102 protein-coding genes, 3 tRNA genes and 1 pseudogene (2 of these 106 only partly in view) are annotated in these 114552 nt (G+C 62.8%); 76 read left to right on the forward strand and 30 right to left on the reverse strand.

Annotation, left to right across the window (positions count from 1 at the left end):
- On the forward strand, positions 1 to 1824 hold the 3' portion of the coding sequence (gene recJ / locus ACMDCM_RS05285; protein WP_412772587.1) for a single-stranded-DNA-specific exonuclease RecJ. 18 nt of this gene lie to the left of the window's left edge; 1824 of the gene's 1842 nt are visible here — the last part of the coding sequence; the start codon falls outside the window, past its left edge; the stop codon is at positions 1822 to 1824.
- Between the two features lie 202 nt (positions 1825 to 2026).
- On the opposite strand, the gene ACMDCM_RS05290 is transcribed toward recJ, so the two are convergent.
- The 3 genes from ACMDCM_RS05290 to efp form a co-directional block, all read right to left on the reverse strand.
- A complete protein-coding gene (locus tag ACMDCM_RS05290) occupies positions 2027 to 3250 on the reverse strand; it encodes a lytic murein transglycosylase (RefSeq protein WP_412772588.1) in 1224 nt (407 codons plus the stop codon).
- 68 nt (positions 3251 to 3318) lie between these two features.
- Entirely contained in the window at positions 3319 to 4995 is a 1677-nt protein-coding gene (locus ACMDCM_RS05295) for a M23 family peptidase (RefSeq protein ID WP_412772589.1), read from the reverse strand.
- 30 nt (positions 4996 to 5025) lie between these two features.
- A complete protein-coding gene (gene efp / locus ACMDCM_RS05300) occupies positions 5026 to 5592 on the reverse strand; it encodes an elongation factor P (protein ID WP_412772590.1) in 567 nt (188 codons plus the stop codon).
- A gap of 145 nt (positions 5593 to 5737) precedes the next feature.
- Here efp and epmA point away from each other — a divergent pair, with 145 nt between their 5' ends.
- From epmA to ACMDCM_RS05315, 3 genes are all read left to right on the forward strand, one after another.
- Complete coding sequence (epmA, locus tag ACMDCM_RS05305; protein ID WP_412772591.1) at positions 5738 to 6781, forward strand: EF-P lysine aminoacylase EpmA; 1044 nt, start codon at positions 5738 to 5740, stop codon at positions 6779 to 6781.
- Positions 6778 to 7878, forward strand: a complete 1101-nt coding sequence (locus ACMDCM_RS05310) for a lysine-2,3-aminomutase-like protein (RefSeq protein ID WP_412772592.1) — start codon at positions 6778 to 6780, stop codon at positions 7876 to 7878. The genes epmA and ACMDCM_RS05310 overlap by 4 nt, the downstream gene beginning before the upstream one ends.
- Positions 7879 to 7971: 93 nt before the next feature.
- Positions 7972 to 8232, forward strand: coding sequence for a hypothetical protein (locus tag ACMDCM_RS05315; RefSeq protein ID WP_412772593.1), 261 nt, complete (start codon positions 7972 to 7974; stop codon positions 8230 to 8232).
- 5 nt (positions 8233 to 8237) lie between these two features.
- On the opposite strand, the gene ACMDCM_RS05320 is transcribed toward ACMDCM_RS05315, so the two are convergent.
- The 3 genes from ACMDCM_RS05320 to ACMDCM_RS05330 form a co-directional block, all read right to left on the reverse strand.
- Entirely contained in the window at positions 8238 to 8816 is a 579-nt protein-coding gene (locus ACMDCM_RS05320; RefSeq protein ID WP_412772594.1) for an HdeD family acid-resistance protein, read from the reverse strand.
- A gap of 267 nt (positions 8817 to 9083) precedes the next feature.
- Positions 9084 to 10112, reverse strand: coding sequence for a PrsW family glutamic-type intramembrane protease (locus ACMDCM_RS05325; RefSeq protein WP_412772595.1), 1029 nt, complete (start codon positions 10110 to 10112; stop codon positions 9084 to 9086).
- 262 nt (positions 10113 to 10374) lie between these two features.
- Positions 10375 to 10677 carry a hypothetical protein gene (locus ACMDCM_RS05330; protein WP_412772596.1) on the reverse strand — a complete coding sequence of 101 codons (303 nt, stop codon included), beginning with the start codon at positions 10675 to 10677 and terminating at the stop codon, positions 10375 to 10377.
- Between the two features lie 705 nt (positions 10678 to 11382).
- Between ACMDCM_RS05330 and ACMDCM_RS05335 the strand changes: the two genes are divergently transcribed.
- Complete coding sequence (locus ACMDCM_RS05335; protein WP_412772597.1) at positions 11383 to 11745, forward strand: hypothetical protein; 363 nt, start codon at positions 11383 to 11385, stop codon at positions 11743 to 11745.
- Between the two features lie 97 nt (positions 11746 to 11842).
- Here ACMDCM_RS05335 and ACMDCM_RS05340 read toward each other — a convergent pair whose 3' ends face one another.
- Positions 11843 to 12049 carry a DUF2842 domain-containing protein gene (locus tag ACMDCM_RS05340; protein WP_412772598.1) on the reverse strand — a complete coding sequence of 69 codons (207 nt, stop codon included), beginning with the start codon at positions 12047 to 12049 and terminating at the stop codon, positions 11843 to 11845.
- A gap of 94 nt (positions 12050 to 12143) precedes the next feature.
- Between ACMDCM_RS05340 and ACMDCM_RS05345 the strand changes: the two genes are divergently transcribed.
- The gene (locus ACMDCM_RS05345; RefSeq protein ID WP_412772599.1) at positions 12144 to 13226 is read left to right on the forward strand and encodes a COX15/CtaA family protein; all 1083 of its coding nucleotides are present in this window, start codon (positions 12144 to 12146) and stop codon (positions 13224 to 13226) included.
- Positions 13227 to 13248: 22 nt separating this feature from the next.
- Positions 13249 to 14502 (forward strand): MFS transporter, encoded by a 1254-nt coding sequence (locus ACMDCM_RS05350; RefSeq protein WP_412772600.1) that lies wholly within the window; start codon positions 13249 to 13251, stop codon positions 14500 to 14502.
- A 157-nt stretch (positions 14503 to 14659) separates the two neighbouring features.
- Here the strand turns inward: ACMDCM_RS05350 and ACMDCM_RS05355 are convergent, their stop codons facing one another.
- Both ACMDCM_RS05355 and ACMDCM_RS05360 read right to left on the reverse strand, forming a co-directional pair.
- Positions 14660 to 15937 (reverse strand): O-acetylhomoserine aminocarboxypropyltransferase, encoded by a 1278-nt coding sequence (locus ACMDCM_RS05355; protein WP_412772601.1) that lies wholly within the window; start codon positions 15935 to 15937, stop codon positions 14660 to 14662.
- A gap of 148 nt (positions 15938 to 16085) precedes the next feature.
- Positions 16086 to 16670: a CoA-binding protein gene (locus ACMDCM_RS05360; protein WP_412772602.1), complete on the reverse strand. Its 585-nt coding sequence runs from the start codon at positions 16668 to 16670 to the stop codon at positions 16086 to 16088.
- A 263-nt stretch (positions 16671 to 16933) separates the two neighbouring features.
- Between ACMDCM_RS05360 and ACMDCM_RS05365 the strand changes: the two genes are divergently transcribed.
- From ACMDCM_RS05365 to tsaA, 5 genes are all read left to right on the forward strand, one after another.
- Complete coding sequence (locus tag ACMDCM_RS05365; protein WP_412772603.1) at positions 16934 to 17362, forward strand: PaaI family thioesterase; 429 nt, start codon at positions 16934 to 16936, stop codon at positions 17360 to 17362.
- A gap of 152 nt (positions 17363 to 17514) precedes the next feature.
- Positions 17515 to 17979 (forward strand): 50S ribosomal protein L13, encoded by a 465-nt coding sequence (gene rplM / locus ACMDCM_RS05370; protein WP_292610296.1) that lies wholly within the window; start codon positions 17515 to 17517, stop codon positions 17977 to 17979.
- Complete coding sequence (rpsI, locus tag ACMDCM_RS05375) at positions 17979 to 18455, forward strand: 30S ribosomal protein S9 (RefSeq protein ID WP_292616336.1); 477 nt, start codon at positions 17979 to 17981, stop codon at positions 18453 to 18455. Before rplM ends, rpsI begins: the two co-directional genes overlap by 1 nt.
- Positions 18456 to 18618: 163 nt before the next feature.
- Positions 18619 to 19554, forward strand: coding sequence for a lytic transglycosylase domain-containing protein (locus tag ACMDCM_RS05380; RefSeq protein WP_412772604.1), 936 nt, complete (start codon positions 18619 to 18621; stop codon positions 19552 to 19554).
- Between the two features lie 67 nt (positions 19555 to 19621).
- Positions 19622 to 20113, forward strand: a complete 492-nt coding sequence (gene tsaA / locus ACMDCM_RS05385; RefSeq protein WP_412772605.1) for a tRNA (N6-threonylcarbamoyladenosine(37)-N6)-methyltransferase TrmO — start codon at positions 19622 to 19624, stop codon at positions 20111 to 20113.
- A 229-nt stretch (positions 20114 to 20342) separates the two neighbouring features.
- Here tsaA and ACMDCM_RS05390 read toward each other — a convergent pair whose 3' ends face one another.
- From ACMDCM_RS05390 to ACMDCM_RS05400, 3 genes are all read right to left on the reverse strand, one after another.
- The gene (locus ACMDCM_RS05390) at positions 20343 to 21584 is read right to left on the reverse strand and encodes a GNAT family N-acetyltransferase (RefSeq protein ID WP_412772606.1); all 1242 of its coding nucleotides are present in this window, start codon (positions 21582 to 21584) and stop codon (positions 20343 to 20345) included.
- 232 nt (positions 21585 to 21816) lie between these two features.
- The gene (locus ACMDCM_RS05395; protein WP_412774673.1) at positions 21817 to 22569 is read right to left on the reverse strand and encodes a glycerophosphodiester phosphodiesterase family protein; all 753 of its coding nucleotides are present in this window, start codon (positions 22567 to 22569) and stop codon (positions 21817 to 21819) included.
- A gap of 5 nt (positions 22570 to 22574) precedes the next feature.
- Positions 22575 to 23042 (reverse strand): RidA family protein, encoded by a 468-nt coding sequence (locus ACMDCM_RS05400; RefSeq protein WP_412772607.1) that lies wholly within the window; start codon positions 23040 to 23042, stop codon positions 22575 to 22577.
- A 226-nt stretch (positions 23043 to 23268) separates the two neighbouring features.
- Here ACMDCM_RS05400 and ACMDCM_RS05405 point away from each other — a divergent pair, with 226 nt between their 5' ends.
- Positions 23269 to 24156: a cell envelope integrity EipB family protein gene (locus tag ACMDCM_RS05405; protein ID WP_412772608.1), complete on the forward strand. Its 888-nt coding sequence runs from the start codon at positions 23269 to 23271 to the stop codon at positions 24154 to 24156.
- 43 nt (positions 24157 to 24199) lie between these two features.
- Here ACMDCM_RS05405 and ACMDCM_RS05410 read toward each other — a convergent pair whose 3' ends face one another.
- Both ACMDCM_RS05410 and ACMDCM_RS05415 read right to left on the reverse strand, forming a co-directional pair.
- Entirely contained in the window at positions 24200 to 25489 is a 1290-nt protein-coding gene (locus ACMDCM_RS05410; protein WP_412772609.1) for a DNA polymerase IV, read from the reverse strand.
- A complete protein-coding gene (locus ACMDCM_RS05415) occupies positions 25486 to 25785 on the reverse strand; it encodes a DUF3572 domain-containing protein (RefSeq protein WP_412772610.1) in 300 nt (99 codons plus the stop codon). Before ACMDCM_RS05415 ends, ACMDCM_RS05410 begins: the two co-directional genes overlap by 4 nt.
- Before the next feature lie 232 nt (positions 25786 to 26017).
- Between ACMDCM_RS05415 and ACMDCM_RS05420 the strand changes: the two genes are divergently transcribed.
- Both ACMDCM_RS05420 and ACMDCM_RS05425 read left to right on the forward strand, forming a co-directional pair.
- On the forward strand, positions 26018 to 26383 hold the full coding sequence (locus ACMDCM_RS05420) for a response regulator (protein ID WP_412774674.1): 366 nt from the start codon (positions 26018 to 26020) through the stop codon (positions 26381 to 26383).
- A gap of 10 nt (positions 26384 to 26393) precedes the next feature.
- A complete protein-coding gene (locus ACMDCM_RS05425) occupies positions 26394 to 27767 on the forward strand; it encodes a PleD family two-component system response regulator (RefSeq protein ID WP_412772611.1) in 1374 nt (457 codons plus the stop codon).
- Between the two features lie 90 nt (positions 27768 to 27857).
- On the opposite strand, the gene rpmG is transcribed toward ACMDCM_RS05425, so the two are convergent.
- The 5 genes from rpmG to topA form a co-directional block, all read right to left on the reverse strand.
- Complete coding sequence (rpmG, locus tag ACMDCM_RS05430; protein ID WP_006611239.1) at positions 27858 to 28025, reverse strand: 50S ribosomal protein L33; 168 nt, start codon at positions 28023 to 28025, stop codon at positions 27858 to 27860.
- A 189-nt stretch (positions 28026 to 28214) separates the two neighbouring features.
- Positions 28215 to 28955: an NUDIX hydrolase gene (locus tag ACMDCM_RS05435; RefSeq protein WP_412772612.1), complete on the reverse strand. Its 741-nt coding sequence runs from the start codon at positions 28953 to 28955 to the stop codon at positions 28215 to 28217.
- Between the two features lie 43 nt (positions 28956 to 28998).
- The gene (locus tag ACMDCM_RS05440; protein ID WP_412772613.1) at positions 28999 to 29439 is read right to left on the reverse strand and encodes a DUF983 domain-containing protein; all 441 of its coding nucleotides are present in this window, start codon (positions 29437 to 29439) and stop codon (positions 28999 to 29001) included.
- Complete coding sequence (gene rnr, locus ACMDCM_RS05445) at positions 29436 to 31787, reverse strand: ribonuclease R (RefSeq protein WP_412772614.1); 2352 nt, start codon at positions 31785 to 31787, stop codon at positions 29436 to 29438. Before rnr ends, ACMDCM_RS05440 begins: the two co-directional genes overlap by 4 nt.
- 1 nt (position 31788) lies before the next feature.
- Entirely contained in the window at positions 31789 to 34536 is a 2748-nt protein-coding gene (topA, locus tag ACMDCM_RS05450; protein WP_412772615.1) for a type I DNA topoisomerase, read from the reverse strand.
- Positions 34537 to 34776: 240 nt separating this feature from the next.
- Between topA and ACMDCM_RS05455 the strand changes: the two genes are divergently transcribed.
- Positions 34777 to 35010 carry a hypothetical protein gene (locus tag ACMDCM_RS05455; RefSeq protein ID WP_412772616.1) on the forward strand — a complete coding sequence of 78 codons (234 nt, stop codon included), beginning with the start codon at positions 34777 to 34779 and terminating at the stop codon, positions 35008 to 35010.
- A 193-nt stretch (positions 35011 to 35203) separates the two neighbouring features.
- Here the strand turns inward: ACMDCM_RS05455 and ACMDCM_RS05460 are convergent, their stop codons facing one another.
- Both ACMDCM_RS05460 and ACMDCM_RS05465 read right to left on the reverse strand, forming a co-directional pair.
- Positions 35204 to 36499, reverse strand: a complete 1296-nt coding sequence (locus ACMDCM_RS05460) for a polysaccharide deacetylase family protein (RefSeq protein ID WP_412772617.1) — start codon at positions 36497 to 36499, stop codon at positions 35204 to 35206.
- A 69-nt stretch (positions 36500 to 36568) separates the two neighbouring features.
- On the reverse strand, positions 36569 to 37333 hold the full coding sequence (locus tag ACMDCM_RS05465) for a polysaccharide deacetylase family protein (RefSeq protein ID WP_412772618.1): 765 nt from the start codon (positions 37331 to 37333) through the stop codon (positions 36569 to 36571).
- A gap of 124 nt (positions 37334 to 37457) precedes the next feature.
- Between ACMDCM_RS05465 and ACMDCM_RS05470 the strand changes: the two genes are divergently transcribed.
- The 5 genes from ACMDCM_RS05470 to ACMDCM_RS05490 all read left to right on the forward strand — a co-directional run bounded on the left by ACMDCM_RS05470 (position 37458) and on the right by ACMDCM_RS05490 (position 42946).
- A complete protein-coding gene (locus tag ACMDCM_RS05470) occupies positions 37458 to 37817 on the forward strand; it encodes a helix-turn-helix domain-containing protein (protein ID WP_412772619.1) in 360 nt (119 codons plus the stop codon).
- Positions 37818 to 37905: 88 nt separating this feature from the next.
- Entirely contained in the window at positions 37906 to 38724 is an 819-nt protein-coding gene (locus ACMDCM_RS05475) for an aldo/keto reductase (RefSeq protein WP_412772620.1), read from the forward strand.
- An 88-nt stretch (positions 38725 to 38812) separates the two neighbouring features.
- A complete protein-coding gene (locus tag ACMDCM_RS05480; RefSeq protein ID WP_412772621.1) occupies positions 38813 to 39610 on the forward strand; it encodes a YdcF family protein in 798 nt (265 codons plus the stop codon).
- Positions 39611 to 39718: 108 nt separating this feature from the next.
- Positions 39719 to 41158 (forward strand): amidase family protein, encoded by a 1440-nt coding sequence (locus tag ACMDCM_RS05485; protein ID WP_412772622.1) that lies wholly within the window; start codon positions 39719 to 39721, stop codon positions 41156 to 41158.
- 288 nt (positions 41159 to 41446) lie between these two features.
- Entirely contained in the window at positions 41447 to 42946 is a 1500-nt protein-coding gene (locus tag ACMDCM_RS05490; RefSeq protein WP_412772623.1) for an NAD(P)H-hydrate dehydratase, read from the forward strand.
- Between the two features lie 45 nt (positions 42947 to 42991).
- On the opposite strand, the gene ACMDCM_RS05495 is transcribed toward ACMDCM_RS05490, so the two are convergent.
- Positions 42992 to 44326 (reverse strand): multicopper oxidase family protein, encoded by a 1335-nt coding sequence (locus tag ACMDCM_RS05495; RefSeq protein WP_412772624.1) that lies wholly within the window; start codon positions 44324 to 44326, stop codon positions 42992 to 42994.
- Positions 44327 to 44741: 415 nt separating this feature from the next.
- On the opposite strand from ACMDCM_RS05495, the gene ACMDCM_RS05500 reads away from it, so the two are divergent.
- From ACMDCM_RS05500 to ACMDCM_RS05530, 7 genes are all read left to right on the forward strand, one after another.
- A tRNA-Leu gene (locus ACMDCM_RS05500) sits at positions 44742 to 44826 on the forward strand.
- Positions 44827 to 44976: 150 nt separating this feature from the next.
- Complete coding sequence (tig, locus tag ACMDCM_RS05505) at positions 44977 to 46338, forward strand: trigger factor (RefSeq protein WP_412772625.1); 1362 nt, start codon at positions 44977 to 44979, stop codon at positions 46336 to 46338.
- Positions 46339 to 46683: 345 nt separating this feature from the next.
- Positions 46684 to 47319: an ATP-dependent Clp protease proteolytic subunit gene (locus ACMDCM_RS05510; RefSeq protein ID WP_412772626.1), complete on the forward strand. Its 636-nt coding sequence runs from the start codon at positions 46684 to 46686 to the stop codon at positions 47317 to 47319.
- Positions 47320 to 47744: 425 nt separating this feature from the next.
- Positions 47745 to 49019, forward strand: a complete 1275-nt coding sequence (clpX, locus tag ACMDCM_RS05515) for an ATP-dependent Clp protease ATP-binding subunit ClpX (protein WP_292614073.1) — start codon at positions 47745 to 47747, stop codon at positions 49017 to 49019.
- A 306-nt stretch (positions 49020 to 49325) separates the two neighbouring features.
- Positions 49326 to 51752 (forward strand): endopeptidase La, encoded by a 2427-nt coding sequence (lon, locus tag ACMDCM_RS05520; protein WP_412772627.1) that lies wholly within the window; start codon positions 49326 to 49328, stop codon positions 51750 to 51752.
- Between the two features lie 315 nt (positions 51753 to 52067).
- A tRNA-Val gene (locus tag ACMDCM_RS05525) sits at positions 52068 to 52144 on the forward strand.
- Between the two features lie 27 nt (positions 52145 to 52171).
- Entirely contained in the window at positions 52172 to 53029 is an 858-nt protein-coding gene (locus ACMDCM_RS05530) for a class I SAM-dependent methyltransferase (protein ID WP_412772628.1), read from the forward strand.
- 173 nt (positions 53030 to 53202) lie between these two features.
- Here ACMDCM_RS05530 and ACMDCM_RS05535 read toward each other — a convergent pair whose 3' ends face one another.
- From ACMDCM_RS05535 to ACMDCM_RS05545, 3 genes are all read right to left on the reverse strand, one after another.
- Positions 53203 to 53523 (reverse strand): hypothetical protein, encoded by a 321-nt coding sequence (locus tag ACMDCM_RS05535; protein ID WP_412772629.1) that lies wholly within the window; start codon positions 53521 to 53523, stop codon positions 53203 to 53205.
- Positions 53524 to 53644: 121 nt separating this feature from the next.
- Positions 53645 to 54886 carry a peptidase T gene (gene pepT / locus ACMDCM_RS05540; RefSeq protein ID WP_412772630.1) on the reverse strand — a complete coding sequence of 414 codons (1242 nt, stop codon included), beginning with the start codon at positions 54884 to 54886 and terminating at the stop codon, positions 53645 to 53647.
- 132 nt (positions 54887 to 55018) lie between these two features.
- Positions 55019 to 55351, reverse strand: coding sequence for an HU family DNA-binding protein (locus ACMDCM_RS05545; RefSeq protein WP_412772631.1), 333 nt, complete (start codon positions 55349 to 55351; stop codon positions 55019 to 55021).
- 175 nt (positions 55352 to 55526) lie between these two features.
- Here ACMDCM_RS05545 and ACMDCM_RS05550 point away from each other — a divergent pair.
- Positions 55527 to 55603 (forward strand) — tRNA-Asp (locus tag ACMDCM_RS05550).
- Positions 55604 to 55803: 200 nt separating this feature from the next.
- Here ACMDCM_RS05550 and ACMDCM_RS05555 read toward each other — a convergent pair.
- Positions 55804 to 55998 carry a hypothetical protein gene (locus tag ACMDCM_RS05555; RefSeq protein WP_412772632.1) on the reverse strand — a complete coding sequence of 65 codons (195 nt, stop codon included), beginning with the start codon at positions 55996 to 55998 and terminating at the stop codon, positions 55804 to 55806.
- Positions 55999 to 56324: 326 nt separating this feature from the next.
- On the opposite strand from ACMDCM_RS05555, the gene ACMDCM_RS05560 reads away from it, so the two are divergent.
- From ACMDCM_RS05560 to ACMDCM_RS05700, 29 genes and pseudogenes are all read left to right on the forward strand, one after another.
- Entirely contained in the window at positions 56325 to 56690 is a 366-nt protein-coding gene (locus tag ACMDCM_RS05560) for an NADH-quinone oxidoreductase subunit A (protein ID WP_412772633.1), read from the forward strand.
- Positions 56681 to 57295 carry a NuoB/complex I 20 kDa subunit family protein gene (locus tag ACMDCM_RS05565; RefSeq protein WP_412772634.1) on the forward strand — a complete coding sequence of 205 codons (615 nt, stop codon included), beginning with the start codon at positions 56681 to 56683 and terminating at the stop codon, positions 57293 to 57295. The genes ACMDCM_RS05560 and ACMDCM_RS05565 overlap by 10 nt, the downstream gene beginning before the upstream one ends.
- Positions 57296 to 57307: 12 nt before the next feature.
- The gene (locus ACMDCM_RS05570) at positions 57308 to 57928 is read left to right on the forward strand and encodes an NADH-quinone oxidoreductase subunit C (protein WP_412772635.1); all 621 of its coding nucleotides are present in this window, start codon (positions 57308 to 57310) and stop codon (positions 57926 to 57928) included.
- On the forward strand, positions 57928 to 59136 hold the full coding sequence (locus tag ACMDCM_RS05575) for an NADH-quinone oxidoreductase subunit D (RefSeq protein WP_412772636.1): 1209 nt from the start codon (positions 57928 to 57930) through the stop codon (positions 59134 to 59136). Before ACMDCM_RS05570 ends, ACMDCM_RS05575 begins: the two co-directional genes overlap by 1 nt.
- Entirely contained in the window at positions 59136 to 60098 is a 963-nt protein-coding gene (locus ACMDCM_RS05580; protein WP_412774675.1) for an FkbM family methyltransferase, read from the forward strand. The genes ACMDCM_RS05575 and ACMDCM_RS05580 overlap by 1 nt, the downstream gene beginning before the upstream one ends.
- 14 nt (positions 60099 to 60112) lie before the next feature.
- The gene (nuoE, locus tag ACMDCM_RS05585) at positions 60113 to 60868 is read left to right on the forward strand and encodes an NADH-quinone oxidoreductase subunit NuoE (protein ID WP_412772637.1); all 756 of its coding nucleotides are present in this window, start codon (positions 60113 to 60115) and stop codon (positions 60866 to 60868) included.
- Positions 60868 to 62193 (forward strand): NADH-quinone oxidoreductase subunit NuoF, encoded by a 1326-nt coding sequence (nuoF, locus tag ACMDCM_RS05590; RefSeq protein WP_412772638.1) that lies wholly within the window; start codon positions 60868 to 60870, stop codon positions 62191 to 62193. Before nuoE ends, nuoF begins: the two co-directional genes overlap by 1 nt.
- A gap of 4 nt (positions 62194 to 62197) precedes the next feature.
- A pseudogene (gene nuoG / locus ACMDCM_RS05595) lies at positions 62198 to 64269 on the forward strand (NADH-quinone oxidoreductase subunit NuoG).
- Between the two features lie 5 nt (positions 64270 to 64274).
- Positions 64275 to 65345 (forward strand): NADH-quinone oxidoreductase subunit NuoH, encoded by a 1071-nt coding sequence (gene nuoH, locus ACMDCM_RS05600; RefSeq protein ID WP_412772639.1) that lies wholly within the window; start codon positions 64275 to 64277, stop codon positions 65343 to 65345.
- 7 nt (positions 65346 to 65352) lie between these two features.
- Positions 65353 to 65841, forward strand: coding sequence for an NADH-quinone oxidoreductase subunit NuoI (gene nuoI / locus ACMDCM_RS05605; RefSeq protein WP_079446677.1), 489 nt, complete (start codon positions 65353 to 65355; stop codon positions 65839 to 65841).
- Between the two features lie 9 nt (positions 65842 to 65850).
- Positions 65851 to 66489 carry an NADH-quinone oxidoreductase subunit J gene (locus tag ACMDCM_RS05610; RefSeq protein ID WP_412772640.1) on the forward strand — a complete coding sequence of 213 codons (639 nt, stop codon included), beginning with the start codon at positions 65851 to 65853 and terminating at the stop codon, positions 66487 to 66489.
- The gene (gene nuoK, locus ACMDCM_RS05615) at positions 66486 to 66794 is read left to right on the forward strand and encodes an NADH-quinone oxidoreductase subunit NuoK (protein ID WP_412772641.1); all 309 of its coding nucleotides are present in this window, start codon (positions 66486 to 66488) and stop codon (positions 66792 to 66794) included. Before ACMDCM_RS05610 ends, nuoK begins: the two co-directional genes overlap by 4 nt.
- Before the next feature lie 83 nt (positions 66795 to 66877).
- Positions 66878 to 68947, forward strand: coding sequence for an NADH-quinone oxidoreductase subunit L (gene nuoL / locus ACMDCM_RS05620; RefSeq protein ID WP_412772642.1), 2070 nt, complete (start codon positions 66878 to 66880; stop codon positions 68945 to 68947).
- Between the two features lies 1 nt (position 68948).
- Positions 68949 to 70454 carry an NADH-quinone oxidoreductase subunit M gene (locus tag ACMDCM_RS05625; RefSeq protein WP_412772643.1) on the forward strand — a complete coding sequence of 502 codons (1506 nt, stop codon included), beginning with the start codon at positions 68949 to 68951 and terminating at the stop codon, positions 70452 to 70454.
- Positions 70455 to 70479: 25 nt separating this feature from the next.
- The gene (gene nuoN, locus ACMDCM_RS05630) at positions 70480 to 71916 is read left to right on the forward strand and encodes an NADH-quinone oxidoreductase subunit NuoN (protein ID WP_412772644.1); all 1437 of its coding nucleotides are present in this window, start codon (positions 70480 to 70482) and stop codon (positions 71914 to 71916) included.
- A gap of 14 nt (positions 71917 to 71930) precedes the next feature.
- On the forward strand, positions 71931 to 72743 hold the full coding sequence (locus ACMDCM_RS05635) for a biotin--[acetyl-CoA-carboxylase] ligase (protein WP_412772645.1): 813 nt from the start codon (positions 71931 to 71933) through the stop codon (positions 72741 to 72743).
- Positions 72743 to 74413 (forward strand): ribonuclease J, encoded by a 1671-nt coding sequence (locus tag ACMDCM_RS05640; RefSeq protein WP_412774676.1) that lies wholly within the window; start codon positions 72743 to 72745, stop codon positions 74411 to 74413. The genes ACMDCM_RS05635 and ACMDCM_RS05640 overlap by 1 nt, the downstream gene beginning before the upstream one ends.
- A gap of 118 nt (positions 74414 to 74531) precedes the next feature.
- Positions 74532 to 74936: a methylmalonyl-CoA epimerase gene (mce, locus tag ACMDCM_RS05645; RefSeq protein ID WP_412774677.1), complete on the forward strand. Its 405-nt coding sequence runs from the start codon at positions 74532 to 74534 to the stop codon at positions 74934 to 74936.
- Positions 74936 to 75214, forward strand: a complete 279-nt coding sequence (locus ACMDCM_RS05650; protein ID WP_412772646.1) for a DUF1467 family protein — start codon at positions 74936 to 74938, stop codon at positions 75212 to 75214. The genes mce and ACMDCM_RS05650 overlap by 1 nt, the downstream gene beginning before the upstream one ends.
- A 193-nt stretch (positions 75215 to 75407) precedes the next feature.
- Positions 75408 to 75779, forward strand: a complete 372-nt coding sequence (locus ACMDCM_RS05655) for a DUF2946 domain-containing protein (protein WP_412774678.1) — start codon at positions 75408 to 75410, stop codon at positions 75777 to 75779.
- A 284-nt stretch (positions 75780 to 76063) separates the two neighbouring features.
- A complete protein-coding gene (locus ACMDCM_RS05660) occupies positions 76064 to 78337 on the forward strand; it encodes a TonB-dependent receptor (RefSeq protein WP_412772647.1) in 2274 nt (757 codons plus the stop codon).
- 61 nt (positions 78338 to 78398) lie between these two features.
- Complete coding sequence (locus ACMDCM_RS05665; RefSeq protein ID WP_412772648.1) at positions 78399 to 78770, forward strand: DUF2946 family protein; 372 nt, start codon at positions 78399 to 78401, stop codon at positions 78768 to 78770.
- Between the two features lie 91 nt (positions 78771 to 78861).
- A complete protein-coding gene (locus tag ACMDCM_RS05670; protein WP_412772649.1) occupies positions 78862 to 81081 on the forward strand; it encodes a TonB-dependent receptor family protein in 2220 nt (739 codons plus the stop codon).
- Positions 81082 to 81168: 87 nt separating this feature from the next.
- Positions 81169 to 81696, forward strand: coding sequence for a copper chaperone PCu(A)C (locus ACMDCM_RS05675; RefSeq protein ID WP_412772650.1), 528 nt, complete (start codon positions 81169 to 81171; stop codon positions 81694 to 81696).
- Positions 81693 to 82226 carry a YcnI family protein gene (locus ACMDCM_RS05680; RefSeq protein ID WP_412772651.1) on the forward strand — a complete coding sequence of 178 codons (534 nt, stop codon included), beginning with the start codon at positions 81693 to 81695 and terminating at the stop codon, positions 82224 to 82226. Before ACMDCM_RS05675 ends, ACMDCM_RS05680 begins: the two co-directional genes overlap by 4 nt.
- 6 nt (positions 82227 to 82232) lie before the next feature.
- On the forward strand, positions 82233 to 83813 hold the full coding sequence (locus ACMDCM_RS05685) for a copper resistance CopC/CopD family protein (RefSeq protein WP_412772652.1): 1581 nt from the start codon (positions 82233 to 82235) through the stop codon (positions 83811 to 83813).
- A gap of 264 nt (positions 83814 to 84077) precedes the next feature.
- A complete protein-coding gene (gene proS / locus ACMDCM_RS05690) occupies positions 84078 to 85397 on the forward strand; it encodes a proline--tRNA ligase (protein ID WP_412772653.1) in 1320 nt (439 codons plus the stop codon).
- Between the two features lie 73 nt (positions 85398 to 85470).
- Positions 85471 to 86751, forward strand: a complete 1281-nt coding sequence (locus ACMDCM_RS05695) for a lipoprotein-releasing ABC transporter permease subunit (RefSeq protein WP_412772654.1) — start codon at positions 85471 to 85473, stop codon at positions 86749 to 86751.
- 9 nt (positions 86752 to 86760) lie between these two features.
- Entirely contained in the window at positions 86761 to 87459 is a 699-nt protein-coding gene (locus ACMDCM_RS05700) for an ABC transporter ATP-binding protein (protein ID WP_412772655.1), read from the forward strand.
- Positions 87460 to 87501: 42 nt separating this feature from the next.
- Here the strand turns inward: ACMDCM_RS05700 and ACMDCM_RS05705 are convergent, their stop codons facing one another.
- Positions 87502 to 87756, reverse strand: a complete 255-nt coding sequence (locus tag ACMDCM_RS05705) for a DUF3551 domain-containing protein (protein ID WP_412772656.1) — start codon at positions 87754 to 87756, stop codon at positions 87502 to 87504.
- A gap of 247 nt (positions 87757 to 88003) precedes the next feature.
- Between ACMDCM_RS05705 and pyrF the strand changes: the two genes are divergently transcribed.
- The 16 genes from pyrF to lpxB all read left to right on the forward strand — a co-directional run bounded on the left by pyrF (position 88004) and on the right by lpxB (position 108200).
- Positions 88004 to 88720 carry an orotidine-5'-phosphate decarboxylase gene (gene pyrF, locus ACMDCM_RS05710; RefSeq protein WP_412774679.1) on the forward strand — a complete coding sequence of 239 codons (717 nt, stop codon included), beginning with the start codon at positions 88004 to 88006 and terminating at the stop codon, positions 88718 to 88720.
- A gap of 800 nt (positions 88721 to 89520) precedes the next feature.
- Positions 89521 to 93027, forward strand: a complete 3507-nt coding sequence (gene dnaE, locus ACMDCM_RS05715) for a DNA polymerase III subunit alpha (protein ID WP_412772657.1) — start codon at positions 89521 to 89523, stop codon at positions 93025 to 93027.
- A 194-nt stretch (positions 93028 to 93221) separates the two neighbouring features.
- Positions 93222 to 94220 (forward strand): 30S ribosomal protein S2, encoded by a 999-nt coding sequence (locus ACMDCM_RS05720; RefSeq protein WP_412772658.1) that lies wholly within the window; start codon positions 93222 to 93224, stop codon positions 94218 to 94220.
- A gap of 123 nt (positions 94221 to 94343) precedes the next feature.
- Entirely contained in the window at positions 94344 to 95267 is a 924-nt protein-coding gene (tsf, locus tag ACMDCM_RS05725; RefSeq protein ID WP_412772659.1) for a translation elongation factor Ts, read from the forward strand.
- Positions 95268 to 95361: 94 nt separating this feature from the next.
- Positions 95362 to 96078, forward strand: coding sequence for a UMP kinase (pyrH, locus tag ACMDCM_RS05730; RefSeq protein ID WP_412772660.1), 717 nt, complete (start codon positions 95362 to 95364; stop codon positions 96076 to 96078).
- Positions 96079 to 96137: 59 nt separating this feature from the next.
- Positions 96138 to 96701 carry a ribosome recycling factor gene (frr, locus tag ACMDCM_RS05735; RefSeq protein ID WP_412772661.1) on the forward strand — a complete coding sequence of 188 codons (564 nt, stop codon included), beginning with the start codon at positions 96138 to 96140 and terminating at the stop codon, positions 96699 to 96701.
- Between the two features lie 19 nt (positions 96702 to 96720).
- Positions 96721 to 97479 carry an isoprenyl transferase gene (locus ACMDCM_RS05740; RefSeq protein WP_412772662.1) on the forward strand — a complete coding sequence of 253 codons (759 nt, stop codon included), beginning with the start codon at positions 96721 to 96723 and terminating at the stop codon, positions 97477 to 97479.
- Between the two features lie 2 nt (positions 97480 to 97481).
- Positions 97482 to 98324 (forward strand): phosphatidate cytidylyltransferase, encoded by an 843-nt coding sequence (locus ACMDCM_RS05745; protein ID WP_412772663.1) that lies wholly within the window; start codon positions 97482 to 97484, stop codon positions 98322 to 98324.
- A 3-nt stretch (positions 98325 to 98327) separates the two neighbouring features.
- Positions 98328 to 99551, forward strand: coding sequence for a 1-deoxy-D-xylulose-5-phosphate reductoisomerase (gene dxr, locus ACMDCM_RS05750; RefSeq protein WP_412772664.1), 1224 nt, complete (start codon positions 98328 to 98330; stop codon positions 99549 to 99551).
- Positions 99552 to 99756: 205 nt separating this feature from the next.
- Complete coding sequence (rseP, locus tag ACMDCM_RS05755; protein WP_412772665.1) at positions 99757 to 100908, forward strand: RIP metalloprotease RseP; 1152 nt, start codon at positions 99757 to 99759, stop codon at positions 100906 to 100908.
- A 289-nt stretch (positions 100909 to 101197) separates the two neighbouring features.
- A complete protein-coding gene (gene bamA / locus ACMDCM_RS05760; protein WP_412772666.1) occupies positions 101198 to 103744 on the forward strand; it encodes an outer membrane protein assembly factor BamA in 2547 nt (848 codons plus the stop codon).
- A gap of 32 nt (positions 103745 to 103776) precedes the next feature.
- Complete coding sequence (lpxD, locus tag ACMDCM_RS05765) at positions 103777 to 104862, forward strand: UDP-3-O-(3-hydroxymyristoyl)glucosamine N-acyltransferase (RefSeq protein WP_412772667.1); 1086 nt, start codon at positions 103777 to 103779, stop codon at positions 104860 to 104862.
- Between the two features lie 3 nt (positions 104863 to 104865).
- Positions 104866 to 105324, forward strand: coding sequence for a 3-hydroxyacyl-ACP dehydratase FabZ (gene fabZ, locus ACMDCM_RS05770; protein WP_412772668.1), 459 nt, complete (start codon positions 104866 to 104868; stop codon positions 105322 to 105324).
- The gene (lpxA, locus tag ACMDCM_RS05775) at positions 105324 to 106130 is read left to right on the forward strand and encodes an acyl-ACP--UDP-N-acetylglucosamine O-acyltransferase (RefSeq protein WP_412772669.1); all 807 of its coding nucleotides are present in this window, start codon (positions 105324 to 105326) and stop codon (positions 106128 to 106130) included. Before fabZ ends, lpxA begins: the two co-directional genes overlap by 1 nt.
- Before the next feature lie 37 nt (positions 106131 to 106167).
- Positions 106168 to 107025 (forward strand): LpxI family protein, encoded by an 858-nt coding sequence (locus ACMDCM_RS05780; RefSeq protein ID WP_412772670.1) that lies wholly within the window; start codon positions 106168 to 106170, stop codon positions 107023 to 107025.
- Positions 107025 to 108200: a lipid-A-disaccharide synthase gene (lpxB, locus tag ACMDCM_RS05785; RefSeq protein WP_412772671.1), complete on the forward strand. Its 1176-nt coding sequence runs from the start codon at positions 107025 to 107027 to the stop codon at positions 108198 to 108200. The genes ACMDCM_RS05780 and lpxB overlap by 1 nt, the downstream gene beginning before the upstream one ends.
- Before the next feature lie 8 nt (positions 108201 to 108208).
- On the opposite strand, the gene ACMDCM_RS05790 is transcribed toward lpxB, so the two are convergent.
- From ACMDCM_RS05790 to gltX, 3 genes are all read right to left on the reverse strand, one after another.
- Complete coding sequence (locus tag ACMDCM_RS05790) at positions 108209 to 109417, reverse strand: amidohydrolase family protein (RefSeq protein ID WP_412772672.1); 1209 nt, start codon at positions 109415 to 109417, stop codon at positions 108209 to 108211.
- A gap of 110 nt (positions 109418 to 109527) precedes the next feature.
- Positions 109528 to 110829 (reverse strand): citrate synthase, encoded by a 1302-nt coding sequence (gene gltA / locus ACMDCM_RS05795; protein WP_412772673.1) that lies wholly within the window; start codon positions 110827 to 110829, stop codon positions 109528 to 109530.
- Between the two features lie 146 nt (positions 110830 to 110975).
- Positions 110976 to 112400 carry a glutamate--tRNA ligase gene (gene gltX / locus ACMDCM_RS05800; protein WP_412772674.1) on the reverse strand — a complete coding sequence of 475 codons (1425 nt, stop codon included), beginning with the start codon at positions 112398 to 112400 and terminating at the stop codon, positions 110976 to 110978.
- Between the two features lie 163 nt (positions 112401 to 112563).
- On the opposite strand from gltX, the gene ACMDCM_RS05805 reads away from it, so the two are divergent.
- Both ACMDCM_RS05805 and ACMDCM_RS05810 read left to right on the forward strand, forming a co-directional pair.
- Positions 112564 to 114243, forward strand: coding sequence for a glutamine--tRNA ligase/YqeY domain fusion protein (locus ACMDCM_RS05805; protein ID WP_412772675.1), 1680 nt, complete (start codon positions 112564 to 112566; stop codon positions 114241 to 114243).
- A gap of 239 nt (positions 114244 to 114482) precedes the next feature.
- Positions 114483 to 114552, forward strand: partial view of a ComEC/Rec2 family competence protein gene (locus tag ACMDCM_RS05810; RefSeq protein WP_412772677.1) — the start only. It continues 2216 nt past the right edge of the window; the window shows 70 of its 2286 coding nt (coding positions 1-70); the start codon lies at positions 114483 to 114485; its stop codon lies beyond the right edge, outside the window.

A 114552-nucleotide genomic window follows, 5' to 3' on the forward strand; every position in this document is an offset into this window, starting at 1 on the left:
GCATTTCCGGTCGAAGCGCCCGACGCCTTTCTCGGCGTCGCGCATTCGGCCACGGGCCGCCTGTGGCGCGACCGCCTCGATGCGCGGGGCGCGGCGCGCGCGCTGGCGATCGCGCAGCGGCATCAACTGCCGGAAATGCTGGCGCGGGTGATCGCGGGGCGGGGCGTGGAGATCGACGCGGTGGCGGATTTTCTCGATCCCACCATTCGGCGGCTGATGCCCGATCCCTTCACCGTGACGCAGATGGAGGCGGCGGCGAAGCGGCTCGCCGATGCCGCGATGCGCGGTGAGACGGTCGCGATCTTCGGCGACTACGACGTCGACGGCGCGACCTCGGCGGCGCTGCTCGCGTGGCATCTGCGCCATTGCGGCCTCACGCCGCTGATCCACATCCCCGACCGGATTTTCGAGGGCTACGGCCCGAACGTCGACGCGATCAACGCGCTCGCGGCAAAAGGCGCGACGCTGCTGGTGACGGTGGACTGCGGCACCACCAGCATCGAGCCGCTGGCGGTCGCCAGGCAACAGGGCATGTCGGTGGTCGTGATCGATCATCACCAGTGCGGCGACGATCTGCCGGATGTGGACGCGCTGGTGAATCCGAACCGGCCGGACGATCTCTCCGGCCTCGGGCATCTCGCCGCCGTCGGTCTTGTCCTGGTGACGTTGGTCGCGCTGAACCGCGAGTTACGCCAGCGCGGCTTCTGGACGCCCGAGCGGCCGGAGCCCGATCTTCTGAACATGCTGCACCACGTCGCGCTCGGTACGGTCGCCGATGTCGCGCCGCTGACCGGCCTCAACCGCGCCTTCGTCGCCAAGGGGCTGATCGCGCTGCGCCGCCGCGATCACATCGGTCATACCGCGCTGATGGATGTCGCGCGGCTGAACGGCCCGCCGGAAGCCTGGCATCTCGGCTTCATGCTGGGGCCGCGCATCAATGCCGGCGGCCGCATCGGACGCGCTGACCTGGGCGTGCGGCTGCTGCTCGAAGGCGACGTCTCGGAAGCGGCGCGCATCGCCGCCGAACTCGACCGCCTCAATACCGAGCGCCGCGTGATCGAGCAGGCGGCCGAGGCGCAGGCCGAAGCCGAGGCGCTGGCCTCGCTCGGGCTTGAAGACAAGGGCTCCGTCATCGTCACGGCGTCCGAGGGCTGGCATCCCGGCGTGGTCGGTCTTGTCGCATCGCGCCTGAAGGACAAGTTCGGCCGGCCCGCTTTTGTGGTTGCGCTGGAGCCCGGCGGCATCGGCACCGGATCGGGCCGCTCCATCGGCGGCGTCGATCTCGGCAGGGCGGTGCGGCAGGCGGTGACCGACGGCGTGCTGCTCAAAAGCGGCGGCCATGCCATGGCGGCGGGCGTGACGCTGCGGAAAGATCGGCTGGCGGAATTCCGCGCCTACATGGAAAAGGCGCTCGCCGCCGATGTCGCACAGTCGCGCCATGTCAACGAACTGTTCATCGACGGCGCGGTCAGCGCGCGCGCGGTGACGCCCGAATTCGTGGCGATGCTCAACCGCGCCGGACCGTTCGGCGCGGGCAATCCCGAACCGGTGTTGGCGCTGCCGTCGCACCAGTTGATCCATGCCGACGAGGTCGGGCAGGCGCACCTGCGGATGCGATTCAAGTCCGGCGACGGCGCGATCGTGAACGGCATCGCGTTCCGCGCGGTCGGCCAGCCGCTCGGCAACGCGCTGGCGCAAATGCGCGGTCAGCCGCTGCATGTCGCGGGGTCGCTTGCCGTGGATCGCTGGCAGGGCGCGGAGCGCGTACAGTTGCGCGTGATGGATGTGGCGGTGCCTGATCCGGGGCCGGCGGTTATTCGGTAGGCCTCTGCCAGATTTGAATGGAAGTGGAATTTCCAGCGCCACCTCTCCCCGCCGGGGAGAGGTCGGATCGCTCGCGCCCGAGCGATCCGGGTGAGGGGGTAACGTCGAACGATAGTCCGTAACCCCTCACCCCAACCCTCTCCCAATGGGAGAGGGAGCGCTCAGTGCTTTGCGTGGGCCATTCCGCAAAATCAAAAACGCTCTACAATCCCTGCCGGAGCTTCGCCAGCACTTGCAGTCCGGCGTAGCCGTCGGCGGGCAGGCCGACGCGGGTCTGGAAATCCTTCACCGCTTTCATGGTGTCGTTGCCGACGCGGCCGTCGGTGCCGCCGGTATCGAAGCCGGCCCTGGTCAGGCGCGTCTGCACTTCCTGCACTTCGGCGAGCGTGAGCGCGCGCTCTGATCCGGGGAAAGGCTGGATGAAGGGCGGCGCGCCGAGGATGCGGTCGCCGAGATGGCAGATCGCGAGCGCATAGTTCATCGACGGATTGTAGCTGCGCACGGCGTAGAAATTCGGCCCCAGCAGGAACGCCGGACCGCCCGGTTCGGGAATCCAGAGCTTGGCCGAGGCGTTCGGCTGCGGAAACGCCTTGCCGTCGGCGCGATGCACGCCGGCGGCCGCCCACGCGGCGTAGCTGCGGTTGCCGCTTGCGCCGCCGGTTGCGCGCACTTCATAACCCCAATGCTCGCCGCGATGATATTTGCCGCGGTTGATGAGATAGCGCGCGGTCGAGCCCAGCGCGTCGTCTGGCCTTCCGAACGGCGAGACCCGGCCGTCGTGGTCGTAGTCGATGCCGACGTTGAGCCAGACCTCGGGCATCCATTGGGTGTGCCCCATCGCGCCGGCCCACGAGCCGCGCATCTCCTCGGGCGTGCTCCAGCCCTTGTTGACGATGCGCAACGCGTTGATCAGTTCGGTTTCCCAGTAGCGGCGTCGGCGCGGTTCGTTCCAGGCGAGCGCCGCGAGCGAAGGGAATACCGGCCGCATGTGGTTCTTCTGCACCAGGGGATCGCCGAACGCGGACTCGACGCCCCATAATGCGAGCAGCGTGCCGCGCTCGACGCCGAAATCGCGCTCGATCCGCGCGAACAGCGCCTCGTTCTTTCGCAGCGCTTTCTTGCCGGCAATGATGCGCCAGTCCGAAACGCGGCGGTTGATGTATTGCCAGGTCTTCTCGTGAAACTCCGGCTGGTTGCGCATCTGCTTGAAGACGCTCATGTCCGGCTCGATCCGGCCCATGCAGCGATTCCATGTCGCCTCCGAGATGCCCTTCGCCAGCGCGCGGGCACGAAACTTGTCGCGCCACTGCTCGAAGCCTTGCGGCATCGCCGCGAGAGCCGGGAAGGGCGCCAGCATTGCCGCCGCGCCTAGACATTGCAGCGCGGTTCGCCGGCTGATCCGGATTCGGGAATCGAAAGTTTTCATGCGGCGAGCTTAACGGAGGGAAGCGTCCGGCGGCAAAGGTTCATTGCGTCGCGGGAACTCCGGTTTCCTCAATCGTCCTCGCCCTCGGCGGGCTTCTCGGGATGAACGGGATCCCGCGGCTTCGCGGGCGGCGGACCGGCTTTGGCCTCAGTGGCGATCTCGCGGCCGCGGCCGCCGATCAGGCGCTCGTAGGCCGAGATCAGCGTGACGTAGGGGTTGACCAACAGCCAGCCGTCGCGCGTGAACACCTGCACGTCGAAACGCAGGTGCGCGGTGGTGTCGCCGGGGTGATCCATGTCGTTCGATACCACACCGATCTTTTCACCTTCGCTCACGCGGCGATCGTCGAGCATGCCGCTTTTATCCAGTTGCGCCGGATTCATGTGCATGTAGCGAAAGCGCACGTGTTCGTTGCGGGTGTTGACCAGCAGTGTCAAGCCCTGCTGTCTCGGTGAACGGATGATGACGCCGTCGCGCACGGCCACGACCGCATGGCGGTTGGGGATGCAGCGACCGGCGCCCTCGTTGCGGAGCGTGCATGTGGCCGGGCGCAGGTCCTGTCCCTGATGCCCGAACCCCGCCGGGCACTGACCGACGTCGAAGTCGCGGGCCTCGCAGAAATTGTCCTGCCACGGATAGGAGTAGTTCTCAGCGGCCGACTCGTCGAACGCCCGTGGCTTGTTGCTCGACTTGCAACGATAGCGATCGCCTTTGCCGCGGTGGAAGCAGTTGCTCCTGTTCAGGAACGATGGCGAGTTCGCGTAAGCCGGCGCGCTTTTGAGCGGAAAGCGGATCTGCGCGTAGACGGTTGTGTCTGCTCGACCGTCCTGACCGCGATAGCCGCTGTTCGCAATGATGTCGCCCGGCGGCCGGTAGGTGAAATCGGAGGAGGACGTCGCTGGGCGCGGCATCACGCCGGGCGCGATATTCATGCGGGATTGCGACGGCCGCCCGCCTGCGATGCGCAACGCTTTCAGAAATCGCTCGGCCACGACCGACGCCTCGCGGCACGCCAGCCGGTTCGCGCGCGGCGTGCTGTCGAGGCAATGGATCGAAACCACATAGGGAACGCCGAACCGCGTGAAAGCATAGCGCACGTAACCTTCGCGAACGATGCGACGGAGATCCGGAAACTGCGCCGCCAGCGCGCTCACGCGCTCGCCTTTTCCTCCGGACGGATCGTCGATGTCGTAGGTGAGGATCGAGCCTGTGATCTGGACCTCGACGGGTCTTTTGTAGGTCAGTCGCGGCATGCCCTCGGCCGCGCCGGGCGCCAGCGCGAACTTCGCGTCGTAGCCGGCCGGACCGGCAGAGAACATTTGCCGCTCGAATCCGTCCTGATCGTGCGCGAGCGACAGGCCCGCCGGTGCGCCGGTTGAGCGCTCGCTGAGATACCGCCCGGCATCGAACGGCAGCAGCACCGGCACCGGACTCTGATTGATGCTCGCAAAAAGCGGCAGCGTCACCGCATTGAGCTGCATCAGCGCCGGCATGGTGCGCGGATCGGATGGCGGCAGGCGGCGCAGGGCATTGAAGGTGAACCGGGCGGCGATATCCGGCGAAGCCCGGATCTCGGACTTGAGTTCGTCGAGAACGGTGCGCCATTCCACCCGGGCGATCGAAATGCCCGGCGTCCTGAAGTCGTCGGCCGCGGCACCGCCGGTCATGATTGCGAACAGCAGCCACGCCGCGGCAGCACGCCTTGCGCGCCGGAGAGGACTGCTGCCGCGAACCGTCAGTCTCACATCCGTGCCCCGCTTCCCGTCGCCTGTTTTCTAGTCCTTGGCGCGCTCGACGTAGGAGCCGTCTTCCGTCATCACCACGATGCGGGTGCCGACGCCGACATGGGGCGGCACGCCGGTGCGGACGCCGTTGGACAGCACCGCGGGCTTGTAAGACGAGGAGGCGGTCTGCCCCTTCGTGACCGGCTCGGTCTCGACCACTTCGAGCGTCACCCGCTGCGGCAGCGTGATCGCCACCGGCACCATGTCGTGCAGGGACAGTTTCACCACCATGTTTTCCTGCAGGTACGGCGCGGCGTTGCCGACGACGTCCTTTGGCACCTGAACCTGATCGTAAGTTTCCGCATTCATGAAGTGGAAGCCGTCGGCGTCTTCGTAGAGGTAGGTGAAGTTGTGGTCCTCGATGGTGGCGCGCTCGACCTGGTCGGTGGTCTTGTAGCGCTCGGAAATCTTCACGCCATCGCTGATCCGCCGCATCTCGATCTGGCTGACCGGCGTTCCCTTGCCGGGGTGGATGTTTTCCGCGGTCAGGACCACGTACAGCTTGCCGTCTTGCTCGATGACGTTGCCCTTGCGAATAGAACTGGCGATGACTCTCAAGGCTGGATTTCCTAAGGTTCGGGCTCGAGACCGGTCCGGACGGGGACGTCCTGCGGCCGTTGAGGCGGTTTCGGGCCGCAACATACTGATTTGGCCCGACGGCGCCAGTGGTTTGGGGCCGATTCCGGTCGATTGCTGAGGATGGATGAATCGGATTTCACCCTGGTGGGACCAGGCCAGGCACGCGGACCGGCGGCCGTTCCTGCAAGCGCGCGGTGCCGTGACCAAGGCGCTGCGGGCCTGGTTCGACGCACAAGGGTTCGTCGAGGTCGAAACCGGCATTTTGCAGGTGTCCCCGGGCAACGAAACCCATCTTCACGCGCCCCGCACCGCGCTGACGTCGCCGGGCGGCGAGCAGGTCACGCGCTACCTGCGCACCTCTCCTGAATTCGCCTGCAAGAAGCTGCTGGCGGCCGGCGAACGGAAGATCGTCGAATTCGCGAAAGTATTTCGCGACCGCGAGCGCGGCGACCTGCATCTTGCTGAATTCACCATGCTGGAGTGGTACCGCGCGGGCTGCGCCTACGACATCGTCATGGCCGATTGCATCGCTGTCATCGCCCGCGCGGCCAAGACGACGGGCATCGGCACGTTCTCGTTTCGCGGCCGTCACGCCGATCCGCTGGCGGAGCCGGAGCGGCTGACCGTCGCCGCCGCGTTCGATCGCTTCGCCGGGATCGACCTCCTGAAAACCATCGCCGGCGGCGAGGGCGATCGCGCGGCGCTGGCGGCGGCGGCGCAGGGCAAGGTGCGGATCGCCGCCGACGACACCTGGTCGGACATTTTCAGCAAGGTGCTGGTCGAGCATGTCGAGCCCCATCTCGGGCAGGGGCGGCTGACGATCCTGTTCGAATATCCCGCGCCGGAAGCCGCGCTGGCGCGGGTCAATCCGGCCGACAGCCGCGTCGCCGAGCGTTTCGAGGTCTATGCCTGCGGCGTCGAACTTGCCAACGGATTTGGCGAATTGACCGACGCCGCCGAACAGCGCATCCGTTTCACCCGCGCGATGGACGAGAAGCAGAGCCGCTACGGCGAACGCTATCCGCTGGACGAGGATTTTCTCGCGGCGGTCGCTCAAATGCCGGAAGCGGGCGGGGTGGCGCTTGGCTTCGACCGGCTGGTGATGCTGGCGAGCGGAGCCTCAAGGATCGATCAGGTGGTGTGGACGCCGCCGGCGGAGGATGCATGAGCGGAGGGCACGGCAAGAGCGTGGTTTCGACATTGCGGCGGCCGGAGGATCTCGTCGCCCATGGCCTCGCGCCGGCTGCGGCATTGCCCGATCTCGCGAAGGTCGCCGCGCGCTATGCCATCGCGATCACGCCGCACGTCGCCGGCCTGATCGATCCGGCCGATCCCGACGATCCGATCGCGCGGCAGTACGTCCCGAGCGCCGATGAACTCGTGGCGCAAGCGAGCGAGCGCGCCGACCCGATCGGCGATCGTGCCCATTCGCCGGTGGACGGCGTCGTCCACCGCTATCCGGACCGGGTGCTGCTCAAGCTCGTCCATGTCTGCGCGGTCTATTGCCGGTTCTGCTTCCGCCGCGAAATGGTCGGCCCCGCCAAGGACACCGCGCTGTCGAAATCGGCGACCTCGGCCGCGCTCGACTACGTCCGCTCGCATCCGCAAATCTGGGAAGTGATCCTTACCGGTGGCGATCCCTTGATGCTGTCGCCGCGGCGGCTGGCCGAGATCATGGCCGAGCTTGCCGCGATCGAGCATGTCAGGATTATACGCATCCATACCCGCGTGCCGGTGGCCGACCCCGCGCGCGTCACCGGTGAGATGGCGGCGGCCCTGAAAGTCGCGGGCGCCACCACCTGGCTGGCGCTGCACGCCAATCATCCTCGCGAATTGACCGCCGCGGCGCGGTCGGCCTGCGCGCGGATCGTCGAGGCCGGGATTCCCATGGTCAGCCAGTCGGTGCTGCTGCGCGGCGTCAACGACGACGCCGCGACGCTGGAGGCGTTGATGCGCGCCTTCATCGAATGCCGCATCAAGCCCTACTATCTGCATCACGGCGATCTCGCGCCGGGCACGGCGCATCTGCGGACCACGCTTGAAAAGGGTCGGGCCTTGATGCGCGCGCTGCGTGGCCGCGTGTCCGGACTGTGCCAGCCGGATTACGTGCTCGATATTCCGGGCGGATACGGCAAGTCGCCGGTTGGGCCGGACTATATGTCGCGCGCAGATTTAACCTCGGGAGAAGGTGAACATCCGCCGGAATCGAGGTATCGTATCGTCGACTATTGCGGAGGCATTCACCTCTATCCGCCGAAACCTTAGACGGGCCGGGTTGGAAGCGTTTTGCGCAAATCGCGGAACGTCGAAGATTTCGGAACGTTTCTGGATACCAGGAGCGGACGTTGGAGCAGCGAAATGAGCAAGATCTTTGCGATCGCGGTTTCTATGGCTTTGATCGGCGTGCCCGCGGCGCTGGCGCAACACGGAACGAAAGGCGGACCGTACGATCCCGCCGCCACCCAGCCGTCGCCTTACGTCGACGCACCGGTCGGTCACCGTCAACCGCGCCTGAGCGACCTCCCGCCGGAAACCAGGGACGCCGAGAGGCCGATGAAGCCCGACCCGGCGGATGCGGCTCTTGACCGCAAAATCAAGAGCATCTGCCGGGGTTGCTGAAGGTTCTAATCCTTGCTGTGGGCCGCGAACGCCATGCCGATCAGCGAGGCGCCGCCGAAAATCAGGTTGAGGCCGACCAGCAGCCCCAGGGCCCAGGCCGCCGATCCCGGCAGCCCGGCGATGATGATGCCGGCGATGATGATGTCCATCACTCCCGCGATCAGCATCCAGCCCCACCGCTGCGACAGTTCGCGACGGTGTTCCAGGGCATACATGATCGAGACGGCGCCCTCGGCGAGAAAGTAGGCGCCGACCACGATGGTCAGCGTCAGCACGCCCTGGGCGGGCCGCATGAGCAGCACGAAGGCGGCGACCAGCGCCAACACGGCCGAGAGCAGCGACCACCAGAATCCGGGCATGCGCCGCGCCCAGAAGGTGGCGGCGAGTCCGACGATGCCGCCGGCGAAAAAGAGCCAGCCAAGGAAGATCGTGACGGCGAGGCTCGCGAGCGGCGGCACGACGATCGCCGCCAGCCCGAGGATCACCAGCGCGATGCCTTCGAACAGGAAGGCCTTCCAATGCTCGCGAACCGCGGTGCTCACTTTCAACTGAAGGCGTTCGAAATCTTGGGAAGGGGTCGTCATCGGCGGGGCTCCATGAAACGTTCATCCTTCGCGCGTAGTCTAACGCGCGAAGGCTTGAAAAGTGGCAAAAATTATCCGTCATTGCCGGGCTCGACCCGGCAATCCATCAATGCTTCAAAGAAGATGGATGCGCGGATCGCGCCCGCGCATGACGCCGGAATGCGGATTGATTTCACGTCAATGAGAACCGCTGTAGTGTGAAACTCGCTTCATTTCCCGCCCTGCCAAGCCTCCTTGCAATCGGCGCACCCGGAAGCAAAGCCCTGTTCAATCCGGATCGGCGGGGCTCTTCCCGGCCATTTGCAGGCGGTTGCGCCCGAACACATACACGACGGATGTCATGATCAGGAGCCCGATCCCGATCACGATCGCGACAATTCCGACCGGAACGAGATAGACGGTGACGTGCTTGTTGGCATTGGTCATCCAGCGATGGATCGATGACAGGATGAAGACGGCTCCGAAAAAACTCATGCCGCCGCCGGCGAGCAGCAGCGCCCACATGCTGCGCAGGTTGCGCAGCCGTTCGCGCGAGGTTTCGCTGCGCGGGGCGTGGTGCGCGCCGACGCGACGAACCAGATAGCCTGCGAACAGGATGGCGCCGAATCCGACCAGCATGGCGGTCGCCTCCAGCACCAGCGCGCCTGACCCGTCCAGCTCGGGATTCTGCTGCAACGCGAGCAGCGGCGCGTCGAAACTCGCATGCAGCGCGATCGGCACTCCGAAGATCGCCACGCGGTTGCGGATGCGCGCCCAGTCCCGGGCATGACGATGCGCGCCGAGAGCGGTGCCCGAACGCGCGATCGCAATATATGCGCCGGCGATGATGCCCAGCGCGCCGTGGAAGGGAACCGTGAGCACGCTGCGCAGCACGGCAAGTGAGCGCCAGATGTCGGCATGCTGCATCAGGTAATCGAGGTTTTCGTAGGCCGCGAAGCCGAGCCCGGCGGCGGCGCCATATACCACGGCATCCATGGGATCGGCAGACTTGCGGCGCACCGCGGCGATCGCGACGATCGCGGCGATCTTCACCAGTTCCTCGGGCGCGGCGATGCCGAAAACCGCGTGCAGGATCAACGCAAGCCATGGCGGGTCCGTCATGTTCAGCAGCGGCGCGAACGGGGCTCGGGTAAATCCGAGCAGCGATACGCTGGCCGCGCCGAGCACGAACGCCGCCCACACCATCGCGGGCGGTCCCGGACGCTCGTCCGCCGCGATCACCAGCCAAAGCAACAGGAGCGCCGGCGCGATGGCCGCCGCGCCAATCACGGTCGGAAGGGTTTCGAGCAGGTTCATGTCAGCCGAGAATAAACGGTCTCAAAGGCTTATACGTAATTCCGCAACGAATGTCGCCGCACTGGATTCCATCGTTGCGATCGGGCGGGCTCGCCGCGGTCAGCCACGCCGGCCTGAGCAGGCCGAGGGACAATCGTTCGAGCGCTGTTTTCACAGCCCTTTCAATTGGACGGAATTACCGCAGATGCGGAGCGATCCCCGCTCACCTCGAGGGAGATAGGGGGCGGACCCGTCGACAGGCCGCATCCCTTCCGCCGGTCGTTCAGCCTCGCGCGGGCTCTCCGTTGCAGGGCGCGCTGTTCCAGTTGCCCCAGTGAACGGTGGCGAGGCTGCGATAGTCCGTCGTCAGCGGACGCCGGGTGCGCTTCTCGTAGGCGCCGATGACGCGTTCGGAGGCGGTGATCTTGCGCCGCAAGTCGGCCGCCGTCTGCCGCACCCTGGCGCGCGCTTGCGGTTCCGCCGTCTCGCCGAATCGAAAACGACGAACCTCCATGTCGCGCAAGGCTTCGCGATGTTTTTTCAACTGGGCGCGGTGCCAGGCTATGGTGCTGTCGCTGTCCGCCATCGAAACCTCACTCTGCAATGACTGCATTTGAGCCGCGATAAAGAACAAGAGAACCGGAACCTCGAACGCCGCTCAACCACCGACACCGGCTGCAGTGGCGAGAAACGCGGATTCAAGCCTGAGGGAAGCGTCGCCGGATTCTGGTTAATCGAAGGTTAATGACATTGAGCGGCATGAGGCGCCGGCCTTGCCTCTCGCCTGCGCTGGCGGAGCCTGGACGCCGTCGCTCGCCGGCGACCGGTGCTCGAAATGTCCTGCATTGCACGCGATCCGGCTATGCGGCCTCTGGATTTTTCGGTATATATGTATATATATTACGTCTCGAGATTCGGCCTTGCAGGCCGTCCGTAACCGGCGAAAGCCGGTAACAACCCGGGCTCCAGTCCGGACTTGTTCCCCAGGACTTGCCGCGCTGTTCACTTCGGTGGAGAGCGCGGCATTTTGGGGATTAATTCCTCATCCCGAGAATGCGCTGTCGCCGGGAGGCGACTCCCGGCATCGCGCCGTTGCGACGATGCGTTGAAGCCTCGTGCGCGTCCGGGCGATCAGCCTCGGGAGATGGCAGGGGTCGCGCCGTGTCAAAAAAACGTCAGGCACAGTGGATTGGCGCTGTGCTCGCCACGAAGCGCCCCGCGGCGCCCCCTTGTATGGCGTGTCTCTCGACGATACGATTCCTGGCAGTGGAGTAGCTGGAGGCGTGCGCAGATGCTGACGGATATCAAGGAAGAGGTACTTTCCGTATTAAGCCTCAGGCTGATGATGGTCGTGTTGCCGGCAGTGGTCCTGTCAATCCTGGCAGGGATGGTCATGTACTCCCTGGGATACCCGTCGATGGTGTACGGAGAGGTGCTCCTTATCCTGAAGACGCTGATGTACCTGATACTGGGAGTTTGGTCGGCGCTGAAAGCGATCCTCTACGGAATCGTGGTTTTCGGACTTCTTCTCGTCCTTCTTCTGCCTGTCTTGATAATTCTGCGGGAAATCCAGAAGAAACGGAACGAGCCTCCAGCCGTTTCAGATCCGCCGCCCCAGCCCTCGTCCGATATGGCGGACCCGGTGCGGCACTAAAGCGTTTTCAACCGAAGCCGCTACCGGTTCGCGTCAAGAAAACGCGTCAAATCAAAATCATAGAGCCCGCTTCTGATTCATCAGAAGCGGAAAGGCACTAGACGTCGGGTTTCGCCATCCAACTGACGATCGGCATGGCCGGCAGCACCCAGCCGAGCCCGACGACCGGGTAGAAGATCGCCTGATGGAGCCCCGAGGCCGCGAGCCATGGCATCTGCGCAACCGTCATGCCGAGCAGCGACCAGATGACGACCAGCACCAGCAGGGCGATGGTTCCGAGGAATTTTCGGGTGCGGATCCGCATGGCTTAAATGCAACTCGCGGCTGGGACGAGGCTTGCGCCGAGGCTGCGGTGGACTATAAAGGGCACGAAAAATGCATTCAACACGCGGATTTTGATGACTCGTCCGATAGCACAACAGGGGTTCCGCCTGCGCGCCGTGCGCTGGTGGCTGGTGACGGTGGCGCTTTTGATCGCGGCCATGGTGCTGGTCGGCGGAGCGACCCGGCTGACCGAATCCGGTCTCTCGATCGTCGAATGGAAGCCGGTGACGGGCACCCTGCCGCCACTTAGCCACGAGGAGTGGTCCCAGGCCTTCGAGGGCTACAAGAAGATCCCGCAATATAGCGAGATGAACGCGGGCATGACGCTCGACCAGTTCAAGACCATCTTCTGGTGGGAGTGGAGCCATCGGTTGCTGGGACGCTTTATCGGCGTGGCCTTCCTGCTGCCGTTTCTCTGGTTCATGTGGCGCGGCATGTTGCCGTCGGATCTGAAGCGGCGGCTCTGGGTCATCTTCGGCCTCGGCGGACTTCAGGGCGCGGTCGGCTGGTGGATGGTCGCATCCGGCCTCACCAAGCGCGTCGAGGTTTCGCAGTATCGTCTCGCGACGCATCTGGTGCTGGCTTTGCTGATTTTCTCGGCGATCGTCTGGACCGTGCGGCGATTGTCGGATCGTCCGCCGTTGCTGTCGTCCATGCGATTGCGAGTGACCAGCGGCGTTCTGGTCGTGCTTGTGTTCGTGCAGCTCTATTTCGGGGCGCTGGTGGCGGGGCTCCGCGCAGGGAAGGTCTTCAACACCTGGCCCGACATCGACGGATCGTTTATTCCCTCGTCGGCGCGGCTGTTTTTCGAACAGCCTTGGTGGCGTAACCTGTTCGACAATACGCTCACGGTTCAGTTCGAACATCGCATGATGGCGTATACGCTGTTTACGATCGCGATTTTGCACGCGATCGATGCGGTGGCGTCGCGCGCGAGCCCGGCCGTCGTTCGCGGCGCGCTCTGGCTGGCCGCCGCAATGACGCTGCAGGCGACGCTCGGAATCCTGACTCTCCTGAACCAGGTTCCGATCGCGCTCGGGCTGGTGCATCAGGGGGTTGCGATCCTCGTCCTGACGCTTGCGGTGGTTCAGGCAGAGCGGCTGATGGCCGGCAACACGGCTGCGGAACGCCAGCAACTGCGCATGGCGGCCGGATAGGGCGTCCATATCGGGGCAACGAATGGCGAGAGCTGGCAGCCTGTCCGTCCTGCTCATCACCACCTGGGCTTTTACCGTCTGCTTTGCCGTCTGGATGATGTTCGGCGTGATCGGCATTCCGATCCGCGAACAGCTCGGGCTCGATTCCACCGAATTCGGTCTCCTCACGGCGACGCCGGTTCTCACCGGCGCGGTCTTTCGCTTGCCGCTCGGCATCTGGACCGACCGCTTCGGCGGACGGATCATCATGCTGCTGTTGTTGATCGGCTGCGCGATCCCGCTCTGGCTGTCGTCCCATGCGACCGCGCTCTGGCAGTTCCTGCTGCTCGGATTGGCGCTCGGTCTCGTCGGCGCATCGTTTTCGGTCGGCACGCCCTATGTCGCGCGTTTTTTCCCCAAGGAGAGCCGCGGTTTCGCGATGGGCTTCTTCGGCGCGGGCACGATCGGCGCGGCGCTCAACATGTTCGTCGCCCCGTGGCTGATCGAGGCCTATGGCTGGCAGATGGTGCCCAAGGTCTATGCCGTCGCGCTGCTGGTCACTGCCTTGCTTTTTTGGGTGTTGTCCAGGCCCGATCCCGGCGTCGGCGGTCCGGTGTCGTCGATGCGGCAACAACTGGCCGTGCTGCGCAATCCGCGGGTCTGGAAATACTGCCAGTACTACTCGATCGTGTTCGGCGGCTTCACCGCGCTGTCGATCTGGATGCCGCAATATTTCAAGACCGAGTACGGCTTCACCATCGCGCAGGCCTCGCTGCTGGCCGCCTGCTTCTCGCTGCCCGGCGGCGCCTTCCGCGCCTTCGGTGGCTGGCTGTCGGACCGCTTCGGCGCTCATAACGTGACGTGGTGGGTGCTGTGGGCGGCCTGGGTCTGCCTGTTCCTGCTGTCCTATCCCAAGACCGACCTGATCATTCACACGATCCGCGATCCCCTGAGTTTCCGCATCGCCCTGCCGTCGTGGTTCTTCACCATGCTCCTCTTCGCGCTCGGCATCGCCTTTGCCTGCGGCATGGCCTCGACGTTCAAATATATCGGCGACGATTTCCCCGACAGCATGGGCGCGGTGTCCGGCATCGTCGGCATGGCGGGCGGCCTCGGCGGCTTCCTGCTGCCGATCACCTTCGGCGCGATCCTGGACTGGCTCGGCTTCAATTCGAGTTGCTTCATGCTGCTCTACGGCATCATCTGGGTGTCGCTGACGCTCAACTATCTGACCGAGGTGAGGCGAGTGCCGGTCATGGGCCAAGCGCGGTCGCCCGGGGCAGGGCAGCCGCGTTAGTATCCATCTTGATCGCTCCCAAGATAGTATCTGCGGTCGTTAGACCTTCATTTGTGTCTTGGAGCCGGTTTGCGTTTTGATGAAACCACCTGTTCCGTCATGGCCGGGACAAAGCCGGGCATGACGGGCTGCTGATTCCGGCTAAAGCAAACCTGCTCTACGCCATCGCCTGATCGAGGTCGGCCATCAGGTCTTCCTTGTCCTCGATGCCGATCGACAGGCGGACGATGTCGGGTCCGGCGCCGGCCCGCGTCTTGGCCGCGTCGTCGAGTTGGCTGTGCGTGGTCGAGGCCGGATGGATCACGAGCGAACGGGTATCGCCGATATTGGCGAGGTGCGAGAACAGCCGGAGTTTCGACACCAGATTGACGCCGGCGTCGTATCCGCCCTTCAGGCTGAACGTGAACACCGCGCCCGCGCCCTTCGGCGAATATTTGCGGGCGAGCGCGTTGTACTTGTCGCTCGGCAATCCCGCGTAGTTGACGGCCGCGACCGCCGGGTGGGCGGCCAGCCATTCGGCGATCGCCTGGGCGTTCTCGCAATGCCTCTGCATCCGCAGCGGCAGCGTTTCGATGCCGGTCAGGATCATGAAGGCGTTGAACGGCGACAGCGCCGGGCCGAGGTCGCGCAGGCCGAGTACGCGGCAGGCGATTGCGAATGAGAAGTTGCCGAACGTCTCCTGCATCCGGATGCCGTGATATTCCGGGCGCGGCTCGCTCAGCATCGGATACTTGTTGTCCTTCGACCAGTCGAACGTGCCGGCGTCGACGATGATGCCGCCGAGCGAGTTGCCGTGGCCGCCGAGGAATTTCGTGAGCGAGTGAAGCACGATATCGGCGCCGTGCTCGATCGGCCGGATGAGATAAGGGCTCGCCATCGTGTTGTCGACGATCAGGGGAACGCCGGCCTTGCGCGCGACCGCGGCGACGGCTTCGATATCGGTGATCGAGCCCCGCGGGTTGGCGATGGATTCGATGAAGATTGCCCGCGTTCGTGGCGTGACGGCTTGTCCGAAGGATTCGATCTCGTCGGGGTCGGCCCATGCCACGTTCCAGCCGAAGCTCTTGAAGGCGTGGGTGAACTGGTTGATCGATCCGCCATAGAGCTTGCGCGAGGCGATGACCTCGTCGCCGGGTTTCATGAGCTGCTGAAGCGTGACGACCTGCGCGGCGTGTCCCGAGGCCACCGCGAGCGCCGCGGTGCCGCCTTCGAGCGCGGCGACGCGCTCCTCCAGCACCGCGTTGGTCGGATTGCCGAGGCGGGTGTAGATATTGCCGAACGCCTGCAATCCGAACAGCGATGCCGCGTGGTCGGCGTCGTTGAACACGAACGACGTGGTCTGATAGATCGGCGTCGTGCGCGCGCCGGTAGTCGGATCGGGCTGCGCGCCGGCGTGGACGGCAAGCGTTGCAAAGCCGGGGATGCGATCGGTCATCTCATGTCCTGTTTCGGTCGGAGGTCGTTCCGCTAAAGCGTTTTCGATGCTGATGGGATCATGCGCCGCCGTCAAGGCGGGGCGGGAGACTTTGCCGGTTTCGCCTGCGGCCTTGCGGCGCGGCAAGGCTGAAGGGACGCTTATGCGCTCACGCCGGCTCGCTTCTGTCCCTGGCGGCCCGGTCGGCGGCCAGCGTGCTGCCGCCGCCGACGCTGACGCGGTTGAGCGACAGCCGCTGGCCATGCACGGGCATCGGCGCGCGTTTCGAACTCAGCGTGCGGGAGTTGACGCCCATCCACGAGATCTCCGACGACAGGCGGCCGTATTCGATCTTCGGACAGCGGTTCATCACCACCTTGATGCCGGCGGCCTCGGCTTTGGCCGCCGCCGCGTCGTCGCGCGCGCCAAGCTGCATCCAGATCACCTTCGGCAGCGGCGACAGCGTCAGCGCCTCCTCGACGATCGGCATGATGTGGCTGGAGCTGCGGAAGATATCGAGCATGTCGAACGGACGGCCGATGTCCGTCAGCGATGCGACGAAGGGCTTGCCGACCAGGCTCTTGCCGACATGGCCCGGATTGACCGGGATCATGTCGTATCCGCGCTCGGCGAGGTACTTGAACGCGAAGTAGCTCGGCCGCACGTTGACGGGCGAAGCGCCGACCATCGCGATGGTCTTCACGCTGTCCAGGATCCCGCGGATATAGCTGTCGTCGTAGGTGTCGTGATTCATTTTCAAGTCCGGATCGTTGAATTCGCGGGTCGTTTTAGCCCCCGTCGTCATCCCGGGGTGCGCGGTCCTTGCCGCGCAGACCTCGCATCCATGTGCCCGGCAGCGTTTTATAGATTCCGGGTTCGCTCGCGAAGGGCTCGCGCGCCGCCATACCGGATCGCGAGCCTGATTGTCATCGAATTTGTCCGCTTGGAATTATGCGTTTGGGCAAAACCTCTTCCTCATGTAACAGGCACCACCGGGCGTGAGCAGGGCAGGATCACATGGCGACTGCGAAAATGAGCGTGGCCGAACTCGAGGCGTTTCTCCACGCCGAGTTCCCCCAGGCATTCAGGGACAACGATATCGCCATCGAAAGCGCCGACGGCGAGACGTCCCTGCTGCGCCAGCGCTATAGCGAACGCATGCTGCGTCCGGGCGGCACCGTCTCCGGGCCGACGCTGATGGCGCTGGCCGATTTCGCCATGTACGTGGTGCTTTTGTCGCGGATCGGCCCGGTCGGCCTTGCCGTGACCGCCAATCTCAACATCAATTTCCTGCGCAGGGGACGCCCGGGTCAGGACGTGCTTGCCGCCGCTCGGCTTCTCAAGCTCGGCAGGCGGCTGGCGGTCGGCGAAGTGACGCTGCTGTCGGGCACATCGCCCGATCCGATCGCCCACGTGACCTCTACTTACTCCATTCCGAATGCTTGAAAATTTCATAGGTAATATAGAACCATTTTTATAAGTATCTGATTATATGATAAAAATATAGGGCGAGTGACGTTGACTGGAGTCGATTGCTTCTCTAGAACGCCCTCGGTCGGTGCGCGGACGCCGAGGGTCTCTTTTCACGGATTTCTCACATGAAAACGTTCTCGGCAAAGCCCGCCGAAGTGACGAAAAAGTGGGTGCTGATCGACGCCAGCGGCCTGGTGGTCGGGCGGCTCGCCACCCTCGTTGCGATGCGGTTGCGCGGCAAGCATCTGCCGACCTACACCCCGCACGTCGATTGCGGCGACAACGTCATCATCATCAATGCCGCCAAGGTGGTTCTCACCGGCCGCAAGCGTGACGACAAGGTCTATTACAATCACACCGGCTATATCGGCGGCATCAAGGAGCGCACGGCGAAGTCGATCCTCGAGGGCCGTTTCCCGGAACGGGTCATCGAAAAGGCCGTGGAGCGCATGATCCCGCGCGGCCCGCTCGGACGCGTGCAGCTCGGCAATCTTCGTGTTTATGCCGGCGCGGAGCACCCGCACGAAGCCCAGCAGCCGGAAATCGTCGATATCGGCGCAATGAACCGCAAGAACAAGAGGGCCGCATAATGTCCGATACCATGCAGTCTCTCGACCAGTTGTCCGCGCTGAAGACGGCCGAGTCCGAAGCGCCGAAGCACACCAAGAAGGTCGACAAGTACGGTCGCGCCTACGCCACCGGCAAGCGCAAGGACGCTGTCGCCCGCGTCTGGATCAAGCCGGGCGCCGGCAAGATTCTGGTCAACGCGCGCGAGGTCGAGGTTTACTTTGCGCGTCCGGTGCTGCGCATGATGATCCAGCAGCCGCTCGTCGCAGCAGCCCGCGCCGGTCAGTACGATGTGGTGTGCACCGTCGCCGGCGGCGGCCTGTCCGGCCAGGCCGGGGCCGTTCGTCACGGCCTGTCCAAGGCGCTGACGAATTTCGAACCCGAATTGCGCGGCGTCCTCAAGAAGGGCGGCTTCCTGACCCGCGACTCGCGCGTGGTCGAGCGCAAGAAGTACGGCAAGGCGAAAGCCCGCCGCTCGTTCCAGTTCTCCAAGCGTTAATCAGAGCGCTTTCGGCATTCGCTGCCGCGTGGCAGCGAATGCCGGTTACCGGAGCTCAAAACGATCCTCCTCCCGAACCGGAGGGGGATATCGGGCGTGGCGGGAAGCCTGTTATGCTCGCGGGATGAAGCTGGCTTCCTCGCCATCGCGGAAGAAAACCGGCATGGCGTTGCGCGTGCCCCTTCTCATGCGATGCGCATTCGCCTTGATGCTGCTGATGCCGCGTGTCGTGGTCGCGCAGGCCGACGCGGAGACCGCATCCGATCCGAAACCTGCGGCGAAGGCCGATCAGGACACGCGCGAATCGATCTGCCTGATGGTCGAGTCGGCGGCCAGGGCCGAGAACCTGCCGCTGGAGTTTTTTGCGCGCGTGATCTGGCAAGAGAGCCGGTTTCAGCCCGATGCCGTGGGTCCGTTGACCCGCAGCGGCGAGCACGCGCAGGGCATCGCGCAGTTCATGCCGGGAACCGCAAGCGAGCGACGGCTCCTTGACCCGTTCGATCCCGTGCAGGCGCTGCCGAAATCGGCCGAGTATCTGAACGAGTTGCGCGGGCAATTCGGCAATCTGGGATTGGCCGCCGCTGCCTATAATGCCGGGCCGCGTCGCGTGCAGGACTGGCTCGACGGCAAGGGATCGATGCCGGCCGAGACGCGCAACTACGTCGCCGCGGTCACGGGATCGCCGATCGAGGATTGGGTCGAGGCCGGCAAAGGCGGCAAGGCACCGGCACAGCCACCGTCGACGAATTGCCGCGAGTTGATGGCGCTATTGAAGCGCGCGCCCAATCCTTTCGTGACGGGACTCGAACAGCATGTGAAGCTCGGGGCCGATAAACCTTGGGGCGTACAGCTCGCAGCCGGCTTCAGCCGCGTCCGCGCCATGGCGATGTACGCACGAGCCATCCGGCGGCTCGGCGCCGTGATCGGCGACCGCGATCCAAGTTTGCTGGGCTCGGTATTGCGCAGCCGCGGCACCCGGACGTTTTATCAGGTGCGGATCGGGGCCGATACGCGCGCGCAAGCCGACGGTCTCTGCAATCGGATCAGGCGCTCCGGCGGCGCCTGCCTCGTGCTGCGAAATATGCGCGTGAGAGGGTAGGTCCGGTTATTCTCGGCGATGAATAACGGTCCGGATCGTGGTATCAGGATGCGAGGAGATCACGGCCATGGTGCGTGAACATGAGGTGCGAGAGGGCGAGGTGGTCGTCGAACTGCCGCCGCCGACCGATGCCGGACTGGTGTTCATCGGCCGTATCCGCACGCCCTGGACGTCCCGGCTGAAGACGCCGCGTCAGGGGCGCGAAGACGGGCCGATCTGCCGGCTGGAGATTTTCGATCCCTGGAAACCCGCATTGCACAGGCTCGATCGGTATTCCAGCATCGAAGTCATCTACTGGTTGCACCTGTCGCGTCGCGACATCGTACTGCAGAGCCCAAAGAGCAGCGGCGAGACCCACGGCACGTTTTCGCTGCGGTCCCCGGTGCGGCCCAATCCGCTGGGGACGTCGCTGGTCAAGCTGGTCGGCATCGAGGGCTCGACCGTGCTGGTGCGCGGACTGGATTGCATCGACGAGACGCCGCTCATCGACATCAAGCCGAACCGTTGCCAGTTCACGCCGATCGCGCCGCCGCAGGACGGCGATTTCGAGACCGGGTGATTTTCTGCCAACGCGTGTTTCTTTGGGCAATCAGCAACCCGTCATGGTCGGGACCATAGGCGTTCGACAGAACGCCGTTCTTCGAACGACTATGCCCCGCCATGACGATTTGGACCGAATATCGTCTCGCTTCATACAACGATGACGTCCCGAGCCTCTAGAGTCTTGGTCTGACGCGTTTTCCTCACGCGAACCGGATTCCACTTCGCTCGAAAACGCTATAGAAGCGTCAGGAGACGCCGTTGTTGCCCGCCTTGCGAAACGGGCCGGCCTCGGTCAGTTCGCGGCGGGCTTCCGCGACGTATTGCCGTTCGCGCTTGAGATAATCGCCGACCGCGCGGCGCAGGGCAGGGTCGGCGATGTAGTGCGCGGAGTAGGTGGTTTGCGGCAGATATCCGCGCGCGATCTTGTGCTCGCCCTGCGCGCCGGCCTCCACCGTTTTCAGGCGATGACGGATCGCGAATTCGATCGCCTGATAGTAGCAGACCTCGAAATGCAGGAAGGGGTGATGTTCGACCGCGCCCCAATGCCGCCCGAACAGCGTGTCCGAACCGATGAAGTTGATGGCGCCGGCGATCCAGCGGCCGTCGCGCCGGGCCATGATCAACGCGATGTCCCGGCTCATGCTCTCGCCGATCATGGAATAGAAGGACCGGGTCAGGTAAGGCCGGCCCCACTTGCGCGATCCGGTCTCCATGTAGAACCGGAAGAAGGCATCCCAGGCGTCTTCCGTGAGATCGCTGCCGGTGAGGACATGGATGGTGATGCCGTCGGCGAGCGCGTCGCGGCGCTCGCGGCGGATCGCCTTGCGGTGGCGCGAATTGAGGCTGGCGAGGAAGTCCTCGAAGCTCGAATAGCCTTCGTTGCGCCAGTGAAACTGCTGGTCGGTGCGCTGGAGGAATCCGTTTCCGGCGAGAAACGTCCATTCCTCCTCGCGGGCGAAGGTGACGTGAACCGACGAGGCCTGCGTCGCATCGCAGAGGCCGATGAGGCCGCGGGCCAGCGCGGCGCGGACGCCCGCTTCGTCGTTGCCAGGGCCGATCAGGAGCCGCGGGCCGGTGGCGGGCGTAAACGGAACCGAAGCCAGCAGCTTGGGATAATAGCGCCCGCCGGCCCTTTCATAGGCGTCCGCCCAGCCGTGATCGAAGACATACTCACCCTGCGAGTGCGACTTCAGATAGCACGGCACGACGCCGACGATCGTTCCGTCGCGGCGGGCGATCAAATGGCACGGTTTCCATCCGGTGCGCGCGCAGGCCGAATGCGATGCTTCGAGCGCCGTGAAAAAGGCATGTGAGACGAAAGGGTTGTATGTCTCATTTGAGCCGGAAATCGAATGCGCCGGGGCTTCACCCACGGGTGCCGCCGATCGCTGGTGTGCGATTGGTGGGTTCGCGCAGGCGTCCCAGTCCGCGGCCGGAATCTGGCCGACCGTGTCGATAGCTTCGAGCGATATGTCGGATGACGTCATCAAGGAGTTGAGCCTGCAATCAGCCATTGCACGTGGAGATGTCCGCCATGTGGCGGTTTTATTTGAACCGCAGAGATTGGGCACGGCGCCGGGGCCGTCAAGTCGCGGGGGTTATAGCGTTTTCGAGCGAAGCATGTCCTCGGGCTTGACCCGAGGATGGGTACCGGTGCGCCAAGAAAACGTGTCAAAACAAAAAGCTGGGGCCCGGCTTTGATTCCATCAAAAGCCGGAGCTAGCCGTCCGGGTGGAAACCCTCGAAGATCATCTGGTCGGCGTATCGGTCGGCGCGGACGCGCTGTTCCGCCGTTCGCACCGTCCATGTCAGCAGGGGACATCGGAAGATGTTTCTTGCGATCCATGGCGCTAGCGCCGGAAGTTCATTCACCCAGTAAGCGACGAAGTGCGGCCGGGTGCGGAAGGCGTGCCGCAGATAGCTCATGGCCGCGCGCTGATCCGGCGTTGTCGCGGGCCAATCAGCTTCGGTGTAGTGGCGCTCGGCCACGATGCCGCGCGGACGCTCTGGAATCAGGTCGCGCAAAGCCAGCACCTGGTCCGGATCGAACGACATGCCGGCCGCAGGTCCGTCGTAGGAGGACAGCACGTCGGCCATGCGCTGCACCAGCCGGCGGTCGCCGTCGAAATGGCTTTTGACCTCGATCACCAGCGGCACGCGGCCGGCGACCAGCGCGCAGAGATCCGCAAGCGACATCATCCGCTCAGACGTGTTCTTGAAGACAACCTGCCTCAGCTCGGCGGCGGTTCTGGCCCGCAGGGGGCCTGAACCTTCGGTCAGGCGGCCAAGTTCGTCGTCATGATGAACCATGGCCTCGCCGTCGGAGGTCAACTGAATATCCAGTTCGATGCTGAAGTTTCCGGCCATCGCCGCTCGGGCCGCCGCCGGCATGTTCTCGACGATGCCGCGGGCGTCGTCATGCAGGCCGCGATGGGCGACCGGGCGGGCCGTCAGCCAGTCGGGCGCGCGCATCGGCGTCAAGCGACTTCGAACAGACCTTCCACTTCGACCGCCGCATCGGCGGGAAGGGATGCAACGCCCACGGTCGAACGGGAATGGCGGCCTTTGTCGCCGAACGCCTCAACCATCAGATCGGATGCGCCGTTCATCACCTTGGGTCCGTCGAGGAAATCGGGCGCGGAGTTGATGAAGCCGCCCAGCCTGACGACGCGGACCACCTTGTCGAGGTCCCCGAGCGCGGCCTTCACCTGCGCCAGCAGGTTGAGGGCGCAGCCGCGCGCCGCGGCGCTGCCCTGTTCGACGGTGACGCCGGCGCCGAGCTTGCCCTTGGCGATCAACGCGCCTTCCGGATTGAAGCAGAGCTGTCCGGATACGAACAGCAGATTGCCGGTGCGGACGAAACCGACATAATTCGCCACAGGCGATGCCGGATCATGCAGAGTGATGCCTTGCGCCGCCAGCTTCTGCTCGATCGTTCCTGCCATGTCCGTCCCCGTGATGCATTGTTCCGCCTGAAACCGGCTCAGGGTTCTATCTCGCGCATCGTCATGTCACATGCAAGTGATGGTAAACCGGATCGGATGTCGCGAAATGCCTCGCTGAGCGTGATCAAATCATAGACGATCCATTGCGGCGTGCCGCCGCGCCGCCCAAGTTGCGGCGCAACAGGGCCTGTGACTATGTTCGAATTCGGCTGCATCGAGAGGTGATATGCGCGACCATTTCGATTGCTCGACCTTGCGATTCCGGTCGGGGTGTCTGACGCTGGTTGTGGTGGCGGCATGTTCGCTGCCGCTCGGGAGCGCAGCGCGCGCCGCAGCCGTTGTTCCGTTTCTTCCCCATGAGGCGCGGTACGACCTGAGCCTCCTGAAGTCGCGCGGCGGCACGTCGGTGGACAGTGCCCGCGGACGAATCCTCTACAAGTTTTCCGGAAACGCCTGCGAGGGGTACACCTCGGATTTCAGGCAGGTCTCGGAAATGGACAGCGGGGAAGGAAAGAGCACGCTGAGCGATATGCAATCCGTGAACTGGGAGGATGCGGAAGGCAAAAGCTTCCGGTTCAAGGTTCTGACCCGCATGAACGACACCGATCAGAGCGAGGTTGACGGTATCGCCGAACGGACCGGCGGCAAGATCACGGTGAAGCTGAAGCAACCGGTCGCCAAGACGTTCACCATCGACGGCAAGGCCGTGTTTCCCACCGAACAGATCCGGCGCATCATAGCGGCCGCGAAAGAGGGCAAATCGCTGCTCGAACTCACCGTGTATGACGGTTCCGACAACGGCGAGAAGGTCTACGACACGCTTGCGGTCATCGGCAAACCCATTCGTGGCGACAAGCCGGGATCGACGCCCGATCCATCGACGACCAACGAGCAAACGAAGACGCTGACGCGGTGGCCCGTCACCGTCAGCTACTACGATCGCGATGCTAAAACCAATAGCGGCGAGCAGACCCCGGTTTACGCCATGTCGTTCGAACTGTTCGAGGACGGCGTGTCGCGGGCGCTGGTGCTCGACTACAACGACTTCGTGATTTCGGGGACGCTGGACAAATTCGACGTCGGCGACGTCAAGAACGCCAAATCCTGCAAGTGATGCAGCCAGTAAAAGATCAATTTTACCGACAGTCTGGCTGCCTTTATTGACGCGGTTTCCCGGGACCGTCATAGGCGATGCCCCGGATCACGGCCGCGCTCCCGTACTTCCTGCGCAGATCGTCCATCGCTCGCTCGGCATCAGCCGAGCGGCGATCCAGCATATCGGTGTCGTCAGCCTGCGATCCGGGACGCAGCGCGCTGACGCCGGCTCCCATCAGGCGGAAGGCGGCGCCGTCGATTTCCTTCGCCAGCATGTCGCGACAGGTTGCGAAAATTTTGGACGCGAGCTGGGTCGGAATGGAAACCGATCGCGAGCGGGTCCGCTGCCGGAAATCGGCGGTCTTGAGCTTCAACGTGATGGTCGATCCGGCGAGGCCGCCTGTCTTGAGCCGCGACGATACCTTCTCCGACAACCGCCACAGGATTCGTTCGAGCGTGGCGAAGTCGCGGATATCGGATTCGAACGTCGTCTCGCTGGAGATGGTCTTGGCGCCGCGATCGGCGATCACCCGCCGCTCGTCGATGCCGCGCGCCAGCCGCCACAACCGGCGGCCCTCGGTCGGAAACTGCTTCATCATGTCGCTCTCGTCGGCGCGCTGCAGATCGCCGATGGTTCGAAAGCCGCGCTGCGATAGCCGCTCCCAGGTGGCCGGGCCGACGCCGAAAATGAATCCGACCGGTTTGTCCGCGAGCATGACGTGCGCCTCGTCCTGGTCGAGCGCTGCGAATCCGCGCGGCTTGTCGAGATCCGAGGCGATCTTGGCGAGGAACTTGTTGCAGGACAGGCCGACCGACACCGTGATGCCGAGGTCGCGTTCGATGTCGGCTGCGAACACGGCCAGCACCTTGGCCGGGATCGTGCCGTGGACCCGCTGGGTGCCGCCGAGGTCGAGGAAGGCCTCGTCGATCGACAGCGGTTCCACCAACGGCGTGAGGGCTTGCATCATGCGCCGCACCTCGCGGCTGACCCGGACGTACTTTGCCATGTCCGGAGGAATAACGGCGGCTGAGGGACAGAGTGCGAGAGCCTTGAACATGGGCATGGCGGAATGCACGCCATACGTCCGGGCGATGTAGCAGGCGGTCAACACCACGCCGCGTTTGCCGCCGCCCACGATGACGGGTTTGTCCGCGAGCGATGGATCGTCGCGTTTCTCGACGGTGGCGTAGAACGCGTCGCAGTCGATATGGGCGACGGTCAGCGTCTGCAACGAGCGGTGGCGCACCAGCCGGGGAGAGCCGCACGCGCTGCAACGGGCCGCCGGGAAGCCGAGATCGCCGAGACAATCCCGGCAAAAGCACGACGGACCGTCCGGCGACCTCCGTGTCACCGAGACTCACGCTCCGGGAGAGAATCGCCAAGCGCCATCCGGGCGGCGGCGATGGTAGTAGGATGGTGCCCCGAGGATTCCGAAAAAGCGTTTACGGTCGCGTCATCGCGCAGTACGAAATCAAGCACGCCGGCCAGGAAGTGAGGATCGGAGGCGGAAGCGCGCAGGGTCTCCGGGCCGATGCCGGTTTCGGTCAGGAACCGGCCCAATCGTTCGGCGTCGTCCGCGATAAAGGAAAGCGCCTGAATCGCCACGAATTCGGCCGCTTCGGTGGCGTTATGCACACGCTTTGTCATCGCGGGGATTTGCCTTTCCGTAACCTATGGCTTCTACTTTGGAACCATCATGCCCGAGTCCGTGAAACGTGTTCAAGCAAGTGCTAACGCGCTCGCATAAAGATCGTACTGTGCCTTAACGGCTTTGGAGCGATTCTGATGCAAATCTAAGTCCAGTTTGCGAACAAGTTTTGTGACGCTTGTGCATGTTTCGCTCACCATGGCGGGTGAACGCATCGACTGGGAGGTCAGGGTGGCCAAGACGGTCCTGATCGTGGAAGATAACGAGCTCAACATGAAGCTCTTCCGCGATCTGTTGGAGGCTCACGGTTACGAAACGTCGGGAACGAGTAACGGCTTCGAAGCGCTCGATCTGGTTCGCAAGCTTCGCCCCGACCTCGTTCTCATGGATATTCAATTGCCGCAGGTGTCCGGTCTCGATGTCACGCGCTGGATCAAGGACGATCCCGAACTGCGAGCGATTCCGGTGGTGGCGGTGACGGCATTTGCGATGAAGGGCGACGAAGAGCGCATCCGCGAGGGCGGTTGCGAAGCCTATCTGTCGAAGCCGATTTCGGTCGGCAAGTTCATCGAGACCGTCCGCCGTTTCGTGGGTTGAGGAGATAGCTGTGTCCGCGCGTGTTCTGGTCGTCGACGATATCCCTGCCAACGTCAAGCTGCTGGAAGCGCGATTGTCGGCGGAGTATTTCGACGTCGTGACCGCGTCCAACGGCGCGCAGGCGCTGGAAATCTGCGCGCGCGCCAAGTGCGATATCATCCTGCTCGACGTGATGATGCCGGACATGGACGGTTTCGAGGTCTGCCGCCGGCTGAAGGCCAACCCGGCAACCCATTTCATTCCCGTGGTGATGGTGACGGCGTTGGACGACCCGTCCGACCGCGTGCGCGGGCTCGAGGCCGGCGCCGACGACTTCCTGACCAAGCCGGTGTCGGATGTGGTGCTGATCGCGCGGGTTCGCTCGCTCACGCGTTTGAAAATGATGACCGACGAGTTGCGCTTGCGCGCGGCGACATCGCTCGAAATCGGCATGCAGGCGCCGGAGCGCGATGCGGTTGCCGACGCCGGGAAGGGCGGGCGCGTCCTGCTGGTGGACGACCGTGCCTCGTCTTACGAGCGGCTGGCGTCGGTGCTCAGGACCGAACACGCCGTCGATGTCGAAACCGATCCGTCCGAGGCGCTGTTTCACGCCGCCGAGAACGATTACGATCTTCTCATCGTGTCGCTCGGGCTGGAAAATTTCGACGGCTTGCGATTATGCAGCCAGGCGCGCTCGCTGGGGCGCACGCGGCACGTTCCGATCCTCGCCATAGCCGACGCCAACAGCAATGCGCGATTGCTGCGTGGTCTGGAGATCGGCGTCAACGATTACCTGCTGCGGCCTGTCGATAAAAACGAGTTGCTCGCCCGCGCCCGCACGCAGGTCCGTCGCCGTCGTTATACCGACCACCTGCGCGACAACGTGCAGAACTCGATCGAAATGGCGGTGACCGACGGGCTGACCGGCTTGCACAACCGCCGCTACATGGAAAGCCATCTGGTCACGCTGGCCGAGCAGGCCTCGATGCGCGGCAAGCCGCTGGCGCTGATGATGCTCGACATCGACTTCTTCAAGTCGATCAACGACCGCTATGGCCACGACGCCGGCGACGATGTTCTGCGCGAATTCGCGGTGCGGGTCCGCAAGTCCATCCGCGGTATCGATCTCGCCTGCCGCTATGGCGGCGAGGAGTTCGTGATCGTGATGCCGGAAACCGACCTGCGCGTTGCCGGCATCGTCGCCGAGCGGCTGCGCCGTTCAATCGCATACGAATCGTTTGCTGTCCACAAAGGTGTGAACCGGATCAATGTGACCATCTCGATCGGATTATCGGTCCTTGAGCGAAAGGGCGAACCGGTCGCCGACGTTCTCAAGCGCGCCGACATCGCGCTCTACCGCGCCAAGCACGACGGCCGAAACCGCGTCGTCGCGGAGGCGGCGTGACACCGCCGCAGATTCTCGCAAAATAAAAGGTTCTCGCAAAATAAAACGGGGCCACGAGGCCCCGTCCAATTCACCGCCGACGAAGCGCCGTTACTTGATCTTGGCCTCGCGGAATTCGACGTGCTTGCGCGCCACCGGATCGTACTTTTTCTTGACCATCTTGTCGGTCATGGTGCGCGAGTTCTTCTTGGCGACGTAGTAGAAGCCGGTGTCGGCGCTGGAAACCAGCTTGACCTTGATGGTGACCGCCTTGGCCATGTGCAATCCTTCGATGTCGGGAATCTGAAAAGCCGGCCCGGCGTCAGGCCCGCGTTGGCCGGCAAACTAGCCGCGAAACGCTCAAAGTCAAGGATTTCGAGGCTGTTGAGAGCTTGAAATCGGCCCGTTCCCCGCAAACAGCCGATTTTCCGGGCTGGCGGGGTCGTGTGCCTTGGCTGGACGAGATTATCAAGCCGCGCCGGGCAGAATATCCCTTTGCATCCTGCCGCCGCAGAAACGGAAGAACGGCACGTCCGCATCGTGTCGCAGCGGACCGGCGGCGAGACGCTTCTGGAGTTCGCCGAGCACGCTCCGGGTGATGGAATGGAGGCCGGCGAGAGGTTTTGCATCCACCTCGACCCAGATGAGTTCGACCAGTTCGGCGTCGGCGTGGACCACGCCCTCGACACGGTGGGCGATGGCGGATGCATCCGCGCTGAAGAAGCGGGTATCGAAACGGCGTACGCTACCGGGCGGGGTGATGGCGCGCGCGACCAGGTAGAGGCTTGAGGGATCGGGCAGCAATCCGGCATCGCCGAACGGTTGCCAGGCTCCGGTCAGCCTCGCGGCGGCGCCCTCGGCCTTGCGTCCAAGGCAAAGCCCGGTTTCTTCGCACGCCTCGCGGATCGCGGCGAGCGCAAGCGAGCGGGCGCGCGACGATTGGATCTTCGGGCTGCCCTTGAGCAGATTGGCCTCGAGTTCTTTCGGGATCGGCGCGGCGACGGGCACCTTGTTGTCGGTGTTTTCGACGCTGCCGCCGGGGAAGACGAACTTGCCCGGCATGAAGATCACCTTGTCATGGCGCTTGCCGAGCAGCACCCTCGGCGTCGCGGCGCTGCGGTCGATCAGGATCAGCGTGGCCGCATCTTTCGGGCGACGATAGGGGTGACAGTCGGTCCGTTGCGCGGGTCGCTGCGCCGTCTCGCTCATCTCGCTTGCCGCGCAGTTCCGATAGCCGGGCCGGGCTGCCGGATCAGATGTGATCTTCGACAAAATTCTCGTCGAAACCGTGCATCCGCAAGGCCCACTGGAGTCCGACCACCGCGCCCTTGATCGGCTGAATCAGCCATAGCGCCAAAAACAACGTCAATGGCAGATAGATTGCCCACTGGAGAAGCAGCGGCGGCGAAAACTCTTTCTCGACCAGCAGCGCCAGCGGCACCACGATGTGGCCGACAACGACGATGACAAGATAGGCGGGCAGGTCGTCGGCGCGGTGCGGTGTAAAATCGAGCCCGCATTCCGAACAGTTGTCGGCGGTCTTCAGAAAGGCGCGAAAGAGCTTGCCTTCGCCGCATCTCGGGCAGCGGCAGAACAAGCCGCGCCTGATCGCGGCCCAGAGGTGGCGCTTCTCGCCTCCCTGGGTCCAGGTTGTGGCGGCCGTTCTCGCGATATCAGGAGGAAGCGCCGTCATGATTTGCCCTTCTTCGGTTTGCCGGCCGTGCTCTTTCCCGGCTTGCGTGACGTCTTGCGCGGTTTGCGGCCCGGATGGGCCTTCGAATGGACTTTTGCGTGCGCGTTTTGCGAACCGCGCATCCCCTTTCTGTTTCGCCCCTCGCGCCGGCGAGGATCGCGTGGCCCGGCAAGTCCTCCAGATAGGAGTTCGAAACGCAGGGCGCCAGCCAGGGGAACAGCTTCTACCAGACGAACCTCCACCACGTCACCCAGCTTGTGCATGGAACCGCTGCGCGAGCCGACCAGCGCGTGGCGGCTCTCGTCGTAGTTGAAATATTCCGTGCCGAGGGACCGAATCGGAATCAGCCCGTCGGCGCCGGTATCGGTCAGTTTCACGAACAGCCCGGCGCGGGTTACCCCGGAAATCCGGCCACCGAAGATATTACCGATGCGGTCGGCGAGGAAATGCGCGATCAGGCGGTCGGCGGTCTCGCGTTCGGCCTTCATGGCGCGGCGCTCGGTAACGGAAATCTGAGCGGCGACCTCCGCCAGCGTTTCGGCGGTCTCGGTCGCAGGCAACGCGCCATCGCCGAGGCCGAGCGCCCGGATCAGGGCGCGGTGCACGATCAGGTCCGCGTACCGCCGGATCGGGGAGGTGAAATGCGCGTAGCGGCGCAGGTTGAGGCCGAAGTGGCCGTAGTTCTCGGCGGAATATTCGGCCTGCGCCTGCGAGCGAAGCACAACTTCGTTCACCAGCGATTCGGAGTCGTGACCCTTGACCTGATCGAGCACGCGGTTGAACTGTTCGGGCTTCAGCGCGCCGCTCTTGGCGAAAGACATATCTAGCGTCTTCAGGAATTCCCGAAGGTTGTGGACCTTCTCCACCGTCGGCTCGTCATGGACGCGATAGATCAGCGGCAGGTCTTTCTTCTCCAGCGTCTCGGCGGCGGCGACGTTGGCGAGGATCATGAATTCCTCGATCAGCCGATGCGCGTCGAGCCGCTCCGGCACGATGACGCGGTCGACCGTGCCGTCCGGATTCAGCAGAATCTTGCGCTCCGGCAGTTCGAGATCGAGGGGATCGCGCTCGTCGCGCGCGCGTTTCACCAGAGCGTAGGCCGCATAAAGCGGCTTCAGGACCGGCGCGAGCAGGGGGCCCGTCACGTCGTCGGGATTTCCGTCGATCGCGGCCTGCGCCTGCGCGTAGTTCAGCTTCGCGGCCGAGCGCATCAGGATGCGATGAAATGTGTGCGAGCGCTTGCGGCCGTCGGGGCCGATCACCAGCCGCACGGCGAGAGCCCCGCGCGCCTGCCCTGGCACCAGCGAGCAGAGATCGTTGGAGATGCGCTCCGGCAGCATCGGCACCACGCGATCGGGGAAATAGACCGAATTGCCGCGCTTCAGCGCATCATGATCCAGCGCCGATTCAGGCCGCACATAATAGGCGACGTCGGCGATGGCCACAGTGACGACAGCGCCGCCCTCGTTGTTCGGATCCTCGTCGGGCGCAGCATGAACCGCATCGTCATGATCCTTGGCATCTGGCGGATCGATGGTCACGAGCGGCAGCGCGCGCCAGTCCTCGCGGCCCCGAAGGGCCGCGGGCTTCGCCGCCTCCGCTTCACGCAAGGCGGCCGGCGTAAACACTTGCGGAATGTCATGGGCGTGGATCGCGATCAGGCTGACGGCCTTTTCGGTCGCGAGCGAGCCGAGCCGCTCCTTCACCCTGCCTGACGCAAGACCGAAACCGCGGGTGCGCACAAGCTCGGCGCTGACCAGATCGCCGTCCTCCGCGCCGGCGCTGTCGGCCTTCGCGATGTTCAATTCACGGCCGGCCTGCTTCTTGTCGACCGGCTCCAGGCGACCGCCGCCCTGCGGCAGGGCGCGGTAGATGCCGAGGATGCGCGAGCGGGTATGCTCGATGACCTTGATGACGCGGGCGCGATAAGGCGCGGAATCGCCGGGCTCCGTCGCCTCGATGCGCAGCAGCGCGCGGTCGCCGACGCCGGCCGCGGTGCCGGGCTTCGCGCGGCGCGGCACGTGAATGCGGATTTTCGGCGGAGTGCCTGCTTCCTCGTCCCACTCGGTCGGCGTCGCCAGCAGTTCGCCGTCGCTGTCGCGTCCGGTGATATCGGCCATCAGCGTCGGCGGCAGCGTTTCCTCCGCCTGACGCAGCTTGCGGCCTCGCTTGACGATCGTGCCGTCGTCCGCGAGATCGCGCAGGATTTTCTTCAGTTCGATGCGATCCGCGTTCTTCAAGCCGAACTCGCGGGCGATCTCGCGTGTGCCGGTTTGTCCGGGATGCGTGCGGATGAAGGCGACGATGGTCTCGCGGTCCGGGAAACGCCTGTCGCGCGGTTTGCTCACCTCAGCCGTTCTTGCCAGCACTCTTCTTTGCGGGCGCTTTTACAGCGCCGGCCGGTGGTTTGGCCGCCGCGACAGGGCCTCGCGCCTTGCTCACCGCGTCGGACTTCGGCTTGGCGGAGGCCGGTTTCGCGGCCGCCTTCTTGGTTGCCTTTTTGGCCGGTTTCGTCGCCGCGGCATCCCCGTCGGCGGCCTTTTCGGTTTTGGCGGGCTTGGCCTTCTTCGCCGTGCGTTTGGTCTTGCCGCCGCCCTTGGCTGCGCGTTCGTCGATCAGCGCGATGGCTTCGGGGAGGGTGATGGTCTCCGGCGTTTTGTCGCTCGGAATGGTGGCGTTGACGCCGCCCGCGGTCACATAGGCGCCGTATCGCCCGCTCTTGACCGCCACCGCGCCGAGCGTCGGATGGTCGCCGAGCGGCTTGCCCGGATCGGCGCCAAAGCGGCGGCTCGGTCCTTTCGCGATTTTCTCCGCGATCAGCGTCACCGCGCGGTTGAGGCCGATGTCGAACACCTCGTCGCCGGCTTCGAGACTCGCATAGGTTTTCTCATGCCGGACGAACGGACCGAAGCGGCCGATGCCGGCGGTGATCGGCTCGCCGGTCTCCGGATGTTTGCCGACTTCGCGCGGCAGCGACAGGAGCTTCACGGCCAGATCCAGCTCCATGTCGGCGGGCGAGGTGTTTTTCGGAATGCCCGCGCGTTTCGGCTTTTCGCCCTCGGCATAATCGTTGGGCTCGCCAAGCTGGATGTAGGGGCCGAAGCGGCCGGACTTCACCGCCACGTCGAGACCGCTCTGCGGATCCTTGCCGAGAACGCGATCGCCGCCGGCATCGCCATCGGCGGCCAGCGGTCGGGTGTAGCGGCACTCCGGGTAGTTGGAGCAACCGACGAATGCGCCGAACTTTCCGGCCTTGAGGTTCAGCTTTCCGGTGCCGCAGGTCGGACACTGGCGCGGATCGCCGCCGTCCTCGCGCGGCGCGTAGATGTGCGGCCCGAGCATGTTGTCGAGCACGTCGAGCACTTCGGAAACGCGAACGTCCTTGATGTCGTTGACCACGCCGATGAAGTCGTCCCAGAAATCCTTCAGGACCTGCTGCCACGACACCTCGTTGTTCGAAATGCGGTCGAGCTGCTCCTCGAGATTGGCGGTGAAGTCGTATTCGACATAGCGCGCGAAGAAGTTTTCCAGGAACGCGATGACGACGCGGCCCTTGTCTTCGCCGTAGAGCCGCTTCTTTTCGAGCTTGACGTAACCGCGATCCTTGAGCACCTGCAGGATCGAGGCGTAGGTCGAGGGCCGGCCGATGCCGAGTTCCTCCATGCGCTTGACCAGCGAGGCTTCCGAGAAGCGCGGCGGCGGCTCGGTGAAATGCTGGGTGACGCTGAGGCTCTCGCGCTTCAGCGCCTCGCCCTCGCTCATGGCGGGAAGGCGGCGGCTGTCGTCGTCTTCCTCGTCGTCGCGGCCTTCCTGATAGAGCGCCAGGAAGCCGTCGAACTTGATGACCTGGCCGCTGGCGCGCAGCTCCAGCATGCGCGATCCGGCCCTGGCCGCGATGTCGACGGTCGTGCGTTCCAGCTCTGCCGATTCCATCTGGCTGGCGATGGTCCGGATCCAGATCAGCTCATAAAGCCTCGCCTGATCGGAATCGAGACGCCGCTTCATGTCCGCGGGGCGGCGCGACAGGTCGGTCGGGCGAATCGCCTCGTGGGCTTCCTGCGCGTTCTTGGCCTTGGTCTGATACTGGCGCGGCGCGTCCGGCACGTAGGCGTTGCCGTAATCCTCGCCGATCACCTTGCGCGCCTGCGTGATCGCCGAGCCGTCGATCTGCACGCCGTCGGTTCGCATGTAGGTGATAAGGCCGGTGGTCTCGCCGCCGATGTCGATGCCCTCGTAGAGCCGCTGCGCGATCCGCATCGTGTGCGCCGGCGCGAAGCCGAGCTTGCGGCTTGCCTCCTGCTGGAGCGTCGAGGTGGTGAAGGGCGCCTGCGGATTGCGGCGCGCCGGCTTGGCCTCGACGGTCGAAACGGTGAAATTGGCGGCCTCGATCGCCTTCCGGAAGTCCTCGGCCTCGGCGCCGCTGCCGATGTCGAGCCGCTGGATTTTTCTGCCGTCGGCGCCGACGAGGCGGGCTTCGAAGGTTTCGCCGCGCGGCGTCGCCAGCGTCGCGATCAGCGACCAGTATTCGCGGGGCACGAATTTCTCGATCTCGACTTCGCGGTCGCAGACCAGCCGCAAGGCGACCGATTGCACCCGGCCGGCCGAGCGCGCGCCGGGCAGCTTGCGCCACAACACTGGGGAGAGGGTGAAGCCGACCAGATAGTCGAGCGCACGGCGCGCCATGTAGGCGTCGACCAGCGCGCCGTCGATCTGGCGCGGATTCTTCATCGCGTCGGTGACGGCCTGCTTGGTGATGGCGTTGAAAACGACGCGCTCGATCTTCTGGTCCTTCAGCGCGCGCTTCTGTTTCAGCACCTCCAGCACGTGCCAGGAGATCGCCTCGCCCTCGCGATCAGGGTCGGTGGCGAGGATCAGCTTGTCGGCGCCCTTGAGCGATTTGGCGATGTCGTTGAGTCGGCCGACCGCCTTCGGGTCGACCTCCCAGATCATCTGGAAATTGGCTTCCGGATCGACCGATCCGTTCTTGGCCGGGAGATCGCGGACATGGCCGAATGAGGCCAGCACCTCGTAGGAACCGCCCAGATATTTATTGATCGTCTTGGCCTTTGCGGGCGACTCAACAATGACGATATTCATGTTATTCCAACGGATTATTGGGAAATTTGAAACCAGTTCCGCTAGCCGTGCGTCAACAGTTCCGGGGCGAACATGGGTGCAGCGCGCTCTTAAGTCAAATAGGCTTGTGTGAAAACCTTCGTGCTTGCCATGTCTTATAGGTTGTTAATTTATAAAATTTTTACCTATAGTTGCGCTCTCATATCGGGTATCGGGTGCCGAATACGGCCTTCTTGACCATGATGAGAGGAGTCCTCCGGGATGAAAGGCCGATCGGAGCGGAATGAGGAGGTTCGCGCCCGCAAGTCGCGCATGGACGAACCCGCCGGAAAGGGCGATGCGGACGAGGCGGCCCGCTACCTGGCGACGGCGGTCGCCGATCTCGGGCTGATTGCCCGCCGCCACGGACTGGATACCCTCGGCTATCTGCTCGACATGGCGCAGATGGAAGCCGAAGAAATCGTCAGGCTCCGCGCTGCGCGCGATCGATCCTGATCGGACGAATCCGGGTTCAGCAGGTCGCTCGATGAGAGGCTTTCACAACTTTACAGAGCTTGCTTCTGATCCCGCCGGAAGCGGAAGCTGATTATAGCGTTTTCAAGCGAAGCAAATGCCGGTTCGCGTCAAGAAAACGCATCAAAATAAAAAGTTGGAGCCCGGCTTCGAGTCCATCAAAGCCGGAATAGCTCTAATGAAAGCCGGATCGTATCACCGGCGGGCTTCCCGGAATGGCGCGTTTCGCCGCGCTCGCATCGATGGAAATCGACTGCACGTTATCATCGACCTCATCGGCGCGGCGACTTGCCCCGACGACTGGCTTGGCGTGACGCTGTAGCGGAATGACGGCCTTGAGCGGCACGGCGGATTTTTCCTGGATCGCGAATACAGTCTGTGCCGGCACCGGAAACGTGTCGGTGCTGTTGCCGGTCACCACCGCTGATTGGCGCGGCCAGGGTGATTCTTCCGGCAGCGGGACGTTGCCGCGCACGAAACGGCGCGAACCGCTGAACGCCTCCGGCAACAGAAGCAGCTTGCCGTCGCGCAGGCCGGAATCCGAGATCGCCGGAGCGGGGAAGGTCTCGGTGTTTGCAAAGCTGAAACGCGGCACTTTTGGCCAATGCGCCGAAGCGACCGCGCCAGACGCCGGATGCGCCAGCCAGTCCTGCGGCGAGGTCGGTGTCTTCGGCCGGTCGGGCGTGGCCGGCACCACGTGGACGATGTGATAGCCGCGTTCCTTCAGCGTGCGGAGAATCCTCGGCAGCGCAGCGACCGTCCGCGCCTGGATGTCGTGCAACAGCAAGATGCCTTTGCCCTTGGCCTCGATCCGGCTGATCGCGAGCTGGTAGACGCGATCGGCGGAGATGTGCCGCCAGTCGTCCGCCGGAAAATCGGCGCTCCAGACCTGAATGCCTTTGGACGCGAGGTAATCCTCGACGGCCTTCGCCCGCAACAGACCCGGAATGCGCATGAACGGTGCCACATCCGCGGGATCGCCCAATGCCGCCGTCGCGGAAGCGATGCCGTCGTCGATTTCTTTCCGGGCGCGCTCGATCGGCATCCGGTTCATGCTGAGCGGATGGTTTTGCGAATGGGTCCCGATGGAATGACCGGCCGCCAGCACGCGGCGCAGGTCTTGCGGATAGTCGTGCGCCATGCGGCCGATCGTAAAGAAGGTCGCCTTCACGCATTCCCGAGCGAGGATATCGAGGATTTGGAGAGTGTGCGGCGGCAACGGGCCGTCATCGAAGGTCAGAACCACCTCGTGATCCCTGAGCGGCAACGTTTCCGGGTATTGCATGGTGCCGATACGGGGGTGTTCGCGCGGGTCCACGACCAGCGTCCGCGAGGTTCCGAGGGCATCGGGGTTGCCGGGGCAGTCGCCTGCCCAAGCGGGAAACGCCGTGAGTTCCAGGGTGGCGGCGAACAGGCCGGCGCAAAGAATCTGCTGCGGCTTCAACCAGGCTCCATTGAATATCTTTGCCATTCGAAAAATACCTTCGCGCCGCTAAATCTAATCCGAAACTACCGGCCAGGCGATGAACGTCGCCTTAATTCATCGGTCGGCGCTTTTTGGCTTCGGAACAACGTGCACCACATGGTAGCCGTTGACGCGCATGAATTTGAGGAAATCGGGCAGCATCGCAGCGGTTTGCGCGCGAGTGTCGTGAAACAGGATGATGCCTTTCCGCGCGGCCTTGAGCCGTCCGGTAATCAGCTTCAATTCATCCTGCGGGGTCATCGGCAGCCAGTCGCTCGCCCAGAAGTCGGCTCCGAACACGACGATTCCCCTCGCTTGAAGCATTTCGAGAAGTTCAGGCGTCGACTGGAAGTAGGGAAAGCGAAAAAACGGCGTGCTCGGGACGTTCGTCGCCTTCCCGTTGAGGGCGGCTTCGTCCGCGGCGATGCCGCGATCGATGTTGTTCTTGGCGGCTTCAAAGGTCATCGCATTGAGGTGCGGGTGCGACCAGGAGTGATGCCCAAGCGTATGGCCGAGCGCCGCGGCTTTTCGGACCATGCCCGGCAACGCCTGCGAATTTCTGCCGACCTGGAAAAACGTCGCGAGCACGCATTCGCGCGCGAGCGCAGCCAGAATGCGACGCGTCGTTGCCGCAGGACCATCGTCGAAGGTGAGCACCACCTCCTTGTCGTCGAGCGGGAGCGTCTGGGGAAAGCTCTTGAGGCCGACGCGCGGATACCTGGCGGCATCGACCTCGAGAACGCGCGAGGTGCCGAGCGTTCCCGGACGCGGGCAGTCGCCGGCCCAGGCCGGGGCGTTCCATGCAACAAAAAGCAGAAGCGCAACCCTCAACCTGCCCATGGTGCGGCGGCCCGTCGTCTGTGTGTATCGTCGTGTCAGTATAGCTGATTGGCGGCCACATGCTCCAACCGTTCACCGGGCCTTAACGCGGATCATCGACCATCGTCCGACTCGTGGGGTGGTCATGCAGCGATTGCGACTGAAAGCGGACGGGCGGATCGTAGAGATCCGCGACGGACGGGAGTTTCCGCTGGCGCCGTCGATGTCCGCCGCGAATGCGAGTTCCGTTCCCAACCGTCCCGTTGCAGGATCTGCGGTGGCCGGAATGCCACCGGACGCAGAGCCCGAGGTCAGAAGCCTGCGTCGGCGGGCGGGTCTGACCCAGGTCGAATTCGCGGCGCGGCTGGGCGTTCCCGTTGAAACCATCCGGAACTGGGAACAGGGCAAGCGGATGCCGCGCGGACCGGCGCGCGCGCTTCTTGCGGTCATTGCGCACGCGCCCGAAACCGTGTTCGCTGCTCTCGACGGGCATATTGGCGGTTAACAATCCGGCCCGCTTGGCAGTCTCCGCGGCGGCACAATATTCGCGCAAAGTTCGGCTTACCTCGGCTCGACGGCCGGAGGAGGTTGCGATGCAATACGTTGAAGCCAATGGCGCGCGCATTCCGGCCATCGGGCTCGGCACGTGGGAGCTTCGCGGCCGGGCCTGCGCGCGTCTCGTCGAGCAGGCCCTCCGGCTCGGCTACCGCCATATCGACACCGCGCAGATGTACGAGAACGAACGCGAAGTCGGCGAAGGCCTGCGCGCGTCGGGCATCGATCGCGACGAGGTGTTCGTCACCACCAAGGTCTGGACCACGCATTTTGCGCCCCACGATCTCGAACGGTCCGTCAAGGAAAGCCTCAAGCAATTGCGCCTCGCGCAGGTCGATCTCGTATTGCTGCACTGGCCCAATCCGCGCATTCCGCTGTCCGAGACTTTGGGCGCGCTTGCCAACGTCAGGCGGCTCGGCATGGCGCGTTACATCGGCGTGTCGAACTTTACCGTGGCATTGATCGAGGAGGCGGTCGCGCTCTGTCCCGAACCTGTTGTTTGCGATCAGGTCGAGTATCATCCCTATCTCGATCAGACCAAAGTGCTGGAAGCGTGCCGCCGTCACGACATGGCGCTGGTCGCCTACAGCCCCATCGCCAAGGGGCGCATCAAGACCGATGACGTGTTGAGCCGGATAGGGGCCGCTCACGGCAAGACCGCGGCGCAGGTTTGCCTGCGCTGGCTGGTTCAGCAAGATGTGGCGGCGATCCCGCGGACCTCGCGGATAGAACGGCTGTCGGAGAACATCGATATTTTCGATTTCACGCTGAGCGATGACGAGATGGCGCGGATATCGGCGATGGGCAGCGCCAGGGGACGGCTGACGGATTTCGGCTTTGCTCCGAAATGGGATTAGCTCGCGGAGCGCGCGATGAACCGCGATGGGTTGATTTCGGCGCGTCGCTCGCTCATGGATGTCGTCCCTCCGCTTGCCGGCTGATCGCATGTTCTTCCTGCTTTCCAAAATCATCGGATTTGTCGCGCTGCCGTCGAACGCGATCGCGATCGTCTGCGGTCTGGGCCTGCTGTTGCTCAAACGCCGCCGCGCCGGCGCAGGTTTGCTGACAGTGGGCATCGTCTTGCTGTTGGTGTTCGGATATTCGCCGGTCGGAAATGTGCTGCTGCTGACATTGTCAAATCGTTTCCCGGCATGGCAGTATGATGGACGCGATCCCGACGGCATCATCATCCTCGGCGGCGCTATCAATGCCGGAGCATCGGTCGCCCGCGGCTCCGTGGAGACCAATGGCTCCGCGGAACGGGTGATCGCGGGGCTCGAATTGGCGCGGCGATTTCCCAAGGCGCGTGTCGTTTACAGTGGCGGAACTGGAAATCTGATCGTCAGCCGCGTGCCCGAGGCGCCGATCGCCGGGCGGCTGCTGGAGACTTTCGGGATATCGCCCGAGCGCATCATCCTGGAAAGCGATTCCCGCACGACCGACGAGAACGCGCGTTTCACCCGCAAGCTGGTTTCGCCAAAACCCGGCGAACGCTGGCTGCTGGTAACGTCGGCCTATCACATGCCGCGGTCGATCGGCGTGTTCCGCAAGGCGGGCTTCAAGGTCGAGGCCTATCCGGTCGATTGGCGCACGCGAGGGTGGGTCGATGCCTTGGTGCCGTTCGACAGGCTGAGCGCGGGCCTCGCCCGCGCCGATACCGCGGTGCATGAATGGATCGGTCTGTTTGCCTATTGGCTCACGGGGCGCAGCGATGCGTTGCTGCCGGGGCCGCGTTCCGACTAGATGCAATGGAATGTCCCATTCATTCAATACCTCTGCCCTGCACCGTGATACAGCGTTATTCGCGACGAAATTGCCACCGCTGGGCGCTTAGAGGGAGGCTAATGCGACATGGACGCACTGATTGTCGATGCCTCGGCTCAAATTGAATTATTAAATAGCAAGCGCATCAGCGCATCGGAGCTTCTTAAGCTAGCAATTGATCGCGTCCAGGCTCTAAACCCACGTTTGAATGCTATCGTTGCGCAGGATATCGAACCAGCGCTGCGAAAGGCCGAAAAGATAGACTCTCGACGAATTAAAGATGAGCACCTCGGTGCGCTTGCCGGTCTTCCCATGACCGTCAAGGACACTTTTGATGTTGAGAATCTTCCAGCATCGGCAGGTATGGAAGAACTTCTACATCGAACTGCGTCAGATGCGGTAGTCGTGAAACATGTCAAAGAGGAAGGGGCAATCGTATTCGGAAAGACCAACACACCAGTGAAAGCAGGTGATTGGCAAACCTTCAATGCGCTTTACGGCACTACCAATAACCCTTGGGACCAGAAAAGGACTCCGGGAGGGTCATCCGGTGGTTCTGCCGTCGCCGTAGCAACAGGAATGGCGTCTCTCGAAATAGGCGCCGACATCGCTGGATCGTTGCGCATACCCGCGTCCTTCTGCGGTGTCTTTGCACATAAACCGACTTACGGCGTCGTGTCCCTGCGTGGCTTGGTGCCTCCGCCCGGCTCTATTGTTGATATGGACATGGCTGTAGTTGGGCCAATCGCGCGGTCTGCGCGTGATCTCACACTGTTATTTTCCGTGATTAGCCAAACGCCTAGACACGAGCCTGCCGAGGATCGGTTACGAAATTTACGGGTGGCGCTTTGGCACGAAGAATCACTGTTCGCGCTCGATCCGCAGGTCGATTCTCGGATTACGACGCTTGGGAGAAAACTGGCCGAGCTTGGTGCGATAGTTGAGGAAATAGGCAGTCCAGTCGATTGCGAGAGGCTCCTGAGCGCTTATGCAACGCTGCTTTTTTCGATCACTTATGCGGATATGCCTGCGGCTCAGCGCGCAGCCTTCGAGATGTTGCGGTGGCCGGCAAAACTCGCGTCCAGCCTCGGTAGCAAACCGATATCGTGGGCGCACGGCATCATGGGAGCAACAGCCCGTCATTCGGAGTGGCTGAAAGCTAACGAAATTCGCGCGGTGATGGGCCGGCAAATCCAATCCCTGTTCGCAAAATATGACGTTATACTCGCGCCGGTCGCTGCCGTTTGTGCATTCCCGCACGATCATCGCCCGGCCCTCATGCGCAAACTCAAGTGCTCCGATGACCGCTCGCTTTCATACCTCGAACTAATGAACTGGGTGGCGCTGCCGACTGTCCTCGAATTACCGGCTACAACGATGCCGGCCGGCCTCACCGAGGCGGGTTTACCGGTCGGGATGCAGATTATCGGACCTCACGGGAGCGATACGCGGACACTTGGGATCGCACGAGCCATCGAACAGGAAATAGAAGGTTTTTCAGCTCCCCCCATAGCATCTATCACTTAAGTACTCGTCGTATGGACAAGGTGTTCGTCGTATGGACAAGCTTCCAGAGCTTTTTCGCTTCTGATGGATCAGAAGCGGGTTCTAGGATTTTGATTTAACGCGTTTTCTTGACGCGAACCGATATCCATCCTCCGGTCAAGCCCGAGGACGTGCTTCGCTCGAAAACGCTATAATGCACGAGGCTACCTTGCACGCAGTTGCCGCAGTCGTTTCGTTGTGACCTCATCCGAAGATCGAGCGTCGGAAATTTCATTCTCCTTGTTTGCCTCGGGATCGGGCGTTGATGCCATGGAGATTCTGACCACCAGTGAAATGGAGCAGGCCGACCGGCTCGCTATTGCGGGGGGCGGGTCGGGTTTCGCGCTGATGCTGCGAGCCGGGCAGGCGGTGGCGGACGCGGCCACCGACCTCGTCGGTCAGGGCTCCATCCTGGTTGTCGCCGGGGTCGGCAATAACGGCGGGGATGGATTTGTCGCGGCGACCGAACTGGCTGCGCGCGGCCACGACGTCTCGGTGATCCTGCTGGGCGCGCGGGACAGCCTGAAGGGCGACGCCGCGCTCGCGGCCAAGGGCTGGAAGGGGCCGGTGCTCCCTTGCGACCTGTCCGCGCTCGGCTCGCCCGCGTTGATTGTCGACGCGCTGTTCGGCGCAGGGCTCAACCGGCCGGTCAGGGGCGATCCTCTGGCGATGATCGAGGCCATCAACGCCAACGGCGCGCCGGTGCTCAGCATCGATCTGCCGAGCGGCATCAGCGGCACCACCGGCGCAATCATGGGGGCTGCGGTGCGCGCCACCGAGACCGTAACCTTCTTTCGCAAGAAGCCGGCGCATCTGCTGCTGCCGGGCCGGATTCATTGCGGCCGGGTGCGCGTTGCCGACATCGGCATCCCCGATGCCGTGCTGGACGAGATTCGTCCTGCGACCTTTGAGAATATTTCGGATTACTGGCAGGGCGCGTTTCCGGTGCCGCGCACCGACGGGCACAAATATGCGCGAGGACACGCCGTTGTCGTATCCGGCGATCTGACCTCGACCGGGGCGGCCCGATTGTCGGCGCGCGGAGCCCTGCGGGCCGGGGCGGGGCTTGTGACGGTGCTCTCCCCGGACGAAGCGCTGGGCGCGAACGCGGCGTCGCTGACCGCGGTGATGGTCCGGCGCATGAATGGCCCGGCCGGATTTGCGGACCTCCTGACGGACCGGCGCATCAATACCTGCGTGATCGGACCCGGCGCCGGAATCGGCGAGCAGACCCGTGCGCTGGTGTTGACGGCGCTCGCCGCAACCCCGGCGCTGGTGCTCGACGCCGACGCCCTGACGAGCTTTGCCGATTCGCCGGCTCGGCTGTTCGACGCGGTCAAATCCGCCGGGAGAGACGACATTGTCCTGACGCCGCACGAAGGCGAGTTCCATCGCCTTTTCAGCGAAATGAGCAACAAATATCCACTTCGCTCGAAACTTGAGCGGGTGCGCGCCGCGGCCGAGCGTTCGGGCGCGATCGTGCTGCTCAAGGGGCCGGACACCGTGGTGGCCTCGCCCGACGGCCGCGCGACGATCGCGGCCAACGCGCCGCCGTGGCTGGCCACGGCAGGCTCAGGCGATGTGCTGTCCGGCATGATCGGCGGACTGCTGGCGCAGGGCGTGCCGGCATTCGAGGCGGCATGCATCGGCGTCTGGATGCACGGCGAAGCCGGACAGGAAGCGGGTCCGGGGCTGATCGCGGAGGACCTGCCGGAGGTTCTGCCCGCCGTGTTGCGGCGGCTCTATGACCGGTTCGGGATCGATTATTAGAACGTTTTCTTCACGCGAGTACCCCCTTCGCTTCGCTTCGAAACGCTATTCCGCCACGAACCATCGCATCTTGCGCGGCGCGCTCCATTCCACCGCCATGGTCTCGACCAGCCAGGCTCCGGCGACGTCGGCGGCGAAAGCGATTCGCTGCGTCTGCCCGGCGTCGACCAGAACGGTATCCAGCCAGAACGGTTTCCAGCCGTCGTCGAGCCGATCGAGCAGACGAAAGTGGTGGCCGTGCAGATGAAACACCATGGGAACTGCTGCCGGGTTGGTCAGAGCGAGCACCACGGTTCGGCCCTGCTTGACGCGAAACGCCGGGGCCGAATCGGTGCTGAATTGCACCGGCGCCGCCCACGACGTCGGTTTCCCGCCGGAAGAGGCCAGCGGCACGTCGACGCGCAGCGCAGTCTCCAGATCGAGCCGCGCCGGCAGGCTCTCGGACGGCAATGGGGCGGGTGTCGGCAACGGTGCGGACCGAAAGGGTTTGTCGGCGGAGACGTGCAGTCGGGCGATCTGACGCGAACTCCCGCCGTCATGCAGGGTAATGGCTGATGTCGTTCCTGCGGGACGCGTTGCGTCGATAACGGCGTCGACCCGGGTTCCCGGGGCCAGCACCAATCGGCCGTTGCGCGCCAGGAACGGCTCGGCCGGCCGGCTGTCGATCGCCATGACCCGGACATCCAGATTCTGGATTCCGAGAGCGATTGCATTGCGCTGGCAGGCGTTGATGAACCTCAATCTGAGCCGTTCATTGGCCCGCAAGGTAAGGTCGAGCGCGGGCCTTCCGTTCACCAGATAGAGCGGTGCTCCGGCCGTTTTTCCGCTCGCGCCGGGAGCGATCGGGAGCCCTTCAGCGTCGAGCCGCCAGTCCTCGAGCAGCATCACCTCGTCGCGGTCGACCTCGACCGGTGTCGGTTCCTCGACGATCAGGGCCTGAGCGGGTGAGGACTGCGCCAGACCGTCGCCGAGAAGGCGGGCATCGCACAGAAAAGTTCCCGCCTGACGCAGCGGCAGAGAAAAGCGGTCGCTTCCGCCCGGCGAGACCGGCCGCCGAGCGGTCAACGGCTCGATTGAAGGCACGCCGTCCATCCCGTGCCAGTTCAGGACCAACGGCGCCGGAAGACCGTTATGCAGCGTCAAATCGATCGCCTCATCGTGGCGGAAACGCAGGTTGGCCGGGGAGCCTCCGGCTTGGAGCGTCCAGACCGCGGTTTCGTCTCGATCCGGCCCGAGCCGGAGAGGGGCCGGCGTCGCGTCAAAAGCAAGCGTTTGCGAGGTTCGCGCTTGCGCGTGGATCGCGGGCATCGGGCCCGCCGCGGCGGCCCCGATGCCGGCCAGCAGATGCCGCCGGGTGAGTTGAACTGGACGACGCGTCATCGTCGATGCCGATCATTTTCCTCGGGCCCTGTCCAGCAGTCCGGGGCGCGCCGAACGGCCATTTTTTTGCTGCGGACCGGTATCGTCATGTTATAAGCCCGCCGCATTGGGCGCGCTGAGGATGCCGGGAGATGAGCCTGGCCTTTTTTGGTGCGCCCGGTTTCAACTCATTGGAGCAGGACGTCTACCGAAAGCCGCTTCGCATTTTTCGGCATCACGCTCGGCATCACCGGCCGCACTTGATGCGCCCAGTGGTCCGGTTTTAACATTCGCATCCCGTTTCCGCAGACATTTCTGCGAATGTCGGAATCGAAGGATCGCTAGCAAATATAAAAGGCTCTCGTGGAGTTTTTGGATTTGACATTCGCTTTGCCGACTCAGCCAAGTGGTTGCAACTGTCGAATCCACTCCACCAGCGGGCGTGGCGGAATTGGTAGACGCGCTGGATTTAGGTTCCAGTGACGAAAGTTGTGGGGGTTCGAGTCCCTCCGCCCGCACCAAGCGCCTCAGCGTTTGAGCAAACGACCTCAGGCAGCTATCCGGATGGATAGATGCCGGCTGTACCACGATGCAGGCACGTCGCCGCGCATCGACCGATTGACAATGATCCGGCCGTCTCAAGCCGGGCCGAGCGGAAGAAGATTGACGCCATGCAGGTGAACGAAACCCTCGCCGAGGGACTGAGGCACGATTTCCAGATCAGCGTTACGGCCACCGAAATCGTGGCCAAGGCGGACGCGCGGTTGGCCGACCTCAGGGGCCGGGTGAAGCTCGACGGCTTTCGTCCGGGCAAGGTGCCGGTCAGCCACCTCAAGAGGGTCTACGGCCGTTCCCTGATGGTCGAAACCATCGAGGACATGATCCGCGATACCAACATGAAAATCGTCGCCGACCATGGCTTCAAGCTCGCGGGCAATCCCAAGGTGGCGATGCCGTCGGACGAAAAGGAGATCGAGGACATCCTCGCGGGCAAAGCCGACCTCAGCTACACCGTGACGATGGAAGTCGTGCCGGCGATCGAACTCGCCGACTTCAAGAGCTTCAATATCGAAAAGCCGGTGGTCGAGGTGTCCGACGCCGATGTCGACGAAGGCATCAAGCGGATCGCCGACCAGAACCGCAACTACTCCGCGCGCGGAGAGGGCGCGAAGGCCGAGAACGGCGATCGCGTGACCATCTCGTTCAAGGGCACCATCGACGGCGAGCCGTTCGATGGCGGCAGCAGCGAGGACATTCTGGTCGTGCTCGGCTCGAACGCTCTCATTCCCGGGTTTGAAGAGCAACTGGTCGGGATCGGCGTCGGCGAAACCCGCGTCGTCAGGGCATCGTTCCCCAAGAACTATGCCGACAAGGAGCTTGCGGGAAAGGACGCCGAGTTCGAGACCACGGCAAGCATGATCGAGATGCCGGAAGATACCCAGATCAACGACGAGTTCGCCCAGAGCATCGGTCTGGAGACGCTCGATCAGTTGAAAAAAGCCGTCCGCGAGCGACTCGCCGCCGAATTTGGCCGCGCCATGCGGCAACACGTCAAACGCGCGTTGTTCGACCGCCTCGACGAGACGCACAAGTTCGAAACGCCACCGACGCTGGTCGAGGAGGAATTCGAGCAGGTGTGGAATTCGATCAAGTCGGAGATGGACTCGAACAACAAGACCTTCGCCGACGAGGACACCACCGAGGAAGCCGCCAGGGAAGAGTACCGCCGGATTGCCGACCGCCGGGTGCGGCTCAGCCTGGTGCTGTCCGAGATCGGCGAAAGGAACGGCATCTCGGTCACGGATGACGAAATCAACCGCGCATTGATCGATCGCGCGCGTCAGATGCCGGGCCGCGAGAAGGAAATTTGGGATTACTACAAGAAGAATCCCCAGGCCATGGCCCAGATTCGTGCCCCGCTTTTCGAGAACAAGGTGGTTGACTTCATCCTCGAACTCGCCAACGTCACGGACAAGACGGTGACGCGCGAGGATCTCTACAAGGATTACGAGGCGAACCATGTCGCGGACTGACGGGCCGTGCATCGATCGGGCATCGGGCTCTGCCCGCGTCCGAAATTGATGCTACCGATCGAAACCGCCGTCGCGAGCGCTGTCCGCGACGTGTCGCGTGCTCCGGGTCGGGCTGGACTGGCGGCCGGGGTGCGAATCGCCAAATCGGACCATGGGGGCCACGCCGCTCCGCGCTGCTCTCTTGTCGTCAGAGCCATCGGCTCATATCTTTGGGCCGTGCTTGCTTGTCCTGCATCACGCGACGTTCATCCGCACCGGAAAACGCGAGACCGCCGGTTGCGTCTCGGATGTTTCTCGTCGGATGTTCCTCGCCGCCAACTGCTGACACAAACTTTTGGGTGATCAATGCGCGATCCAGTCGAAACCTACATGAACCTCGTGCCGATGGTGGTCGAGCAGACCAACCGCGGCGAGAGGGCTTACGACATCTTTTCCCGGCTGCTGAAGGAGCGCATCATCTTCGTGACCGGCGGGGTCGAAGACAATATGTCGATGCTGATCGTCGCCCAGCTCCTGTTTCTCGAGGCCGAGAATCCCAAGAAGGAAATCTCGATGTACATCAATTCGCCGGGCGGCGTGGTGACATCGGGGCTCGCGATCTACGACACGATGCAGTTCATTCGTCCGCCGGTCGCGACGCTGTGCACCGGGCAGGCCGCGTCGATGGGCTCGCTGCTGCTGGCTGCCGGCGAAAAGGACATGCGGCATGCGCTCCCCAACGCGCGCATCATGGTGCATCAGCCCTCCGGCGGCTTCCAGGGGCAGGCGACCGACATCATGCTGCATGCCCAGGAAATCCTGAACCTCAAGAAGCGGCTCAACGAAATCTACGTCAAGCACACGGGACAGACCTACAAGGCGATCGAGGATGCGCTGGAGCGCGACAAATTCCTTACCGCCGAGATGGCTCGCGATTTCGGCCTCGTCGACAAGGTGATCGACAAGCGCGCTGAAGAGCCCGCCGCTCCCAAGGCTTCATGATCATAATTCCGGCCCATCCTGCGATGGGCGGGCCGGGTTACCCCGGAGCCGATTGTACCGCGATACTTTCTGAAAAGTTCCTTTTTGGTGGCGTTTCCGCTTGACTGACGTGATAATCGCGCAACGCTGGGATGAATTCGGTCAAAGAGAGTCGCGTTGTCGAGGCAAATGGCGCTATTGTTACAATGCGGAGGGCCGGCCGATTAGCGAATTCTTGATAGTCGGCGGGCACCATGGTTCGCTGGCTGGGTTCAGTTAGCGAGGATGCGCAGGAGAATCGAGTTAACCGCGATTCGCGCGGATTGAGAGTGCAGGGTCTTCCTGGTACGGACTTTGCTCCTATGTGACCTCGCTTCCTCGGATGTGCCGGAACGGAGCGGGCGAACAGGCGGACTGGCGAGACCGAACGGCGGACGGAGACAGGAATGAGTAAGGTCGGTACGGGCGACTCCAAGAACACGCTCTATTGCTCGTTTTGCGGCAAGAGTCAGCATGAAGTGCGCAAGCTGATTGCGGGTCCTACCGTATTTATCTGCGACGAATGCGTTGAGCTGTGCATGGACATCATTCGCGAGGAGAACAAGTCCTCGCTGGTGAAATCGCGCGACGGCATTCCGACTCCGAAGGAAATCTGCAAGGTCCTGGACGATTACGTCATCGGACAGGGCCATGCCAAGAAGGTGCTGTCGGTCGCGGTTCACAATCACTACAAGCGGCTCAATCACCAGACCAAGCACAACGACGTCGAACTCGCGAAGTCGAACATCCTGCTGATCGGTCCCACCGGATCGGGCAAGACGTTGCTTGCGCAGACGCTGGCGCGCATCCTCGACGTTCCGTTCACGATGGCCGATGCCACCACGCTGACCGAAGCCGGCTATGTCGGCGAGGACGTCGAGAACATCATCCTGAAGCTGTTGCAGTCCGCCGACTACAACGTCGAGCGCGCGCAGCGCGGCATCGTCTATATCGACGAGATCGACAAGATTTCGCGCAAGTCCGACAATCCCTCGATCACCCGCGACGTGTCGGGCGAGGGCGTGCAGCAGGCGTTGCTGAAGATCATGGAGGGCACGATTGCGAGCGTGCCGCCGCAGGGCGGTCGCAAGCATCCGCAGCAGGAGTTCCTCCAGGTCGATACGACGAATATCCTGTTCATCTGCGGCGGCGCGTTCTCCGGCCTGGAGAAAATCATTTCGGCGCGCGGGCGGACCACCTCGATCGGTTTCGCGGCGCAGGTGCTTGCGCCGGAAGATCGCCGCACCGGTGAAATCTTCAGGCATGTCGAGCCGGAGGATTTGCTGAAGTACGGCCTGATCCCCGAATTCGTCGGGCGTCTGCCTGTCGTCGCCACGCTCGAGGACCTCGACGAAGCGTCGCTGAAGAAGATCCTGACCGATCCGAAGAATGCGCTGGTGAAGCAGTATCAGCGGTTGTTCGAGATGGAGAACATCGAACTGACGTTCGCCGACGAGGCGCTCGGCGCGGTCGCTCGCAAGGCGATCGAACGCAAGACCGGCGCGCGCGGATTGCGCTCGATTCTCGAAAGCATCCTGCTCGAGACCATGTTCGACCTTCCGGGTCTGGAAGGAGTCGAGGAGGTCGTGATCTCGCGCGAAGTGGTTGAGGGAACCGCGCGACCGCTGTACATTTATGCGGATCGCTCGGACCGCGCGAGCGAGACCAGCGCCAGCGCTTGATCGAGGCGTTTGAGGCGCTCTTGTCGACGCAAGACGTCGCCGCCGGTCGTTCCGCGCGGCGCGTGGCGGCTATGCAAGCGGCGGTTCCGGACTCCCTGAAAGCTGCCGCTTTCCTTCACTTGACACGCTGGCGGTTGATGGCCACCTAATGCTGTCGGCGGCGACGCATGTGGCGTTCGCGGCACCAGGGCAGGTAAGGCACCGGATCGCAAAGCCCCATCCTTCTCCGGAAAACTCGGCACCTTGTGGCGGTTGCGCACGATCTGCGGGCTGCGTACAAGGGGGCGCAACAAAAGGAACAAGGCTATGACCGCCTCAAAACCCCGGCCAGCTATCGTTCACGGCGAAACCAACACCTATCCCGTTCTTCCGCTTCGCGACATCGTCGTTTTCCCGCACATGATCGTGCCGCTGTTCGTCGGCCGCGAGAAATCGATCAAGGCGCTTGAAGAGGTCATGAAGAACGATGCGCTGATCATGCTCGCGACGCAGAAGAACGCGTCGGACGATGATCCCGCGCCGGACTCGATTTACAAGATCGGAACGCTCGCCAGCGTGTTGCAATTGCTGAAGCTCCCCGACGGCACCGTGAAGGTGCTGGTGGAGGGCCTCGAGCGCGCGCGTGTGGAGACATATTCCGACCGCTCCGATTATTATGAAGCGACCGCCGTCGCGCTGGCCGACACCGACACCAACAGCGTCGAAGCGGAGGCGCTTGCGCGTTCCGTCGTGTCGGATTTCGAAAGCTATGTGAAGCTGAACAAGAAGATCTCGCCCGAGGTCGTGGGTGTCGTGCAGGCCATCACGGATTTCGCCAAGCTCGGCGACACCGTGGCCTCGCACCTCGCCGCCAAGATCGCGGATCGGCAGGGCATCCTGGAGACGCTGTCGGTGACGGCGCGCCTTGAGAAGGTGCTCGGACTGATGGAGAGCGAAATCTCGGTCTTGCAGGTCGAGAAGCGCATCCGCTCGCGCGTCAAGCGCCAGATGGAGAAGACCCAGCGCGAGTATTACCTCAACGAGCAGATGAAGGCGATCCAGAAGGAACTCGGCGACGACGAGGGCCGCGACGAACTCGCCGACCTCGAAGAGAAGATCGCCAAGACCAAGCTCTCGAAGGAAGCGCGCGAAAAGGCCCAGCACGAGCTGAAGAAGCTGCGGCAGATGTCGCCGATGTCGGCCGAGGCCACCGTGGTGCGCAACTATCTCGATTGGCTGCTGTCGATTCCGTGGGGCAAGAAGTCCAAGGTCAAGAAGGACCTCAACGCCGCGCAGGAGGTGCTCGACGCCGATCACTACGGGCTTGAGAAGGTCAAGGACCGCATCGTCGAGTATCTCGCGGTGCAGTCGCGCGCCAACAAGCTGACCGGGCCGATCCTGTGCCTCGTCGGTCCGCCCGGCGTCGGCAAGACCTCGCTCGGCAAGTCGATCGCGCGAGCGACCGGCCGCGAATTCGTGCGCGTGTCGCTCGGCGGCGTGCGGGATGAAGCGGAGATCCGCGGCCATCGCCGCACCTATATCGGCTCGATGCCCGGCAAGATCATCCAGTCGATGCGCAAGGCCAAGACCTCGAACCCGCTGTTCCTGCTGGACGAGATCGACAAGATGGGCGCCGATTTCCGCGGCGATCCGTCGTCGGCTCTGCTCGAGGTTCTCGATCCGGAGCAGAACTCGACGTTCAACGATCACTATCTGGAAGTCGATTACGATCTGTCCAACGTGATGTTCATCACGACCGCGAATACGCTGAATATTCCGGGGCCGCTGATGGACCGCATGGAGATTATCCGGATCGCGGGCTACACCGAGAACGAGAAGATTGAGATCGCGCGCAAGCATCTCATACCGAACTCGCTCGCCAAGCATGGCCTGGATTCGAAGGAGTGGTCGATCGATGACGAGGCGCTTCTGCTGATCATCCGCCGCTACACCCGCGAAGCGGGCGTGCGCAATCTGGAGCGTGAGCTTTCCACACTCGCCCGCAAGGCGGTGAAGGAACTGATGCTCTCGAAGAAGAAGTCGGTGAAGGTGACCGAAAAGGCCGTCGAGGAATTTCTCGGCGTGCCGAAGTATCGCTACGGCGAGATCGAGGCCGACGATCAGGTCGGCGTCGTCACCGGCCTGGCGTGGACCGACGTCGGCGGCGAGTTGCTGACGATCGAAAGCGTGATGATGCCCGGCAAGGGCCGCATGACGGTCACGGGCAACCTGCGCGACGTGATGAAGGAATCGATCTCGGCTGCGGCATCCTATGTCCGCTCGCGCGCGATCACCTTCGGGATCGAGCCGCCGTTGTTCGAGCGGCGCGACATCCACGTCCATGTTCCCGAGGGGGCGACCCCGAAGGACGGTCCGTCGGCCGGCGTTGCGATGGCGACGACGATCGTGTCGGTGCTGACCGGAATTCCGATCCGGCGCGACATCGCGATGACGGGCGAGATCACGCTGCGAGGCAGGGTCTTTCCGATCGGCGGCCTGAAGGAGAAGCTTCTTGCTGCGGCCAGAGGCGGTATCAAGACTGTGCTGATCCCGGAGGAAAACGCCAAGGACCTGACGGAGATTTCCGACGCTATCAAGGGCGGACTGGAAATCATCCCGGTTGCGAGGATGGACGAGGTGATCGCCAAGGCGCTGGTGCGGCAACCGAAGCCGATCGTCTGGGAGGAAGATCCCAACCTCCCGGTCAATCCCGATGCGGCCGAAGAGGCTGCGGGCGGTCTTACGGCGCACTGACTGAGTGTCTTCGATAAACCCATGAAACGGCGCCCCTTGGGGCGCCGTTGCTTTTTGACCGGGTCGTGCCGGATGATCGCAACGGATATCGAGGACGAAACGACTTGCGGCTTTCGTGCCTCAGCGCCCGGATCGGCGAGCATCGGATGGACCCGGGTTGCAACGGCGGCCGGCGGCTTGCGTGCCGGGAGGCGTCGGCGCTAGAGTCTTTTCCGTTTCATGGAAACGGTAAAGACTCTAGATTCTTGATTTGACGCGTTTTCTTCACGCGAACCGGATTCCACTTCGCTCGAAAACGCTATAAACAGGAGGGGAGGGCGGCTAGCTCAGCTGGTTAGAGCATCTCGTTTACACCGAGAGGGTCGGGAGTTCGAATCTCTCGCCGCCTACCATTGATTGAAGTTTCTGCGGGAGCGGCGATGGCGGAAGTCCCCCAGACGCGGAACGCGGACCAGATCGCTTACTGGAACGGACCCGGCGGTCAGCGCTGGGTCGACCGGCAGCAGGCTCAGGATGAGATGCTTGAGCCGGTGTCCGCCATCCTGCTCGATCGCGCCAGACCCCGGCCCGGCGAGCGCGTTGTCGATGTCGGCTGCGGATGCGGGGCGACCACGCGTGCGTTCGCTGAAAAAGTCGGCGCTTCGGGCCGCGCTCTCGGCGTTGATGTCTCCGCGCCGATGCTGCAACGGGCCAGGCAGGTTGCGCCACAAGGGGCTCCGATAGAATTCCAGCTCGCTGACGCCAGTGTGTATCCGTTCAAGCCGGGATGGTTTGACCTGATTGCGTCCCGGTTCGGCGTGATGTTCTTCGCCGAGCCGGGCGCATCGTTCGCCAATCTCAGGAAGGCAATGCGGCGGGACGGCCGGCTGACCTTCGTATGCTGGCGCGAACCTCGGGCCAATCCCTGGCTGATGGCGCCGCTCCAGGCTGCTTACCGTCATGTCCCGAAGCTGCCCGAAGTCGGACCGGAAGACCCGGGTCCGTTTTCGCTCGCATCCGAAACGCGCGTTCATCGCATTCTCGGCGAGGCAGGTTTTTCCGACGTGGCGATGGAAGCTTGCGATCTCACGTTGGATGTCGCGATCGGAAACGGGCTCGACGCCGCCGTCGAATCGGCGCTTCGGATCGGCCCCACCAGTCGCGCGATTGAGGGACAGCCTGCCGATATCGTCGCCGCTGTGAGGGCGTCCGTCCATGAAGCGCTCGCGCCGTTCGTCCAGGGGCAGGCCGTGATGCTGCCGGCATCGATATGGATCGTATCCGCGCGCAATCCGTGATCGCGGTGGCCGAGAGCATGGCCTGTTCAAGGTCAATCGGGCTGCCGGACATGCTTCCAGAGGAGAAATGCGCTAGAGTCTGTTCCAACTGCGTTGAACCAGACTCGTCGCTTATCTTTTTGTTTGAGCATGATCTTTTCCGAAAACCGGTTTCCACTTTTCGGGATCATGCGCTAGCAATATCCGTAGAGCCCGCAGGCATAGGGCAGCCGATCGAAATAGTAGCTCAGGACGGAGCGATCCTCGTAGTAAGGGCGATAGTAGAAGTCGTTCGGCCGTCCGTAATAGCCGGGCACCGGCGGCGGAATCCGAAACCGATAGAGCGCGCTCTCCGGATAATCCTTCTCCTTCTCGCGCACGACGCGGACGCGCGGAGCAGGCGCCGGTTCGGCGAAGATCGCGCCGATGCGGCTATGCATCGGAAGATCGGCGGCGGAGCCCGCGCCTCCCGTCACGAAAAGGCCGATGACCGCAATCGTTATGGCGCGCAGCATTTTTGATCCTCGGTGATTCGACGATCATATCTGCTGGCGTTTAGGAAAGATTAACGATGTCGCGCCGGTTGCACGCGACCTTTGCGGTCCAAAAGTCGTTGCTGCCACGAGATAAAGGGCGTCAGGCGCGCTCTTCCCAGATCGCGGCGAGATGAACGATGGTCCGGACGGCTGCCTCCATGTCCTGCACGCTGACCCATTCGGTGCGTGAATGGAATGCGTGCTCGCCGGCGAAGATATTCGGACACGGCAGTCCCATGAACGACAGCCGCGAACCGTCGGTGCCGCCGCGAATGCTGCCTTTGACCGGCGTGAGGCCGGCGCGGCGGATCGCTTCCATCGCGTTGTCGACGATCTCGGGGTGGCGCTCCACGATCTGCTTCATGTTGCGATACTGCGGCTGGATCTCAAGCCGGCAGGTCGACTGCGGGAAATCCTCCATGACGTCGCGGATGATTTTCTCCAGCAGGACTTCCTTTTCCTTCAGGCCGGCCTCGGTGAAATCGCGCACGATAAAACTCAGCGTCGCGCGCTCAAGCGTGCCGCTGATGCCGATCGGATGCAGGAAGCCCTCGCGGCCCGCGGTGGTCTCCGGCGAGCACGCGTCTTTCGGAAGCCGCTCGACAATGCGGGACGCGATCTTGATCGCGTGCTCCATCTTGCCCTTGGCGAAGCCGGGATGGGCGCTGACCCCCTCGATGGTAACGACAGCGCCATCGGCCGAGAAAGTCTCGTCCTCGATGTGACCCGCGGTCTCTCCGTCGATGGTGTAGGCGACGTCAGCGCCGAGTTTTTTCAGATCGACCTTGTCGACGCCGCGCCCGATTTCCTCGTCAGGCGTGAAAAGGATCTTGATGGTGCCATGCTTGATTTGGGGATTGGCCAGCAGAACCTGCGCGGCGTCCATGATCTCGGCGACGCCCGCCTTGTTGTCGGCGCCGAGCAGCGTCGTGCCGTCCGAGGTGACGATGTCGTTGCCGACCTGATCGGCGAGCGCCGGATTGTCGGCGATGCGGATCGCCTGCGACTGATCGCCGCAGAGCACGATGTCATTGCCGCGATAATCCCTGACGATCTGCGGTTTGACGTTCGCACCTGAACAGTCCGGCGATGTGTCCATGTGCGAGCAGAAGCAGATAACCGGAACCTGCTTGGAACTGTTCGCGGGGATTGTCGCATACACGTAACCGTGCGGGTCGAGATGAGCATCGGCGACGCCGATCTCCTGCAACTCGCGCACGAGCAGACGTCCAAAATCCTTCTGCTTATCGGTGGACGGACAAGTTGACGACGTCGGGTCCGACTGGGTGTCGATGACGACGTAGCGCAGGAAGCGCTCCGTCACCGTATGTTTGAATATCATGGAGCGGCCATCGCATCTCGGGGCAGGGGCCGTATACTCCGGAAATCAGGTCAATAAAACCGTTCGTTCCGGCTCTGCCCGTGGCGATCGGGTCTGACTGACAGAGCCTCGGCAATTCGAATCGGGGGCCGGTCAGACGGCTTCCTTGAGTTCTTTTGCGGCGCGGAACGCGACCTTCTTCGAAGCCTTGATATGAATGGCTTCGCCGGTGGCCGGGTTGCGGCCCATACGGGCGGCGCGTTTGCGGACTTGAAGGATGCCGAGACCGACGATGCGGATGCGATCGCCCTTTTTGAGGTGCTTGGTGATGCGGGTGACCATGTCGCCCAGGATGGCCTCGGCAGCCTTCTTCGACAACTCATGGTCTTCGGCCAACGCTGCCGCGAGATGCTTCAACGTCACGGTGCTTGGGGTTGCTGCCTTCTTTGCCATCTGGCCCTCCTCGTCGTCGCCTTCGGAAAACAAGGCGTATCAGGCCTTGGTTGATTCGGGGAGATGCTGGCCAGGGCGTTTTGCCTGTAAACAGCCTGTTTTTTGCATCGACCTCGCGGAAGTGCCCTTGAGTCAAGGGGATTCGCAACTGCCTTGACTTGGAAAGGCCCCGCCTTTAAGCCCTCACCCCTGTGCGGACATGGCATCCGCGGGAGTAGCTCAGTTGGTTAGAGCGCCGCCCTGTCACGGCGGAGGCCGCGGGTTCGAGTCCCGTCTCTCGCGCCAGTGTTTTCAAAGACATAGCACAAGTCGGCGTGCCCTTTTTCCGACTCCGCCTTGGCCACGCTTCGACTCCTGTCATCGTTGCGATTCCGCTCGCATGTGCGCTGCGGCTCGACTTCGACTACAGTCGGCGTTTCTCTTGCGCATCGCGCTTCATCCTCGCCAACGATGACCGCTTCGGGTCTGTCCCGAAAGGTCCGAGATCACCTGACCAGGAGTGTTCCTGCACTGGTTATCATTGTCGGTTGTCCGGCCCTGATCACATGGGCGGTCTGAACGAAATCGCCGCTTGAGCGGACGGACGAGCCGAAGGCGGCCAGCGCAGCGCCGAGGACCAGCGCAACGGCCACGATCTTCAGATGGGTGGCGCGGTCTGCGCTTTGGATCGAATGGTTCATGGTCGCCTCCTGTCTGCGGCCCGTTCGTACGCCGCCGAACCGTCGACAGGAGCAATAGATACGGTCTGTTTCAGAAAGGCTTCGCGGGTTGCCCAAAATGGTTTCGTTCGCCTGGCTTTCGGGCGCGAGCGGTCGCGTTTTATGGAATGTGGGCGGTTGGGGTTTGCGAGGCTGTCCGCAATCCTTGTCAACCCGCAAAATTTCGGTCTTGGGTGCGTCAAAATAGGCTATCTTGCCACCCCAGTTGCGCTGGGCTAAATCCTCTCAAAAGTTCCAATAGTCTAACAAATCTGCGGGTCGACCGGCCGCAGCGAGGGGAAGCGCCGATGACCGGGATTTTACAGAACTATCTCCCGCTTGTGGTGTTTATCGGGATAGCGACCGTGATCGGCGCCGTCCTGCTGATCGCTCCTTTCATTGTCGCCTATCAGCAGCCTGATCCGGAGAAGCTTTCGGCCTATGAATGCGGTTTCAACGCATTCGATGACGCTCGTATGAAGTTCGACGTCAGATTTTATCTGGTCGCCATTCTTTTCATCATTTTTGACCTTGAGGTCGCATTCCTATTCCCTTGGGCGGTCACATTCGGCAAGCTCGGCGCTACGGGCTTCTGGTCGATGATCGTGTTTCTCGGTGTGCTGACCATTGGTTTTGCGTATGAATGGAAGAAAGGCGCGCTCGAATGGGACTGAGTTCTCCGACCGCGAAGTTCGCGAATGCTGCTTCCTCCGCCGGCGGCCCGGTCGCGGCTCCGGATCCGGTCGCGATTCTGGATCCCCGGACCGGCCGGCCGGTGGGCGCCGGCGATCCGTATTTCCTCGAGGTCAATCACGAACTGACCGACAAGGGCTTCTTCGTCGCCGCGGCCGACGACCTCATCACCTGGGCGCGAACCGGCTCCTTGATGTGGATGACCTTCGGTCTCGCATGCTGCGCGGTCGAGATGATGCAGGTGTCGATGCCGCGCTATGACGTGGAGCGTTTCGGCTTTGCGCCGCGCGCGTCGCCGCGCCAGTCGGACGTGATGATCGTGGCCGGCACGCTGACCAACAAGATGGCGCCGGCGCTGCGCAAGGTCTACGACCAGATGCCGGAACCGCGCTACGTCATCTCGATGGGATCGTGCGCCAACGGAGGCGGCTACTACCACTATTCCTATTCGGTGGTGCGCGGCTGCGACCGGATCGTGCCGATCGATGTCTACGTGCCGGGCTGTCCGCCGACGGCGGAAGCGCTTCTCTACGGCATTATGCTCTTGCAGAAAAAGATCCGGCGAACTGGAACCATCGAACGCTAGAGGTTTGAAGGAATGGACGACAGCAGGCTCGATGCCTTGGGTCGGATGATCGTGGCCACGCTCCCGGGCGCGGCGACCGGTCATTCCGTGTCGTTCGGTCAATTGAGCGTCACGGTCGAGGCCGCGAAGATCGTCGAGGTCGCCCGCTTCATCCGCGACGATCAGCGTTGCCGCTTCGTCAACTTCACCGACGTGACCGCGGTCGACTATCCCGGCCGCGAGAAGCGCTTCGACGTGGTCTATCACTTCCTGTCGCCGACGCTGAACACGCGCATTCGCCTGCGCCTCGAGGCTTCGGAGACCACGCAGGTGCCGTCGCTGATCGACGTGTTTCCCGGCGTCGACTGGTTCGAACGGGAGACCTACGACCTCTACGGCGTGATCTTCACCGGGCACCCCGACATGCGGCGTTTGCTGACCGACTACGGCTTCGACGGACATCCGCTGCGCAAGGACTTTCCGCTCACTGGCTTCGTCGAGGTGCGTTACGACGACGCCGAGAAGCGGGTGGTGTACGAGCCGGTGCGTCTCAATCAGGAATTCCGCAAGTTCGATTTCATGTCGCCATGGGAAGGCGCGGACTATCCGCTGCCGGGTGACGAGAAGGCGACCGGCGGCAAGGCGGGTGGCTGATGACCGAAGCACTTGGCACCGAAACCCCCGGCATGCGCAACTTCACCATCAATTTCGGACCGCAGCATCCGGCGGCGCACGGCGTGTTGCGCCTGGTGCTGGAACTGGACGGCGAGGTGGTGGAGCGCGTCGATCCGCACATCGGCCTGCTTCATCGCGGCACCGAGAAGCTGATCGAGCAGAAGACCTATCTTCAGGCGATTCCTTATTTCGACCGGCTCGATTACGTCGCACCGATGAATCAGGAGCACGCCTTCTGTCTCGCGGCCGAGAAGCTGCTCGGCATCGCGGTGCCACGCCGCGGCCAGTTGATCCGGGTGCTCTACTGCGAGATCGGCCGCATTCTCTCGCATCTTCTCAATGTCACCACGCAGGCGATGGATGTCGGCGCGCTTACGCCGCCGCTGTGGGGCTTCGAGGAGCGCGAGAAGCTGATGATGTTCTACGAGCGCGCGTCGGGTTCGCGGATGCATGCCGCGTATTTCCGCATCGGCGGCGTGCATCAGGACCTGCCGCCGAAGCTGATCGACGACATCGACGCCTGGTGCGATCCGTTTTTGCAGGTCGTCGCCGATCTCGACCAGTTGCTGACCGCCAGCCGTATTTTCAAGCAGCGCAACGTCGATATCGGCGTGGTGACCCTGAAGCAGGCCTGGGAATGGGGCTTCTCCGGCGTCATGGTTCGCGGCTCCGGCGCGGCCTGGGATTTGCGCAAGTCGCAGCCTTACGAATGCTATGCCGAGATGGACTTCGATATTCCGATCGGCAAGAACGGCGACTGCTACGACCGCTATCTGATCCGCATGGAGGAAATGCGGCAGTCGGCGCGGATCATGAAGCAGTGCATCGCCAAGCTGCGCGCCGCCGACGGGCAGGGGCCGGTGGCGGTCGAGGACAACAAGATTTTCCCGCCGCGTCGCGGCGAGATGAAGCGTTCGATGGAAGCGCTGATCCATCACTTCAAGCTCTACACCGAAGGCTTCCACGTTCCGGCGGGCGAAGTCTATGCGGCGGTGGAAGCGCCCAAGGGAGAGTTCGGCGTCTACCTCGTCTCCGACGGCAGCAACAAGCCCTACAAATGCAAGATCCGCGCGCCGGGTTTCGCGCATCTGCAGGCGATGGATTTCATCTGCCGGGGGCATCTGCTGGCGGACGTCTCCGCCATTCTCGGCTCGCTCGACATCGTGTTCGGAGAGGTTGACCGGTGATCGCACAGCCGCCGATCCAGTTCGACCGGACCTCCGGCGTTCTCGAAGGAGCCAGCGCCTGGGAGCGCGCGGCGGCGCTGGCGCTGGTTGCGGGCTCCAAGGTGTCGTCGCTGTTCTCGCATCGCGGCTACAACATTTGCGCCAACCTGCTGCGCAAGACGTTGCCGGAGCGCGACATCGCCGTCAGGCTCAATTCCGATGCCACGTTCGCGTTTCCCTACGGCGACGGCTACTGGAGCAAGCTGCTCAATCGCTCCTTCAAGTATGAAGACGAGCTTGAACTGCTGTTTCGCGACTCCGCCGACGTCGACTACACGTTGCTCGATTGCGGCGCCAATTACGGCTACTGGTCGGTGCTGGTCACCAGCAAACCGTTCGGGTCGCGCAAGGCGATCGCGATCGAGCCGTCATCGAAGAATTTCGCCAAGCTTTCGAACAACGCCAGGATCAACGGCAACCGCTTCGAGGTGATGCAGAGCGCCATCGGCGCGTCGCGCGGCACCGCGCGCCTGTCCGGCACCAAGCACGAGGCCTTCAGCATCGCCGGCGGCGCCGGTGCGGGCGGGGAGAGCGTGCCGGTGCTGGCGCTCGATGATCTGCTCGACGACGGCAAAATTTCGCCCGACGGCAAGTACCTCATCAAGCTCGACGTCGAAGGCGTCGAGATCGAAGCCATCAAGGGCGGCACCCGCGTGCTGCGAGGCGACGCCGTGGTCCTGTGCGAGGAACACGGCAACGATCCGAACCACACCGTGTCGCGCTACATTCTGGAGCAGACGCCGCTCACGCTGATCGCGCACGATCCGGCCAACGGCCGCTTCGAGACGTTGACCGAGCTTTCCATTCTGAACCGCATCAAGGTCGCCTCGCATGTGGGATACAACGTGTTCGGAACATCGAGCGCATTCTGGCTCGATCGTTTTCGTCGCCTGAACGCGACCGCGTCGCAACGTGTTCATTGAGAGACTGGAGTACGATGTCCGTTCGCCGCCTGGCCCCCAAAGAACAGCAGCCCGCGAGTTTCGCGTTCAGCGCGGAGAATCTTGCCTGGGCCAAGAAGCAGATCGCGCAGTACCCGGCGGGCCGCCAGGCGTCCGCGGCCATCGCGATTTTGTGGCGCGCGCAGGAACAGCAGGGCGGCTGGATCTCCGAGGCCGCGATCCGCGCGGTCGCCGACCTGCTCGACATGCCCTACATCCGGATGCTGGAGATCGCGACCTTCTACACGATGTTCCAGTTGCAGCCCGTCGGCAGGAAGGCCCACATCCAGGTCTGCGGCACCACGCCGTGCCGGCTGCGCGGCGCCGAAGACATTCTCGGCGTTTGCAAAAGCCGCATCCATCACGAGCCTTTTCATCTGTCAAAGGACGGCGACTTTAGCTGGGAAGAGGTCGAGTGCCTCGGCGCCTGCGTCAACGCGCCGATGGTGCTGATCTGGAAGGATACCTATGAGGATCTGACGAAGGAGAACTTCGGCAAGGTGCTTGACGGGTTTGCTTCCGGCCATCCGCCGAAGCCCGGCCCGCAGATCGATCGCCAGTTTTCCGCGCCTGTCGGCGGTCCGACCACCTTGAACACGGCGGCCGGGAAAGGCGAGGGCGGGCGGCGTGCAAGCGCTCAACCGGCATTGACGGACGCGGACGCCAAGAAGCCGACCGACTCCGCAAGCCGGCGGGAAAGCCCCGCGCCGAAACCGCCCGCTGACGACGCGACCAGGAAGGGCAAGACCTGATGCTCGACGACAAGGATCGCATCTTCCGCAATCTCTACGGCCTCCACGACTGGCGGCTCGCCGGCGCGCGCCGCCGTGGCGCATGGGACGGCACCAAGGCCATCGTCGACAAGGGGCGCGACTGGATCGTCAGCGAGATGAAGGCGTCGGGCCTGCGCGGCCGCGGCGGGGCCGGATTCCCGACCGGCATGAAATGGTCCTTCATGCCGAAGGACAATGCCGACGGCCGCCCGAGCTATCTGGTCGTCAACGCCGATGAGTCCGAACCCGGCACCTGCAAGGACCGCGAGATCATGCGGCACGATCCGCATCTCTTGGTCGAGGGCTGCCTGCTGGCCGGCGTCGGCATGGGGGCCCATGCCGGCTATATCTACGTTCGCGGCGAGTTCATCCGCGAGCGCGAGCATCTTCAGGCCGCCATCGACGAGGCTTACGCGGCCAAGCTGATCGGCAAGGACAATATCCACGGCTTCCCGTTCGATCTGTACGTCGCCCATGGCGCGGGAGCCTACATCTGCGGCGAGGAGACCGCGCTGCTGGAAAGCCTGGAAGGCAAGAAGGGCCAGCCGCGGCTGAAGCCGCCGTTCCCCGCCAATGTCGGTCTCTACGGTTGCCCGACCACCGTGAACAACGTCGAGTCCATTGCAGTCGCGCCGGACATCCTGCGGCGCGGCGCGGCCTGGTTCGCCGGTATAGGCCGCCCCAACAATGCCGGCACCAAGCTGTTTTGCATTTCGGGTCACGTCGAGCGCTCCTGCAACGTCGAGGAGGCGATGGGGGTCACGTTCCGCGAGCTGATCGACACCCATTGCGGCGGCATCCGCGGCGGCTGGAACAATCTCAAGGCGGTCATTCCCGGCGGCTCCTCGGTGCGCATGGTGCCGGCCGAGCAGATCATCGATACGCCGATGGATTTCGACAGCCTGAGCAAGCTGCGTTCCGGCCTCGGCACCGCCGCCGTCATCGTCATGGACAAGTCTACCGACCTGATCCGGGCGATCGCGCGGATTTCCTATTTCTACAAGCACGAGAGCTGCGGCCAGTGCACGCCGTGCCGCGAGGGGACCGGCTGGATGTGGCGGGTCTTGACCCGAATGGCGGAGGGCCGCGCCCACAAGCGCGAAATCGACATGCTGCTCGAAGTCACCACGCAGATCGAGGGCCACACCATCTGCGCGCTCGGCGACGCGGCGGCCTGGCCGATCCAGGGGCTGATCGCGCACTTCCGTCACGAGATCGAGGAGCGCATCGACCAGTATTCGCACAAGGCCGACCGCGACGATCAGGGCATCCTCGATCCCGCGCACATGGTGGCGGCGGAGTAGGGCCATGACGAAGCTTATCATCGACGGCAAAGAGATCGACGTCCCCGCCGAGTACACGCTGTTGCAGGCGTGCGAGGCCGCCGGCGCCGAGATTCCGCGCTTCTGCTACCATGAGCGGCTGTCGATCGCGGGCAACTGCCGGATGTGCCTTGTCGAGGTGAAGGGCGGTCCGAAGCCGGTCGCGAGCTGCGCCTGGGGCGTGCGCGACTGCCGGCCCGGCCCCAATGGAGAGCCTCCGCAAATCTCCACGCGTTCGCCGATGGTGAAGAAAGCGCGCGAAGGCGTGATGGAGTTCCTGCTGATCAACCATCCGCTCGACTGTCCGATCTGCGATCAGGGCGGCGAGTGCGATTTGCAGGATCAGGCGATGGGATACGGCGTCGATACCTCGCGCTTCGCCGAGAACAAGCGCGCGGTCGAGGACAAGTATCTCGGCGCGCTGGTCAAGACGGTGATGACCCGCTGCATCCAGTGCACGCGCTGCGTCCGATTCTGCGCGGAGGTGTGCGGCGCGCCGGAAATGGGCGCGATCGGCCGCGGCGAGGACATGGAGATCACCACCTATCTTGAAAGCGCGCTGACGTCGGAACTGCAAGGCAACCTCGTCGATATCTGTCCGGTCGGCGCATTGACCTCGAAACCTTATGCGTTCGCGGCGCGGCCGTGGGAACTCGGCAAGACCCAGTCCATCGACGTGATGGACGCGGTCGGCTCCGCCATTCGGGTCGATACGCGCGGGCGCGAGGTGATGCGCATCCTGCCGCGCGTCAACGAGACGGTGAACGAGGAGTGGATTTCCGACAAGACCCGCCACATCGTCGATGGCTTGCGCACCCAGCGACTCGACCGGCCCTACATCCGTGAAGACGGCGTGCTGCGCGCGGCCTCATGGTCCGAGGCGTTCGCTGCGACCGCCGCGAAGGTCTCGCGGACCGACGGTGTGCGGGTCGGCGCGATCGCCGGCGATCTTGCCGCTGTCGAGGACATGTTCGCGCTGAAGGACCTGCTGTCGAAACTCGGTTCGAGCAACGTCGCGGTGCAGGGCGGCGACGCGTTCGATCCGGCGGCGGGGCGGGCGTCCTACATCTTCAATCCGACGATTGCCGGGATCGAGCAGGCCGATGCGCTGCTGATCGTGGGCTCGAACCCGCGCAAAGAAGCGGCGATCCTCAACGCGCGCATCCGCAAGCGCTGGCGAACCGGCCAGCTTGCGATCGGCGTGATCGGCGAGAGGGCCGATCTGGCTTACGAATACGATTATCTCGGAGCCGGTCCGGAATCGCTCGCGGACCTCGCCGCCGGCAAGAACAAGTTTCTCGGCGTGTTGAAAGGCGCAAAAAATCCGATCGTGCTGGTCGGTGCGGGCGCGACATCGCGGCGTGATGGCAGGGCCGTTCTCGCAGCCGCGGCGAAGCTCGCCGCCGACGTCGGCGCGCTGAAGGACGGCTGGAACGGATTCGCGGTGCTTCACGATGCGGCGTCGCGGGTCGGCGCGCTGGACCTCGGCTTCGCGCCGGGAAAAAGCAGCTTGAACGTCGCGCAGATGACCGCACCCGCCGGGCTCGACGTTCTGTTTTCGCTCGGGGCCGACGAGATCAAGGTGCCGGACGGGACATTTGTCGTTTACATCGGCACCCACGGCGATACCGGCGCGCACCGTGCCGACGTGATCTTGCCGGGCGCGGCGTATACCGAGAAGACCGGCATCTACGTCAACACGGAAGGCCGGGTGCAGATGGCCGACCGCGCCGGCTTCCCGCCCGGCGAGGCGCGGGAGGACTGGGCCATCATCCGCGCATTGTCCGACGTGCTGGGCAGGACGCTGGGCTACGACTCGCTGGCGGCGCTGCGGCAGGCGATGTTCAAGGCGGTGCCGCACCTGATGCGGATCGACCGGATCGAGGCCGGCGATTCGCGGTCAAGAACCTTGCGGGCCGTGGCGGCACTATCGAGAAGTCGCCGTTCAAGGCTGCGGTCGACGACTATTATCTGACCAACCCGATCGCGCGGGCCTCGGCCGTGATGGCGGAATGCTCGCGGCTCGCGTCCGGTCGCATGCTGACGGCGGCGGAGTGAGCGCGATGGCCGAATTTTTCGCAATGCCGTTATGGACGGACTTTCTCTGGCCGCTGATCGTGATGGTCGCGCAGAGCGTGCTGCTGCTTGTCGTTCTGCTGATTGCGGTCGCCTACATCATTCTTGCCGATCGCAAGATCTGGGCGGCGGTGCAGATCCGGCGCGGACCCAACGTCGTCGGGCCGTGGGGCCTGTTTCAGTCGTTCGCCGATCTTCTGAAGTTCGTGCTGAAGGAACCGATCATTCCCTCCGGCGCCAACAAGGGTGTGTTCCTGCTGGCGCCGCTGGTCTCCTGCATCCTGGCGCTGGCGGCGTGGGCGGTGATTCCGGTTAATCTGAACTGGGTGATCTCCGACATCAATGTCGGGATTCTCTACATCTTCGCGATCTCGTCGCTGTCGATCTACGGCATCATCATGGGCGGCTGGTCGTCGAACTCGAAATATCCGTTCCTCGCGGCATTGCGCTCGGCGGCGCAGATGGTCTCGTACGAAGTCTCGATCGGCTTCGTCATCATTACCGTGCTGCTCTGTGCCGGCTCGCTGAATCTGTCGGCCATCGTCGAGGCGCAGCACGCCCGCGGTCTGGCCAGCATGATCGGACTGCCGTGGCTGACCTTCCTGAACTGGTATTGGCTGCCGCTGCTGCCGATGTTCGTGGTGTTCTATGTTTCGGCCCTGGCCGAGACCAACCGTCCGCCGTTCGACCTGGTCGAGGCGGAATCCGAACTCGTCGCGGGTTTCATGGTCGAGTACGGCTCGACGCCGTACCTGTTGTTCATGCTCGGCGAGTATGTCGCCATCACCACCATGTGCGCGATGGGCGCGATCCTGTTCATGGGCGGCTGGCTGCCGCCGGTCGACCTGCCGCCGTTCACCTGGGTGCCCGGCGTTGTCTGGTTTTCGCTGAAGCTGCTGTTCATGTTCTTCATGTTCGCGATGGCGAAGGCGATCGTGCCGCGCTACCGCTACGATCAACTGATGCGGCTCGGCTGGAAGGTGTTCCTGCCGCTGTCGCTGGCGATGGTGGTGATCGTGGCCGGCGTGTTGCAGTTCGCCGGCATCGCGCCGAAGTGAGGGTGTCATGAGTATCAATGCAACAGCCCGTTCGCTTCTGCTGACCGAATTCATATCGGCGTTCTTCCTCACCATGCGGTATTTCTTCAAGCCGAAGCCGACGATCAATTACCCCTTCGAGAAGAATCCGATCTCGCCGCGCTTCCGCGGCGAGCATGCGTTGCGACGCTATCCGAACGGCGAGGAGCGCTGCATCGCCTGCAAGCTGTGCGAGGCGATCTGTCCGGCGCAGGCCATCACCATCGAGGCCGGCCCGCGCCGCAACGACGGCACGCGGCGCACCGTGCGCTACGACATCGACATGGTGAAATGCATCTATTGCGGATTGTGCCAGGAGGCCTGTCCGGTCGACGCCATCGTCGAGGGGCCGAATTTCGAATTCGCGACCGAGACCCGCGAGGAACTCTACTATGACAAGGCCAAGCTGCTCGCCAACGGCGACCGCTGGGAACGCGAGATCGCCAAAGCGATCGAACTCGATGCGCCGTACCGGTGAGATGAGGGCATGATCCTTCCCGCGCTGTTCTTTTATCTGTTCGCTGGCGTGTGCGTCGCATCCGCCGCGATGGTCATCACCTCGCGCAATCCCGTGCATTCGGTGCTGTTTCTCATTCTGGCGTTCGTCAACGCCGCCGGCCTGTTCATCCTGCTGGGCGCGGAATTTCTCGCGATGATCCTCATCGTGGTCTATGTCGGCGCGGTCGCGGTGTTGTTCCTGTTCGTCATCATGATGCTGGTTGTTCCTGTTCGTCATCATGATGCTGGACGGGGATTTCGCCGAATTGCGCGAGGGCTTTCTCGAATACCTGCCTTTCGGCATGGTGATCGCGGCCGTCTTCCCTGGACCCTCACTCCGGCGGTCACGAAATCGATCACGGCGGCCATTCCGGGCGAGGTGAGCAATACCGAGGCGCTCGGCCTCGTGCTCTATACGAAGTACATCCATTATTTCCAGCTCGCCGGCATGGTGCTGCTGGTGGCGATGATCGGCGCCATCGTGCTGACGCTGCGGCACAGGGAAAGCGTCAAGCGGCAGGACATCAATGTCCAGAACGCCCGGACTCCCGAGATGGCGATGCGCGTGCGCCAGGTTGCCTCCGGGCAGGGACTGCAGGACGCCGACGCCGCGGAGTGGGTGAAATGACGATCGGGCTCGGTCACTACCTGGCGGTTGCCGCGATCCTGTTTACTCTCGGGATTCTCGGCATCTTTCTCAACCGCAAGAACATCATCGTCATCCTGATGTCGGTGGAACTGATCCTGCTGGCGGTCAACATCAACCTGGTGGCGTTTTCCGTATTCCTGGGCGACATCGTCGGGCAGGTGTTCACGCTGTTGGTGCTCACGGTCGCCGCGGCGGAGGCCGCGATCGGTCTTGCTGTTCTCGTTGTCTATTTCCGCAACCGCGGTTCGATCGCGGTTGAGGACGTCAATCTGATGAAGGGCTGAAGCATGATCCGGAAAAGCGAGGACCGGCTCTTTCCGACCGATCGAGTCATTGGTCGTGGGGTCATGCTCAATGGGGTGGGTGCATGATCGAGGCAATCGTCTTTCTGCCGCTGATCGGCGCGATCCTCGCCGGGCTGATTGCCCTGGTGGGCGCGCATGGGCGCAACCCCAGCGGCGATACGGTCGACCATCACGGCGACCACGGTCATGCTCACGCGGCGACGACGCATGGTGATCACGGTCACGGCGACGACCACGGTCACGACGATCATCATGTCAGCGAGCCTCCGGCGGCGGGATCGCGCGTTGCCGAGTTGATCACGACCGGCCTGCTGATCGCTTGCGCGGCCCTGTCATGGATGGTGCTGGTCGATGTCGGCTTCATGCATCACGACGCGCGGATTGCGCTGTTCTCGTGGATCGCTTCCGGCGATCTTCAGATCGGTTGGTCGTTGCGGGTCGATACGCTGACGGCGGTGATGCTCGTGGTCGTCACCACGGTATCGTCGCTGGTGCACTTTTATTCGATCGGATACATGGACGAGGATCCGAATCGTCCGCGCTTTTTTGGCTATCTGTCGCTGTTCACCTTCGCGATGCTGATGCTTGTGACGGCGGACAACCTGGTCCAACTGTTCTTCGGTTGGGAGGGCGTCGGTCTCGCCAGTTATCTGCTGATCGGATTCTGGTATCGGAAGCCGTCGGCCAATGCGGCGGCGATCAAGGCGTTCGTGGTCAACCGCATCGGCGACTTCGGCTTTTCGCTCGGCATCTTTGCGGTGTTCATGCTGGTCGGCTCGACCGATTTCGATACCATCTTCGCGGCGGTGCCGGGGTTGACTGGAAAGACGGTCCACTTCCTCGCCTGGGACGTCAACGCGCTGACGCTGATCTGCCTGCTGCTGTTCATGGGCGCGATGGGCAAGTCGGCCCAGTTCCTGTTGCATACCTGGCTGCCGGACGCCATGGAAGGTCCGACGCCGGTCTCGGCGCTGATCCACGCGGCGACCATGGTGACCGCCGGGGTGTTCATGGTGGCGCGGCTGTCGCCGTTGTTCGAGCTGGCGCCGGATGCGCAAGCTTTCGTGATGTTCATCGGCGCGACCACGGCGTTCTTCGCGGCGACGATCGCTCTCGTCCAGAACGACATCAAGCGGATCATAGCCTATTCGACCTGTTCGCAGCTCGGCTACATGTTCGTTGCGATGGCGGCGGGGGCTTACTCGGTCGGCATGTTCCATTTGTTCACCCACGCCTTCTTCAAGGCGCTGATGTTCCTGGGCTCGGGTTCGGTGATCTACGCGATGCATCACGAGCAGGACATCCGCAACATGGGCGGTCTGAAGGATCGCATCCCCTACACGTATTTCGTCATGTTTATCGGCACGCTGGCGCTGACGGGGTTTCCGCTGACGGCCGGCTATTTTTCGAAGGACGCGATCATCGAATCCGCCTACGTGTCTCACAATCCATTCGCCTACTACGGTTTCCTGATGACCGTGCTCGCTGCCGGACTGACCTCTTTCTATTCATGGCGGTTGTTCTTCAAAACCTTCCACGGAGAGCCGCACGATCAGGCTCACTATAAGGCTGCGCACGAAAGTCCGATCTGGATGCTGATTCCGATCGGTATTCTTGCGGCCGGCTCGATCCTCGCAGGCTTCCCGTTCAAGGAGTTGTTCACGGGTCACGGGGTTGAAGAGTTCTTCGGGGAATCTCTGAAGGTGCGCCCGCACCTCATCGAGGAAATGCATCACATCCCGCAAACAATCGGCTTCTTGCCCACCGCGATGATGATCCTCGGTTTTGTGATCGCGTGGCTGTTCTACGTTCTCCGGCCCGATATTCCGGTCACGCTCGCCCGCGAGCACCAGATGCTCTATCGGTTCCTGCTCAACAAGTGGTATTTCGACGAGCTGTATGAACTGATCTTCGTACAGCCGGCGAAACGGCTCGGCCGCTTCCTGTGGAAGAAAGGCGACGGCTTCGTCATCGACGGTTTTGGTCCCGACGGCGTTTCGGCCGGGGTGCTCGACGTCACCCGAAATGTGGTGAGACTGCAGACCGGCTACCTCTATCACTATGCATTCGCAATGCTGATCGGGGTCGCCGGCCTGATTACCTGGTTCATGTTCGGCGCGGGAGGCCAGTAAGATGACGACCTGGCCCATTCTGTCGGTCACGACGTTTCTGCCGGTGATCGGCGCGTTGATCATCTATGTCAGTTGCCGTGACGACGCGGCCACTCACGGAAACGCGCGCTGGATCGCTCTATGGACCACGCTGGTCACCTTCGCGGTCTCGTTGATTCTGGTGATGCGGTTCGATCCGGCGAGCACCGGATTCCAGTTTGTCGAAGAGAGGCACTGGCTGGCCTCGAGCATCGCCTACAAGATGGGCGTCGATGGCATCTCGCTGCCGTTCGTCATCCTCACCACGGCGCTGATGCCGCTATGCATCATCGCGAGCTGGAGGTCGATCACCCGTCGCGTGCCTGCCTACATGATGGCGTTTCTCGTTTTGGAAACGCTGATGGTCGGCACGTTCTCGTCGCTCGACCTGTTGCTGTTCTACGTATTTTTCGAAGGTGGCCTGATTCCGATGTTCCTGATCATCGGCATCTGGGGTGGACCGCGCCGAGTCTATGCCACCTTCAAGTTCTTCCTCTATACGCTGCTCGGCTCGGTTCTGATGCTGCTGGCCATCATGGCGCTCTACTGGAACGCCGGCACCACCGACATCCCCACGCTGATGCACACGGCTGTTCCATACAATTTGCAGAAGTGGGCGTGGCTCGCCTTCTTTGCCTCGTTTGCGGTCAAGATGCCGATGTGGCCCGTTCACACCTGGCTTCCCGACGCGCATGTCGAGGCACCCACGGCGGGTTCGGTGATTCTCGCAGCGATCCTGCTGAAGATGGGAGGTTACGGCTTCCTGCGGTTTTCGCTGCCGATGTTCCCGCTCGCGTCGCACGATTTCGCGCCGCTGATTTTTGCGCTCTCGGCCATCGCGATCGTCTACACCTCGCTGGTGGCGCTGATGCAGGACGATATGAAGAAGCTGATCGCCTACTCGTCGGTGGCCCACATGGGTTTCGTGACCATGGGAATCTTCGCCGGCACCATGCAGGGGGTCCACGGCGGCGTATTCCAGATGGTGTCGCACGGCATCGTGTCGGGCGCGTTGTTTCTCTGCGTCGGCGTCGTCTATGACCGCATGCATACGCGCGAGATCGCGTCGTATGGCGGGCTCGTCAACCGGATGCCGCTCTACGCGCTGGTGTTCCTTGTCTTCACGATGGCCAATGTGGGGCTACCCGGCACATCCGGGTTCGTGGGCGAATTCCTGTCGCTGATCGGCACGTTCAAGGTCAGCATTCCCACTGCCGTGGCGGCGACGCTCGGCGTGATCCTGTCGGCGGCCTATGCCTTGTGGCTGTATCGCAAGATCGTGTTCGGCGCGCTGGTCAAGCCGTCGCTCGCGACCATCAAGGATCTGACATTCCGGGAGGGGCTGACGCTGGCGCCGCTGGTGGCGCTGACGATCCTGTTCGGCGTTTATCCGAAACCGGTGCTCGATCTGTCGGCGGCCTCCGTACAAAATCTCGTCAACAACTATGCAAGCGCGACCGCCGCCATCAAGGCGGCGGCGCTGCCATGATCACGGCAGGTCAGGAACACCGACGATGATGTTTGAGGCTGCCGGATATCAACTGCTTCCCGTATTGCCGGAAATCGTGCTGGCGGTCGGTGCGATGGCGTCGCTGATGATCGGGGCGTGGCGCGGCCAGAGCGCGACCGCTCTCATCACGGTTCTGGCTGTATGTCTTCTCATCGCGACCGGCGTGATGGAGTACCTGCTGCCGAGGGGGAGGCTGGTCGCGTTCGGCGGCAGTTTCGTCGTCGACGATTTCGCGCGGTTTCTGAAAATCCTTGCCTTGCTCGGCTCGGCTGCGACGCTCGTTTTGTCCCGCGAGTTTATAGAAGGGCAGTCCAGGCGGATGTTCGAGTTCGCGATCCTGGTGATGCTCTCGACGGTCGGCATGATGGTGCTGATTTCGGCGGCCGACCTGATCATGCTGTATCTCGGGCTCGAATTGATGAGCCTCGCGCTTTACGTGGTGGCGGCGAGCAACCGCGACAACGTCAAGTCGACCGAAGCAGGATTGAAATATTTCGTTCTCGGCGCGCTGGCGTCGGGCATGCTGTTGTACGGCGCTTCGCTGATCTATGGCTTCACGGGAACCGTCAGTTTTGCCGGTATCGCGGCCGCCGCGAAGACCGGCGATATCGGAATTATATTCGGCATCGTCTTTCTGCTGGCGGGCCTCTGCTTCAAGGTGTCGGTGGTTCCGTTCCATATGTGGACGCCCGACGTTTATGAAGGCGCGCCGACGCCGGTTACGGCGTTCTTCGCCTCGGCGCCGAAGGTCGCGGCGATGGCGGTGTTTACCCGCGTGGTGCTGACCGCGTTTTCCGGCGTCGTCTCCGAGTGGCAGCAGATCGTGGTTTTCGTGGCGATCGCATCCATGGCGCTCGGTTCGTTCGGCGCGATCGGCCAGCGCAACATCAAACGCATGATGGCTTATTCGTCGATCGGCCACATGGGTTTTGCGCTTGTCGGTCTCGCCGCCGGCACTGTCGAAGGCGCGCAGGGCGTCGTGCTTTATCTGGTCATCTATACCGTGATGACGTTCGGGGCGTTCACCGTCATTCTCGCCATGAGCCGTAACGGCCAGGCGCTGGAGCAGATCAGCGATTTCGCGGGGCTGTCGCGGACCAATCCGCTGCTGGCGTTTTTCTTCGCGATGCTGCTGTTCTCACTGGCTGGAATTCCGCCGTTGGCGGGCTTCTTCGCCAAATTCTATGTCTTCACCGCTGCGATCAAGGCGGGACTGTTCGCGCTGTCGGTGATCGGCGTCATCACCAGCGTGGTCGGCGCGTTCTACTACCTCAACGTCATCAAGGTGATGTATTTCGACGAGCAGGTCGAAGCGGCAGATCCCGTGCATATCGAATTGCGGTCGGTGGTGGCGGCGACAGCGCTCTTCAACATGCTGTTCTTTGCCTATCCGGGGCCCTTGGTCAGCGCCGCCACGGCGGCCGCGAAGTCATTATTCTGAATGGCATCGTTTAAATGATGTTTTCGCTGGGTCCACGAGCCACATCGGCTGGCTACCGGCTCGCGACCTTCGACAGTATTGGCTCGACCAACACTGAAGCGCTGGTCCGGGCACGGGCAGGCGAAACCGGCCCGATCTGGCTGGCGACGACGGCGCAGACGGCTGGACGCGGGCGCCGACAGCGCGCCTGGGTTACCCCCCGGGGCAATCTGGCCACCAGCATTCTCGAAGTCATCGACACGCAGCCGGCCGTAGCGGCAACACTGAGCTTTGCTGCGGGATTGGCGCTCGAAGCCGCGTTGCAAACGGTGAGCCTTGAGGCGCGCATGAGATCTCCCGGTTCGGAAAACGTGACATTTCATTTAAAATGGCCGAACGACGTGCTGGCGGGCGGCAGGAAACTTGCGGGGATCCTGCTGGAGGCGGAGACCGTCGCGCATGGCCGCCTCGCCGTGGTCGTGGGTATCGGCGCCAACGTCGTCGCTGCGCCGGGGGGATTGCCGAATCCGGCGGTCTCGTTGCGGGACCTCGGCATTGATGTCGGAGCCGAGGATCTGTTTCGCGCGTTGACGGAGGCCTGGGTCGAGTTTCGCGGAATCTGGGACCGGGGCCGCGGCTTCGACGACCTCCGGCGCCTCTGGCTCGACCGGGCGGCGGGCGTCGGTCAGCCGGTTTCGATTCAGTCCGGCTCATCCACGATATCCGGGATCTTTGAGACCATCGATGACGACGGCTGTTTGATCTTGGCGACCGCCGATGGCAAGCGAGTGGCTGTCTCCGCCGGAGACGTGTATTTCGGCGCGGCGGCATCGATCGGAGCAACATGATAGCCCGGCCTGATGAATTGATGTTCGCTCCGCTCGGAGGCGTGGGCGAGATCGGCATGAACCTGTCGATCTACGGGCTCGGCAACCGGCATCAGCGGAGCTGGCTGGCGGTCGATCTCGGCGTTTCCTTCGGCGACGAGGAGCACTTGCCGGGCATCGATCTCATCATGCCGGACATCCGGTTTCTCGAAAAAGAACGGAAGAACCTTGTCGGTCTCGTCCTGACTCACGCCCATGAGGATCACTTCGGTGCGATCATCGATTTGTGGCCGCGCCTGAAATGCCCGATCTTCGCCACGAAATTCAGCGCGGCGTTGTTCGAGGCCAAGTGCGCGGCGGAACGCAATCCGCCGGAGATTCCGGTGACGGTGGTGCCTTCGGGTGGACGCATCGATATCGGTCCCTTCGGCGTCGAGTTCGTTCCGGTGGCGCATTCGATTCCGGAATCCCACGCGCTGGCGATTCACACGGCGGCGGGAATCGTCGTGCACACCGGCGACTGGAAGATCGACCCGACCCCGATCGTCGGTCCGCCGACCGACGAGCGGCGGCTTCGCGAGCTTGGCCGCGAGGGCGTGCTGGCACTGATCGGCGATTCCACCAATGCGGTGAGAGACGGACGCTCGCCGTCCGAAACTGAAGTTGCCAAAGCCATTGCGGAATTGGTGAAGGCGGCCAAAGGCCGGGTCGCTGTAACGACGTTCGCATCCAATGTCGGGCGGCTGCGTGCCGTGGCCGATGCCGCGCGCGAAGCGGGACGCGAAGTCGTGGTGGTCGGCCGTGCCATGGAGCGGGTGGTGCAAGTCGCGCGCGAGACCGGGCATCTGGACGGGATGCAGGATTTCCGCAGCGCCGATGTGTATGGTCATCTTCCGCCGGACAAAGTGTTGGCGCTGTGCACGGGCAGCCAGGGCGAACCGCGAGCGGCTCTCGCGCGGATCGCCAGGGACGATCATCCGCAGGTGACGCTGAACCGCGGCGACACCGTGATCTTTTCCTCGCGCACCATTCCCGGCAACGAGAAGGCTGTTGGGGCGATCATCAACGGTTTGGTGATTCAGGGCATCGAGGTCATCACCGATCGCACCGAACTGGTTCATGTGTCGGGGCATCCGCGTCGTGACGAACTGCGGGACATGATCGCGTGGGTTCGCCCGCAGGTGCTGATCCCGGTGCATGGCGAGGCTTTGCATCTCTCCGAACATGCGCGGCTGGCGCGCGCTGCGGGCGTGCCGAAAGTCCTGATTTGCAAAAACGGCGATCTGGTCCGGCTTGGACCTGGAGACCCTGGCATCATCGATGAATTGCCGTCGGGGCGCCTTTACAAGGATGGTTCCATCCTTGAGGATTCGAGTTCGCGGGCGGTCGTCGAGCGGCGGCGCATGGCATTTGCGGGCTGCGTGTTCGTGGCGATCGCCATTACGGAAAAGGGCGAACTGGCTGACGATCCCGAGCTTGATCTCGTCGGCATACCGGAGAAGAATCCGGTTGGCGAGGTGCTCGACGACATTGTTTTCGATACGGTGATATCGACGGTGAAGGCGTTGCCGCGGACGCGGCGGCGCGATCCGGATGCGGTGGCCGAGTCAGTGCGCCGCGCCGTGCGGGCCACGGTTGCCGAAGAGTGGGGTAAGAAGCCGCTCTGCTATGTTCACGTTCTGGTGATTTAGGAAAGTGAGTTTGATGCGACCCTTGACGGCGAACACCTGACGTTGAACGTGGATGTCGATCCTGCGCGAGCAGGTATGGCGAGAATTGAAATCGAACCGTTGGGTATTGCAGGATAACATGCTGGGCCGGCTCAATCATGTGGCTATCGCCGTCAGGGATGCCGAAAAGGCGGCGAGGATCTACGGCACCGCGTTCGGCGCTGAGATTTCCGCCGCGGTCCCGCTGCCGGAACATGGAGTGATCACTGTGTTCGCCCGGTTGCCGAACACCAAGATCGAATTTATCCAGCCGCTCGGCGAGGCCTCTCCGATCGCGAAGTTTGTCGAGCACAATGCCGATGGCGGTATTCACCATATCTGCTATGAAGTACCTGATATCGTCGCGACCCGTGATATTCTGATATCAGAAGGCGCGCGTGTGCTTGGCGACGGCGAGCCGAAGATTGGTGCGCACGGCAAGCCGGTGCTGTTCTTTCATCCGAAAGATTTTTCCGGCGCGCTTGTCGAGATCGAGGAATCCTGATGGCTTCTGCAATCTTCTCTGGCTTTGCCATCTACTTCGTCTTCTGGTGGCTCACGCTGTTCCTGACGTTGCCGTTCGGTGTGCAAAGTCAACACGAAGCCGGCGATCACCCTCCGGGCACCGATCCCGGCGCCCCGGTCATGCCGTTGATGCGCCGCAAAATCATCTGGACCACGATCGTTTCGCTGATCCTCTACGGAATTGCGTCCTGGGCGTATTATTCAGGCTTGCTCAATGTCGCGCGGCTGTCGCGGGTGATAGGTTTTTCAGGTTATTAAATCAGCCGGCTGGCCCTCAAGCGAATGCGTCCAGCGGAATATTGCGCGGCGGACCCTCAAGCGCCCGGGCCAGATTCCAAGTCTCCGGCCAAGGCTGACGCGTCTCGTGCCACTCCCGCGCAAGCCGGTGAGGAATCTCGGCTCGACACGCGACTCCGGCCATGGTAGCTCTCGGCGCGAAAGGCTGGGGAAGATGCGTCGACGGCTGGGAAGATTTCTTCCAATCGTCATGATTGCGATGCTGGTGCAGATATTCGCACCGGTTGCTGCCTGTCTGGCCTTCGGCAACGCCGCCGCCGATCCGCTGGCGGGGGCGATCTGTTCGCATGCTTCCGATGCAAACTCTTTGCAAGACGGTCAGACGGATCCGCACAGGGCTCAAGGCAGTTGCTGCGCGTTATGCGGCGCGGCCCATTCCGCAACCCCGACCGCCGACCCGCAAGGCTCCGTCGTCGCGGTTGAGCGTGAGGTTAACGCGGTCGTATGGCGCGACCTGGATTTCGTGTTGCCGCCATCCGCGGCCGACTCCAACGCGCAGGCCCGCGGCCCGCCGTCTCTATCCTGATACAGGCCTCTTTCGCGACCGCCGGTTCCGATCCGCGCGGTCATCGAGCTTAGCAAGCCGGCGACGTCCGGCGTCAGGATATTCGTATGTTTCGTATCTACGCATTGAGCGGCGTAAGCGTGCTCGTGCTTTGTTGCACGTTATCGGGGGCGTCGACCCCTGCGTCCGCTCAAACATCAGGCGAGATGTTGCCCTCCATCACGGTGGAGCCGCCTGTACAGAAAAAGGTTCAGCATCATCGGGCAAGGAAACCGATCCGTCAGGTCGCGTCGCGTCCCCGCGTAATGATCAGGACGGCGGCAGCCAAACCGCCGCCTGCCGGGGGAAGTGGCCTGAACGCCGGGTATAGCTCGCCGCCGATCAAGCAGCGATTTCAGCTTCCGCAGGAATCACACAGTATTACGGCAAAGCAGATCGACGAGACGATCAATCTCAAGGATGCGGAAGACGCCGTCAAATACATGCCAAGCCTGTTCGTGCGCAAACGCAACGACGGCGACAATCAGGCAGTTCTGGCGACCCGTACCTGGGGACTCAATTCGAGCGCGCGTTCGCTGATCTACTACGACGACCTGCTGGTTTCGGCGTTGATTGCCAACAACAACCAGAACGGCTCTCCCCACTGGAATTTGATCGCACCGGAGGCGATCGCCCGAGTCGACTTTCTTGATGGTCCGTTCGCCGCGGCCTATCCCGGCAACTCGATCGGCGGGGTCCTGATCTTTACCACCAAGATGCCGGATCACCTGATCGCCAGCGCCAAGGAAACGGTTTCGATCATGCCCTGGAGCCAGTACGGCACCAAGGACACCTACGTCAGCAGCCAGACCAGCGCGGTCGCAGGGGATCGTCAGGGCAAATTCTCATGGCTCCTGAGCGCGACCTATCAGGACAGCTATCAGCAACCGCTGACTTATACGACGAACAAGGGAATTCCGGGTGGCACCACGGGAGCTTTTCCGGCTCTGAACAAACAAGGGATAGAGGCGGACGTTGTCGGTACCGGTGCGCTGGTTCATTCGCAACAGACCTCGGGCAATTTCAAGCTCGCCTACGACGTGACACCACTGGTGCAGGCGACCTATTCGTTTGGTGTCTGGAACAACGTGCAGACGTCCGCTCCCCAGACCTATCTGCGCAGCATTGCGACCGGCCAGCCGACATTCGCCGGCATCGCATCGTTCGCTAACAACAAGTATACTTGGGACGAAACCCACGTCAGCAACGCCGTTTCGTTACGCAGCGATACCAAGGGCATCTACGATTTCGATTTCTCGGTATCGAGCTACAACTATCTCCAGGACATCATGTTGAACCCGTACACCGTGTCCGCCACGGGTGTCGGCTATTCGACGAACGGCAAGGTCACACGAAACGACGGGACCAACTGGCAAAATGCCGATGCAAAGGCCATATGGCGGCCGTTCGGTTATGACGGACCGCACGAAGTCAGCTTCGGCCTGCATGGCGACCGCTATCATTTCGAAAATCCGGTGTTTGCGTCGTCGGTCTGGAATGCGACGTCATCGACAGGGACCGGCCAGCTCTATTCCGAGGGCCGCGGTGAAACGCGGACCGGCGCGCTCTGGTTTCAGGATGCCTGGAAGATCGTCCCAAACCTCAAGCTGACGCTCGGCGGACGGCTCGAGAGCTGGCGCGCGCAGGATGGTTTCAATCTGAATACAACGGCGAATTCGGCCGGCATCATCACATCGACGGCCACCATCGATCAGCCCTCGCTGGCCTCGACGAATTTCTCGCCGAAGGCATCGCTGTCCTACGATGTGAACAAGGACTGGAACGTCACCGCCAACTTTGGCGAGGCCTATCGCTATCCCACGGTGGGCGAGTTGTATCAGAACATCTCCGTTGGCGGCATCGCGACCTTTGCCAATCCCAATCTCGCGCCCGAGCGCGACCTCAATGGTCAGCTCAACATCGAGCGGCACTGGAGCGAGGGGAGGGTGCGGCTGACGCTGTTCAAGGAAAGAACAGATAACGCGATCATCTCCCAAACCAATCTCGCGACGAACCCTCTCACCGGGGCACAGGTTCCGACGACGACGACCGGCAATGTGGCGGCTATCGGAATGCAGGGCATTGAATTGGCCGCCGACAAGACGGATGTCTTCGTCAAGGGACTGCAGGTATTCGCCAGCGTCACTTATGTCGATTCCCGGATTATTGCGGACCCGAGCTGGGCCGGAACCGATCCGTTGACGAGCAAGCCCGATACGGCGGTCGGCAAGCGTGTGCCTTACGTGCCGGACTGGCGCGCCAAATTTGGTGTGACCTATCGGCCGAACAAGAGCTGGGCCTATACCGTCGCCGCGCGCTATAGCGGCAAGCAGTACTCGACACTGGATAATACCGACATCGTCTCGCACGTGTATGGTGCGTTCGACAACTACATCGTCGTGGATACGAAAGTGCATTACAACGCGACGCAAAACCTGTCGTTCGATGCCGGCATCGATAACGTCTTCAACGAACAATACTTTCTGTTCCATCCGTTCCCGGGAAGGACTTTTGTCCTAGCCGCGAAATACAGCTTCTGAGAACCCGTTTGACAACCGTGACACTGGACGCGCAGACACTGGACGCGCAGGGGTAGGGATCATGCGACGGCGGCTGGGAAGATTTCTTCCAATCGTCATGCTTGCGATGCTGGTGCAGATAATCGCACCGGTCGCGGCCTGCCTGGCGTTCAGCAACGCCGCGGCCGATCCGCTGGCGGGCGCGATCTGTTCGCATGCTGCCGATGCGAGTTCGTCGCAAGACGGTCAGACGGATCCCCATCGGGCGTGTGCCGGCTGCTGTGCGCTATGCGGCGCGGCCCATTCCGCGACCCCGACCGCTGATCCGCAGGGCTCCGTCGTCACGGTTGAGCGCGACGTGAACGCGGTCGTCTGGCGCGACCTGGATTTCGTATTGCCGCCATCCGTGGCCGACTCCCATGCGCGGGCCCGCGGTCCTCCCGGCATTTCCTGATTCAGTAAATTTTGAATGATTGCTGCGATGACATTGCAGTGATCCGATCTGTTCGAACGCCCCGGCGATTGTCCGGTATCAGGAATATATCATGTTCAACCACCTCGCCCTCGGCGGAGGCAGCGCGCTTTGCAGCGTGTTCGCGACGATCGTTGCGGTCGCATCGCCTTCCGACGCTCTCGCGCAGTCCGGTGCCGATGTTGCGCTACCGGCCGTGACGATCACGGAACCGCATTCCAACAAACCCCGGTCGAAGCGTGCGACGCGCAGCGCGGCCCGGTCAAATCGAGCCCCGCGCCGTGTAGCCGCGCGCCATGCACCGATGCCGCCGCAGGTCGCTGTTCCGGAAACTGTCCCTGCATCATTGACGGTCGCGACCGCACAGCAGGCGTTGCGGGAAATCCAGCAGACGCCCGGCGGCGTCGCCCTGGTGACGGCCGACGCCTACAAGAACTCGACGGTCGCCAACACCATAAAGGATGTGCTGGACTATGTGCCCGGCGTCTTCGTCCAGCCGAAATGGGGCGACGACACCCGGCTGTCGATCCGCGGTTCGAGCCTGTCGCGCAACTTCCATCTGCGCGGCGTGCAGCTTTATATGGACGGAATCCCGATCAACACCGCCGACGGCTACGGCGACTTTCAGGAGATCGACCCGACCGCCTACAAATACGTTGAGGTGTTCAAGGGCGGCAATGCGCTGCGCTTCGGCGCCAATTCGCTCGGCGGCGCGATCAATTTCGTGACCCCGTCCGGCCGCGATCCGTTCGTCAACGGCGCCAGCGTCGACGCCGGCGCGTTCGGCTTCTGGCGGCTGCAAGCCAATGCCGGCGGCAGCAACGGCCCGTGGGATGGTTTCCTCACCGCATCGACCCAGGCGAGCGACGGGTTTCGCGACCACAGTTTCGGCCATTCGACCCGCGTCAGCGGCAATGTCGGCTATCAGTTCTCGCCGGATTTCGAGACGCGATTCTATCTCAACGCCAACGACGTGCGGCAACGCATTCCCGGCACCGTCAGCAAGGATTCGGCGCTGACGTCGCCCCAGACCGCCGCCGCCGGCAACATCGCGCTCGACCAGCAGCGCAACATCGACACCGTGCGGATCGGCAACAAGACCACGGTGCGGTTCGACGATACGACCGTCGAGTTCGGCGCGTTCGGAGTCGACCGGCATCTGATGCACCCGATTTTCCAATGGCTGGATTATCACTATCTGGACTATGGCGGGTTCGCACGAGTGACCGATGACCGCCTGATCGGCGGCTTCCGCAACCGCGTGGTGGCGGGCGTCAATCTGCTCGACGGCAGCATCGACAACCAACAGTTCGCCAACCTCGCAGGCCAGAAAGGCGCGCTGCTGTCGTCGTCGATCGACCGATCGCAGAACACCTCGGTTTACGTCGAGGATTCGTTCTATTTCCTGCCAAACGTCGCCGCGGTCGCCGGCACGCAGTTCCTCTACGCCACGCGCGACCGGCAGGATCGCTTCCTGAGCGACGGCGATCAATCGGGCCGAACGGAGTTCAACCTGTGGAGCCCGAAGGGCGGGCTGCTATGGCAGATCGATCCGACATGGCAGGCTTTTGCCAATATCTCGCGCAGCGCCGAGGTGCCGAGCTTCGGCGAGAGCGCGATGGGGCCCGGGATTCCGACGATTCCATTCACCAGCATCCGTGCGCAAACCGCGACCACCTATGAGATCGGCACACGCGGCAAACGTCCGGATGCCACATGGGAGTTGACGTACTATCGTGCTCAGATCAGGAACGAACTGCTCTGCCTCTACAGCGCGTTCGGCAACTGCAACGTCACCAATGCCGATCGCACGATGCATCAGGGCATCGAGGCCGGCGCGGGCGCTGCGATCCTTCGCAATCTGTTCGTGCGCGGCGACAAACCCGACAAGCTGTGGCTCAATGTCGCCTATACGTTCAACGACTTCCGTTTCAGCAACGATGCCTTGTTCGGCAACAACCTGCTGCCGGGTGCGCCGCGCCACTTCGTCCGCGCCGAACTGCTCTACAAGCATCCGAACGGGTTCTATATCGGCCCCAACCTCGAATGGGTGCCGCAGGGCTACTATGCCGACAGCGCCAATACGCTGAGCACCGATGCTTACGCGATCTATGGGCTGAAGGCGGGCTTCGACGATGGAGGCAGGTATTCCGGCTACATCGAGGCCCGCAACCTTGGCAACAAGGCCTACATCGCGTCCAGTTCGATCATCGATCGCGCCAACGCCACTTCACCATTGTTTGAACCCGGCACAGGGCGAGCGGTCTATGCTGGATTCAAAGTCCGATGGTGAGCATGTCCGTCGCTGTGCGCACTCGCTGTCTGATCCGGCCTCACGACCGGACTTCACTGAAGTGACAGAACCAAAATGGAGAATGTTATGAAATCCTCGTTGATGTTTCGCGGCATGGTTGGCGGGCTCGCGATCGCCGCGCTTGGCCTGGTTGCGCCGGTCCATGCTCAATCCGTCAAGGCCGGCGATCTGGTGATCTCGCAGCCGTGGACGCGCGCCACGGCCGGCGGCGCCAAGGTCGGCGGCGGATACCTCACCATCGAGAACAAGGGCTCGGTCGCCGATAAACTTGTCGGCGGTTCGACGGATGCGGCCGCCAAGCTCGAGGTTCATCAGATGAGCATGAGCAACGGCGTGATGAAAATGCATCAGGTTGAAGGCGGTCTCACGATCGGGCCGGGCAAGACGGTCAAGCTGGCGCCGGGCGGCTATCACCTGATGCTGGTCGATCTCAAGCATCCGTTCAAACAGGGCGAGCATGTGCCGGTGACGCTCGATTTCGAAAAAGCGGGCAAGGTCGCGGTCTCGCTCGACGTGGAAGGCATCGGCGCGCGCGCTCCGACCGCGCGGGCCGGCGGAGCGGCCGACCATCATCATGACGGACACAAAAAGTGACGCCTGCCTCACGATTGTGGATCGGTTCGGTCATTGCGGCGGCTGCCGCCGTGGCCTCGTGCAACGGGGCGCTGGCGCACGTTACGGTGCAGCCGGCGGAGGCGCGCGCGGACAGTTATGCGCATCTCGTCTTCACCGTGCCGCACGGCTGCAAAGGCAGTGCGACGACGGCGCTGCGGATCAAACTGCCGGACGGAATCCTGTCGGCGAAGCCGCAGATGAAGCCGGGCTGGAAAGTCGAAATCAAGAACAGAAATCTCGATGCGCCGGTGCAAGGGCCGCATGGCAAATCCGTCACCGATGTCGTCGACGAGGTCGCCTGGCGTGGCGGTCCGCTGCCGGACAATCTCTATGATACCTTCGGTTTGATCGTGCGGCTTCCGGACAAGCCGGGAGAGAGCCTTTATTTCCCCACGGTGCAGGAGTGCGAACAGGGCGTGGAGCGTTGGATCGAACGTCCGTCCGCGGGGCAGGGGTTCGACAAGCTGCGCGCGCCGGCGCCGGTGGTTCGTCTGAAAGCCAACCACTGAGAGTCCGTGAGACGTCTGGCGCAAGCGGTGTGGTGTTTCTTGCTGGCTGCGGCGCTGCTGCCGTCGGCGGCCTGGGCTCACGCCAGTCTGATCGCCAGCAACCCCGCGGACGGTGCGCTGTTGGCGCATGCGCCCGCGACGCTGACGCTGACCTTCAACGAACCCGTGGACCCGCTGAAGATCCGGATCGTCGATCAGAACGGGAGGGGTGCGAACGTCACCCGCATCCGTCGTGACGGTGCGCAACTCGTCCTCACGCCGCCGGCGATATCGGGCGATGGCGCGCACGTCATCAGTTGGCGCGTAATTTCGGCGGATGGTCACCCGGTCGGTGGCTCCACGACGTTCTGGATCGGCCGGCGCGGCGCTCATGTGCCGCAGACGGTGCGCTCGGAGGATACGCTGCTTCGCGGCGCGATCTGGCTGGCGCGGCTGGCCATCTATGTCGGCTTGTTCGTCGGGGCCGGCGGCGCGTTCTTCGTCGCATGGCTGCGGGCGCCGCCCGCTCAGGCGACGCGCGTCATCGGCGCCTGCGTCAATCTCGTTGCGTTGGCTGCGCTGGCGCTCTCGGTCGGGCTGCAGGGACTCGATGCCCTGGCATTGCCGCCGTCGTCCTTGTCGGACACGACGGTATGGACCGTCGGCGCTCACGGCTCGTTCGGGTTGTCTGCCGCGATCGCGGCCGCTGCCTTGCTTCTGGCTTTGCTGTCGCATCGGGCCGGCGAAGTCGGCGCAAAGGCGATGTCGCTCGGCGCTCTGGTCGGCGTCGGACTGGCGCTGGCGACGACCGGTCATGCCGCTACTGCCTCGCCGCGATGGCTTACCGCGCCCGCGGTGTTCATGCACGGCGTTGCCCTGGCGTTCTGGGTCGGATCGCTGGCCCCGCTCGCGCTGGCGATGCGCGAACCCCGCCAGACCGCCCTCGAGGTTCTGACGAGATTTTCGCGCGTTATCCCTTTCGCCGTCGCTGCGCTGCTTGCGAGCGGTCTGCTGCTCGCTATCGTGCAGCTCGAACGGGTGGATGCGCTGTGGACCACGAATTATGGCCGCGTCCTTGCGATCAAGCTGGTGCTGGTGGCGTTGCTGCTGGCGATCGCGCTCTGGAATCGCGTGCGTCTTACGCCGCGGATCGGGCAGGGCCGCGTTGGCTCTCGTCGCCAGATGCGACGAACGATCGCCGCCGAGCTAATTCTGGTGGCCGCCATCCTCGGCGTCGTCGGGCTCTGGCGCTTCACCCCGCCGCCTCGCGCGCTGATAGTCGCTGTCCAGCCGTTTTTCACCCACATTCATACGGAAAAGATGATGGCGGACATTACGGTATCGCCGGGCCGGGCGGGGCCGGTCAGTGTCGCCATCCAGTTGCGGACACCGGACGAGGACGTATTCTCCGCCAAGGGCGTTTCCGTCACGCTGTCGAGCCCTGACAACGGCATCGAGCCATCCAGCGCGGAAGCGCGCTCCCTCGGCGAAGGGCAGTGGCAGGCGTCGATGGCCGCCCCGGTTGCCGGACGATGGACCCTCGCGCTCGATGTTCTGATTTCGGATTTCGACCAGGTACACGCCGAGACGGAGATTCAGATCAAGTAGTGCGTTCATATTGGACGGAAACAGTTCTGTTTTCGTCATTGCCGGGCTTGATCCGGCAATCCATCTTTTTTGAAGGGATGGATGCCCGGATCAAGTCCGGGCATGACGCTAACAATGAGTCCGTTTTCGGACGCATAAATTATCTCAGGCGAGCGGAATTCCGCCGCTTTCGCGCGGCTTGTCCTCCCGCAGACCCTTGTATTTTGCCGGCCGATCCGGTTTCACTGCGAGCGTTCCCGTCCGAAGCGATTCCCAGGCCAACCCATGCGATTGTCGCGTTTCTTTTTGCCGATTCTGAAGGAAACCCCGAAGGAAGCCGAGATCGTCTCGCACCGGCTGATGCTGCGGGCAGGCATGATGCGGCAGGAGGCGGCCGGCATCTATGCCTGGCTGCCGCTGGGCCTTCGCGTGCTCAAGAAGGTCGAGGCGATCGTGCGCGAGGAGCAGAATCGCGCAGGCGCGATCGAGGTGCTGATGCCGACCCTGCAACTCGCCGATCTTTGGCGCGAGAGCGGGCGCTACGACGCCTATGGGCCGGAGATGCTGCGGATTCAGGACCGCCACAAGCGCGAACTGCTGTACGGACCGACTAACGAAGAAATGATTACCGAAATCTTCCGCAGTTACGTGCGTTCCTATAAGAGCCTGCCGCTCAATCTCTACCATATCCAGTGGAAGTTCCGTGACGAGCAGCGTCCCCGTTTCGGCGTCATGCGCGGCCGCGAATTCCTCATGAAGGATGCCTATTCCTTCGATATCGATGAAGCCGGCGCGCGGCGCTCCTACAACAGGATGTTCGTCGCTTACTTGCGCACGTTCGCGCGAATGGGATTGAAGGCGATCCCGATGCGCGCCGAAACCGGCCCGATCGGCGGCGATCTCAGCCACGAATTCATCGTTCTCGCCGAGACGGGGGAGTCCGGCGTCTATATCGACAACGATGTTCTCGATCTTCCCGTACCGGGCACGGGCGTAGATTACGACGGCGATCTGACGCCGATCGTCAAGCAGTGGACCACGGCCTATGCCGCCACGGAGGACGTTCACGACGCAGCGCGCTACGAGCGCGAGGTTCCAGAGGCGAGGCGCGTTCACACTCGCGGCATCGAGGTCGGCCAGATCTTCTATTTCGGCACCAAGTATTCCGAATCGATGAAAGCTCTTGTTGCCGGTCCGGACGGCGTCGAGCAGCCGATCCATGGCGGCTCCTACGGGGTGGGGGTCTCACGTCTCGTCGGCGCCATCATCGAGGCCTGTCACGACGAGGCGGGCATCAAGTGGCCCGAGGCCGTGGCGCCGTTCACGGTTGCGATCCTGAATCTGAAACAGGGCGCCAGCGACACGGATGCAGCCTGCGAACGGCTCTATCGCGAACTTTCGGCCCGTGGGGTCGATGTTCTTTACGACGACACCGACCAGCGCGCCGGCGCGAAATTCGCGACCGCCGACCTGATCGGCATTCCCCGGCAGGTGATGGTGGGCCCCAAGGGACTCGCCGAAGGCAAGGTCGAGATCAAGCGCCGCGCGGACGGCACGCGAGAGAATGTCGCGTTGGAGGATGCCGTTGCGCGCTTGACGGCGTAGCGATTATCCACCGCGCGCGGCGTTCAATGCCATTCCGGCCACAATTGGCCGCGAATCATGGGATTATCGAACAATGGATGAGACCATGAACGAGCGCCTCCGGACCAGGCCGTTTGCTGCATTCGAGTGGATGCTGTCCGGGCGTTACCTGCGGGCGCGGCGGAAGGAAGGATTCATTTCCGTCATCGCCGGCTTTTCCTTTCTGGGCATCATGCTCGGCGTCGCCACGCTGATCATCGTGATGGCCGTCATGAACGGGTTTCGCACGGAACTGCTCAGCAAGATTCTCGGCCTCAACGGGCACCTGCTGGTTCAGCCGCTGGAATCGCCGCTCACCGACTGGAAGGATGTCGCCGATCGTATCAATCAGGTGCCTGGGATACGGCTTGCCGCGCCCGTGGTCGACGGTCAGGCGCTCGCGTCGTCGCCGTTCAATGCCGCCGGCGTTTTTGTCCGTGGCATCAGGGGCGGCGACCTCAATAATCTCACTTCCATCGCGAAAAACATCAAACAGGGTTCGCTCGAGGGATTTGACGAAGGGCAGGGCGTGGCCATCGGCCGGCGTCTTGCCGATCAACTCTCGGTGCACGCGGGCGACAGCATCACACTGGTCGCACCGCGCGGAGCCGTGACCCCGATGGGCACGACACCGCGCATCAAGGCGTACAAGATCGTGGCCGTGTTCGAGATCGGGATGTCCGAATACGATTCCACCTTCGTCTTCATGCCGCTCGCCGAGGCGCAGGCCTATTTCAATCGCGCCAACGATGTCACCGCGATCGAGATCTATACGGACAACCCCGACAAGATCGACGAATTCCGCAAGTCGGTGACGGAAGCCGCCGGCCGGCCGGTGTTTCTGGTCGACTGGCGGCAGCGTAATTCGACGTTCTTCAATGCGCTCCAGGTCGAGCGCAACGTGATGTTTCTGATCCTGACGCTGATCGTCCTCGTCGCGGCGCTGAATATCGTTTCGGGACTGATCATGCTGGTCAAGGACAAGGGCGGCGATATCGCGATCCTGCGCACCATGGGAGCGTCGCAAGGATCGATCATGCGCATCTTCCTGATTACGGGCGCCGCGATCGGGGTCGTCGGCACGCTCACCGGCTTTATCGTGGGATTGGTGATCTGTCTCAACATCGAGTCGATCCGGGAATTCCTGTCCTGGCTCACCAGCACCGAACTGTTCTCGCCGGAGCTTTACTTCCTGTCCAAGCTGCCGGCGGAAGTCGATTTTCGGGAGACCAGCGCCGTCGTGATCATGGCGCTGACGCTGTCGTTTCTGGCGACCCTTTATCCGTCGTGGCGCGCCGCCCGCCTCGATCCCGTCGACGCGCTGCGGTACGAGTGAGCAACGGGCATGGGGCAGGGGGCGGAGGAAGTACCGGTCGTCTACCTTCACGACATCAAGCGTCAATATACGCAGGGCGAAACAAGACTGACCATCCTGGACGGCGCGAAGCTCGCCTTGTGGGCCGGACAGTCCGTCGCGCTGGTGGCGCCTTCAGGATCCGGCAAGTCGACGCTGCTGCACATCGCCGGGCTGCTTGAGAGCCCGGATGCGGGTGAGGTCTATATCGGCGGAGCCGCGACGTCAGGTCTTTCGGATCGGGAGCGCACGCAGATCCGACGCACCGATGTCGGGTTCGTTTATCAATCCCACCGCCTTCTTCCGGAATTCACGGCGCTCGAAAACGTCATGCTGCCGCAGATGATCCGCGGCCTCAAACGCTCGGAGACGGTCAAGCGCGCGCGCGAAATTCTCGCCTATCTCGGCCTCGAGGACCGCGTGACGCATCGTCCTGCGGAACTGTCGGGTGGCGAACAGCAGCGGGTCGCGATCGCGCGGGCCGTCGCCAACGCGCCGCGCGTGTTGTTTGCCGATGAACCCACCGGCAACCTGGACCCCCACACCGCGGATCATGTGTTCAATGCGCTGATGCAGCTTGTGAAAGCGACGCGGGTGGCAATGCTGATCGCCACGCACAACATGGAACTCGCGGACCGGATGGACCGGCGGGTGTCGCTGGAGAACGGTCAGGTTATCGAACTGGACTGAAGCGGACCAACGCTATTCGCGAGGCTGGCTTGGTATTTCCGGTCAATGGCCGTGCCGTCGGCGCGGCCGCCGATTCGGGCCGTCTTTCGAGCCTGCAAAAAATGGATTCTCCACGCATTGAGCGGCGCGTCCGGACGCCAGCGCCCTGCATTGCTCGATCGCCATATAACGGCAGTCGTTGTAAGCGAACGGCCCGTAAATCACCATGCAGACCGGATAGCGGCTGTCCCAGGCCTGCGCGTGCGCGGTCGCGCAGGAGCATATCATGGCCGAAGCGATCAGGAGTGCTGTGCGCATCAGGCGAAATCCCGCCGGTGGTTGGCCGTCGACAACGCTTTCAGCGGGCTCTCGGGTCCTGCCGGATTGTTGAAAAAGCTTCGCCGGGCGCAGCGTCTTCCGCGATATGTCCTTGTCTGGGGCGGCTTCGTGTAGCAAAACGCGACCTTTGGCTCTAAAGTTGACGTCTCGAAATCTGGTGCCGACTGTTGCCGATCCTCATAGCCTCCCGAAAATCCCCATGGCAAGCGCCGAGGCAGTTCGCGGCATGACCGACCCGCATTATCTCGATCTCGCACGCGAGAAGCTGATCGTCGCTCTCGATTACTGGAATGTGGAGGACGCGCGTAAACTCGTTCGAGATCTGGGCGACGAAGTCTCGTTTTACAAGATCGGTTTAGGTCTCCAGCTTGTCGGCGGAAACGAGCTTGCCAGGGAACTTATCGCCGGGGGAAAGCGGGTGTTCCTCGATTACAAGTATTACGACATCGCGGAGACGGTACAGCGCGCGGTCGCGCAAGCCGCCGAATTGAACGTCACCTTCCTGACCGTGCATGGTGTCGCGAGCATCATGAAAGCCGCCGCCGCCGGTCGCGGCAATTCCGGCATGAAGGTTTTCGGCGTCACCGTGCTGACCAGCATGGACGCCGAGGATATCAAGGAAATGGGCTTCGAATGCGACGTCGAGGACCTCGTCATCGCACGCGCGAAGAAGGCGCTCGAGGTCGGCGTCGACGGCGTGATCGCGTCGGCCCGCGAAGCCGCCGAGTTGCGCAGGCAGACGGCCGGCAAACTATTGATCGTGTCGCCCGGCATCCGTCCGAGCGGCAGTTCCAGGGATGACCAGAAGCGGGTGGCGACGCCATCGGATGCGATGCGCGCGGGGGCCGATTATCTGGTTTTGGGCAGACCCATTTATGCGGCGTCGGATCCGGCAGCCGCTGCCCGGACAATCATCCAGGAGATGGCGGACGCGCTGGAATAGATCAAAGAATAGCCGCTACAGCACGGCTCTTAAATAAGAGGCTGTTCCACGGTCCAGATAGAGTAAGATGGTCACCAAAGAAAAACGAGGCATTTGGGAAAGCGAATGAGCGAACAAAAAAAACCCGATCGTCGGACCGTAATAGTGATTGAGTCGGAGACGCTGGTCCGCCCGGACGGGCGGGCCGGTATAAGGTTGCTGATACTGGACCAGGATACCGAGGAAGAAGAGTCGATCGCATTCGAGGTAAACCTTCAAGGTATTGCCAGATTTCGGCAAGACTTGGCGACCGCAGAACAGCATATTCTTCAGCACCGGGATCAAACGCGGAATTAGCGACCCGCGATCCTCGAATTAACCAACGAAATTGGATTCCAAACCAGCGTCTACTCGGCTTGTTGACTTTTAGAACAAAACATAAACAATGTTCTCGTTATGTTTATGTTTCTGCTCGGAGAGGACATCATGCTGAGAATGTTCATTGAGGAGGCGGCGGCGCTGGCGTCGATAGCCCTGTTCGTCGGAATGGTCGCCGTCTGGGCGCAGCTCATTCCGCAGCTTTCATGAGCGAGAGGCCGTCATCCAAACGCGCGCTGGGGAAAGCCGGGATAGCTTCCCCGGGGGGACTATCGATTATCGTTAATAGACACGTTAAATCAATGGCTTAGAGTCGCATTCCGATTCCGACAAAAGCAAAAAGCTTGAGGTTTCCGCATGGACTCGCCGGGTGTGAGACATCACCATCGCTTGGCGAGTCGGCTTTTCGGGCCGTCACCCCATAACCTGCAGCCAATGAAGCCATGATCCAGAAGTCCGCCGCCGCCAACGCCGGTTTCGTTCATCTCCACGTCCATTCAGCCTATTCGCTGCTGAAAGGTTCGATCAAGATCCAGAAGCTGGCTGAACTGGCCAAGGCGGACCACCAACCGGCATTGGCGCTTACCGACACCGACAACATGTTCGGTGCGCTGGAGTTTTCCGACAAGATCGCGGCTTATGGAATTCAGCCGATCGTCGGCTGTGAACTGGCGGTCGATTTTGGCGACCAGGATCCCAACGCGCGCAACGCGCTTCCTCTCGCGCGAATCGTCATGGTGGCAGCGCGCGAGGCCGGTTATCGCAACCTGATGCGGCTGAATTCCCGGGCGTTCCTCGAAACGCCGGTGCATCAGACACCTCACATCAGGGCGGAGTGGCTTCGGGATGACAACGAAGGACTGATCGCATTGACCGGCGGTCCTGACGGGCCGGTGGCGTCCGCACTCAATGCCGATCATTCCGCTCTCGCGACTGCGCGTTGCGATCAACTCGCCGGAATTTTCGGCGACCGGCTCTATGTCGAGCTGCAGCGCCATGGCCTCGACAAGGAACGGCGCGTCGAAGGCGCGTTGATCGACCTTGCCTATGCCAAGGGCCTCCCGCTGGTTGCAACCAACGAGCCGTATTTCGCCACGTCCGATGATTACGAAGCCCACGACGCGCTGCTCTGTATCGCCGGCGGTCGTTTGGTCGCGGAAACGGATCGCGATCAACTGACCCCGGATCATCGTTTCAAGACCCGCGCGGAAATGGCCGTGCTGTTTGCCGACATTCCGGAGGCGCTGTCGTCCACAGTCGAGATTGCCGAACGCTGCGCATTCCGGCCGAAAAAGCGAAAGCCGATCCTGCCTCACTTTACCGTCGGCGCCGGCGCCAACCTGGCGGAAACGAAAGGCGATGAGGCCTCCGAACTGCGGCGCCAGGCGGAAGAGGGGCTTGCAAGCCGGCTGGCGGTTCATGGCGTCTCGCAGGGGACGACGGAGGAGGATTACAGCGCGCGCCTGCGTTTCGAACTCGACGTCATCACGCGAATGAACTACGCGGGCTACTTTCTGATCGTTGCGGACTTCATCAAGCACGCCAAATCCGAGGGAATCCCGGTGGGGCCGGGCCGGGGCTCCGGCGCCGGCTCGCTGGTGGCCTATGCGCTCACCATCACCGACCTGGATCCGATCCGCTTCGGTCTGCTGTTCGAGCGCTTCCTCAATCCCGAGCGCGTGTCGATGCCGGACTTCGATATCGATTTCTGCCAGGAGCGGCGAGGCGAGGTCATCGACTACGTGCAGAGGCGTTACGGGCGCGATCAGGTCGCGCAGATCATCACCTTCGGAACGTTGCAGGCGCGCGGGGTGCTGCGCGACGTCGGCCGGGTGCTGCAGATGCCTTACGGGCAGGTCGACAAGCTGACAAAGCTGGTGCCGCAAAATCCCGCAGCGCCTGTGACCCTGGCGGCGGCGATCGCGAGTGAACCGAAGCTGCAGGCGTTTCGCGACGAAGACCCGGTGGTGGCGCGCGCGTTCGATATCGCCCAACGACTCGAAGGGCTGACGCGTCATGCCTCGACCCATGCGGCGGGCATCGTGATCGGCGATCGTCCCTTGAGCGAACTGGTTCCGCTGTATCGCGATCCGAAGTCGGACATGCCGGTGACCCAGTTCAACATGAAATGGGTTGAGCCGGCGGGGCTCGTGAAGTTCGATTTTCTCGGCCTGAAGACGCTGACCGTCCTCGAAGTCGCCGTAAAGCTGCTGAAGCAGCGCAACATCGATATCGATCTCGCTACGGTGCCGCTCGACGACGCTGCAAGTTACCAGATGCTGACTCGCGGCGACGTGGTCGGCGTGTTCCAGGTTGAAAGTCAGGGCATGAAGCGGGCGCTGGTGGACATGCGTCCGGACCGTTTCGAAGACATCATCGCGCTGGTCGCGTTGTATCGGCCGGGGCCGATGGCGAACATTCCGACCTATTGCGCGCGCAAGCATGGCGACGAGGAGCCGGAATATCTGCATCCGATGCTGGAGCCTATCCTCAAGGAAACGTTCGGCGTCATCATCTATCAGGAGCAGGTGATGCAGATCGCTCAGGTCATGGCCGGCTATTCGCTCGGCGATGCCGATCTGCTGCGGCGTGCGATGGGCAAGAAGATCCGCGCGGAGATGGAAAAGCAGCATGCGGTTTTTGTCGCCGGCTCGGTGAAAAACGGCGTGCCGAAGGATCAGGCGGAAACGATTTTCGAGTTGTTGGCGAAGTTCGCGGACTACGGCTTCAACAAGAGTCATGCCGCGGCTTATGCGCTCGTGTCCTACCAGACGGCGTACATGAAAGCGCATCACCCTGTCGAGTTTCTGGCGGCGTCGATGACGCTCGATATGAGCAACACCGACAAGCTTTCGGAGTTTCGCAGCGAGGCCCACCGCCTCGGCATCAAGGTCGAAGCGCCCGCGATCAACCGTTCGGGGGCGACCTTCGAGGTCAGCGACGGCGTCATATGTTACGCGCTGGCTGCGCTCAAAGGCGTGGGCGCGCAGGCGGTCGAGCAGATCGTCGAAGCGCGCAAAAGCAATGTGTTCACCTCGCTGGCCGATTTCGCCGCCAGGGTGCCGCCACGCGCGATCAACAAGCGCGTGATAGAAAGCCTTGCGGCCGCCGGAGCCTTCGATGCGCTAGAGCCCAATCGCGCTCGCGTGTTCGCCGGCGCCGAGGCGATCCTCGCCGCGTGCCAGCGCAGCCACGAGGCCGCAATGCTCGGTCAGGACGACATGTTCGGCGGCATGGCGGATGCGCCATCCATCATGCTGCCTCAGGCGGAGCCGTGGCTGCCTGCCGATCGGCTGAGGCGCGAATACGAGGCCGTCGGGTTCTTCCTATCCGGGCACCCCCTCGACGACTACGCGACCGCGCTGAAGCGTCTGCGCGTTCAGTCCTGGGCCGAATTCTCCCGCGCGGTGAAGACCGGTGCGACCGCCGGCAAAGTCGCCGCCACGGTCGTCTCGCGAATGGAACGGCGGACCAAAACGGGCAACAAGATGGGAATCCTCGGGCTGTCCGATCCAACCGGTCATTTCGAGGCTGTCCTGTTCTCGGAAGGGCTGGCGCAATTTCGCGACGTGCTCGAACCGGGGGCGGCGGTGCTGCTGCAGCTCGGCGCGGAACTGCAGGGCGACGAGGTTCGCGCCCGGATTCTGCACGCGGAGCCACTGGATGATGCCGCGGCAAAGACCCAGAGGGGCTTGCGGATTTTCCTGCGCGATACCCGGCCGCTCGATTCGATCGTCAGGCGTCTTCGGGCGCCCGAAAATCAAGATCCGGCGGGATCCGCCAAAGTTCCCGCATCCAGGCAATCCGGCGACGGCGACGTCTCGCTGGTGATGCTGCTGGACCTCGAAACCGAGGTGGAAATCAAGCTTCCCGGCCGTTTTCGGGTCTCGCCGCAAGTCGCTGGAGCGATCAAGGCGGTTTCGGGGGTGGTGGACGTTCAGGCCATCTGAAACGGCCGAAAAGGCGCCTCGGCGGCGCGGATGGGATGCCTTGCTTATGCCGGGACCTACGGATATATAGCGCCTATCTCACACGGAAACATGGCCTGAAAGGCCGTCCGGTGGCAGCCGGACCGGCATTCCTTTTGGTTTGACGGCTCGTCCTGCTCACACGTTTCCGGAGGAACCAACCGGAGAATTGAACGATGGCGCTCCCTGAATTCACCATGCGTCAGCTGCTGGAGGCTGGCGTTCATTTCGGTCACCAATCGCATCGCTGGAATCCCAAGATGGCGGATTTCATTTTCGGTGCGCGGAACAACATTCACATCATCGATCTCGCGCAGACCGTGCCGCTGCTGCATCGCGCGTTGCAGGCGGTCAGCGATACCGTCGCCAAGGGTGGCCGCATCCTGTTCGTCGGAACCAAGCGGCAGGCGCAGGACGGCGTCGCCGAGGCCGCGAAGCGGTCGGCGCAGTATTTCGTCAATTCGCGCTGGCTTGGCGGCACGCTGACAAACTGGAAGACGATCTCCGGCTCGATCAAGCGGCTGCGCCATCTCGACGAGGTGCTCAACTCCGGTGACGCCAACGCCTACACCAAGAAGGAGCGCCTGACGCTTCAGCGCGAGCGCGACAAGCTCGATCGCTCGCTCGGCGGGATCAAGGACATGGGCGGTCTGCCCGACATGATCTTCGTGATCGACACAAACAAGGAAGACATCGCGATTCAGGAAGCCCAGCGGCTGAACATCCCGGTCGCGGCGATCGTGGATACCAATTGCGACCCCAAGGGCATCACCTACATCGTCCCGGGCAATGACGATGCGGGACGCGCGATCAGTCTTTATTGCGACCTCATCGCCCGCGCGGCGATCGACGGCATTTCGCGGGCCCAGGGCGAGTCCGGCATCGATATCGGAGCCTCGGTCCAGCCGGTCCAGGAAGAACTTCCGGCTGCCGCGCAGCCTTCCGCATTCCAGGGCCTTGCGGGTCCGCGGGGCGTCGCCGACGATCTCAAGAAGCTCACGGGCGTGTCCGGCGCGATCGAGAAGAAGTTCAACGACCTCGGCATCTTCCACTATTGGCAGCTCGCCGAGCTCGATCATGATACCGCGCACAAGATCGGCGAAGAGGTCGGGCTTCCGAGCCGAGCCGATGGCTGGGTCGCTCAGGCCAAGACGCTGATGGCCGAAGCGGAATGATGTGACGGGCGGCGGTTTCGCGGCCGCCCTCTTTCATAATGAGTTTTCTGACTTGTTTCCTGAGTAGAGGCGGCGGCCGGCGAGTTGCGCCGCACTCTCCTGACAGGCAAAGGGCACACAGCAATGGCGACAATCACCGCAGCGATGGTCAAGGATCTGCGCGAAACCACCGGCGTCGGCATGATGGATTGCAAGCAGGCGCTGACGGAAAACAACGGTGACATGCAGGCTGCGATCGACTGGCTGCGCAAGAAAGGGTTGTCGAAAGCCGCCAAGAAGGCCGGACGCGTCGCAGCCGAAGGACTGATCGGCACCGTCACCAGCGGCAACAAGGGCGTGGTCGTCGAAGTCAATTCGGAAACCGACTTCGTCGCGCGCAACGAACAGTTCCAGGGCCTGGTCAAGATGGTGGCGCAGGTCGCCCTCAGCGTCGGCGCCGACGTTGAAGTCATCAAGGCCGCAAAGGTCGGCAGCGCCACCGTGGAGACGGCCATCTCGGACGCGATTGCCACCATCGGCGAGAACATGACGCTGCGGCGCGCGGCTTCGCTCGAGGTCGGCAAGGGGATTGTCGCAAGCTACGTCCATAATGCCGTCATCGACGGCGCCGGGAAAATGGGCGTGATCGTCGCGCTTGAGTCGGCGGGCAACGCCGACGAACTGGCCGCGCTCGGCCGCCAGATCGCGATGCATGTGGCGTCCTCGAACCCGCTGGCCATCGATCCGTCGGGGGTCGATCCTGCCGTGGTCAAGCGCGAGAAGGACATTCTGGCGGACAAGTTCCGCCAACAGGGCAAGCCCGAAGCCATGATCGAGAAGATTACCGAGTCCGGCCTGAAAACGTTCTTCAAGGAACAGACGCTGCTGGAACAGCCGTTCATCTTCGACGACAAGAAAAGCGTCGGCCAGGCGCTCAAGGAAGCCGAGGGCAGGGTCGGCGCCCCCGTGAAGATTACGGGCTTTGTGCGCTACGGTCTCGGCGAGGGCATCGAGAAGGCCGAATCCGATTTCGCTGCGGAGGTTGCCGCGGCGGCCGGACAGGGATAACGGCGAGGGCTGAAAGAAGCGGTGACGGCCGGAGGCGGAGCGCATTTGACCTTCGCTTATTCCTTCGGACCGCTCGCGACGGAGCTAACGCATCATGGATGAGCCGGCCTATCGTCGTGTTGTGGTTAAACTGTCCGGGGAATATCTGGCGGGTTCGCAACCCTTCGGCATCGACCAGCCGACCATCGGCCGTATCGCCGGCGATCTGGCCGCAGCGCGCGAACTGGGAACTGAAATCGCGGTGGTGGTCGGCGGCGGAAACATATTCAGGGGCGTCGAGGTGTCGTCCCGCGGCGTCTCGCGCCCGACCGGCGACACGATGGGAATGCTCGCGACCGTCATGAACTGCCTTGCGCTGGAGGCCGCCCTCGAACGCCGCGGGCAATCGGCCCGGGCCCTGTCTGCATTCGTGATGCCGGAGATCTGCGAACTCTTCACCCGCGGCGCAGCGCACAAATATCTCGCCGAGGGCCGCATCGTTCTGCTCGCCGGCGGGACCGGCAATCCCTTTTTCACGACCGACACGACGGCGGTGCTTCGCGCCGCGGAGATCGGCGCGCAGGCCGTGCTCAAGGCGACGAACGTGGATGGCGTCTACAGTGCGGATCCGAAGAAAGACCCGTCTGCCAAGCGGTTCGAGCGCCTAAGTCACTCCCAGGCGCTGGAGGGCGGATATAAGGTCATGGACGCGACCGCTTTCGCGCTTGCCCGGGAGACGTCGCTGCCTATCATTGTGTTCTCGATCGCTGAGCCGGGGTCGATCGCCGCAATTTTGAGGGGTGCCGGCCACGGGACGATCGTCGCCAGTTGATCCATGGCGTCGGGCTGGAATTGTGTAGGGTCGGAGCGAATTCCGTATTGGAGAACGACATGGCGTCGGGCAATTTCGATATCAGCGAGTTGAAACGCCGGATGCAGGGGGCCACCCAGTCCCTCAAGCATGAACTGGGCGGTTTGCGGACCGGGCGTGCGGCGTCGTCGATGCTCGACCCGGTGCAGGTCGAGGCCTATGGCAGCCACATGCCGTTGAACCAGGTTGCGACGATCAGCGTCCCCGAGCCGCGCCTTTTGTCCGTGCAGGTCTGGGACAAGTCGATGGTGAAGGCGGTTGAAAAGGCGATCGTCGATTCAAATCTCGGACTGAGTCCGGCCACCGAAGGACAGGTGCTGCGCCTGCGCATACCCGAACTTAACGAAGAGCGTCGCAAGGAACTGGTCAAGGTCGCGCATAAATATGCCGAAGCGGCCAAGGTGGCGGTTCGTCATGTGCGCCGCGACGGCCTGGATACGCTCAAGAAGCTCGAGAAGAATCACGAGATTTCCGAGGATGATGAGAAGCGTCTGGCGAGTGATGTTCAGAAGGCGACGGACGGCGTGATCGCCGAGATCGATCAAATGCTGGCGGGCAAGGAAAAGGAAATCCTCACCGTTTAGCCGGGATTGGACTGACCTGATGTCGAACGCTGTTGCGCCTGTAGTCGAGGGATCGGACCAAACCGATGCGCCGCTGCACGTTGCGATCATCATGGACGGCAATGGCCGATGGGCGGCCGCGCGAGGATTGCCGCGGGCGGAGGGCCATCGCCGCGGCGTCGAGGCGTTAAGACGCGTGGTCCGTGCCGCAAGCGAGCTGAACATTCTTTATCTGACGATTTTTTCTTTCAGTTCCGAGAACTGGTCGCGGCCGAGGAGCGAGATCAATGATCTCTTCGGCTTGCTGCGAAGATTCGTCCGCAACGACCTGGCGACGTTGCACCGCGACGGGGTGCGCGTGCGAGTTATCGGCGAACGTGCCGGGTTGGAGCCGGACATCAGCGCGCTGCTGACCGAAGCGGAGGAACTGACGAAGAACAACACCCGCCTCAATCTCGTCGTCGCGTTTAATTATGGCTCGCGACAGGAAATCGCAAATGCCGCACAGCGGCTTGCTCAGGAAGTTGCCGACGGCAGGCGCGATCCGGCGACGATCGACGCTGATGCGCTGGGTCGGTATCTCGATGCGCCGGACATCCCCGATCCCGACCTGATCATTCGCACCAGCGGCGAGCAGCGGCTGTCGAACTTCCTGATGTGGCAGGCGGCCTACAGCGAGTTTGTGTTCGTGCCGATTCACTGGCCGGATTTCGACAAGACCGCGCTCGAAGGCGCCGTCGCGGAATATGCCAGACGCGAGCGCCGCTTCGGCGGGCTGGCTGCGAAAACCGGATCGTAAGCGTGACCCAGGATCAACTCGCGCCGGCCACCGGAGGGGAATCGCGAAATCTCCGTACGCGCATCATTGCGGCGCTGGTGCTTGCGCCGGCCGCGATCGGGATCGCATGGGCCGGCGGGCCGTTATGGATCGCGCTCGTGGTGCTTGCGGCCATTGGCCTGTACGTCGAATGGCTGACGATTGTCGGCGCCGCGCAGGAAAAACAGACCGTCGCCGCCGGGATCGCGACCCTCGTCGTGTCGGGCTTGTGCCTGGCGCTCGGATACGGCGCATTTTCGCTGGCCGTTCTCGTGATCGGCGCCGCGGCAGTCGCTGCGACGTCGCGACAATTGCGGTTCTGGTCGGTCGCCGGATTCTGCTACGCGGCGGCGGCCGCATTCGCGTCGGCGCAGGTTCGCCTCGAAGGCGGCTACGGGTTCATCGCATTGATGTTTGTGCTGCTGGTGGTCTGGGCCGCCGATATCGGGGGATATTTCGCGGGTCGCGGAATCGGCGGACCTAAATTGTGGCCTCGCGTCAGTCCGAAGAAAACATGGTCCGGAGCGATCGGCGGTTTCGCCCTCGGCCTCGCCGTCGCCGCGGGATTCGCCGCGTTCGGCCTCGGAAAACTGGGGCCGCTGATGTTGCTCGCCGCTTTTCTGTCCGTCGTGTCGCAATCGGGCGACCTGTTTGAATCGGCGGTCAAGAGACGTTTCGGGGTCAAGGATTCCAGTCAGATCATCCCGGGACACGGCGGTTTGCTCGACCGCCTCGACGGCTTTGTCGCGGCGATTGTGGTCGCCGCGCTTTTCGGATTTCTGCGCGGCGATGCGGATGGCATCGGTCATGCTCTTATGGTTTGGTGAGGTATGAGTGCTGTTCCGTTGAAAAACGACAAGCCGGCTCAGGCCGGCGTCAGGACAGTGACGATCCTGGGAGCGACCGGCTCGATCGGCAACAGCACGATGGATTTGTTGCGCGGCGCCCGCGGCCGCTACCGTGTCGAGGCGCTGACCGCGAATTCCAATGTCGAGGTTCTCGTCAAACTCGCGCGGGAGTTTGACGCGCGGTTTGTAGCCGTGGCCGACACCTCCCGCTTTGGCGAGTTGAAGGATGCGCTCGCCGGCAGCGATATCGCGTGCGGCGTCGGGGAAAGCGCGATCATCGAGGCTGCTTCGCGCCCCGCCGACTGGGTGATGGCCGCGGTGAGCGGCGCGGCCGGGCTCAAGCCCGCGCTTGCAGCCGTCGATCGCGGCACGACGATCGCGCTTGCGAACAAGGAGTGCCTCGTCTGCGCAGGCGACTTCTTCATGCAGCGCGCCGCGAAAGCCGGGGCCTGCATCCTGCCGGCCGACTCCGAGCACAATGCCCTGTTTCAGGCCCTGAGTTCGGGAAACCGCGACGAACTGACGCGCGTGATCATCACCGCGTCGGGGGGGCCGTTCCGCACCTGGGTGGCCGCCGACATCGAGAACGCAACGCTGGCGCAGGCGTTGAAACATCCGAACTGGAGCATGGGGCGGAAGATCACCATCGACTCAGCGTCGATGATGAACAAGGGGCTGGAGGTCATCGAGGCGGCGTGCCTGTTCGCGCTGACGCCGGAGGAGATCGACGTCCTGGTCCACCCGCAATCGATCGTTCATGGCATGGTCGAGTTCTCCGACCGGTCCGTCGTCGCTCAGCTCGGCACCCCTGACATGCGGACGCCGATCGCGCATTGCCTCGGTTGGCCTGAACGCATTGCCGGACCGGCGACGAAGCTGGATCTCGCCAGCATCGGGCAGTTGACATTCGAGGCGCCGGACTTCGCGCGCTTTCCGGCCCTGAAGCTGGCCTACGAGGCGTTGAGGACGGGGAACGGCGCAACCACGGTCTACAATGCCGCAAACGAGATCGCCGTTGCCGCGTTCATCGGCGAGAAAATCAGGTTCGGCGCCATCGCGCGTCTGGTCGAGGCCACTCTGAACGGCTGGATCCGGGCGGGAAACCTCGCGCCCCTGGCGTCGGCTGACGACGCCATCGCCGTTGACCATAACGCGCGAAATATGGCCGCTTCGCTCTTGCCACAAATCGCCGCAAAGGCATCCTAGTCGAAAGAATTCGCGCCCGCTTGGTGCGCGCCGTCCCGGGACGCGAGTGTCGGATTCAAAACTTCGCTAGGAGTAACCTATATTTGCTGGTGCCTCGCTTCCGACCTTCCCAGGAAGGCTCGCTGAAACGGGATGCGAATGTTAGAAGCGAAGGCTCTGGAGCGTTCTGGAACAGGACCTCCGGCGCCGCGACGAGGGAAACGGAATGGCCGAGTTTTTTCTTCATGGTATCAATGCATTAAGCTCAGGATTCATCGGTTATATCGTTCCGTTCCTGTTTGTCCTCACGATCGTGGTTTTCTTTCATGAACTCGGCCACTTTCTGGTCGCGCGCTGGGCTGGCGTAAAGATCCTGACTTTCTCCATTGGGTTTGGACCCGAACTGGTGGGCTTCAATGACCGGCACGGGACGCGCTGGAAGATCTCCGCCATCCCCCTCGGCGGATACGTCAAGTTCTTCGGCGATGATTCCGAAGCGAGCACTCCGTCGAACGCGACCCTCGCATCCATGACGGCGGATGAGCGTGACGGCAGCTTTCATCACAAGAAGGTTGCCCCGCGCGCCGCAATCGTGGCTGCAGGGCCTGTCGCCAATTTCATCCTGGCGATTTTCATTTTCGCCGGACTGTTCACAATCGTCGGGAAGCCCAGCACGAGCGCGCGGGTTGACGGGGTGCAGGCCGGCAGCGCGGCCGAGGCGGCCGGCTTCAAACCCGGCGATCTCGTGACCGCCATCAACGGCAGCAAGATCGACAGCTTTTCAGACATGCAGCGCATTGTCGGAACCAGCGCCGGCGAAACGCTGACATTCGCCGTGAAGCGGGGCGATTCGATTATCGATTTGCGGGGAACGCCGGAACTCAAGGAGATCAAGGACAGGTTTGGAAACGAGCACCGACTCGGCGTTCTCGGAATTGCGCGCACGACTTCGCCGGGAGATGTCACCACGGAAAGAGTGAATCCGGCCGAGGCGCTCTGGCTCGGAGCCAAGGAGACCTGGTTCGTGGTCGACCGCACGCTGGCTTATATCGGTGGGATTTTCACCGGCCGCGAGGACCCCGACCAGGTCGGGGGACCGCTTCGGATCGCTCAGATATCCGGGCAGGTCGCCAGCATCGGCTTCGGCGCGCTGATCCATCTTGCCGCCGTTCTTTCGGTGTCCATCGGACTTCTGAACCTGTTTCCGGTTCCGTTGCTGGATGGAGGACATCTTTTGTTCTATGCGGTCGAAGCCATCCGGGGCCGGCCGATGTCCGAGCGCGCGCAGGAAATGGGCTTCCGAATCGGGCTCGGTTTGGTGCTGATGTTGATGGTTTTTGCGACCTACAATGACATACTGCACTTGGCCGGCTCGTGAGTCGCGCGTCGAGAGCGGGACAAGGAAAACGAAAAATGTGTTGCGGTTTTCCGTCCGCATTCCGCTCCAAAACATGGAATCGATCATGTTCGTGATTTTGGATCGATTCGATCCAAAATTGTCGTGATTCGAGCGTGGCTAATGGGCAACGTCTTGGAGTTAAATTGGAATTGCACTGCGAAAGGTCGTTTGCCGCTACGGAGAAATTGGCTACAAACAGCGCGAATGGGAATCTGCCGGACCGGTGGGGACACGGACTGGCATCAGAATTGATAAGGGCGCGTTGCGCATGAATGCTGGAATGCGAGTGTTACGGGGGACACTGCTCGCCGCCCTTACCGTGGTCGCCGTGCCGGCCGCTGCCGTCATTGCTGTCCCGCTCGTGTCGTCGCCAGCGGCCGCCCAGACCCTGTCGTCGATCTCCGTCGAGGGGAACCGCAGGGTCGAGCTGGCGACGATCCGGTCGTATTTCAAGCCGGATGCCAACGGGCACCTTGATCAGGCGAGCATCGATGACGCGCTGAAGGCGCTGATCGAGACCGGGCTGTTCCAGGATGTCAAAATCAACCGTGTCGGGGGCCGGTTGGTGGTCTCGGTCGTGGAAAACCCGGTCATCAACCGGGTCGCGTTCGAGGGCAACAAGAAGGTCAAGGACGAACAGCTCACCGCGGAAATCCAGTCCAAGCCGCGCGGCACGTTCTCCCGGCCGATGGTTCAGTCCGACGTCCAGCGAATCGTTGAAATCTATCGTCACTCCGGCCGCTATGACGTCCGCGTTACTCCCGAGATCGTCGAACAGCCCAACAACCGCGTTGATCTGATTTTTTCGATCAAGGAGGGCGGCAAGACCGGCATCAAGTCGATCGAATTCATCGGCAACCATGCGTTTTCGTCCTATCGCCTGAAGGACGTGATCAAGACGCATGAATCGAATTTCCTGAGCTTCCTTACCGGAGGGGACGTGTACGATCCCGACCGCGTCGAGGCCGACCGGGATTTGCTGCGCCGCTTTTATCTGAAGCACGGCTTTGCCGACGTTCAGATCGTGGCCGCCCTGACCGAATACGATCCCGCTCGCCACGGATTCCTCGTGAGCTTCAAGATCGACGAGGGCCAGCAGTACCGCGTCGGGTCGGTGACATTCGAGTCGTCGATTCCGACGCTGAACGGAAATTCGCTGCGAAGTTTTTCGCACGTCCATGTCGGGGCGCTCTATAACGCCGAAGCGCTGGAGAAGTCCGTCGAGGACATGCAGGTCGAAGCATCAAGGCGCGGATATGCCTTCGCCGTGGTGCGTCCGCGAGGCGATCGTAACTTCGATGCCCATACCGTCTCGATCGTATTCGCGATCGACGAGGGCCCGAGAACCTATATCGAGCGCATCAACATCAGGGGAAATACGCGGACGCGGGACTATGTGATCCGGCGCGAGTTCGATATTTCGGAAGGCGACGCCTACAACCGGTCGCTGGTGGATCGCGCCGAGCGTCGCCTGAAGAACCTCGATTTCTTCAAGACGGTCAAGATCACGACCGAGCCCGGATCGTCCAGCGATCGCGTGATCCTCGACGTCGATGTCGAGGACAAGTCGACCGGCGACTTCTCGGTGTCCGGCGGCTATTCGACGACCCAGGGCGCGCTGGCAGAGGTCAGTGTCTCCGAGCGCAATCTGCTTGGCCGCGGTCTGTTTGCAAAAGCTTCGGTTCAGTACGGGCAGTACGCGAGGGGATACTCGCTGTCGTTCGTCGAGCCATACCTTCTGGACTATCGCGTCGCGCTCGGGCTCGACTTCTACCAGCGCGAACAACTCGCGAACCAGTACATCTCATACAACCTCAAAACGCTGGGATTCAGCCCTCGGCTCGGATTCGGCCTGCGGGAAGATTTGACGCTGCAATTGCGGTATTCGATCTTCCAGCAGGAGATTGGGCTGCCGACCGCCCTGCAGAACTGTAACAATATCGCGGGTCCTAACTTCAACCCGTCGCCGGCATACGCTAACCTAGTTAATCAGGCTAACCCGAACAGCATCAATCTAAGCTCAACCAACGGGTTAGGCTGTTACTCAGACGGTGAAGCCTCGCTCCCGATTCGTCAGGAACTGGCTGGCGGCCGAACACTGACCTCGATGCTCGGCTATACGCTCACCTACAATACTCTCGACAACAACAAGAACCCGACCGAGGGTCTGCTGATCGATTTCCGCCAGGACTTCGCCGGCGTCGGCGGCGACGTCAGCTACCTGAAGACCGCGATCGATGCGAAGTACTATCAGCCGCTGGTTTCGGACATCGTTGGCTTGGTCCATCTGCAAGGCGGTATTCTGAACAACGTCGGCAAAGACGACGGTCAGCCCGGAATTCGCATGCTGGATAACTTCCAGATGGGGCCAAATCTGGTGCGCGGCTTCGCACCCAACGGCATCGGTCCGCGAGACACCAATTATCTGAGCACGATGGATGCCTTGGGCGGCACCAAGTACTGGGGCGCTTCGGTCGAGTTGCAGATGCCGTTCTGGTTCCTGCCGAAGGAAGTCGGGTTGAAGGGCGCGGTCTATGCGGATGCCGGCTCGCTATGGGGTTACGAGGGACCGACGTCTTACGCATTGACCGGCGAGATCAATGCGCCGGGCTGCATAAAAGGCACCTCGAGCACGTCGGGAACATGTGCTGGTCTTCAGTATGACGACACCAACGTGGTCCGGAGTTCGGTTGGCGTCGGCTTGATCTGGCAATCTCCGTTTGGTCCGCTCCGCTTCGACTACGCCGTGCCGATTACGAAGGGCAAGTACGACCGGGTACAGGAGTTCAGGTTTGGCGGCGGAACGACGTTCTGAGCGTGATCACGCCGGGCACCGCGACGGATGGAATGGCGCAACCGGCATTCTTTAAGCAGCCGCCCTCATCGACGCTGGGAGCCATCGCGGCATCGACCGGAGCCGATCTGGTCGATGCCGGTCATCACGACCAACTCATTACCGGCCTTGCCTCGCTCGACCAGGCCGGCCCGACCCATCTCACGTTTTTCGATAACCACAAATATGCGACGCAACTGGCGGCGACGAAAGCCGGAGCCTGTCTCGTCAGCCCGCGGTTCGAGGCCAGCGTTCCGGCCCATGTGGCTGTCCTGCGCTCAACGGCCCCGTTTCGTGCCTTTGTAAGGATCGCGCGCGAATTTCATGCCGATACGCTCCGGCCGCAATCCTGGTTCGACAACGAGGCCATCGCGTCCTCGGCCGTCATTCATCCGTCCGCGCATCTTGAGGATTCGGTCGTCGTCGATCCTTTGGCGGTGATCGGCCCCGGCGTCGAAATCGGGACCGGCTCCGTGATCGGTTCGGGCGCGGTGATCGGGCCCGGTGTCCGGATCGGCAGAAACTGCAACGTCGGCGCGGGCACGACGATTCAGGCCACGCTGATCGGAAATAACGTTCTCATCCATCCCGGCTGTCATATCGGACAGGACGGCTACGGTTTCATTTTCTTCGGTTCCGAAGGCCACGTAAAGGTTCCGCAGATCGGGCGGGTGCTGATTCAGAACGACGTCGAAATCGGCGCTGGCACGACGATCGACCGCGGCAGCCTGCGCGACACGGTCATCGGCGAAGGGACGAAAATCGACAACCAGGTTCAGATCGGCCACAACGTGATGATCGGCCGCCGCTGCCTGCTGGCCGCCCAGATCGGCTTGGCGGGCAGCCTGACGATCGGCGACAATGTGGCGCTCGGCGCCAAGGTCGGGATCAACAACCACCTCCACATCGGTGACGGCGCCCAGGTTGCCGCGATGAGCGGGGTCAAGGATGATATTCCGCCGAACGGCCGCTGGGGCGGATATTTCGCAAAGCCGACCAGGCAATGGTACCGCGAACTCTTTGCGGTGGAACGTCTGGCGCGCAATAGTGCGCCAGACGCCGGATCGGCCACGCCCGATCCGAAGGATCGAGGTGCGTGAGTAATGGAGTTGTCGCCGATCAAGTTCGAGGAGATGGACATTGCCGCCATTCTCAAAACCCTTCCTCATCGTTATCCATTCCTGCTGATCGACCGGGTCATCAACATTCGCGCCGACTACAGCGGTATCGGCGTGAAGAACGTCACGATCAACGAGCCGGCGTTCCAGGGCCACTTCCCGGAGCGGCCGGTCTATCCGGGGGTGTTGATGATCGAGGGAATGGCGCAGACGGCGGGCGTCATCGGCATCACGTCGGTGGAAGGCACCGAGAAGCCTCGCGCGGTTTACTTCCTGACGATCGACAAGTGCAAGTTCCGCAAGCCGGTCATGCCGGGCGATATCGTCGAGTATCACATGCGCAGTATCGGTCGGCGCAAGACGATGTGGTGGTTTCACGGCGATGCGAAAGTGAATGGCGTGACCGTCGCCGAAGCCGACGTCGGCGCGATGCTGACCGACTGATGAGCAGGATCGATCCCACAGCGCGGATTGAAAATGGCGCCGTGATCGGGGAGGGGACCGAGATCGGGCCGTTCTGCTCGGTCGGTCCCCATGTCGTTCTCGGCGCGAACTGCCGCCTGATCTCTCATGTGTCGATCTCGGGGCACACGACCATCGGGGCGAACTGCACGATTTATCCGTTCGCGGCGCTTGGCGGGCCGCCGCAGGACCTCGGCTATCGCAACGAGCCGACGCGCCTTGAGATCGGGGAGGGCTGTACGATCCGCGAAAGCGTGACGATGAACGTCGGCACCCCCAAGGATGCCGGCGTGACCCGCGTCGGCGCGCGCGGGTTCTTCATGAGTTACAGTCATGTCGGCCACGACTGCCAGGTCGGCAGCGACGTCATCTTCGCCAACTCGGCGACTTTGGGCGGCCACTGCAGGATCGGAGATTTCGTCTATATCGGCGGGCTCTCCGCGGTGCATCAGTTCGCGCGGATCGGCACGCAGGCCATGATCGGCGGCCTCACCGGCATTCGCGGCGATGTCATTCCTTATGGCTTCGTCAACGGCCAGCACGGGCATCTTGAGGGCCTCAATGTCGTCGGCATGAAGCGCCGCAAGTTCACCCGCGAGCGTCTCGTCAAAGTCAGATCCTTCTATCAGGACCTGTTCTGCGGACCGGGTCTGTTCGCAGACCGCCTCGGGCGCGTTCGATCTCGAGCGTCGGACGATCCCGCCATTGCGGAGATCCTGGCCTTTATTGGCGAGGACAAGCATCGTCCTCTATGCTTGCCGGAGGGCGGTGCAACCAGGCCCGCATAGCGGAAGCCACCGGGGGCGAGCCATGACTGATCTAGCCATGACTGATCGCGTTTCGGATATTTCGTCGCCGGTCGGCTTGATAGCCGGAGGCGGAGCGCTGCCGTTCGCAGTTGCGGATTCGCTGTTGGCGCGAGGCATCGAACCGGTTTTTTTCGCGTTGAAGGGCGTTTGCGATCCGGAGAAGGTGTCGCGGTTCCGGCATCACTGGATCGCGGTCGGCCAGATCGGCAACGCCGAACGTCTGCTGCGCGCGGAAAACTGCCGCGATCTGGTGTTCATCGGAACGCTGGTTCGTCCGGCGCTTTCCGAAATACGCCTCGATTGGGGTACCGTTCGGGCACTTGCTCATGTTCTGGCGGCGTTCCGCGGCGGCGACGATCATTTGCTGTCGGGAATCGGCCGCATCCTCGAGCGCGACGGCTTTCGCATGGTCGGCATCAAGGATGTCGCGCCGGATTTGCTGATGCCCGCGGGATGCCTCACCGGAAAAGCGCCGGATCAATCGGCGCAGGCCGACATCGCGAAAGGTCAAGAGGTGCTGCGCGCGTTGAGTCCGTTTGATATCGGGCAGGCCGTCGTGGTGATCGACGGTCATGTGGTCGGCGTTGAAGGCATCGAGGGAACGGACGCGCTGTTGGCTCGTATTGCTCAGCTTCGCGCGGAGGGCCGCATCCGCGCCAGAACCGCGCGCGGCGTTCTGGTGAAAATGCCGAAGGCGGGGCAGGATCTGCGCTACGATCTGCCGACGCTGGGTCCGCGCACCGTCGAGAACGCGGCCGCCGCCGGACTTGCGGGCGTCGCGGTTGTTGCCGGCGATACGCTCGTCGCCGAACCGCAGGCGCTGATCGGTGCGGCCGATGCGTCCGGCGTGTTCGTTGTCGGGCTGTCCGCGTAATGCCCGACGAGACAGCCGCAAATAACTCCCGAAGGATATTTCTGATCGCGACGGAAGAATCGGGCGACCGCCTCGGTGCCAGCCTGATAAAAGCGCTGCGGCTGCGGCTCGATGACGCCGTCCGATTTGAAGGCGTCGGCGGTCGGGCGATGGCGCGCGAGGGCTTGGTATCATTGTTCCCTATCGAGGATCTGTCGATCATGGGATTCGCGGCCATTCCGAAGCAGCTTCCGGCAATCCTGCGCCGCATTCGCGAGACCGCCGATGCCGTGATCGCAGCCGCGCCGGACATGCTCGTCATCATCGACAGTCCCGACTTCACCCACCGCGTCGCGCGGCGGGTGCGCGCGCGGTGTCCCGTTTTGCCGATCGTGGATTACGTTTCGCCTTCGGTCTGGGCCTGGCGTCCCGGGCGGGCGAAGGCGATGCGAAGCTACGTGGATCACGTGCTGGCGCTGCTGCCGTTCGAGCCCGAAGCATATCGCAGGCTCGGAGGTCCGCCCTGCACTTATGTGGGGCATCCGCTGATCGAGCAGGCCGGACTGCTGCGGCCGGACGCACAGGAACTGCGGCGGCGCGATGCGGCGCCTCCGGTGCTTCTGGTGTTGCCCGGAAGCCGGCGCAGCGAGATCCGCCATCACATGCCCGTCTTCGGTGAGGCCCTCCGGGTCTTGCGGCAGAGCATTCCCGAGATCGATGTGATTTTGCCGACGATGCCGCATCTTGTCGACGCGATCACTAAAGCCGTCGCGGGCTGGCCGCTTCAGCCGCGGATCGTGGTCGGCGAGGATGACAAGCGCGCCGCCTTCCGCGCTGCCCGCGCCGCGCTCGCTAAATCCGGCACGGTCACGCTGGAACTTGCGCTTGCCGGCGTCCCGATGATCGCCGCCTACAAGGGCGGCGCGGTGGAGGCCTGGATCGCGCAGCGCGTGATCCGCGTCCCCTCGGTGATTCTTGCAAATCTCGTGATCGGTGAAAACGTCATCCCCGAATTTCTTCAAAAGAATTGCGTGCCGGATACGCTCGCTGCGGGGTTGGGTGAGGTTTTGCGTGACACGCCGCTGCGGCGTCGTCAGATCGAGGCTTTTGCCAGGCTCGATGCGATCATGGCGACAGATAACCAGCCGCCGAGTTCGCGAGCCGCTGACGCGGCGCTGGCGGTATTCCGGCGGTAACGCTGCAATTACCTCTGCAACGCGCCGTCACGCACGATGCACTTGCCGTAGCGGTATACCGTCCGTGGTTTCGGCACCGCGACCACCGCTTCGGGAATGTGTGCGGCCTTCACCACCACGAAATTGGCGGGGGCGCCGATTTTCAGGCCGTAATCTGTAATGCCGAGCGCCCTGGCGCCGTTGGCCGTCACGATCTCGAACGCTGCTTCCAGCTCATCGTCGGTGAAGAAACCGGAACGGTATCCGATCATCATGGCGCGCCCGAGCATGTCGCCGTCGCCATACGGCCACCAGCTATCCCGGATGTTGTCGCTGCCGGAGAACACCGTAACGCCGGCCTCGCGCAGCATCAGCACCGGCGGGAAGGCGCGGGCGCCGGGGGCATTGGTCATGATGGCGACGCCGGCTTCGGCGAGAATGTCGGCGATGCGCCGGAGCGTGCCGGCGGGAATATCGCCGAGACCGTAGGCATGGCTGATCGCAACCTTGCCCCGCATGCCGAGCGCGCGGGTGCGCGCGGCGATCTCCTCGATCGAGAAAACACCCATCATATCCGGTTCATGAAGGTGAATATCGACGGGCACGCCGCGCTTTTCGGCGATCCCGAAAACGACATCGAGATGCCCCTTCACATCGCGGTCTAACGACGCGGGATCGAGGCCGCCGATCACGTCCGCGCCGTGATCGAACGCCGCATCGAGCAACTCCGTCGTTCCGGGACAGGTGAGAATCCCGCTCTGCGGGAAGGCGACGATCTGGATATTGATGAGATCGCGATATTGCTCACGCACGGCGGCGATCGTATCGAGCGATTTCAGGCCGACGCTGGCGTCGACCATGACATGGCTGCGCATTTCGGCAGAGCCGTTGGCGATGCACAGCTCGAGCTGGTTGCGCGCACGCTGGTCCATCGGCGCCGCGACGGCCATGTTGCGGTGCTGAATAGCCACGCGCTCGCGCACGTCGAAACCGGCAGTGCAGGGCACATGCGGCTGCCAGGCAACTCCATAGAAACTGGTATCGAGATGAATGTGGCCTTCCACGAAACCGGGCAGCGCAAGCGCTCCTTCGAGATCGATCATGGTCGTTGCCGGCGTGGCCTCCGCGCCGGATCCGACCGCCGTGATATGGCCACCGGAAACAGCGATTGCGGCGGAGGTGCCGTCACCCAGCCGGAGGTTGCGAAACAGGACGTCTGGCGTCGGTCCCTGGGACATCGCTCGACCCCCTTTTTATTGCAATAGCCTTATGCACGACAAGCAAAGGGTCGGATTCGGCAATGGATCAGGCTCCGTCTCTGTTTCGCATAACCCGTTCCCGCCGCTCGCTACTTTCGATCGTCCATGTCGACGTAATCGCGGCGCGTGGCGCCGGTATAAAGCTGTCGCGGGCGGCCGATCTTTTGATGGGGATCCTCGATCATCTCGCTCCACTGGCTGATCCAGCCGACGGTTCGCGCGACCGCGAACAGAACGGTGAACATCGAGGTCGGGAAGCCCATCGCTTTCAGCGTGATGCCGGAATAGAAATCGACGTTCGGATACAGCTTGCGATCGATGAAATACTGATCGTTCAGGGCGATCTTCTCAAGCTCGATGGCGACCTTGAGCATCGGATCGTCGCCGTGGCCGGTCTCGTTGAGCACCGCGTGACACATCTTCTGCATGATCTTTGCGCGCGGATCGTAATTCTTGTAGACGCGATGACCAAAGCCCATCAGGCGGACGTCGCTGTTCTTGTCCTTCACCCTGTTTATGAAGTCCGGAATCTTGTCGACCGTGCCGATGTCGGAAAGCATCGCCAGCGCCGCCTCGTTGGCGCCGCCATGCGCCGGTCCCCAAAGGCATGCGATGCCGGCGGCGATACACGCGAACGGGTTTGCGCCCGACGAACCGGCGATGCGCACGGTCGACGTCGAGGCGTTCTGTTCGTGATCGGCATGCAGAATGAAGATCTTGTCGAGAGCGCCCGCCAGGACGGGATTGATCTCGTAGTCTTCGCACGGCACGGCGAAACACATGTAGAGGAAGTTCTCGGTAAAGCTCAGTGAATTTTTCGGATACATGAACGGCTGGCCGATGGTGTATTTGTAGGCCATCGCAGCCAGCGTCGGAATCTTCGCGATCATGCGCATCGATGCGATCACGCGTTGCTGGGAGTCGTTGATGTCGGTGGAGTCGTGATAGAAGGCGGCGAGCGCGCCGACCGCAGCGACCATGACCGCCATGGGGTGAGCGTCGCGGCGGAAGCTCTGGAAGAACCGCGTCATTTGCTCGTGGACCATGGTGTGGTGAATGACGCGCTGATCGAAGTCGCGCTTCTGCGACCTGGTGGGCAGTTCGCCGTAGAGCAGCAGATAGCAGGTCTCGAGAAAATCGCCTTTCTCCGCGAGTTGCTCGATCGGATAACCGCGATATTCGAGAACGCCGGCGTCGCCGTCGATATAGGTGATCTTGGACTGGCAGCTTGCGGTGGACGTGAAGGCTGGATCGTAAGTGAACAGCCCCGCCTGCGCATAGAGTCTGCCGATATCGATGACATCGGGTCCCACCGTGCCGCTCAAAACGGGAAACTCGTAGGTCTTGTCATCGACCGTCAGCGTTGCGTTTTTTGTGCTTGTTGCGTTCATCGCGAAGCCCCCCGATCAGATCGTTGCGGGCCGCCTAGTTCTCTCGATGAGATAGTGAGACTAGCCGGTCATTCCAGAAGCGCCGCGCAATGGGTATCGTATTGCAGTGTGCACCGCAAGATCGCGAAAACAGTGGTGATTCGGCATTACGGAGAGCTTTGATCGCCAAGCCGAGCCAGACACGTCTCCCTTCCGAGCACGGCCAGCACGTCGAATATGCCTGGCGAGGTCGTTCGTCCCGTCAAGGCGATTCGAAGCGGTTGCGCGATGGCGCCGAGCTTCAGGTTATTTTGCTCCGCGAATGTCCGCATTGCAGCTTCGGTGGTTTCCGCGCTCCATGACGCGACCGACTCAAGCGTCGCGCGCAGCCTGCCGATCAGCGCGCGTGTTTCCGGCGTTAGCAACGCGGCGGCTTTGGCGTCCAGCGTCAACGGTCGATCTGCGAAGATAAACCCGGCGCTGTCGATCAACTCGATCAGGGTTTTGGCGCGCTCCTTGAGTCCGGGCATCGCGCGCAGCAGTTGATCGCGTGTGGCGTCGTTGAGTTTCGGTTTGAGGCCCGCTCCGCGAGGGACGTAATCGAGCGCGTCCTCGAACAGGGACACCAGCGCGCGATCGTCGCAATTGCGGATATAATGACCGTTGAGATTTTCGAGTTTGACGAAATCGAAGCGCGCCGCGGATCGCCCGATCGCGGAGAGGTCGAATGCGTCGATCATCTCCTGCGTGGAGAAAATCTCCTGATCGCCATGGCTCCAGCCGAGTCGCACCAGATAGTTGCGCAGCGCCGACGGCAGGTAGCCCATGGCGCGGTAGGCATCTACCCCCAGCGCGCCGTGACGCTTTGAGAGCTTCGATCCGTCGGGACCGTGGATGAGGGGAATATGGGCCATCGTGGGGAGAGTCCATCCGAGCGTATCGTAGATCTGCTTCTGGCGGGCGGCGTTGATCAGGTGATCGTCGCCGCGAATGATGTGCGTCACTCCCATATCGTGATCGTCGGCCACGACCGCGAGCATATAGGTCGGAGTGCCGTCGCCCCGCAGCAGCACCAGATCGTCGAGGTTCTCGTTCTGCCAGGCAACGCGTCCCTGAACCCGGTCTTCGATCACGGTTTCGCCGGTCAGGGGCGCCTTGAGGCGGATGGTGGGCTTGACGTCCGGCCGCGCTTCGGACGGATCGCGGTCGCGCCAGCGGCCATCGTAGAGCCTGGCGCGGCCCTCGGCGCGCGCCTTCTCCCGCATTTCGGCCAGCTCTTCCGGCGTCGCATAGCAGCGGTAAGCCTTGCCTTCGGCGAGCAACCGCTCAGCGATGTCGCGATGCCGCGCGGCGCGGGAAAACTGGTACACGACATCGTCGTCCCACGTGATTCCCAGCCATTTGAGCCCGTCGAGGATCGCCTCGATCGCGGCCGTGGTGGAGCGCGCGCGATCGGTGTCCTCGATCCGAAGCAGCATCTTGCCGCCATGCTTGCGCGCGTAGAGCCAATTGAACAGCGCGGTTCGCGCGCCTCCGATGTGCAGAAAGCCGGTCGGTGATGGCGCGAAGCGGGTGACGACGGGTGCGGTCATTTTTCACGGATCTGACGTGTTGGAGACGGTATCGGCGGGCCTTTATCACACCCGGGAATCGCATGAAAGGCTGCGAGCCGCGGCCGTTCCCGCAAACCGCGGCATTCGGCCCTTGGCGGCGGTTCGCGGATTTGGCACATAGGCGCAGCTTGAAAGGCACACAATGACCGACGAATCGACTGCGGAAGCGGGCCGGGATTTCATACGCGATATCGTGGCGGCCGATCTCGTCTCCGGAAAGCACAGGAGCATCGTCACCCGGTTTCCGCCGGAGCCGAACGGCTACCTGCATCTGGGGCACGCCAAATCGATCTGCCTCAATTTCGGCATTGCCGAGGAGTTCGGCGGCCGCTGCAACCTTCGCTTCGACGACACCAATCCGACCCGGGAAGAACAGGAATACATCGACGCCATCCAGCGCGACGTGCGCTGGCTGGGCTTCGACTGGGGCGACGGCTTGCACTACGCCTCGGACTATTTCGAGCAGCTTTACGCCTGGGCGCAGCACCTCATTCACGCGGGCAAGGCCTATGTCGACGACCAGTCGCAGGAGGAAATCCGCCTGGCGCGCGGCACGCTGACCGAGCCCGGCAGGAACAGTCCGTTCCGCGACAGGCCGGTCGATGAAAATCTCGACCTGTTCGCGCGGATGCGGGCCGGCGAATTTCCCGACGGCGCACGGGTTCTGCGCGCCAGGATCGATATGGCGTCGGGCAACATCAACCTGCGCGATCCGGTGCTGTACCGCATCCTGCACGCGTCCCATCCGCGCACCGGAACGGCGTGGAACATCTATCCCAGCTACGATTTCGCTCACGGGCAATCGGATTCGATCGAGCACATCACGCATTCGATCTGCACGCTTGAGTTCGAGGATCACCGTCCGCTCTATGACTGGTTCCTCGACAATCTGCCGGTGCCGTCGCGGCCGCACCAGTACGAATTCGCCCGGCTCAACGTCACGCATACGCTTCTGTCCAAGCGCGTGCTGACGGAACTCGTTCGCGGTGGTCATGTCTCCGGCTGGGATGATCCCCGCATGCCGACGCTTGCGGGCCTGCAACGTCGCGGTGTGCCGGCCGAAGCGCTGCGCGAGTTCATCAAGCGGATCGGCGTCGCCAAGGCCAACAGCAGCGTCGACATCGGGATGTTCGAGTTCGCGGTCCGCGAGACGCTGAACAGGAGCGCGCTGCGCCGCATGGCCGTCTTGCGTCCGCTCAAGGTGGTGATCGAGAACTATCCGGACGGCGAGAGCGAGGAGCTTGAGGCGGTCAATCATCCGGACGATCCATCGCAGGGAACGCGACGAATCCGCTTCGGGCGCGAGCTTTATATCGAGCGGGATGATTTCATGGAAAATCCGCCGAAGAAGTTCTTCCGCCTGTCGCCGGGCAGCGAGGTGCGGTTGCGCTATGCCTATTTCATCACCTGCCGCGAAGCGATCAAGAATGCGGCGGGCGAAGTCGTCGAACTCCGCTGCACCTACGATCCCGCGACCAGAGGAGGTAACGCGCCCGACGGCCGCAAGGTGAAGGCCACCATGCATTGGGTCAGCGCGGCCGATGCGGTGCCGGCCGAGGTCCGGCTCTACGGTCATCTGTTTGCGGCTGCGCAGCCTGACGCCGCGAACTTCGCATCCGAACTCAATCCGCAATCGCTTGAGACGCTGTCCGGCTGCATGGTCGAGCCCGCGCTGGCCGGCGACAATGCGGAGGACGCGGTGCAATTCGAGCGGCAGGGCTATTTCTGCCGCGATCCGGATTCATCGCCCGGCCATCTCGTGTTCAACCGGACGGTCGGCCTGCGCGACACCTGGGCCAAGGTCGCAGCAGTCGGCTCCTGATTTCGCCGGTATTGCGTATCCGTTCCACTGTTCCTTGCGCGCTCTCTTCCGCTAGCGCGTTGATGAGGTTTGATTGAATTGTCATGCCCGGCTTTATGCCGGGCATCCACGTCTTGAAGCGTGAACCGGTTCAAAGACGTGGATGGCCGGGACAAGCCCGGCCGTGACGCGTCGAAACGCTTCATCGTCAACTCATCCTGTTCTAGCATTGCCCCGAGGGTGCAAGGGGTGGTGGCCGGATGCCGGAGCGGGGCAGGGCTCGGGATCGGACGGGCGGATACGCGGGAACCTGGCCGCCACGGAAGGCTG

The organism is Nitrobacter sp., assembly GCF_047149785.1.
Taxonomy (GTDB): domain Bacteria; phylum Pseudomonadota; class Alphaproteobacteria; order Rhizobiales; family Xanthobacteraceae; genus Nitrobacter.

Bases quoted from the DNA above. Each gene is read 5' to 3' on its own strand.
- ACMDCM_RS05290 (WP_412772588.1), bottom strand. From the start codon at position 3,250: ATGAAAACTTTCGATTCCCGAATCCGGATCAGCCGGCGAACCGCGCTG.
- epmA (WP_412772591.1), top strand. From the start codon at position 5,738: ATGAATCGGATTTCACCCTGGTGGGACCAGGCCAGGCACGCGGACCGG.
- ACMDCM_RS05310 (WP_412772592.1), top strand. From the start codon at position 6,778: ATGAGCGGAGGGCACGGCAAGAGCGTGGTTTCGACATTGCGGCGGCCG.
- ACMDCM_RS05315 (WP_412772593.1), top strand. From the start codon at position 7,972: ATGAGCAAGATCTTTGCGATCGCGGTTTCTATGGCTTTGATCGGCGTG.
- ACMDCM_RS05320 (WP_412772594.1), bottom strand. From the start codon at position 8,816: ATGACGACCCCTTCCCAAGATTTCGAACGCCTTCAGTTGAAAGTGAGC.
- ACMDCM_RS05325 (WP_412772595.1), bottom strand. From the start codon at position 10,112: ATGAACCTGCTCGAAACCCTTCCGACCGTGATTGGCGCGGCGGCCATC.
- ACMDCM_RS05330 (WP_412772596.1), bottom strand. From the start codon at position 10,677: ATGGCGGACAGCGACAGCACCATAGCCTGGCACCGCGCCCAGTTGAAA.
- ACMDCM_RS05335 (WP_412772597.1), top strand. From the start codon at position 11,383: ATGCTGACGGATATCAAGGAAGAGGTACTTTCCGTATTAAGCCTCAGG.
- ACMDCM_RS05340 (WP_412772598.1), bottom strand. From the start codon at position 12,049: ATGCGGATCCGCACCCGAAAATTCCTCGGAACCATCGCCCTGCTGGTG.
- ACMDCM_RS05345 (WP_412772599.1), top strand. From the start codon at position 12,144: ATGACTCGTCCGATAGCACAACAGGGGTTCCGCCTGCGCGCCGTGCGC.
- ACMDCM_RS05350 (WP_412772600.1), top strand. From the start codon at position 13,249: ATGGCGAGAGCTGGCAGCCTGTCCGTCCTGCTCATCACCACCTGGGCT.
- ACMDCM_RS05355 (WP_412772601.1), bottom strand. From the start codon at position 15,937: ATGACCGATCGCATCCCCGGCTTTGCAACGCTTGCCGTCCACGCCGGC.
- ACMDCM_RS05360 (WP_412772602.1), bottom strand. From the start codon at position 16,670: ATGAATCACGACACCTACGACGACAGCTATATCCGCGGGATCCTGGAC.
- ACMDCM_RS05365 (WP_412772603.1), top strand. From the start codon at position 16,934: ATGGCGACTGCGAAAATGAGCGTGGCCGAACTCGAGGCGTTTCTCCAC.
- rplM (WP_292610296.1), top strand. From the start codon at position 17,515: ATGAAAACGTTCTCGGCAAAGCCCGCCGAAGTGACGAAAAAGTGGGTG.
- rpsI (WP_292616336.1), top strand. From the start codon at position 17,979: ATGTCCGATACCATGCAGTCTCTCGACCAGTTGTCCGCGCTGAAGACG.
- ACMDCM_RS05380 (WP_412772604.1), top strand. From the start codon at position 18,619: ATGGCGTTGCGCGTGCCCCTTCTCATGCGATGCGCATTCGCCTTGATG.
- tsaA (WP_412772605.1), top strand. From the start codon at position 19,622: ATGGTGCGTGAACATGAGGTGCGAGAGGGCGAGGTGGTCGTCGAACTG.
- ACMDCM_RS05390 (WP_412772606.1), bottom strand. From the start codon at position 21,584: ATGACGTCATCCGACATATCGCTCGAAGCTATCGACACGGTCGGCCAG.
- ACMDCM_RS05395 (WP_412774673.1), bottom strand. From the start codon at position 22,569: ATGCGCGCGCCCGACTGGCTGACGGCCCGCCCGGTCGCCCATCGCGGC.
- ACMDCM_RS05400 (WP_412772607.1), bottom strand. From the start codon at position 23,042: ATGGCAGGAACGATCGAGCAGAAGCTGGCGGCGCAAGGCATCACTCTG.
- ACMDCM_RS05405 (WP_412772608.1), top strand. From the start codon at position 23,269: ATGCGCGACCATTTCGATTGCTCGACCTTGCGATTCCGGTCGGGGTGT.
- ACMDCM_RS05415 (WP_412772610.1), bottom strand. From the start codon at position 25,785: ATGACAAAGCGTGTGCATAACGCCACCGAAGCGGCCGAATTCGTGGCG.
- rpmG (WP_006611239.1), bottom strand. From the start codon at position 28,025: ATGGCCAAGGCGGTCACCATCAAGGTCAAGCTGGTTTCCAGCGCCGAC.
- ACMDCM_RS05435 (WP_412772612.1), bottom strand. From the start codon at position 28,955: ATGAGCGAGACGGCGCAGCGACCCGCGCAACGGACCGACTGTCACCCC.
- ACMDCM_RS05440 (WP_412772613.1), bottom strand. From the start codon at position 29,439: ATGACGGCGCTTCCTCCTGATATCGCGAGAACGGCCGCCACAACCTGG.
- topA (WP_412772615.1), bottom strand. From the start codon at position 34,536: ATGAATATCGTCATTGTTGAGTCGCCCGCAAAGGCCAAGACGATCAAT.
- ACMDCM_RS05455 (WP_412772616.1), top strand. From the start codon at position 34,777: ATGAAAGGCCGATCGGAGCGGAATGAGGAGGTTCGCGCCCGCAAGTCG.
- ACMDCM_RS05460 (WP_412772617.1), bottom strand. From the start codon at position 36,499: ATGGCAAAGATATTCAATGGAGCCTGGTTGAAGCCGCAGCAGATTCTT.
- ACMDCM_RS05465 (WP_412772618.1), bottom strand. From the start codon at position 37,333: ATGGGCAGGTTGAGGGTTGCGCTTCTGCTTTTTGTTGCATGGAACGCC.
- ACMDCM_RS05470 (WP_412772619.1), top strand. From the start codon at position 37,458: ATGCAGCGATTGCGACTGAAAGCGGACGGGCGGATCGTAGAGATCCGC.
- ACMDCM_RS05475 (WP_412772620.1), top strand. From the start codon at position 37,906: ATGCAATACGTTGAAGCCAATGGCGCGCGCATTCCGGCCATCGGGCTC.
- ACMDCM_RS05480 (WP_412772621.1), top strand. From the start codon at position 38,813: ATGTTCTTCCTGCTTTCCAAAATCATCGGATTTGTCGCGCTGCCGTCG.
- ACMDCM_RS05485 (WP_412772622.1), top strand. From the start codon at position 39,719: ATGGACGCACTGATTGTCGATGCCTCGGCTCAAATTGAATTATTAAAT.
- ACMDCM_RS05490 (WP_412772623.1), top strand. From the start codon at position 41,447: ATGGAGATTCTGACCACCAGTGAAATGGAGCAGGCCGACCGGCTCGCT.
- ACMDCM_RS05495 (WP_412772624.1), bottom strand. From the start codon at position 44,326: ATGACGCGTCGTCCAGTTCAACTCACCCGGCGGCATCTGCTGGCCGGC.
- tig (WP_412772625.1), top strand. From the start codon at position 44,977: ATGCAGGTGAACGAAACCCTCGCCGAGGGACTGAGGCACGATTTCCAG.
- ACMDCM_RS05510 (WP_412772626.1), top strand. From the start codon at position 46,684: ATGCGCGATCCAGTCGAAACCTACATGAACCTCGTGCCGATGGTGGTC.
- clpX (WP_292614073.1), top strand. From the start codon at position 47,745: ATGAGTAAGGTCGGTACGGGCGACTCCAAGAACACGCTCTATTGCTCG.
- lon (WP_412772627.1), top strand. From the start codon at position 49,326: ATGACCGCCTCAAAACCCCGGCCAGCTATCGTTCACGGCGAAACCAAC.
- ACMDCM_RS05530 (WP_412772628.1), top strand. From the start codon at position 52,172: ATGGCGGAAGTCCCCCAGACGCGGAACGCGGACCAGATCGCTTACTGG.
- ACMDCM_RS05535 (WP_412772629.1), bottom strand. From the start codon at position 53,523: ATGCTGCGCGCCATAACGATTGCGGTCATCGGCCTTTTCGTGACGGGA.
- pepT (WP_412772630.1), bottom strand. From the start codon at position 54,886: ATGATATTCAAACATACGGTGACGGAGCGCTTCCTGCGCTACGTCGTC.
- ACMDCM_RS05555 (WP_412772632.1), bottom strand. From the start codon at position 55,998: ATGAACCATTCGATCCAAAGCGCAGACCGCGCCACCCATCTGAAGATC.
- ACMDCM_RS05560 (WP_412772633.1), top strand. From the start codon at position 56,325: ATGACCGGGATTTTACAGAACTATCTCCCGCTTGTGGTGTTTATCGGG.
- ACMDCM_RS05565 (WP_412772634.1), top strand. From the start codon at position 56,681: ATGGGACTGAGTTCTCCGACCGCGAAGTTCGCGAATGCTGCTTCCTCC.
- ACMDCM_RS05570 (WP_412772635.1), top strand. From the start codon at position 57,308: ATGGACGACAGCAGGCTCGATGCCTTGGGTCGGATGATCGTGGCCACG.
- ACMDCM_RS05575 (WP_412772636.1), top strand. From the start codon at position 57,928: ATGACCGAAGCACTTGGCACCGAAACCCCCGGCATGCGCAACTTCACC.
- nuoE (WP_412772637.1), top strand. From the start codon at position 60,113: ATGTCCGTTCGCCGCCTGGCCCCCAAAGAACAGCAGCCCGCGAGTTTC.
- nuoF (WP_412772638.1), top strand. From the start codon at position 60,868: ATGCTCGACGACAAGGATCGCATCTTCCGCAATCTCTACGGCCTCCAC.
- nuoH (WP_412772639.1), top strand. From the start codon at position 64,275: ATGGCCGAATTTTTCGCAATGCCGTTATGGACGGACTTTCTCTGGCCG.
- nuoI (WP_079446677.1), top strand. From the start codon at position 65,353: ATGAGTATCAATGCAACAGCCCGTTCGCTTCTGCTGACCGAATTCATA.
- ACMDCM_RS05610 (WP_412772640.1), top strand. From the start codon at position 65,851: ATGATCCTTCCCGCGCTGTTCTTTTATCTGTTCGCTGGCGTGTGCGTC.
- nuoK (WP_412772641.1), top strand. From the start codon at position 66,486: ATGACGATCGGGCTCGGTCACTACCTGGCGGTTGCCGCGATCCTGTTT.
- nuoL (WP_412772642.1), top strand. From the start codon at position 66,878: ATGATCGAGGCAATCGTCTTTCTGCCGCTGATCGGCGCGATCCTCGCC.
- ACMDCM_RS05625 (WP_412772643.1), top strand. From the start codon at position 68,949: ATGACGACCTGGCCCATTCTGTCGGTCACGACGTTTCTGCCGGTGATC.
- nuoN (WP_412772644.1), top strand. From the start codon at position 70,480: ATGATGTTTGAGGCTGCCGGATATCAACTGCTTCCCGTATTGCCGGAA.
- ACMDCM_RS05635 (WP_412772645.1), top strand. From the start codon at position 71,931: ATGATGTTTTCGCTGGGTCCACGAGCCACATCGGCTGGCTACCGGCTC.
- mce (WP_412774677.1), top strand. From the start codon at position 74,532: ATGCTGGGCCGGCTCAATCATGTGGCTATCGCCGTCAGGGATGCCGAA.
- ACMDCM_RS05650 (WP_412772646.1), top strand. From the start codon at position 74,936: ATGGCTTCTGCAATCTTCTCTGGCTTTGCCATCTACTTCGTCTTCTGG.
- ACMDCM_RS05655 (WP_412774678.1), top strand. From the start codon at position 75,408: ATGCGTCGACGGCTGGGAAGATTTCTTCCAATCGTCATGATTGCGATG.
- ACMDCM_RS05660 (WP_412772647.1), top strand. From the start codon at position 76,064: ATGATCAGGACGGCGGCAGCCAAACCGCCGCCTGCCGGGGGAAGTGGC.
- ACMDCM_RS05665 (WP_412772648.1), top strand. From the start codon at position 78,399: ATGCGACGGCGGCTGGGAAGATTTCTTCCAATCGTCATGCTTGCGATG.
- ACMDCM_RS05670 (WP_412772649.1), top strand. From the start codon at position 78,862: ATGTTCAACCACCTCGCCCTCGGCGGAGGCAGCGCGCTTTGCAGCGTG.
- ACMDCM_RS05675 (WP_412772650.1), top strand. From the start codon at position 81,169: ATGAAATCCTCGTTGATGTTTCGCGGCATGGTTGGCGGGCTCGCGATC.
- proS (WP_412772653.1), top strand. From the start codon at position 84,078: ATGCGATTGTCGCGTTTCTTTTTGCCGATTCTGAAGGAAACCCCGAAG.
- ACMDCM_RS05695 (WP_412772654.1), top strand. From the start codon at position 85,471: ATGGATGAGACCATGAACGAGCGCCTCCGGACCAGGCCGTTTGCTGCA.
- ACMDCM_RS05700 (WP_412772655.1), top strand. From the start codon at position 86,761: ATGGGGCAGGGGGCGGAGGAAGTACCGGTCGTCTACCTTCACGACATC.
- ACMDCM_RS05705 (WP_412772656.1), bottom strand. From the start codon at position 87,756: ATGCGCACAGCACTCCTGATCGCTTCGGCCATGATATGCTCCTGCGCG.
- pyrF (WP_412774679.1), top strand. From the start codon at position 88,004: ATGACCGACCCGCATTATCTCGATCTCGCACGCGAGAAGCTGATCGTC.
- dnaE (WP_412772657.1), top strand. From the start codon at position 89,521: ATGATCCAGAAGTCCGCCGCCGCCAACGCCGGTTTCGTTCATCTCCAC.
- ACMDCM_RS05720 (WP_412772658.1), top strand. From the start codon at position 93,222: ATGGCGCTCCCTGAATTCACCATGCGTCAGCTGCTGGAGGCTGGCGTT.
- tsf (WP_412772659.1), top strand. From the start codon at position 94,344: ATGGCGACAATCACCGCAGCGATGGTCAAGGATCTGCGCGAAACCACC.
- pyrH (WP_412772660.1), top strand. From the start codon at position 95,362: ATGGATGAGCCGGCCTATCGTCGTGTTGTGGTTAAACTGTCCGGGGAA.
- frr (WP_412772661.1), top strand. From the start codon at position 96,138: ATGGCGTCGGGCAATTTCGATATCAGCGAGTTGAAACGCCGGATGCAG.
- ACMDCM_RS05740 (WP_412772662.1), top strand. From the start codon at position 96,721: ATGTCGAACGCTGTTGCGCCTGTAGTCGAGGGATCGGACCAAACCGAT.
- dxr (WP_412772664.1), top strand. From the start codon at position 98,328: ATGAGTGCTGTTCCGTTGAAAAACGACAAGCCGGCTCAGGCCGGCGTC.
- rseP (WP_412772665.1), top strand. From the start codon at position 99,757: ATGGCCGAGTTTTTTCTTCATGGTATCAATGCATTAAGCTCAGGATTC.
- bamA (WP_412772666.1), top strand. From the start codon at position 101,198: ATGAATGCTGGAATGCGAGTGTTACGGGGGACACTGCTCGCCGCCCTT.
- lpxD (WP_412772667.1), top strand. From the start codon at position 103,777: ATGGCGCAACCGGCATTCTTTAAGCAGCCGCCCTCATCGACGCTGGGA.
- fabZ (WP_412772668.1), top strand. From the start codon at position 104,866: ATGGAGTTGTCGCCGATCAAGTTCGAGGAGATGGACATTGCCGCCATT.
- lpxA (WP_412772669.1), top strand. From the start codon at position 105,324: ATGAGCAGGATCGATCCCACAGCGCGGATTGAAAATGGCGCCGTGATC.
- ACMDCM_RS05780 (WP_412772670.1), top strand. From the start codon at position 106,168: ATGACTGATCGCGTTTCGGATATTTCGTCGCCGGTCGGCTTGATAGCC.
- lpxB (WP_412772671.1), top strand. From the start codon at position 107,025: ATGCCCGACGAGACAGCCGCAAATAACTCCCGAAGGATATTTCTGATC.
- ACMDCM_RS05790 (WP_412772672.1), bottom strand. From the start codon at position 109,417: ATGTCCCAGGGACCGACGCCAGACGTCCTGTTTCGCAACCTCCGGCTG.
- gltA (WP_412772673.1), bottom strand. From the start codon at position 110,829: ATGAACGCAACAAGCACAAAAAACGCAACGCTGACGGTCGATGACAAG.
- gltX (WP_412772674.1), bottom strand. From the start codon at position 112,400: ATGACCGCACCCGTCGTCACCCGCTTCGCGCCATCACCGACCGGCTTT.
- ACMDCM_RS05805 (WP_412772675.1), top strand. From the start codon at position 112,564: ATGACCGACGAATCGACTGCGGAAGCGGGCCGGGATTTCATACGCGAT.